This window comes from Mesorhizobium ciceri WSM4083, assembly GCF_000519305.1.
Taxonomy (GTDB): domain Bacteria; phylum Pseudomonadota; class Alphaproteobacteria; order Rhizobiales; family Rhizobiaceae; genus Mesorhizobium; species Mesorhizobium ciceri_B.
Genome location: NZ_JAFG01000007.1, coordinates 220,081 through 311,339, shown reverse-complemented (window position 1 = coordinate 311,339; position 91,259 = coordinate 220,081). Strand labels below are relative to the sequence as shown.

The window sequence follows — 91,259 nt, the reverse complement described above, 5'->3', positions numbered from 1 at the left end:
CGGCCAATCGCTCAAAAAGCTTCTCGAACAACGTGCGTTTTGCCGACCTGGTGGTTATGGCGGAGCGGCTGCACCCGATCCCATTCCGAACTCGGCCGTGAAACGCTCCAGCGCTGATGGTACTTCGTCTCAAGACGCGGGAGAGTAGGTCGCTGCCAGGTCTGCCAAACGCACGTTGATCNCACATCCAAATCGGATGGAGAGAAATCTTCTCTTTATGAAATGGCCCGCCAAGGGATCACGGGCCGCGTAAGCGGCCCTTTCATTTGGTCAGCCATATACCTATCTGTAGGCCTCGGCTTACGTCCGATAAAGCAAGCAAACGCTTGCTTAGGAACGCAAGCAAGCGCTTGCTTAGATTAGCAAGCAAACGCTTGCTTAGATTAGCAAGCAAACGCTTGCTTAGAGGTGACGCGGGGTGGAGCAGCCCGGTAGCTCGTCAGGCTCATAACCTGAAGGTCACAGGTTCAAATCCTGTCCCCGCAACCAAACTTCACTAAACAAACAGCCCGCCTCGTGCGGGCTCTTTTGTATTCTGCCGTGCTGCCGGCCTCTCATCAGGCGCCCGCAAGCAGGCGAACCCCAGCCCCCAGACAAAACCAATCCTCTCCCCAAAACCAAAGCAAAAACAGCCCGCATGGCACAATGCCCGCCGGCCCTTTGCGTTCAAGGGACTGCCGAAGCTTCTCGGAATACTCCGGATGGTCCGAAGGCTGCCGTAAGCCGACGCAGCAGCTGACTTCTTGGCCAAGCGACATGGAGAGCGTCACGCCGCGCCCGGAACAGATGCTATCAGAGACAGGATCGGGGCTTCACGCGATAAACGCGGCCGGCGGGAGGGCACCACGCGAGCCCCTGGGTGCCGATACTCCAACCACACTCTCCGGGTTCGCGGCCAAAGGCCGGAAAGGCCTGCCTAGCCGGTACGGCACCTTGGTGGCCCGCGACCAGCTTCGTCGACCGGAACGTATGAATCCTCGGAAGGAAGGTCTTGAAATATATTTCACTATGTGAATTATATTGACAATGCGCGTCCGGGCTGTAATGTCCCGATTGTTGGCTTTCGGAGGAAGGTCGGCATCATCAAATCCATACGGCAGCGCTCGCCGAGTGCCTGCGACGGTCATTGAGGATGGCTTCGGCCAAGGGAGGAAACTTGCGCAAATTTCTGAGCACGCTCGCAATCGCGGCGGCTGCATCGACCTGCTTTGGGTCGATGCAGGTACGCGCCGAAACCCCTAACCCGTTCAAATGCGAGCCGGGTGAAAAATACGTCATGAACGTCATGGTCTCGGGCGTCGAATACTGGTTCCCGGTTTATGAAATGTTCAAGCAGGCCGGCCAGCAGTTCGGCTGCGAGACCGCCTATACGGGCACGCCGGAATACGACGTCAACAAGCAGATCGCTACCTTCGACCAGGCGCTGGCGCAGAAGCCGGCGGGCATATTGGTGCATCCGATGAACTCCGATCCGTTCATCGAGCCGATCGACCGTGCCATCGAGCAGGGCACCGCGGTGGTGACCTTCGCCGCCGACTCGCCGAATTCCAAGCGCGTCTCCTACATCACCTCCGACAACAATGCCGAAGGCACCTATGCCGCCGACGCCGTTGCCAAGGCGATGGACGGCAAGGGCGAATATGCCGTGCTGGAGAATCCCGGCCAGGACAACCACGACAAGCGCGTCAACGCGTTCGTTGCCCGCATGGAAGCCAAATGGCCTGACATGAAGCTCGTCGGCCGCGCCGCCTCGAACCAGGATCCGACCAAGGCCTACCAGGCCGTTCTGAGCCTGGCGCAGGCGCATCCTGATCTTGGCGCCGTGTTCATGCCGGAGGCCAACTCGGCCATCGGCGCTGCCCAGGCCGCCAAGGAAGGCGGTGGCAAGATCCGCGTCATGCTCGCCGACGTCAACGCCAAGATCCTCGACATGATCAAGGCGGGCGAGATCTTCGGCTCGGTCAATCCAAACCAGGGCATGCAGGGCTATATGGGCTTCATGCTGTTGTGGATGGCCAAGCATCCCGGCCTGATCGATCCGATGAACGACGCCAAGCGTTCGGGTTTCAACCCGATGAGCGTGCCCTTCGTCGACAATGGTTTCTCCATCGTCTCCAAGGACAATGCGGACGACTTCTACTGGGACAAGTACCTCAAGCGTCGCGGCACCAAGGGCATCGAGGAATAGCCTCTATCTCACCGCCCCGGCCTCGGTAAGGCCGGACCAACCGGGAAGGAGGCTTCGGCCTCCTTCCTCCCCGCAAGCATCGCAGGAGCACGGCGTGACCCAGGCGCCCATTCTTGAAATCCGCGGCCTGTCCAAGGCGTTCGGCCCGGTCAAGGCGCTGAGCGACGTACGGTTCGAGCTGCGGCGCGGCGAAATCCATGCACTGTGCGGCGAGAACGGCGCCGGCAAGTCGACGCTGATGAACATGATCGCCGGTGTATTGCAGCCCGACGAGGGCGACATCCTGATCGATGGTGAGCGTGTTTCGATCCACTCGCCTGCGGCCGCCCAACGCCTCGGCATTGCGCTTGTCCACCAGGAAATCGCGCTGTGTCAGGATGCGACGGTTGCCGAAAATATCTACATGGCCGCGATCAACAGCCGGCGCGCGCCGCTGATGAATTTCCAGAAGCTCTACGCTGACGCCCAGAAGGTCATGGACCTGCTCGCGCCCATTCCGGTGCGCACCAGGGTCGCCGACCTTTCCATTTCCAGCCAGCAGCTCGTCGAGATCGCCAAGGCGCTGACGCTCGACTGCAAGGTGCTGATGCTCGACGAGCCGACCGCGGCACTGACCGAAAGCGAAGCGCAACGCCTGTTCTCGATCGTGCGCGGGCTCAAGGAACGTGGCATTTCGGTGGTCTATATCAGCCACCGAATGGCCGAGATATTCTCGCTGTGCGACCGCGTCACTGTCTTCCGCGACGGCCGCTACGTGGCGACCGATCAGGTCGCCGCCGTTTCACCTGACGATGTCGTGCGCAAGATGGTCGGCCGCGAAATCACCCAGCTCTATCCCGACAAGCTGGCGCCGCAAGAGCCCGGGCGTCTGCTCCTGTCGGTCGAGGGGCTTTCCGATGGGCGCCGCTTCGCCGACGTCGATCTGCAGCTTCGTGCCGGCGAAATTCTGGGCATAGGCGGCCTGATCGGCGCCGGCCGCAGCGAGATCGCGCAAACGGTCTGCGGCCTCAGGCCAAGCACCTCTGGAACCGTCGCGCTCGACGGAAAGCAGCTCCGGCCGCGCAGCTATGGCGATGCGGTCAAGGCGGGGCTGGTCTATCTTTCGGAGGACAGGAAAGGCTCCGGCGTGTTCCTCGATCTGCCGATCGCGGCGAACATATCGGCGCTCGACCTCGCCAGGCTGACCGGGCGCCTCGGCCTGCTCGACCGCAAGGCCGAGGATCGTCAGGCGAAGGAACTGACCGGCAGGCTGGGCGTGCGCATGGCCGGCATCGATGCCACTGTGTCGACGCTGAGCGGCGGCAACCAGCAGAAGGTCGCCATCGCCAGGCAGCTGTCGGTCGATCCCAAGGTCATCATCATGGACGAGCCGACGCGCGGCATCGATGTTGGCGCCAAGGTCGAGATCCACCGGCTGCTGCGCCAGCTGGCCGGCAGCGGTGTCGGCGTCATCGTTATCTCGTCCGAACTGCCGGAGCTGATTGGCTTGTGCGACCGCGTTGTCGTGGTGCGCGAAGGCAGCATCGCCGGCGAACTCACCGCCAACGAGCTCGGCGAGGAAGCCATCATCATGCTCGCCTCGGGCGTCCAGGACAGTTCAAATCAAAGGCAGGCCCAGAATGTCGCCTAGGGAATCAGGAGAAGCGCTCGTGCACGCCGAGATCAAGGCCGCCGGGCGGCGCATCAATTTCGCTCAGCTCGCCTCGATGCGCGAGGCCGGGCTGATCGTCATCATCCTGGCGCTGTGCATCGCCATGAGCTTCGCCTCGCCGCACTTCCTGACATGGGGCAATTTCCGCGCCATGCTGATGAGCTTCTCCATCGAAGGCATCGTCGTCGTCGGCATGACGATCCTGCTCATCGTCGGCGGCATCGACCTTTCGGTCGGCTCGGTCGTGTGTTTCTCGATGGTGGTTTCGGGTGCGCTGTTCCTCGCCGGCCTCGACCCCTGGACGGCAAGCCTGATCGGCATTGGCGTCAGTGCGTTGATCGGCGCGGCCATGGGCTTCTTCGTCACGGTGATAGGCCTCAATCATTTCATCACGTCGCTGGCGGCCATGGTCATCGTGCGCGGCATGTGCCTGGTGGTCACCAAGGGCACGCCGCTGTCGCTGTTCACCCTGCCGCCGGCTTTCAAGGCCATCGGCCAGGGCAGTTTCAACAACATCCCCTATGTCATCCTGATCTTCGTCGTCGTGGTGGCCATCTTCGACTTCCTGCTGCGTCGCGCCACGGCCTTCCGCAAGGTTTTCTACACCGGGTCCAACGAGAAGGCCGCGCAGTTCTCGGGCATCAGGACCAATCAGGTGAAGTTCTGGGTCACGGTGCTGTGCTCGACGCTGGCCGGACTGGCCGGTGTGATCTACATGGCGCGTTTTGGCGCGGCGACGCCGACCTTCGGCGCCGGCATGGAACTCAACATCATCGCCGCAGCCGTCATCGGCGGCGCTTCGCTCAATGGCGGCTCGGGCACCATCTTCGGAGCGATCCTCGGCATGGCGTTGCTGTCGGTGGTGACGAGCTCGCTTATCCTGCTCGATGTCTCGGTCTATTGGCAGGACATGATCAAGGGATGCATCCTGCTGGCGGCGGTGTCGATCGATCACTTCCTGCACCGCAAGAAGTCCTGAACCTCAAAGGCAGCGAAGCAAGACCATGGCTCCTCCCAACACACGCGACGACATCGCCGCTGTTCGCCAGATGCACCAGGCGCTTGTCCTGCACTATGTCGAAGGCAAGACCCAGGCCGAGATCGCCGGGGAACTCGGCATCTCGCACGCGACCGTCAACCGGTTGATCAAGCGCGGTCACCAGCTCGGTCTTGTCGAGATCAAGATCAAGTCGCCGATCGACCATCTGGTCGACCTGGAAGCACGGCTGGTTGCGCTGGGCGGCATCGAGCGGGCGATGGTGGTGCCGTCGGTCTCCGAAAATCCGCACACCGCCCTGCAGCGGGTCGGCGAGGCGGCGGCTGGGCTGCTGCTCGACACCATCAAGGACGGCGACACGATCTCGATCACCGGCGGCAAGGGCGTCAGCGCGCTGGTCGCCGGTCTCAAGCCGGGGCGCCGATACGACGTCGAGATCATTCCCGCAACCGGCCTGGTGCAGGGCAAGCACTACACCGACGTCAACCACGTCGCCTCGCTGATGGCCGACAAGCTCGGCGGCCGCGCCTATCAGATCCATGCGCCGCTGTTTGCCGATACCGCGCAGCAGCGCGAGATGCTGATGGGCATCAGCTCCGTCGCAGACGTGTTTCGCAAGGCGCGCGAGGCCGATGTCGCTGTGGTGGGTGTCGGCTCCATCCTGACCGACGATTCCAGCTATTACGACCTGCATCCGTCCTCGAATGCCGATCGCCAGGCGATCGAGAAGTCAGGGGCGACAGGCGAGCTGCTCGCTCATCTCATCGACCGCCAGGGCAAGCTCTGCAACTACTCGCTCAACCGTTCGCTGGTCTCGTTGACGCTGGACGAGTTTGCGACCATCCCGCGCTCGATCGGCATCGCAAGCGGCCCCAGCAAGGTCGCGCCGATCCTCGCCGCTCTGCGCGGCAACCATCTCGACACCATCGTCACGGACGAGGCCACGGGGCTCCAGATCCTCGAGCTGGCCGAACAGGAGGCAGCATGAATTCTCGACAGATCCAGCGGCAGATCGGCAAGTCCGGCATATCGGCGTCGGCCATGGGCCTGGGCACCTGGGCGATTGGCGGATGGATGTGGGGCGGCACCGACGAGAAGGAGTCGGTCAGGGCGATAGAAGCCTCAATCGACGCCGGCCTCAGCCTGATCGACACAGCGCCGGCCTACGGTCTTGGCCGCAGCGAGGCGATCGTCGGCACCGCCATCAAGGGCAAGCGCGACAAAGTGGTGATCGCGACCAAATGCGGGCTGAACTGGCATTCGGGCAAGGGCGAGCATTTCTTCGACCAGGACGACAAGCCTGTGCATCGCTATCTCGGCGCCGACGGCATCGCCTATGAGGTCGAGCAGAGCCTGCGGCGCCTCGGCACCGATCATATCGACCTCTACATCACCCATTGGCAGGACCCGACGACCCCGATCGCCGAGACGATGGCCGTATTGGAAAAGCTCAAGGCAGCCGGCAAGATCCGCGCCATCGGCGCCAGCAATATCAGTGCCGAGGATCTCGGCCATTATATCGACGCCGGCCAGATCGATGCGATCCAGGAGCGCTATTCGATGATCGATCGCGAGATCGAAGGCAGCCTGCTGCCGATCACTTGCCGCCATGACATCGCTACGCTCAGCTATTCGTCGCTGGCGCTGGGGCTGCTCACCGGCACGGTCGACCCCGGCCGCACATTCGGCGGCGACGACCAGCGCAAGGATAACCCGCGCTTTTCCACGGCCAACCGGCAGAAGGTGGCAAAGCTGAAAGAGGCCATCGCCCCTATCGCCGAGAGCCACCAGGCGTCGACGGCGCAGATCGTCATCGCCTGGACGCTCGCCCAGCCGGGCATCACCTTCGCGCTGTGCGGCGCGCGCAATCCCGAACAGGCGCTCGACAATGCACGGGCCGGCGAGATCACGCTTGCGGCAAGCGAGCTAGCGGCGATCGACGCCGCGGCAGCCGCGCATCTCACCGCGATGGATGCCTGAGCAAAAAAGGCAACAGCCCCGATGAACCGTAGCCATACGTTAGCCGGTCTGCGCGACCGGCCTGATATCGCCGTGCTCGTCATCGGTGGCGGCATCAACGGCATCAGCGTCTTTCGCGAACTGGCCCTGCAAGGCGTCGATGTCGTGCTGGCGGAAAAGGGCGACTATTGCAGCGGCGCCAGTGCCGCCCTGTCGCGCATGGTGCATGGCGGCCTGCGCTACCTTGAAAACGGCGAATTCAAACTGGTGCGCGAATCCCTGCTCGAACGCGACCGGCTGCTGAGGAATGCGCCGCACTATGTGGCTCCGCTGCCGACGACGGTGCCGATCTTCGACATTTTCTCCGGCCTTGCCAACGGTGCGGTGCGTTTCCTCGGGTTGACGCGGCGGCCCAGCCGGCGCGGGGCGCTGGTCATCAAGGCCGGGCTGGCCATGTATGACCTTTTCACAGCCGCACGGCGTTTGATGCCGACGCACAGGTTCAGGGGGCGCGCCGAAACCCTGAAGACATGGCCGGCGATCAATCCGGCGATCCGCAATTCGGCGACCTATTACGACGCCTGGGTGAGCCGGCCCGAACGCCTCGGCCTGGAGATGCTGCTGGACGCCACGGCGAGCGCGGCGAACGCTCGCGCCTTGAACTACGCTCAGGTGTCGTCAACCGGCGACGGCCTTGTCATCACCGACACACTGACGGGCGAGGAACTGCCGGTGCGGGCGCAACTGGTCATCAACGCCACCGGCGGCTGGATCGACCTGACCAACAAGGCCATCGGGGCAACGGCGCAGACGATGATGGGCGGTACCAAGGGCTCGCATCTGATCGTCGACAACGCAGAACTGTTCGACGCGCTCGGCGGCCACATGGTCTATTATGAAAACGAGGACGGTCGCATCTGCATCCTGTTTCCCTATCTCGGCAAGGTGCTGATCGGCTCGACCGACATCCGGGTGGACGATCCGGACAAGGTCCGTTGCGAGGGGGACGAGCAGCTCTACATCCTGCAGTCGCTCGCCTTCGTCTTTCCCTCGATCAAGGTTACCGACGACCAGATCGTGTTTCGCTTCGCCGGCGTGCGCCCGTTGCCCGCCAGCGAGGACAGTTTTACCAGCCGAATACCGCGCGATCATTTTTGCGAGTTCGTAGAAGCGAGCGGGCATCTGCCGGCGACACTGTGCATGATCGGCGGCAAGTGGACCACCTTCCGTTCGTTCGGAGCGCTGGCCGCCGATATGGCGTTGAAGCGGCTCGGCCTAGCGCGCAGCAAGGGCACGCAGGACATGGCCATCGGTGGCGGCCGCAATTTCCCCGCCGATCCGGACGCCTGGTGCGCGTCATTCGCCGCCGAGCATGGCCTGCCGGTCGAGCGGGCGCACACACTTCTGCAGCGCTATGGCACGTCGGCCGAGGATTTCGTCACGCACCCGGCGGGCGAGCAGATGCTGCCCCGGTCGGATTACTCGGCAAGCGAGATTCACCACATCATCGAGCGTGAGCAGGTCGAGTGCCTTGCCGACCTGTTCCTGCGCCGCACCACCATTGCCATTTCGGGCGGCCTCAGCTTCGACCTCATCAACGCCGTTCTCGACCTGCTGGCGGCGCACAAGGGCTGGAGCACCATTGAGGCCGCCACTGAGCGCTCGACCTTCCTCACCTTGCTGGCCGACCGGCACGGCATCGATCTCCAGACGCATCAAAGGAGCGCCCTATGCGCGTAAACAAGAAAGTCCGCATGAACCGTCTGTTCGGCGGCGGCCGCTGCCTCGACGTCGCCATCGATCACGGCGTCTGCAACGAGCCGAGCTTCCTTGCCGGACTCGAAGACATGGCCGGTGTGGTCAACCAACTGGTCAAGGCCGGCCCCGACGCCATCCAGATGAACTACGGCCAGGCCGATCTGCTGCAGGCCGTGCCTGGCAAGGACAAGCCGGCGCTGGTGATGCGCATCGACATGGGCAATCCCTATAACAGGATACGCCACCGGGCGATGTGGGCGGTGCTGCAGAACGAAGCCGAGCCCTTGCTTGGCGCCATCGAGATGGATGCGGCTTGCGTCGTGGTCAATCTGTTCATGCTGCCCGACGAGCCGGACCTGTTCCGGCAATGCGTGCAGAACATCGCCCGCGTGCGCGCCGATTGCGAGAAATACGGCCTGCCGCTGATGATCGAGCCGCTGGCCATGCTGCCGGTCGCAGAGCATGGCGGCTACATGGTCGACGGCGATGCCGAAAAGATCGTCACCTTGACCCGGCTTGCCCGCGAGATGGGTGCCGATATCGTCAAGGCCGATCCGACCACCGATCCCAACGACTTCCACCGCGTCGTCGAGGCGGCGCGCTGCCCGGTGCTGGTGCGCGGCGGCGGCAAGGAGGATCTGCGTGCCGTGTTCGACAAGTCGGCCGCCTTGATGGCACAGGGTGCGCTTGGCATGGTCTATGGCCGCAACATCTACCAGCACGCCAACCCGAGCGCTGTCGTGCGCGGGCTGATGGCGATCATTCACGACGATGCCGATGGCGGCGTGGCCTGGGACCTGTACAACCAGGCATAGGCTGCGGCCTCGGGAGGCGCCAATGGCAAGCTACATCCTCGGCCTCGATGCCGGCAACACCGTCATCAAGGCCATCCTCTTCGACTTGTCCGGCCGCGAACTGGCATTCGCCGCTCGTGACGGCCGCTCATCCATGCCAAAGCCCGGACATGTCGAACGCGACCTCGACGAACTCTGGCGCAACGCGGTTTCGGTCATCGGCCAATGCATTGCTGAAGCCGGTATCGACGCCGGCGAGATCGTCGCCATCGGCTGCGCCGGCCATGGCAACGGGCTCTACGCGCTCGATCGCGATGGTGCGCCATTGATCGGCATCCAGTCGCTCGACACACGCGCGGTCGATATCGTCGCCGAATGGGCAAAACAGAATGTCGGCGACCGCACCTATGCACATTGCTTGCAACGGCCGTGGGCGGCGCAGACGCCTACCCTGCTTGCCTGGCTCAAGCGCTTTTCGCCGGCCTTGTTCGCCAACATCGGAACTGTGTTCCTGTGCAAGGATTTCGTCGTCAACCGCCTGACAGGTGCGCGCAGCAGCGACACTTCAGACATGTCGGGCTGCGGCCTGCTGCAGATGCAGGATCGCCGCTACGAGCCGGACCTGCTTGCCGCCTACGGGCTCGGCGATTGCATGGACCTGCTGCCGCCAGTGCTGGAATCGGCCGACATTGCCGGTCATGTCAGCGCGGAGGTGGCGGCCCTGACGGGACTGCGCGCCGGCACGCCGGTCGTCGCCGGGCTGTTCGATGTCGTCGCCAGCGCGGTCGGTTCGGGTGTGACCAGAACCGGTGCCGCCTCGGTCATCGCCGGCACCTGGAGCATCAACCAGGTCATCACCGACGAACCGATCCGCGACCCCTCGATTTTCATGCTGTCGACTTTCGATCGCCAGCGCTATCTGGCGATCGAATCCAGCGCGACCTCGGCCGCCAATCTCGAATGGATCGTTCGCGAATTCCTCGAACATGGCGGCGAAGCCGGCAAGTCGCCGTTCGAATTGTGCAGCGAACTGGTGGCGTCCGTCGATCCGAACAGCGACATCCCGATCTATCATCCCTTCCTCTACGGCTCGCAGCAGAATGGCCATGCACGGGCCGGCTTCTACGGCATCGCCGGCTGGCATAGCCGTGCCCATCTGCTTCGTGCGCTGTTCGAGGGCGTCGCCTTCGAGCATAAGCGCCATGTCGAGACCTTGCACAAAGCGGGCGCTGATTTCGACCAGGTGGTGCTGTCCGGCGGCGGCTCGCGCAGCAGCGTATGGCCGCAGATCTTCGCCGATGTGCTCGGCGTGCCTGTCACCGTGGCGCGCAGCCGCGAAACCGGCGCGCTGGGAGCGGCGATCGCGGCGGGCACCGGCGTCGGCATTTTCGCGGACTACAGCGCAGGTGCCGCCGCCATGACGGCGGCCGCCCGACATTTTGTACCCGACGAGGCGGTTGCCGACGCATATGCGGGACGGTATCGACTGTACGGCGAGATCAACCAGGCGATGACCCCGATGTGGGAGCGCATCGCCGGACAGCAGGCGCGCACGTGACCGAAGCTTCACCGTCCCCGTTCGGCAGTTACGATTACGTCATCGTCGGTGCGGGCTCCGCCGGCTGCGTGCTCGCCAACCGGCTCTCCGCCGATCCGCGCAACAATGTGCTGCTGCTCGAGGCCGGCGGCAGCGACCGCTATCACTGGGTCGATATCCCGATCGGCTACCTCTTCTGCATGGGCAACCCGCGCACCGACTGGATGATGAAGACCGAGCCGGAAGCCGGTCTCAACGGACGCAGCCTCAACTATCCGCGCGGCAAGGTGCTCGGCGGCTGTTCATCGATCAACGGCATGATCTACATGCGCGGCCAGGCAGCCGATTATGATGGCTGGCGCCAGGCCGGCAATGCCGGCTGGGGCTGGGACGACGTGTTGCCCTATTTCCTCAAATCGGAAGACTATCACGGCGGCAAAGGCGCCATGCATGGGAGCGGCGGCGAGTGGCGGGTCGAACGGCAGCGGCTGTCATGGCCGATCCTTGACGCCTTCCGGGACGCGGCCGAGGAACTAGGCATTCCGCGCACCGAAGACTTCAACACCGGCACCAATGAAGGCTCGGGCTATTTCGAGGTCAACCAGAAGAAGGGCGTCCGCTGGAACACCTCGAAGGCCTTCCTGCGTGGCATAGCGGCGCGCAAGAACCTGCGCGTGGTGCTCGGCGCGGAGACCGAACGGCTCGAATTCGACGGCCGGCGCGTCACCGGACTGGTTTTTCGCCAAGGCGGCCGCCTGCACCAGGTCCGCGCTGGCCAGACGATCCTTGCAGCCGGCGCCATCAATTCGCCGAAGCTGCTCGAACTGTCGGGGGTGGGCCGCCCCGATCTGCTCTCGGGCATCGGCGTGGATGTTCGTCATGCCTTGCCAGGCGTCGGAGAAAACCTGCAGGACCATTTGCAGATCCGCACCGTCTTCAAGGTCGCCAACACTGCGACGCTCAACCAGCGCTACCACAATCTGGTCAGTCGCGCGTCGATGGGGCTGGAATACGCGCTCAAGCGCAGCGGGCCGCTGTCGATGGCGCCAAGCCAGCTCGGCATCTTCGCCAGGAGCGATCCTCGCCTCGTAACGCCCGATCTCGAATACCATGTGCAGCCGTTGAGCACCGACCGTCTGGGCGAGCCGCTGCATCGCTTTCCCGCGGTCACCGTCTCGGTCTGCAATCTGCGTCCGGAAAGCCGGGGCAGCGTGCACATGGGTTCAGCCGACGCGCGGGAGGCGGCGAAGATCCGGCCGAACTATCTTTCCACCGAGGGGGACCGCAGCGTGGCCGTAGCGTCGTTGCGCCATGTCCGCAGTCTGATGAGGGCCCGGGCGGTGGCACGCTTTGCGCCGGAAGAGATGCTGCCCGGCACGCAGTATGACAGCGATGAAGAACTCATCCGCAAGGCCGGCGATATCGGCACGACGATCTTCCACCCCGTCGGCACCTGCAAGATGGGTTCGGATACGATGGCGGTGGTCGACGAGGCCCTGCGTGTTCACGGGCTTGGCGGGCTGCGCGTGGTCGATGCCTCGATCATGCCGACAATCGTTTCGGGCAACACCAACTCGCCGGTCGTCATGATCGCGGAAAAGGCAGCCGAGATGATCCTGCAAGAGGCCCGCTGACCGCCATCGGCTTCAAGCCGTGGCAACACCGCGCGATCGCCGTCTCTCGGCCGCCGCCAGCAGATCGACGAAGGTGCGCACCTTGGCGGGCCGGAACCGGGCCGGCGGAAAGACCGCGTGGATGCCGCCTGACGGCAGGCTCCAGTCGGCAAACACCGGCACCAGCCGCCCCTCGGCGATATCGTCGCTGACGCTGTAGTCCGGAAAGACGCCGAGCCCGATGCCGGCGAGCACGCAAGCCAGGGCAGCCGGGCTCTTGTCGCACATGATCACCGGATTGAGTTCGGTCAGCACCGTTTCGCCCTCCCTGGAAAACAGCCATTGGCCGATGCCGCGCAACTGGGCGTTGCCGACCCAGGCCAGCGATCTTGCCTGGCGCGGCGTCACGTCGGGCGGCAGGCTCGCGGCGAAGCCGGGGCTCGCCACCACGATCTGCCGGATCGTCCCCAGGCGCCGCGCCTGGTTCGAGGAATCGGCGAGCCAGCCGACGCGGATGCCGAGATCGATCTGCTCGTCCACCAGATTGCTGACGGCGTCGTCGAAGATCGCCTCGACGCGCATATGCGGATAGGTTCTGAGATAGGCCGCCATGACCGGAGCCACCATCTTGGTGCCGTAGTCGAGCGGCGCCGTCAGCCTCAGCGTTCCGCTCGGTTCGACGGCTCCGCGCGAGATTTCGCCATAGGCAGCCTCCGCTTCGCGCAGGATGATCATCGCGCGGTCATAAAAGAGGCGACCCTCTTCGGTCGGCGTGACACGCCGGGTCGTGCGCTGCAGCAGCGTTGCGCCCAGTTCCTCCTCGAGCTTGCCGATCTGATGGCTGACCACGGCCTTGGCGACGCCAAGCCGGTCGGCCGCGGCAGTGAACGAGCCGGTTTCCATCACCGTGGTGAAATAAGCCAGCCGATTGAGGTTCAGAAGTTCGGCCAAGCTGGCTGCCCTTTTGTATGATCAGATCAGACAGTTTGTATAATTGGGGGCCATTTATCGCAAGGCCGCCGTCTGCCACATATGAGCGACGGCCTCGATGAGTCCGGTAGCCGGACAGGAATGGCAGCGACTATGAGCAATTCAGAAGTGACCTATCTTTTCGATCCGCTCTGCGGTTGGTGCTATGGCGCCGCCCCGATGCTCGACCGGTTGTCGGCCACCGGCGTGCGCGTCGAACTGCTGCCGACCGGCCTGTTTTCCGGCGCCGGCGCGCGTCCTATGGATGAAGGTTTTGCGGCGCACGCCTGGGCGAACGACCAGCGCATCGAGCGCCTGACCGGGCAATCCTTCACGCCGGCCTACCGGCACAATGTCCTCAATGTCCGTGGCACCCTGCTCGACTCACATGCCGCCACACTCGGCATCAGTGCCGCTGGCCTGGAAGACCCTAGCCGCCGGTTTGCGGCGCTGAAGACGATCCAGCATGCGCGCTATGTAGAGGGACGCGATGTCGTGACGATCGGCGGTGTGGCCGAGGTGCTCGCCGCCGCCGGCATGGCGGACGCCGCCGAAATGCTCAAGGCGCCGACTGAAACATTGCTGACGGCTCATCGCGATCTGGTTGGCCGTGGCCGTGCGCTGTTCCAGCGCCTGCATGCCGATGGCGTGCCTTCGCTGGCGGTCATCCGCAACGATGCGCCCCGGCTCATCGGTTCGAACGCACTGTTCGGCAGCTTCGACAATCTCGTCGCCCATATCGCGGCGGCGTGATCTCAGCCTCCAGACCCCCAACAAGAAACAAGGAAACAGTCATGGCAAAAGTCGCTCTCATTGGTGCATCGGGCGCCGTCGGTTCGCGCCTTCTCAAGGAACTCTCCGATCGCGGCCACACCGTCACCGGCATCGCGCGCAACCCGGAAAAGATCGCCGCGCTTCCGGGCGTGACGGCCAGGAAGGGCGATGTCTCCGACAGACAAGGTCTCGCGGACCTGATCCGCGGCCATGACGCGGTGATCAGCTCCGTGCATTTCCTGGACAGCGACGCCGATACGCTGATCGAGGCGGTGCGCGCCTCCGGCGTGAAGCGCTATCTCGTCGTCGGTGGCGCCGGCAGTCTCGAAGTCGCACCGGGCAAGCGGCTGGTCGATAGCCCCGACTTCCCGGCGATCTACAAGGCAGAAGCGCAGAAGGGCGCCGACTTTCTCGACAGATTGAAGACGGTCAGCGACCTCGATTGGACGTTCCTGTCGCCATCCGCCATGTTCGTGCCTGGCGAGCGCACCGGCAAATTCCGCCTCGGCAAGGACACGCTTCTCGCCTCTGACAAGGGCAGCAGCATTTCCTTCGAGGACTACGCGATCGTCATGGTCGACGAGATCGAGAAGCCGGCCCACATCAGGCAGCGCTTCACCGTCGGCTATTGAGCGGGCGAATGGTGGCGGCCGAGCCTCAATCGAGGCCGGCCGACGCCAGCCGCATCAGCGCTTCACGGACACCGACACGCCGGTAGGTCTCGGTGACGAGCCCGTCCTGCCTCAACGCCTCGCGACGGCGTTCGACAAAGGCACGTTCCTCGCTGGTCAGGTCGTGCTCTCGCTTGCGGAGCCATTCCTGGTAGGACGGATCGACCTCCTTGACCGGCTTGGCCGCCGTCGAAACCGAAGCCGGGCGGTTGTCGGTATAGCGAGGCCGCAAGGCACTGTTGGGGTTGTATTCGGTTCGCTTGTCGTTGCCTGAAATGACGAGGTCGGGATCCGAAACCCGGCCCGACGGGCTGTAGACGAATGCCGACACAATCCGGTCGAGCGTCGCATCGACTTCCTTCGGCCGGTGCACGACGTCTCGCGGCTGGCGATCGGGGACGGCAAGCCGGGTGATGCCACGATCGTTGATGGCGTCAAGCACCTCACGATGATCGCGCGAGGTGATGACCTCGCGCCGGGCCGGCCAGAAATCATAGGGCGCGTGCGCGCCATAGCCCTTGCCGATATGGAAGGCATAGATTTCCGGATAGACCGTCAGCTCGCTGCGGCGGCTCGGCTTGACGTCGTAGAACGCGGTGATGGCGATCTGCAGCAGATGGGTCGCGCCGATGCCGCCAAGCGCGTCGTCGATCACCAGGCCGAAACGGTCATGCGAGTTCCAGTCCGGCAAAGCCTCGGCGATCGAAGCGGGCCTGCCGTCGATCTCGACATCGAACATGTTCGCTTTCAACAATGTCACGACGTGCACTATTGTCCCTCCTCGATGAGGCCGCCGATTCGTGATGCTCGATAAGAACAAGGAAGGGGCTCGCTGTCACCTTGTTCGGCTTCCGCCAACAGCATCGCTAATTCCCGTCAGTTCGAAGAGGCGCGGCCCTCATCCATGCTGGCTCTGTTTGTCAGCGCGATATGACAGCAGCCGGAGCCGTGGCCCGGCGTCCAGGTGACATTGTCGAAACCCACCCCAGTCGCCTCGAACAGGCCGCGGTCGAAGGCGCCGGCAATGCGGCAGAGCGTGGCGAGTTTTTCGTCGCCAACACCGGCTTCGACCCAGGCGTCCTTCAGAGGACAGCGCTTCACCTTGAAGGCGATGCGGTTATCGCTGCGTTCGACGTCGGTCGGATACATCAGGCCGCCATCCGGGCTGACGGCGAGGAGGAAGGCTTCGCCGATGGCGCGTGCGTCATTGGAGCCAAAGCTGGCGAAGGCGGCAGCCGCGACTTCCTTGCCGCGCTGTTCGATGGCGCGGATCATGATCGCTTCGGCCTGTTCGGCGCCCAGCTCGCCGGTCAGCTCGTCGAGGAACAGGCGGTAGAGATCGGCGCGGTTGCGGAAGGCGGAATCGAGTTCGCGCGACAGTTTTTCGGCTCTGGCTTCGGCGTCGGTCATGTTGTTTCCTGGTTTGTTGTTTGACCATGATCTTGTCCGAAAACCGGATCCCACTTTTCGGGATCATGGTCCGGTCCGGTTCAATCTCGGTGCTGCCGCCACCAGCGCCTTGCCAATGGCCGATTGCGGTGCGTCGATGACGGTTCGGGCGTCCCCGTTTTCGGCAATCCGGCCGGCATCGAGAAGGATGACGCGGTGGGCGACCGACCTGATGACGCCGAGATCGTGTGAAATGAAGAGATAGGCGATCTTTTCCTGGCGTTGCAGGTCGAGCAAAAGCTCGAGGATCTCCCCGCGCACGGAGACGTCGAGCGCCGACACCGCCTCGTCGAGCACGATCAGCGACGGCTTCGTGGCAATGGCGCGGGCAATGGCGACGCGCTGCCGCTGGCCGCCGGAGATTTCATGAATGGCGCGTGGAGCGAGGTCTGCCGTCAGCCCAACCCGCTCCAGCAAGGCGGCGATGCGGCGCGGGCGCTCGCCGCGGGAGGCGATGCCATGGATGCGCAAGGGGTCGTCGAGCACGCGCGCCACCGTGGCGCGAGGGTTGAAGGCGGCCAATGGGTCCTGGAACACCATCTGCAGGCGTGCGCGGCGTGCTCGTAACGCGGCGCCGCTCAAGGCCAGGAAATCACCGCCCTCGAAGTCGATGCGTCCGTCGTCCGGCTCGATCAATCGCAGCGCCAGCCGCGCGATCGTCGACTTGCCGCTGCCGGAAGGTCCGGCCAACGCCAGCGTTTCGCCGGGGTCGATGTGAAAGGAGACATCGTCGACGGCAGCGATGGTCTTGTTGCCGCGACGGTAGCGCTTGGTCAGGTTGGACACCGCCAGCAGGGTCATGCGCGGAGCCTTGCTCGGTTCAGCAGCGGCCTGGTGTCGAGACCGATATGGGCGTCGAGCAATGCGCGCGTATAGGGCTGGGCCGGGGCGCCGACAATCTGCGCCGTCATGCCAAGCTCGACCAGTTGGCCATGACGGAAAACGGCGATGCGCTCGGCAAGCTCGGCCGCCAGCGCGATGTCATGGCTGATGAACAGCAGCGTCATGCCGTCCTCGGTCACCAGGCGTCGGATCAAGGCGACGATCTCGGCCTGCACGATGGTATCGAGCGCGCTGGTCGCTTCGTCGGCGATTAGCAATTTCGGACCGGCCGCAATGGCTGCGGCGATCGCCACACGCTGCTTCTGGCCGCCGGAAAGTTGGTGCGGGAAGGCGCGCAAGGCCGAGTCCGGGTCCGGTAGGCGGACGCGCTCCAGCAGGCCTTTGGCCCTGGCGTAGGACTGGGACCAGGTGAGGCCGAGATGCGTGCGCGCTACTTCGGCGATTTGCTTGCCGATGGTCATGACAGGATCGAGGCTGGCGGAGGGGTCCTGGAAGACGAAGCCGATGTCGCGGCCGAGGCGGGGGATGTGGCTCTGTTTGGAGGCGGATTTTTGCGATCTGCACTCTATGAGGCCCCCCTCTGTCCTGCCGGACATCTCCCCCTCAAGGGGGGAGATTGCGCCCTTATTTCCGCCTTCGCCAATCACCAACGTTGCAGGAGATGAGCCGACAGCGAAACTGCCAATCTCCCCCCTTGAGGGGGAGATGTCCGGCAGGACAGAGGGGGGCGCCTTGGCACCCAACGAGGACAGAAACCAATCGATGCGACCACCAATCTTGGCGGAGCCCGGCAACAGCCCGGCAATGGCCAACGCCAGCGTGCTCTTGCCCGAGCCACTTTCGCCGATGATGGCCAAGCGCTCGCCAGCCTCTATATCGAGGCTTACACTCCTTAGCGCTGCCACCTCGCTGCCGTCGCGGCGGTAGGTCACCGTCAGGTTGCGGATCAAAGCGAGCGCGGTCACGACAGGCCTCTCCTGACCGCCGTCGTCTCGACGATGCCTTCACCGGCGAGATAGACGCCGAGGACCGTCAGCACCAGCGCTATGCCCGGGACGATCGACAGGAAGGGTGCGGTGCGCAGCACGGCTCGGCCTTCGGCGATCATGCCGCCCCAGGTCACCCGGTTGGGATCGCCTAAGCCGAGGAAGGACAAGGCCGCTTCGGTGAGGATCGCGGCGGCGACGATCACAGATGACATCGCCAGCACCGGTGGCAAGGCATTGGGCAGCACTTCGCGAAAGGCGATTGCCAGCGGGTGCATGCCGATGACCCTGGCCCCGGCGACATAATCGCGTTCGCGAATGGAGAGGACTTCCGCGCGGGCGACCCGAGCAGGTCCGGTCCAGGTGCCGAGCGCGATGGCAATCACGACGACGCCGAGCGACGGTCCGACGACGCTGACGAAGGCCAGTGCCAGCAGGAAGCTCGGCACGGTCTGGAAGGCGTCGGTGATGCGCATCAGCACCTCGTCGACGAGGCCGCCGGCAAAGCCGGCCAGCGTGCCGACCACGGCGCCGACGACAAGTGCGGCCGCCGCAGCGGCGAGCCCGACAGCCAGCGATGTGCGGGCGCCATGAAAGAGCTCGGCCAGCACGTCGCGGCCAAGCCGGTCGGTGCCGAGCGGCAGCGACCAGTCCTGGAACGGCGGCAGCAGCGCCGGTCCGGTAATCGCCTGCGGGTCACCTGGGAACAGCAGCGACGCCGACAGCGCCATGGCGATCAGCGCCGCCAGGAGGATGGCGCCGGCGACCGCCTCGGGCGTGCGTAGAAAGCGGCGGAGCGGGCTCATGCGTCAGCCTCGCCGGCGCCGACGCGCGGATCGAGGAAGGCGTAAGCGATGTCGACGAGTAAATTGATGACGATGACCAGAACGGCGCTGGTGAGGATAATGCCGAGCAGAAGCGGCGTATCGCGGGAGGCGACTGCCTCCTGCGCCAGCCGGCCGAGGCCGGGCACGGAAAACACGCTCTCGATGACGACGCTGCCGCCGAGCATCTGCGCCGATTGCAGGCCGAGCATGGTGACCAGCGGCAGCAATGCGTTGCGGGCGACGTGGGCGAGCACGATGCGGCGGCGTGACAATCCTTTGGCGCGCGCGGCCAGCACGAAATCCTGCCGCCAGACCTCGGCCATGCCGGCGCGCATCATGCGCAGATAGAGCGCCAGATAGATGAAGCCGAGGGCGGAAACAGGCAGGACGAGGTGGATGGCGATGTCGGCGGCGCGATCAAGGCCGGTCTTGTCGGAAGCCAGGGTTTCGATGCCGCCGATCGGCAGCCAGCGCAGGTCGACGGCAAAGACGACGATCAGCACCAGTCCGAGCCAGAAACCCGGCACGGCATAGAGCGCCAGCGAGCCGATCGACAGGAAGCGGTCGCGGAAACTGCCCGGCCGTGCGCCGGCATAGATTCCGAGTGCCGAGCCGAGCCCGAAGGAGAGCGCGGTGGCGCTGACCATCAACAGCAGCGTGTTGGGCAAGCGCTCGAGGATGACGTCGCGGATCGGCCTGGAGAAGGTCACCGACTGGCCGAGATCGAGATGCAACAGCACCCAGAGGTAATTGGCGAGCCGCGTCAGCTCCGACTGGTCGAGACCCCAGCGATGACGCAACAGCTCGATCATGCCGGCGTCGCCGCCGGTCGAGACGATATAGGCATCGACCGCATCGCCGGGGGCAGCTTCGAGCAGCAGGAAGGTGCCGACGACGACGATCAGCAGCACGAAGATGCTGCCGACGAGGCGACGGCGGATGAGGGTGAGGGCGCGGGTCATGGGGGCGTCGGAGGCTTGGCACTGAGTCGCCCAAGAGAGATGTCGCGCCTGAGCGCCCCCCTCTGTCCTGCCGGACATCTCCCCCTCAAGGGGGGAGATCGGAAGTCATTTATGGTTTCGCCAATGTTCGACGCTGCAGGAAAATCAGCCGACGGTGCGGCCAGCCAATCTCCCCCCTTGAGGGGGAGATGTCCGGCAGGACAGAGGGGGGCCTCGTAGGGCTCAACGCCTACGCTGATTTCGCAAATTTTCATCCGCGCAATTCTGTCACGATTCCAAATACGTGTCCGCCCAGTTCGACACCGCCCAGCGCGGGTTGTTGGCGATGTTGCCGACCGTGTCGCGGGCGACGCTGATAAAACTCCATTCGGCGACGTTGATCAGCGGCAGGTCGGTGGCCACCTCCTTCTGGAACTCCTTGTAGAGGTCGGTGCGGGCTGATGCGTCGAGCGTCTCCGATGCCTTGGAGATCAGCGCGTCGAGCGCGTCGTTCTTGTAGCCGCCCTGGTTGGAGAACGGCACGCCGTCCGGAATGCCGCTCTGCACCAGGATGGTGGTCGAGATCGCCGGGTCGCCGCGGAACACCGGCGGGCCGACCGCGAGGTCGAAGGCGTGGTCGGTGTAGACCGCCTTGATGTGCGCGGCCGAGTCGTTGTTGACCAGCTGAGCATCGATGCCGATGGCGGCGAGCGCCTGGCGCAGATAGTCGCCGAACTGCTTGGTCTCGTTGAAATAGGGCGCCGGCAGCAGTTTCAGCGTGAAGCGCTTGCCGTCCGGGCCTTTCTTGTAGCCGGCTTCGTCGAGCAACGCGTTGGCCTTGGCGACGTCGAAGGCATAGGTCGGCACATCGGCGGTGTAGAATTGCGGATCGTTCTTCGGCACCGGACCGGTCGCGGTGGCGGCATAGCCGAGGAACACCGTCTTGACGACGAAATCCTTGTCGATGGCATGCGCGATCGCCTGGCGCACCTTCACGTCGGCCAGTTCCTTGCGGCGATGGTTGATCTCGACGACAAGCTGATAGGTCAGCCCTTCGTAGCCCTTGGAGATCACCTTCAGGCCCGGCACTTTCGAGATGCGGTCGAGGTCGGCCAGCGGCACGGCGGAAAACGCCGCCAGCTGGATCTCTTCAGCCTCCAGCGCGCTCGCCGCGGACGTGCGATCCGGCAGCACCTGATAGATGATCTCGTCGAGATAGGGTTCGTCCTTGCCCCAGTAGTCGGTGTTTTTGGTCAGCCGGTAATATTGGCCGGCCTTGTACTCGCCGAATTTGAACGGCCCGGTGCCGATGGGCGCGTTGTTGGCCGGGTTGTCCTCGATCTTGCCGACCTCGTAGATGTGCTTCGGCACCACGCTGCTCAGCGCCGGCAGCGCGTTGCGGATCAGCTGGAACGGCGTCGGCTTGGCGAATTTGAACACGGCGGTGAGATCGTCAGGGGTGTCGACGCTGGCCAGATCCTTGAACACGGTGCGGCCGAGATTCTGCAGCGGCTTCCAGATCTGCAGCGCCGAGAAGGCGACGTCGGCCGAGGTGAACGGTTTGCCGTCATGCCATTTGACGCCGTCGCGCAGTTTGAACGTCACCGAGAGCCCGTCGGCGGCACCCTCCCAGCTCAGCGCCAGCCGTGGCGCGAGCCCGTCCTTGCCGTCGAATGAGGCTTCGGCCAGCGTTTCGACGATCTTGCTGGAGATGAAGAAGACGCCGTTGGAGGCGACGATCGCCGGGTTGAGGTTGCGTGGTTCGGAATCGGCGGCAAGCACCAGCCGCCCGCCCTTCTTCGGCGTCTGCGCCCAGCTAGGTGCCGGCATGGCGGTGGAGGCCAGCAGCATTGCCGAGCCGGCAAGCATCGTGCGTCTGGAAATCGTGAAACCTGACATGATCGAACTCCGTCCTCTCCGCGACCCGACCGGGTGCGCCAATACCCCTCGGACGCTGGCAAGCCCGCCAGCATCCCTTGTGGCGGCGATTATGAGCCTTGCCGAGGGTTTCGCCAGAGACGGAATTGGCGCATCCTCGCTTGGCTTTGAAATTTTCGTCCGCTGGACCAGTTTGGAGGAAGCCGGTCAATCCGATCAATCTGGTAGGACCAGATTGGCTTGATATGGAACGAATGACGATATGGTGACATCGAACGGTGCTGTTTTTCCCATTTCTGGCTGGACCAGAGTGGGCAAAATGGTGCAGATTTGTGCCAGCTAGGGGATCAGGAGCAAAACAGCCGGCGATCCCAGGCAATTCAGGGAGAGAGAGATGAACATTGCTCCGGGCAAGAATGCGGTCGGCAATATTCCGTTCGACCAGGCAAGGGTCGACCGGCTGATGGAGGAGGCCGGCATCGATGTGCTGCTCGCCACCTCCAAGCACAACACGCAATACCTGCTGGGCGGCTACAAGTTCATCTTCTTCGCCGCCATGGATGCGATCGGCCACAGCCGATACCTGCCGATCGTGGTGTACGAAAAGGGCGGGCCGGACCATGCCGCCTATATCGGCAACCGCATGGAGGGCGGCGAGCATCAGAACAACCCGTTCTGGACGCCGACGCTGCACGCCGCCTGCTGGGGCACGCTCGATGCCGCCAACCTTGCGGTCGAGCACCTGCAGAAGATCGGCAAGGCGGGCGCATGCATCGGCATCGAGCCTGGCTTCCTGCCGTCGGACGCCTATACGCTGATCCGCAAGGCGTTGCCGGATGCCAGGCTGATCGACGCGACCGACATGCTGGAGCGCATGCGCGCCATCAAGACCGATGCGGAACTGGAGAAGCTGCGCACGGCCTCCGAACTGATCACCGATTCCATGCTGGCGACCATTGCCTGGGCGCGCGAAGGCACGACCAAGAGCGAGATCATCGAGCATCTGCGGCGCGAGGAAACCAATCGCGGCATCCATTTCGAATATTGCCTGCTGACGCTGGGTTCCAGCCACAACCGCGCCGCTTCACCGCAGGCGTGGAAGCAAGGCGAGGTGCTGTCAATCGATTCCGGCGGCAATTATCATGGCTATATCGGCGATCTCTGCCGGATGGGCATTCTCGGCGAACCGGATGCCGAACTGGAAGATCTGCTGGCCGAGGTCGAGACGGTGCAGCAGGCGGCCTTCTCAAAAGTCAAAGCGGGCACGCTGGGCGGCGACATGATTTCGCACGCCGAGGGCGTGCTGAAGGCTTCGAAGGTTGCGCCCTACACGGATTTCTTCGCCCATGGCATGGGGCTGATCACGCATGAAGCACCATTCCTGATGACCAACCACCCGGTGACCTATGAGGGCACCTATGCGGCCAAGCCGCTGGAGAAGAACATGGTGCTTTCGGTGGAAACGACCATGCTCCACCCGACGCGCGGCTTCATCAAGCTGGAGGACACGCTGGCGGTGACGGACGCTGGTCATGTGATGTTCGGTGATCGGGGCAGGGGGTGGAACCGGGGTGGGATTTTATAGAACCCAAGGCTGGCGCTGCCCCTCATCCGCCTGCCGGCACCTTCTCCCCGTATAGTGACGGGGAGAAGAGAGCAGCCGCGCCCTCGGCGCCTATTTGCGGCGTTGAAAACTAGCGAAAGCGCCGATGACTGCATCTTTCTCCCCGTCACTATACGGGGAGAAATGTCCGGCAGGACAATGAGGGGCAGCGCTACCCTAGAACAAGTTCATCACTGCCCCGCCGGAATCAGCCTGAAATCCGGCAGCTCGCGCAAGCCCAGTTCAGGCCCTGCCGGCGAATAGACGACGAACAGCTGCATCGGCCCGTCGCCGGTGTTCAGCGTCGAATGGAAGCGGCTTTCCGGCACATAGATGGTGCAGCCGGGGCCGATTTTTGCGACCACCGGATTGCCTTTTTCGTCCTCGACCATCTGCTCGCCATGACCGGAGATGACGAAGATGATCTCTTCCGCGCCCGGATGGTTGTGGCGCGTGTGGCCCTTGCCGGACGGCAGATCGACGACGCCGCCGGAAAAACGGGTCGCGCCATTCACCTCGGGCGCCACCGTCAGCGCCAATTTTCCCCAGTCGAAGCCGAAGGCGCTGACGTCCTTCGGGTAGACAAATACCTTGCTCGTGTCAGTCATCTCTCATCATCCCTTCTTTTTCTTCGTGGCCGTCCCGCCACCAAGTGTCACCGCCTTGAAATCAGCGGTCTGTTTGGCGATCGCCGCTTCCGCCGGCAGCCGTTCCATAGAGCTTGCGCCATAGAAGCCGTGCAGGCCCTTGGCATGGGAGAGAATGTAGCGGGCGTCGTCGGGCATCGAGATCGGGCCGCCATGGCAAAGCAGGATGACGTCCTTGCGCACCGAGCGCGCCGCGTTGGCGATGGCGTCGATCTCGACGACGCAGTCGTCGAGCGACTTGGCTGACGTGGCGCCGATCGAGCCGCCTGTCGTCACGCCCATATGGGCGACGACGATGTCGGCGCCGGCCTTGGTCATGGCGCGGGCCTCGTCCGGGTTGAAGACATAGGGGGTGGTCAAGAGGTCGAGCTTATGCGCCTCGGCGATCATGTCGACCTCGAGGCCGAAGCCCATGCCGGTCTCCTCGAAACTCTGCCGCATGCTGCCGTCGAACAGGCCGATGGTGGGAAAGTTCTGCACGCCGGAAAAGCCCATCGTCTTCAGCTCGGCCAGCAGCAGCGGCATGATGACGAACGGGTCGGTGCCGTTGACGCCGGCCAGCACCGGCGTGTGTCTGACCACCGGCAGCACCTCATAGGCCATTTCCTTGACGATCTCGTTGGCATTGCCGTAGGCGAGCAGGCCGGCGGCCGAGCCGCGCCCGGCCATGCGGTAGCGGCCGGAATTGTAGATGATGATGAGGTCGATGCCGCCGGCCTCCTCGGCTTTCGCCGACAGGCCGGTGCCGGCGCCGCCGCCGACGATCGGCACGCCCTTGTCGATCATTCCCCTGAATTTCTTCAATATGTCCTTGCGCGGTATGGCGGGCATTTTTTGAGATCTCTCACTGTCTGGCGATGTCGAGGAAGGCCGCTGTTGCAGCCTTGGCGAATTCCGGGTCGTTGATGTGGAGCGGAAGGCGTGTCACGCGGCGTGTGCCGTTCGGGTTGATGGTGCGCTCGATGGACGCGAACAGGACGGCGTCGGCTTCCGGGTCGAAGAAGGCGCCGCCCTCGATGTCGAGTGCCGAGACGCCTTTTTCCGGGATGAGGAGATGCACCGGCCCCTCGCAGCGGGCGAGCCTGTTGCCGATCCACTCGCCGATCGCACAGCATTCCTGCGCCGTGGTGCGCATCAGCGTGACGTTGGGATTGTGCTCGTAGAACAGCCGGCCGTGATGGTATTCCGGGATGGTCGAAGGCGCCCAGAAATTCACCATGTCGAGCGCGCCGACCGAACCGACATAGGGCAGCCTGGCGCGGGCGATGGCGCCGAAACGGTCCTCTGTCGCCGGCAGCACGCCGCCGAACAGCAGATCACAAACTTCGGTCGTGGTGATGTCGATGATGCCGGACAGTAGGCCGCTGTCGGCCAGCTTTTCCATGCTGCGGCCGCCGGTGCCGGTGGCGTGGAAGACCATGCAGTCATAGGTCGAACGGAGCTGGTCGGCGATGGCGGTCACGCAAGGCGTGGTGACGCCGAACATGGTGAGGCCGATCGACGACCGGCCGTCTGGTGGTGGCGCCGGGCTGGCCGCCATGCCTGATATGGCTTGAGCCGCATTGTGCAGCACGACACGGGAGAGCCGGTTCAGTCCGGCCATGTCGGTCACCGCCGGCATCATGATGATGTCGGAGACATCGACGTAGGGTGCGGTATCGCCGGAGGCGAGCGTCGAGACCATGATCTTGGGCAGGCCGAGCGGGAGGGCACGCATGGCCGACGTGACGATCGAGGTGCCGCCGCCGCCGCCGATGCCTATCATGGCTGCGATGTCGTTGCGCGATTGGGCAAAGCGGGCGAAGGCGATGCCCATCGCGGCGACCGCGGCGCCACGATCATTGCCGCCGAGCACGGCGTCACGGCCGCCGGGATGATGGTCGGCGATTTCCCTCGCGCTGATATCGACGGGGATGGTTGCGTCGCGCGTTCCGACATCGACACGACAAACCAGGGCGCCCGCAGCAATGATCGCATCGGCCAGGAAGGCGAGTTCCTCGCCCTTGGTGTCCGCGGTACCCACCACATAGATACGCTTCATTGCGCTCCCCCAATCCCGGCGGGCGCGATGCCGCCCCCAACGCTCATTGCCCGGGCCACTCGACGATGCGGACACCATTGCAAATTTTTGAGACGCGCGTATCGTATTGGCATGAATGTCTCACGTCAACAATCGGCTGCGAGTGACGGCGCTGAACGGGCAACCGGCCCAGTGCCCGAACGTGGGCCGCGCGCGCGGACCAAACGGCTGATGCTGGAGACGGCAACAAGGCTGATGCAGGCGGGCGTCACGCCCTCGGTCAGCGAGGTCGCCGAGGCGGCCGAGGTTTCCCGCGCCACCGCCTATCGTTACTTCCCGAGCCAATCGGCACTGGTGCAGGCCGTCGTTGACGAGGGGCTGGGGCCAATCCTCACCTGGCAATCGACCTCAGCGGATGCCGAGCGCCGGGTCTCGGAGCTGTTCGATACGGCGATGCCGCGCATCGAGGCCTTCGAAGCCACGTTCAAGGCCGCACTGAAGTTGTCGCTCGATCAATGGGCGCGGCGTCAGGCCGGCACGCTGGGCGGTGAGCCCGCCTTTACGCGCGGCCACCGCATCGACTTGCTGAAAGATGCGATCGCGCCGCTCAAGGGCCGTTTGCCGCCGCGCGACTTCAAGCGGCTGGCGCAGGCGCTGTCGCTTATCTTCGGCGTCGAGGTGCTGATCGTGCTCAAGGATATCTGGGGGTTGGACAGCCGCCGGACGATGTCGGTCGCACAGTGGGCGGCAGGCGCGCTGGTGCGTGCGGCAGTCGCGGAATCGGTCGATGAAGGAGGCAGCCGCGATCCGAGGCCAGCCATGAAATAGGCCCTAACTGGTTCGACCAGATTGGCATGCACACTGCCGATATTAGCCGTTGGGTGGGGTATCGGACAATACCCAATCATATCACTGAGTAGGAAAATCTTGGTAAAACAGGCAGATAAAGTAGGAATCCGATAGTAATGGCCACGTCAGACCGCCAAGAAAGGGCTTGACGTGCATGCAAAATTGGTAATACCAGATTGGATCAGAAAAGCGGATCGAAAGTGAGGGCTGCGATCCATTTTCCGGCGGGGCGAGGAGGCTCGAAACCGGAAAGGTGCGATCACGGAGGAACTACCAGGGCCGGCCACGTTGCCGGCTCGCTCGATAAGGTAGAACGCGCACAAGGGAGGAAATCATTATGCGCAAGTTAGTGACCAGCGTACTTGCTGGTATCGGCTTAACGCTTGCCTGCGGAACGTCCGTTTACGCGCAGGAAAAATCACTCACCATCTTCTGGGCTGAATGGGATCCCGCAAACTATCTGCAGGAGCTCGGCAACGAGTACGAGAAGCAAACCGGCGTCAAGATCACGGTGGAAACCACCCCGTGGGCCGACTTCCAGACCAAGGCCTTCACCGAGTTCAACGCCAAGGGCAGCGCCTATGACCTGGTCGTCGGCGACTCGCAATGGCTTGGTGCCGCCTCCGAGGGCGGTCACTATGTCGACCTCACCGACTTCGTCAAAGAGAACCAGGTTCTCGACAAGATGGCTCCGGCGACGGTCAAGTTCTACTCCGAATATCCCGGCAACAGCGGCAAATACTGGTCGATCCCCGCCGAGGGCGACGCCGTGGGCTGGGCCTACCGAAAGGACTGGTTCGAGGATCCGAAGGAAATGGAAGCGTTCAAGGCCAAGTATGGCTACGACCTTGCCGTTCCGAAGACCTTCAAGGAAATGACCGACATCGCGGAGTTCTTCAACAGGCCAGACCAGAACCGCTACGGCATCGCCATCTACACCCAGAACCAGTATGACGGCCTGGCGATGGGCTTCGAGAACGCGCTGTTCTCGTATGGCGGTGAGCTCGGCGACTTCGGCACCTACAAGGTCGACGGCATCATCAACTCGGACAAGGCGGTGGCCGCGGCGGAAAACTACCGCAAGCTGTTCGGCTTCACGCCTCCGGGCTGGACCAACGCCTTTTTCGTCGAGAACAACCAGGCCATCACCGAAGGCCTGGCGGCGATGAGCATGAACTACTTCGCCTTCTTCCCCTCGTTGATCAACGAGGCCTCGAACCCGCATGCCAAGAACACCGGCTTCTTCGCCAACCCGGCAGGTCCAGGTGGTGAGCAGTTCGCCGCGCTCGGCGGCCAGGGCATTTCCGTCGTCTCCTATTCCAACAACAAGGAAGAGGCGATGAAATTCCTGAAGTGGTTCATCCAGGACGATACGCAGAAGAAGTGGGCGGCCCTCGGCGGCTACACCTGCAACAAGGCCGTGCTGGAATCGGCCGAGTTCCAGAACGCCACGCCCTACAACAAGGCCTTCTACGACACGATGTTCAAGGTCAAGGACTTCTGGGCGGTGCCGGAATATGCGGAACTGCTGCAACAGCTCAACCAGCGTGTCTATCCGTACATCGTCAACGGCGATGGTACGGCCAAGGAAATGCTGGATGCGCTGGCGAAGGATTGGGACGCCACGTTCAAGAAATACGGCCGCGGCCAATAACCGACATGTAGTGCGGAGGAGGCCCGTGCCTCCTCCGTTTTCTTTTTCAGGAATGGGAGCAGGTCTTGGCGACCACAATGATCACACCGCTGAATACCTCCTCCAGAGCCGCCTCTCGCGGCCTCAGCGACATTTCGATACGCAACCTTTTCATCATCCCGACGATCGTGTTCCTGATCGTCTTCAACATCTTTCCGCTGATCTATTCGCTCGGCTATTCTTTCACCGACTTCCGCGCATCGACCAATGCGCCGGCCAATTTCGTCGGACTGAAGAACTATCGCGAGCTCCTCAGCGATCCTTATATCTGGAACAATTTCGCGGTGACCGCGAAATACGTCATCGTCTCGGTCCTCGGTCAGGTCGTCGTCGGCTTTGGAACAGCGATGCTGCTCAATCGCACCATTCCGCTCAAGGGCCTGATCACGACATTGCTGCTCTTGCCGATGATGCTTTCGATGGCGGTGGTCGGCCTGTTCTGGAAACTGCTCTACGATCCGTCCTGGGGTGTCATCAACTACGTGCTCGACCTCGGCAAATTCCAATGGCTCGGCGATCCGAAGATGGCGCTCTACGCGGTCGCGTTCACAGACATCTGGATGTGGTCGCCGTTCGTCATGCTGTTGTCGCTCGCCGGGCTTTCGGCGGTACCGAAGCATCTTTATGAAGCCGCCGCGATCGACCGCGCCGGGCCGTTCTATACCTTCTTCCGCATCACGCTGCCGCTGGTCGCGCCGATCCTGATGATCGCGGTCATCTTCCGCACCATGGAAGCCTTCAAGACTTTCGATCTTGCCTATGTGCTGTCGACGCAGCCGAGCACCGAGGTGATTTCCATCCGTCTCTACAAGATGGCTTTCCAGGAATGGCAGACGGGGCGCTCCTGCGCGCTTGCCTATATCGTGCTGATCATGGTGCTGGCGATCACCAACATCTATGTGAAATACCTCAACAAAGTTAAGGAGCGCTGAGATGGCGGCCGTCCAGACTTCGGGTGAACGGGCGCTCAACAAGGTCGCTATTGTCGCCGTCCTTTTGGTGACGATCATCTTCCTGGCGCCGATCTACTGGATCGTGTCGACCTCGTTCAAGCCACGCAACCTGGCCACGACGATCCCGCCGACCGTGATGTTCGAGCCGACCATCTCGCCTTTCGTCAAACTCTTCACAAAGCGCTCACAGTTGCGCAGCCCGCCGTCGGCCGAAGAATATGCCGCCGCCCCGTGGTGGGAGCGCGTCGTGTTCGACGGCGGCGAGAAGATCGTGCGCGACGGCAAGGGCCAGGTGCAATGGTCGGGATATCCGAGCCGCTTCCTGAACTCGCTCATCATCGCCATTACTTCGACGGTGTTGGCGGTCGGCATGGGCACATTCACCGCCTATGGCTTCTCGCGCTTCAAGGTGAAAGGGGAGGCGGACCTGCTCTTCTTCATCCTGTCGACGCGCATGTTGCCGGCGGTGGTGGTGGCCATTCCGATGTTCCTGATGTACCGGGCCGTCGGGCTCAACGACACGCATCTGGGGCTGATCATTCTCTACACCGCCTTCAACCTGTCCTTCTCGGTGTGGCTGATGAAGGGTTTCATGGACGAGATTCCGAAGGAGTATGAGGAGGCAGCGCTTGTCGACGGCTACACGCGCATGGAAGCGTTCTTCAAGATCGTGCTGCCGGAGGCCGCCACGGGCATCGCCGCCACCGCCGTGTTCTGTTTCATCACCGCGTGGAACGAATACGCCTTTGCGCTGATCATGACCAACCGCCGCGCCCAGACCGCGCCTCCCTTCATCCCGAGCCAGGTCGGTTCGGGCCTGCCGGACTGGACGGTGATCGCCTCCGGAACCTTCCTGTTCCTGCTGCCGGTCGCCATCTTCACCTTCCTGCTTCGCAACCATCTGTTGCGCGGCATGTCCTTCGGAGCGATCCGCAAATGAGTTTTCGCGCCATCAACCAGAAATACCTCGAGCCCGGATCGCAGATTCTGATGGTGCTCGGCATCATCGCGCTCTGCCAACCCTGGAGCATGCTGCTGCACAGCTATGGCCTGACCATCATCCTGATCGGACTCGTCGGCTTCAACGTAACCTCCAAGATCGCGCCCGAGGAAAAGGCCGGCACCGGCCAGGTGCGCAATCCGGGAGCACAGCATTGACCCAGATCGAGCTTCGCGGCGTCCAGAAATTCTTCGGCGCCGTCCAGGTCATCAAGGACCTGAACCTCAAGATCGCCGACAACGAGTTCATCGTGCTGCTCGGCCAGTCGGGCTGCGGCAAGACGACAACGCTGCGCGCCATCGCCGGGCTGGAAACCATCGACGAGGGCGACATCTTCATCGACGGCAAGCCGGTGCAGCATTTGAAGGCCGCCGACCGCGACATCGCCATGGTGTTCCAGTCGTTCTCGCTCTATCCGCATATGAGCGTCTACGAGAACATAGCCTTCCCCTTGCGTGCCACGCGCAAGAGCAAGACGGAAATCGACAGCGAGGTTCGCTCCGTCGCCAAGACGCTGCAGATCACCGACCTGCTGGACAAGAAGCCGTCGGCGCTGTCGGGTGGCGACATGCAGCGCGTCGCCATTGGCCGGGCGCTGGTGCGGCGGCCGAAGGCCATGCTGATGGACGAGCCGATCGGCGCGCTCGACGCCAAGCTGCGCGAGGAGATGCGCGCGGAAATCAAGCGGCTGCACATCAAGCAGGGCTCGACCACCATCTATGTCACGCACGACCAGATCGAGGCGATGAGCCTGGCCGACCGCATCGTCATCATGCACGCAGGCGTCTTGCAGCAGGTCGGCACGCCCGACGAGGTCTATTCGCAGCCGGCAAATCTGTTCGTGGCGCAATTTGTCGGCAGCCCGGTGATGAATGTCACCGATGCCGCGGTCGCCGAGACCGGATCCGCGGTCTCGGTAACGGTCGGCGGCGCGGCTTCCGGCTTCGAATTTCCCCAGGCATTGCTGTCGAAGCTCAACGGCCATGCCGGGCGGCAGCTCGCGCTGGGCATCCGCCCGGAGGGCGTGCTCATTCGGCGCGAGGCGACCGAGGGCTTCGTGCCTGTCGACACGCATATCGTCGAGCCGCTCGGCTCCTTCGACATCGTCGATCTCAAGGTCGGAACCGAGTTGCTGCGGGCCCGCACCAAGAGCGGCTTCGTTGCCGGACCCGGTGAAAGGGTCTTCGCCAGGATCGACCCGACCCAGGCGCACTTCTTCGACAAGGCAAGCGGCAAGTCGCTTGAGGTGAGACTCTGATGGCCCATATCCAGCTCAAGAACATCTCGAAGACCTTCGGCAACCACACTGCGCTCACCGGGCTCGATCTCGACATTGCCGATGGCGAGTTCTTCGTGCTGCTGGGCGAGACGGGCGCCGGCAAGACGACGACGCTGCGGCTTATCGCCGGCCTGGAAAAGCCGAGCGAAGGCCAGGTCTTCATCGACGGCGTCGACGTCGCCGACTGGGGTGCGGCCGAGCGCGACGTGGCGCTGGTGCTGCAGCAATACTCGCTCTATCCGCGCTACACCGTGCGCGAAAATCTCGAGTTTCCGCTGAAGCCGAAAATCCGCCGGCTGCCCGACGCCGAGATCAAGGATCGCGTCGACCGTGCCGCCCGTACGCTGCGGATCGAGCATCTGCTCGACCGCAAGACGGATCGGCTGTCCGGCGGCGAGATGCAGCGCGTCTCGATCGGCCGGGCCATCGTGCGCAAGCCGCGTGTGTTCCTGATGGACGAGCCACTGTCGGCGCTTGACGCAAAACTGCGCGAGGCGCTGCGGACTGAACTGAAGAACCTGCAGATGCAGCTCGGCGCCACCTTCCTGTTCGTCACCCACGACCAAATCGAGGCGATGTCGATGGGCGACAAGGTCGGCGTGCTCAACCATGGCCGAATCGTCCAGACCGGTACGCCGCACGAGATCTACAACAATCCGCGCGACACCTATGTGGCGAGCTTCGTCGGTTCGCCGCCGATGAACCTCATCGATGGCAAGCTCGTGAACGGCCGCGCGGTGATGGCGCCGTTGAACTTCGAACTGCCTTTTTCGGGGGGAGCCAAAGCGGGCGGGGCGACCGACGGTCGCCCGCTCGTCTTCGGCATTCGTCCCGAGGACGTCTATCTCGAAAGCGGCGCGCCGGTCGAGGCGCGTGTCCACGACGTCGAGAACCACGGCGTCGAAAAGATCCTGACGCTGCGCGTCGGCGACACGACACTGCGTGCCACCGTGCCGGCCAGGACCGATGTCGCCATCGAGCAGGCGGTGCGCTTTGCCTGGAACCCCGACAAGGTGGTGCTGTTCGACAAGGGCAGCGGCGTCAGCTTGCGACACGCCTCATAAAGCGCGTCGCGCTGAAACGGATTCATGCGACGCGCTTTAGGTCTTTGGGCGACATGCGTTAGGCCGCATCCCAGCCTATTTCTGGAAGTAGGTTTCGTAGGGCGTGTCGTTGATCAGCAGGATCACGCATTCCGTGTCGGAGACGCAGGCGTCGTCATGCATCTCATTGGCTTTCTGGGTCCAGTAGGATCCAGGAGGCAGTTCGACCTTGGTCGCCTCGCCGCCATCCATCTGCCAGTGCGCCCACAGTCCCTTAATGACCACGGCGCGATAATCCGCGGTGTGCGCATGGACCGGTGCGCGCCAGTTGCCGGGAACCTTCAGCAACGTGCCTGCCGGACCCTTGGCCCGCTCGCCCCACAAAGGGCCAAGGCGATGCGGCTGGTCGGGTACTTCCGCGACATAGGGGATCTTGTCGGCCGGCAGGTAGCTGTCCTCAAGGGCAAAGGCGCGCCCGGGAACCGCAAGCATGACGGCGAGTGCGATGAGCTTCGGAGGATTTGGCATTGGTTCTCCTCTTCGGACCGACTTGCCGCCGGCCTCAGGCTGCTTGGTTCTGGCAAGCTATTGCATGCGGTTGGCCCGGCAATGGCATTGCGTCCGGAAGGCTTGGCAATTCATCCAGACTCATCCAGACCCGGCGATCCACGGCCGCGGATCCGGGATCGCCTCAGCGGCTTTCGGAGGTGCCGTCGACAGTGCGAAGGTGGCTGGGCGCGATGCCGATGATGCGCTTGAACGCCCGGCTGAACGAGGCTTCGGAATCGTAACCCAGTCTGGCGGCGACCACTGATATCCGCATCCGATCGTCGATCAGCCATTGCCGCGCCTGGTGCATGCGTATCCGGGCGACATATCTCGCCGGTGTTTCGCCAACGATGGCCGTGAAGCGTTCGGCGAAGGCCGATCGCGAGGCGCCCATTTCGCGCGCCAGCGCTTCGACGGTCCAGTTCCTGTCGGGCTGCAGATGAATGGCGGCAAGTACGCGGCCGATGTCGCGATCCTTGATCGCCGCGATCCAGCCTCTGGTGTCGCCGCCACTGTTTTCTACCCAGGAACGGATGATGCTCGCAGCCAGCACGTCGGCCAGCCGCGCCAGCATGCCGCCAGAGCCGGCCCGGTTCATGGTGACTTCGGCGGCCATGGCTTCCAGCAGATGCGGAATACCTGGCTCGCCAGCCATCAATTCCCTGGCGCGCATCATGTCCGGCATCATGCCCAGCAAGGGGTGCGATCCGTCCAGGTTGAAGTGCATGCTGCCGCAAAACAGTAAGGTTTTCGGGCCGTGGCCGCCGTTGGAGACATTGAAGACATTGTCCTGCAAAGGCTCGACAGTGTAGCTTTCGAGCGGCACGGCAGGAATGCCAGGCGCGCTGGCAACGACATGCTCGGCGCCGCGCGGCAAGAGCAATGCGTCGCCGGGTGTCAGCTCAATCCATTCCCCGGCTGGCGAAAACAGCCAGCATTGGCGGCGGCCGATGAAGTGAAACCTTGCTGCCTTCTGGGCGGGAAACAACACGGCCCATGGCTCTGAAAGTTCGCAGCGGCCATAGTCGACGCCATCAAGCCGCAATCCGCGCAAGATGTCGGTGAGCGGACCGTCCGAGGCCGGCAGGCCAGTCTTGGGCGAGGTGAAAACCATGCGGATTTTTCTAGAGCGGTTCATCGTTTTACGGAAACGTTGAACCGCTCCATCTCTTTGTTTTGACGCAATTCCGGACGGAAAACCGCTTCTCACTTTTCCTGGAATTGCTTTAGCCTGGAATCACCAGTCCGTCACGGCCTGCATGCGTCAGCCCAGGGCAACGAACCCGGGTCTACGAATTCCTTCGGAACCTTCGCCGGGCGTTGGCTGACGGAGCATCAAACGAAAAACCCGCCTGGACGGCGGGTCGCTGGCGCAAATCAGCACCATAGGCAAATATGTACCATAGCTGAGATCACCTAGTCAAGAAAAAATTCCTATTGTGAAAAGCCGCCGGCACAAAAACTGCCGACACCGCCGAACTGGCTGCTGCCTTTGTCAAGCTGAGTTCGGAACCCTGTGCGTCAGCTGGCCTGGCGGATATAGGCCTGTTCCTCGGCCCGGAGACGGCTGCGCGCCGAGCCGATGACGTGCTTGAAGGCGCGGCCGAAGGCGGCATCGGATTCATAGACGAGACGCCAAGAACCATCACGGTTTTCGGGCCGCTGCCGTTGTGACGGCGGCGACAAAGCGGTTCAGGCTGTCCTCGACATAGGCGGCCACTTCGATCGCCGGGTCAAAGCTCCACCACAGCAACGTGCCTTGCCAATGCGAGGCCATCAGCAGGCCGATGTCGCGTGGCGGGTCGGGCGTTTCAGCAAAACGAGCTGCAAGAGCGTCGCACAGGAATGCCTTCCAAGCCGCACCCCGCGCCCTGAGCACCGGATCGCGCAGATCCTCGCGCAGGACCAGCAGGCCTTCGGCATAGGATTCGATGCCGCCATAGAATTGCGACAGCGCCACCAGCAGCGCGACCGCGCCGGCTGGGGTTCTGGGAACGGTGGCTGCCAGCGTTCTGGTGTTCTCGTCGAGACTGTCCCAGGCGTGCAGCAAGGTTCGCTGTTTCAGTTGCGCCTTGTTCTTGAAGCGCTGCACCAGAGTTGCACCAGAGAGACCACAAGCCTTTGCCAGGCGCTCGAAGGTAAGTGCTTCCGGACCATGCTCGTGGATCACCCGGTGCGCGGTCTGCAACACCTGCTCGTCGGACTGGGTTTTTGGCCGGGTCATCTTGACATCCTGATATAACCGAATGATCATTTATATATGATGCGAACAGCGCAAGCCAGCCCGTGTCTGATCGATGAGTCCGTTTTTGGGAGAGTTCAATGACGTTGCAAGGGAAAGTTGCCCTGGTCGCCGGCGGGACGCGCGGCGCCGGACGAGGCATAGCGGTCGAGCTCGGCGCAGCCGGCGCCACCGTCTATGTCACCGGGCGCAGCACGCGCGCCCAGCAATCCGAATATGCCCGGCCCGAAACCATCGAGGAAACAGCAGAACTGGTCTCGGCGAACGGAGGCAAGGGCATCGCCGTGCAAGTCGATCATCTCGTGGCCGAAGATGTGCACAGACTGGTTGAGCGCATCCGCACCGAACAAGGCCGGCTCGACATACTGGTCAACGACATCTGGGGCGGCGAAAAGCTGTTCGAGTGGAACAAGCCGGTCTGGGGCCACAATCTGGATAACGGCCTGCGCATGCTGCGGCTCGGCATCGACACGCATCTGATCACCGCGCACCATGCGCTGCCGTTGCTGATCGAGCGTCCGGGCGGGCTGCTGGTCGAAGTCACCGACGGCACGGCCGAATACAATGCCGATCACTACCGGCTGTCGCCTTTCTACGATCTCGCCAAGGTGGCGGTGACGCGCATGGCATGGGCGCATGCCCAGGATCTCGCAAAACACAACGCAACGTCCGTGTCGCTGACGCCCGGCTGGCTGCGTTCGGAGATGATGCTGGAAGCCTTTGGCGTGAGCGAGGGCAATTGGCGCGACGCCACCGCTGAGGTGCCGCATTTCGTCATTTCCGAGACGCCACGTTTCGTCGGCCGCGCCGTTGCGGCTTTGGCGGCGGATCCGGACCGCTCGCGCTGGAACGGACAGTCGCTGTCCAGCGGCGGGCTGGCGCAGGTCTACGGCTTTACCGACCTCGACGGCTCACGGCCCGACGCCTGGCGTTATGTTCCCGAGGTTCAGGACGCCGGCAAGCCCGCCGATGCGACGGGCTATCGATAGGTAATTGGTCCCTGCGCAATTCCGGACGGAAAACCGCTGCGCACTTTTCCTGGAATTACATCAGGCCGACCGACCGTCGAAATCGAAGACCGACAGGGTCGAGGGGTCGAGATCGGCCACGCAGTTGATGTTGATGTAGGCGCTGCGTTCACGCCCTTCGCGGACATCCTCCGCAAAGGGATGGATGCCGCAGGCCCGGCAGAACCGGTGCGCGATGGCATGGTTGCCGAATGTGTAGGTGCCCAAATCGTCGCCCCAGGCCAGGACCCGCAAGGTCTCATGCGGGATGGCACACAGCAGGGCGCTCTTGCGCGTGCAGATCGAACAATTGCACCTGATGGCGCCGGTCAGTTCGGCCTTGAATTCGAAGGCCACCTTGCCGCAGTGGCAGCTGCCTTTGTAGAGCATCGGGTTTTCCTCGTATTCGACAGGGTGCAAAACCGCCTGCGCCGGGTTAAGTCTCGGCAAGCCATGCACAGGCCGTACCCCCTTAAGACGTTCAAGGCGTCCGGAGTCCGACACCGAAATGCAATCCGTCCGCGATCATCTGGAAACCATTCTCGCGCGCCTCGCTGCCCGTGCCGGCGAAGAGCGCGTGTTCACGAAGCTCTATGGCGAAGCCGCACGGGCCGCGGCTGATGCCAGCGATGCCCGCACCCGGGCAGGGGTGACGCTAGGGCCGCTCGACGGCACCATCGTCTCGATCAAGGATCTGTTCGATGTCGCCGGCGAGCCGACCACGGCCGGCTCGCTGATGCGCAAGACCGCGGCACCCCCGCTGCGCGATGCCGTGATCGTCAGCCGGCTGCGGCGGGCCGGCGCGGTGATCATCGGCAAGACCAACATGACCGAATTCGCCTTCACCGCGATCGGTGACAACCAGCACTATGGCACGCCCGGCAACGCCGTGGACGCCAGCCACATTCCGGGCGGTTCTTCCTCCGGTGCAGGCGTCTCGGTCGGCGAGGCGACGAGCGAAATATCGATCGGTTCCGACACCGGCGGTTCGATACGCATTCCGGCCTCACTCAACGGTGTCGTCGGCTTCAAGCCGACAGCGCGGCGCGTGCCTCTTGCCGGCGCGTTCCCGCTGTCCGCCACGCTGGACTCGATCGGCCCGCTTGCCCGAACCGTCGCCCAGTGTGCCGCCGCCGACGCCGTGATGGCCGGTGAGGTGGCGACCGCGCTGACGCCGATTGCCCTTGCAGGGCTTCGCATAGGCATTCCGCGCGGCATTCTTTTCGAAGAGACGGAAGACGAGGTGGTGACCGCGTTCGACCGCTGCCTTGGCAAGATCGAGCAGACAGGCGCGCGGATCGCGGGCTTATCGATCGATGATCTGCTTGCCGATTTGCGGGCCGCCACCAAGCGTGGCTCGATCGCTGCCATGGAAGGAGCCGAAGTGCATGCCGACTGGCTGGCGACAGGGGCTTCGGTGCCGGTCGACCCACATGTCAGCGGACCTTTGTCGCGGGCGGCCATGCTGCCGACGCCTGTCTACATCAGGGCAATGCGCCGTCGCACAGCACTTGCCGCTGCCATGGACGAGCGGCTGGCATCGGTCGATATATTGGCTCTGCCCACGACACCGATAACGGCGCCGACCATCGCTTCGATGGCCGAAGATGCCGAGCTGCGCGACCACGTCGAAGGCCTGCTGCTGCGCAACACGCAGGTCGCCAACCAGTTCGATCTCTGCGCGATCTCGCTGCCGATGCCGGGCACTCCGCTGCCGGCCGGATTGATGCTGGTGGCGCGCAACGGGCATGACCGGCAGCTGCTGCGGATTGCGGCTGAAGTGGAGTGGCTGTTCTGACGGGCAGTATGCTCAGATAGGCAATCAGCGCGCCGCGCAGCGCTTGCGCTCGCCTGTCTTGGAGGCGCGTTCGATATCGGTAACGACCAGCATCGGCGGTTCGCTCGTTTCACCGCGATGCTGGATAGATCCTCGGACGACGAGCTTTCCCGCATAGAGCTTGTCGGAGAGGTCAGGTGCGGATCTGTTCAGCGGCGGCAATTCGGTGGTGTTCAGCGCCACGCCCTTGATGATCTTGCCGGTGGCCAGATCGAGCGCATTACCCGACGGGCAGGGCTGCATGAAACAGGCTATCCCATTGCTGCAGTAGACATAGCTGCTGCTCTCGGCCGCGGCGAGCGACGGCAAGGCCGCGATTGAAGACGCGGCGATAACCAGGAAGGCGAGGCGAAGACTGGGCATGGTCTCAACGTCGCGGAGAATTGGGGCGAAACCGCGATGTGTTACAGGCTCGCCGGAAACCGCCGCCGATAGTGATCGACCACTTCGGGATTGCGAAGATTGACCGGCAGCTTGCCCGCCAGCACCAGCAAGGCTTCACCCGCCGCGCCAACGCCCATGCGCATCATCGATTCCTCGGTGATCCCCGCCATGTGCGGCGTGATGATGACATTGTCGAAGCCGAAATAGGGATGATTCGACGGCAGCGGCTGCGTCGCAAACACGTCGAGCGCGGCGCCGCCGATGCGGCGTTTCTGCAACGCTTCGATCAGCGCATCGTCATCGATGACCGGTCCGCGCGACACGTTGATCAGCAGCGCATGCGGTTTCATGCGGGCGATCCGCTCACGGTTGATCAGGCCGCGCGTTTCCGGTGTCAGAGGACAGCACAGAACGATAATGTCGCTCTGCTCGACCAGCGCGTCGATCGACAGGAAGCCGACCTTGTCCGGCGCCGGCTGCATGCTGCGCGTCGTTGCCACCACTTTCAGGTCGAAGCCGTGCGCGGCGATATGGCCGACCGCCTGGCCGACGGCACCGAGGCCGACGATGCCGATCGTCTTGCCGGCAAGCTCGATGTTGGAATTGGCGTGCTCGCGGCCGGCGAGCCAGCCTTTGGTGCGCAGGTCGCGGTCGACGGCGCGGAAGTTGCGCAGCAAAGCAAGCGCCGCGAACATGACGTGCTCGGCAACCGAGCGGGCATTGACCGCCGGCACATTCGCCACCAGCACGCCGGCGGCCGCCGCTGCTTCCATGGGGATCATGTCGAGCCCGGCGCCATGACGGATTGCCGCCCGCAGCAGCTTTGCGCCGTCGAAAAGCTGTGGCGGCAGCGGCGCGCGCACAATGACGATGTCGGCATCTTTCGCCTCGGCGGCCAGCGTGGCCGGATCGATGGCGGAGGCGACGACGAGTTCGCCGGCGCCGGAGAGCATAGCCGAGGCGCGCGGGTGCAGGGGGTGGGTCGTGAGGATACGGGCCATGTCGGTCAAGCTTTTTCGAGCGCCGGGCTTTGAGGCTCCTCGCCATGGCCCTCGATCAGGCCCTTCCAGTAGCTCTCGGCCCCTTGCAGATGGGCGCTCATCAGCGCCTGGGCGAGATTGCCGTCGCGGCGCAGCAGCGCCTCATAGATCTGGATATGCTCGGCATGCGAGCGCACGTTGCGCTCGGGGTCGTTGAAATAGATCGGCAGGCGCTGCTCGCCCATCATGTAGTAGACGCTGCAGACATTGTGGAAGACGCTGTTCTTGGTGGCGCGCACGATCTCGAGGTGGAATTCGCGGTCTTCCCTGGCAAGCCCTTCGCCGGCGGCGATGCGCTCTTCCGAAGCCTTCAGGATTTCGCGCAGCCGCTCGAAATTCTCTTCCGTGGCACGCGAACAGGCAAGTTCGGCCGCCTTGATCTCGTGGATCTTGCGCAGTTCGACCGTCTCGTAGATCTGGATCGGGTCGAGCGGCAGGCCCGCGCGGGCAAAGAGCGCCATGGCCTCCACACTGGCCTGCTTGGTGTCGATGTAGATGCCGGACTTGGCCCGGCGCTCGACGATGCGCATGGCCTCAAGGATGGCCAGCGCCTCGCGGATCTGACCGCGGCTGACGGCGAAATGCTCCGCCAGCTCGCGCTCCGATGGCGTTCGGCCGCTCTCCTTGTCCGAATGGGAGAACAGGTAGGCAGCGAGTTCCGCGAGGAGGTTCTTTTCTTTCATCGTCAACCGCGTTGCGCGTGCGCCTCCAGGAACCGCTCCGAAATGGTGAATCCCAGACCCGGTTTTTCCGGGATCGCTATCATACCGTCCCTGGCTTCGACAGTCTCTTCGACCAGATCATGGATCATCGGGTTGGCGCCGAGCGAATATTCGACGGTGAAACTCGACGGCGAGGCGGCGCAGACATGCAAGCCTGCGAAAAAACAGGGCGCGCCGGCCCACAAATGCGGTGCAAAGCGCAGGTTGAAGGCGCTGGCGATGGTGCCGATCTTCATCGCTTCGCTGATGCCGCCGCAGAAAGCCGGATCGGGCTGGAAGATATCGGCGGCTTTGAGCACGGCGAGGTCGCGGAAGGCGTAGCGGGTCGCCTCGCTTTCGCCGGTGGCGATCGGAACGGCGCCTGATGCGCGCACTTCGGCCATGCCTGGCTTGTCGTCGGCGATGATGGGTTCCTCGAACCACGCCAGATCAAGGTCGTTGACGAGATGGATGAAGCGTTTTGCTTCGGCCACCGTATAGGTGCCGTGCGCGTCGACCATCAGTTCGACATCGGGGCCGAGCGCCTGCCGTGCGGCCCGCACGCGGGTGGCGGAAATGTGCGCCGCGCCGTCCATGGCGCCAACCCGCATCTTCAGTGCCTTGAAACCGCCCTTGGCGATATAGGATTTCAACTGCTCGCCGATGGCGTCGGCGGCCGCCCAGCCGCCGGACGCGTAAGCCGGCATGCGATCGAGCTTGCGGCCGCCCAGCAGCCGCCAGACCGGAACGCCAAGCGATTTGCCAAGGATGTCCCACAGCGCGATGTCGACCGCGCTGATCGCCGCGATGCTCATGCCGCGCCGCGCCAGCTGCGGCATGGCGTGGCCGCTGCGCGCTGCGCTGTCGTGGCGCACGCCATTGTAGAGCATCTCCCAGATGACGCCGATGTCGGCCGGATCGCGGCCGATCAGTTGCGGCCCGACCTCATGGTTCAGCATGTGGACGAGGGCGCCGTAGCTGCCGGCACTGCCGGCGGCGTTCTTGCCTTCGCCCCAGCCGACCAGCCCGTCATCGGTCTCGATGCGCAGAATGGCGGCGTCGAAGGTCGTCACCTGACCGAAGTCGCTGCGGTGCTGCCGAGCGGCTTCGATCGGAACGCGGATCCACCAGGCTTGGACGGACTTGATACGCATATTCTTCCCCAGCCCTGCCGCCGGTCAGGGCGGAAGGGCGAATTTCCCTGAGGCGGTCGACTACTTGATCAGCGGCAGCAACGTCTCGGCGTTGATGCGCATCTGGTCGGTGTAGAATTTCTCGGTGAGCACGCTGGAGCCGTGGTCCTGGATGAACTTCAGCTGTTCGGGTGAGATGTCGACCGGATTGCGCTCGACCATGTCGGGATAGGGGGCCGCCGGTGTCCGGTCGACGGGCGCGACGAACTCGTTGGTCAGCGCGCCGTCGTAGCCGATCTCGCGCAAGGTGGCGACGATCTTCGGCCAGTCGATCTGGCCGAGGCCGGCGGCGAAACGGTTGTTGTCGGCGACGTGGAAGTCGAACAGGCGCTTTCCGACCTGCCGGATCGCGTCATGGACGTTAAATTCTTCCATGTGGATGTGGTAGGCATCGAGGCAGACACCGCATTCGGGACTGACCGCATCGGCCAGCGCCAGCGCCTGGGCGCCGCGATTGAACAGATAGGTCTCGAAGCGGTTGAGCGGTTCGACCGCAATCTTGACGCCGACCTTCTTGGCATGGGTGAAGCATTCGCGGGTGGCGTCCACGACCCACTTCCATTCCTCTTCCTCGGTCCCGTCAGGCACGACCTTGCCGACGGTCGCCGGAACCAGCGTGATGATCTCGCCATCGAGTTCGCTGACCATGGTCAGCACGTCCTTGACATACTGAACGGAACGCTCGCGCTGGCCCTGGTTCCTGGCGGCAAGGTTGCGCTCGCCCAGCATCAGGGTCACCGCGCCCCAGCAGCGAATACCATGCTCCTTCAGCAGCGCCCGGGTCTCCTTGGTCTTGTACTGCTCGGGCTCGCCGGAAATCTCGATCGACTCATAGCCGAATTTCTTGATGCGCTTGAGCGTCGTTTCCAAGGGTTCCGCGCGCATCCAGTTGTGCGTCGAAAGATGCATGGTCTGTCCTTCCCAACTCGTCTCTATGGTTCGCCTGCGACATGCATCGCCAAAAGGCGACACAAAGGTTCCTCCCCAAGGCGTTCCCAGCCTTTTCTCGCAAACTGGTTCGACCAATTGGGCCTGAAGCGAGGTCTACAGCAAATTCTCCAGATCGGCAAGAAGCGCTGGGACGCAACTTTCGCAGTGGATTATTTCCTTGATTATATTGAGATATATACGCCTGCGTCGGGTGGTTTTGGGGTTATGATGGCGCATTGCACGGCTTGACCAGATTTCCATATTTGGTAATACCAGAATGGCGGTGCGTGCAAGCACCCGTTGAGAAAAGACCAAAGTGGCTGGCCCTGTTTCCAATCGGCGCTATGCTCGGTCGCGAGAGAAATGAGGGAGGATGCCGATGCCGACGACAATGAAGGGCCCCGGGCTGTTTCTGGCGCAGTTCGCGGGCGACGCCGCGCCGTTCAACTCACTGGCGTCGATCACCAAATGGGCGGCCGGTCTCGGCTACAAGGGCGTGCAGATCCCAACCTGGGACGCGCGGCTGTTCGACCTCAAGAAGGCGGCCTCTTCCAAAGCCTATTGCGACGAGGTGAAAGGCATCTGCGCTGACGCCGGCGTCGAGATCACCGAACTGTCGACGCATCTGCAGGGGCAATTGGTGGCGGTGCATCCGGCTTATGATGCGCAGATGGATGGCTTTGCGCCGGCATCGGTGCACAACAATCCCGCAGCCCGGCAGAAGTGGGCTGTCGAGCAGATGAAGTTCGGCGCTAAAGCATCGCGCAATCTGGGCCTGAATGCTTCAGTGTCGTTTACCGGCTCGCTGGCTTTCCCTTACCTCTATCCGTTCCCGCAGCGGCCGGCTGGACTCATTGAGGAAGCGTTTGGCGAGCTCGGCAAACGCTGGAAGCCGATTCTCGACGTCTACGAGGACAATGGCGTCGATGTCGGCTATGAAATTCACCCGTCTGAAGACGTGTTCGACGGCGCCACTTTCGAGATGTTCCTCGACGCGGTCGGCGGCCACAAGCGCTGCAACATCAATTACGATCCGTCGCATTTCCTGCTGCAGCAGCTCGACTATCTCGAATTCATCGACATCTATCACGAGCGCATCAAGGCATTCCACGTCAAGGACGCCGAGTTCAACCCGACTGGCCGGCAAGGCGTCTATTCCGGCTATCAGAGCTGGACCAACCGCGCCGGGCGCTTCCGTTCGCTGGGCGATGGACAGGTGGATTTCGGCGGCATCTTCTCCAAGCTGACGCAGTACAATTATGATTCCTGGGCGGTGCTGGAGTGGGAGTGCTGCCTGAAGCATCCGGAGGATGGTGCGGCCGAAGGCGCGCCTTTCATCGAGCACCACATCATCCGGGTGACCGAAAAGGCATTCGACGACTTCGCCGCTGGCACCACCGACAAGAAGTTGCTGCGCGCCATGATGGGAATCTGACGCGGTTTCCCTCCCCCTCGAGGGGAGGGTGGCCCGAAGGGCCGGGAGGGGTCGGTTCATGCCGAACTCTGCCTCAACGACCCCACCCGATCCGCTGCGCGGATCGACCTCCCCTCAAGGGGGTGAGCAACAGCGAGGAGCAAGACATGGTCGGCGCATCGAAGTCGGAAACGGGAGGCGGCCCGATCCGCTACGGCATGGTCGGCGGCGGGCAAGGCGCCTTCATCGGCGCGGTGCATCGGATCGCGGCGCGGCTGGACAACGACTTCGTGCTGGTTGCCGGCGCTTTGTCAGCCGACCCGGCCCGTGCCAAGGCATCAGCGGCCGAATTGGGGCTCGACCCCGCACGCAGCTATGCATCCTATGCCGAGATGGCCAAGGCGGAGGCGAAGCGCCCCGACGGCATCGAGGCGGTGGCCATCGTCACGCCCAACAATGTCCATGTACCGGCGGCGAAAGCTTTCCTCGAGGCCGGCATCCACGTCATCTGCGACAAGCCGCTGGCGACGACGCTGGCCGAGGCGAAAAAGCTTGCGGCGATCGTCGAGAAGACCGGCAAGGTGTTCGTGCTGACGCACAACTACACCGCCTATCCGATGGTCCGGCAAGCACGCGAAATGGTCGCCAAGGGCGTGCTCGGCGACATCCGCATCGTGCAGTCCGAATATCCGCAGGACTGGCTGACCGAGGATTTGGCGGCGACAGGCCAGAAGCAGGCGGCGTGGCGCTCCGATCCCAAGCAGGCAGGCGCCGGCGGCGCGCTGGGCGATATCGGCACGCATGCTTACAACCTAGCCCGCTTCGTCTCCGGGCTGGAACTGGATTCCCTGTCGGCCGATCTCGACGCCTTCGTGCCGGGCCGGCTTCTCGATGACAACGTCAACGTCATGCTGCGCTTCAAGCCGGTCGGCAAGACGCACCCGGCCAAGGGCATGATCTGGGCAAGCCAGGTGGCGCCCGGCCATGAGAACGGCCTGAAGCTGCGCATCTATGGCTCCAAGGGCGGGCTGGAATGGGTGCAGGCCGACCCGAATTATCTCTGGTACACACCGTTCGGCCAGCCGAAACAACTGATCACCCGCAATGGCGCCGGCGCGCTGCCGGTGGCGGGCCGGGTCAGCCGCGTGCCGTCGGGCCATCCCGAGGGCTACCTCGAAGGTTTCGCCAACATCTACCAGGAGGCCGCGCGCGCCATCCGCGCTGCGCGCCGCAAGGGCGGCAAGCCGGCCAAGGACGTCGTCTTCCCGACCATCCAGGACGGCGTCGAAGGCATGGCCTTCATCGAGGCCTGCGTGAAGTCGTCGAAGAAGAATGGGGCATGGACGAAGCTCTGAAATAGGGGCGGTCCGGGGAATCCAGGGGGAGGGGCGTCGATGAAAATCGGCATGTGCATGTTCTTGTGGACGACGGCCGTGTCGAAGAAACACGAGCCGTTGCTGCGCGACATCAAGGCGACCGGCTTCGATGGCGTCGAGATACCGATCTTCGCCGGCGCGCCGGACGATTATGAAAAGCTCGGCGATCTGCTCGACCGCATTGGACTGGAGCGGACCGCGGTTTCGGCCATGGGCGATCCGGCGATGAATTTGATCTCGGCCGACGCGGCAACGCGCAAGGCCGGTGTCGACTACATGAAATGGGCGATCGACTGCGCGCAGGCACTTGGCGCCAGCACGCTGAGCGGCCCGCTGCATTCGACGCTCGGGTCGTTTTCCGGCTCCGGACCGACCTCTGCCGAGAAAAAGCGCTCCGTCGCCTCGCAACGCGCGATCGGCGACCATGCCGGCAAGAGGGGCGTCACCATTGGGCTCGAGGCGCTCAACCGTTTCGAATGCTATCTCCTCAACACGATGGCGGATTTGTCGGAGCATATCGACGCCATCGACCGGCCGCACATCAAGGCGATGTACGATACTTTCCATGCCAATATCGAGGAGGCCGACCCGATCGGCGCCTACACGAAACACCGCAGGAATGTCGTGCATATCCATATTTCGGAGAATGATCGCGGCGTGCCGGGGCGCGGCAACATTCCCTGGACAGAAACATTCTCAGCCATCCGCAAGAGCGGCTATGACGACTGGCTGACGATCGAGGCGTTCGGCCGTTCGCTGAAGGATTTGGCGGCGGCGACCAAGGTGTGGCGCGATTTTTCCGAGACGCCGGAAGCGGTGTATAGGGAAGGGTATAGGCATATCAGGAACGGGTGGAAGAAGGCGGCTTAGGCGCCCTGGCCCATTTTCTATTTGCGTTCGCGGCGGTTGCCAGGTGGTTCCCCCACTCCGTCTCGGCTTCGCCGAGCCACCTCTCCCCCCTCCGGAGGTAGAGGAAAGGCGCCAACCGGCATAGGCTCGCGCCTTTCCTCTACCCCGTCGATCGGGGGAGAGGTGTCGAGCGTAGCTCGACGGAGTGGGGGTCGACCCTTTGGCGCCGGGCGAGACGACTTGCGCTTATGCGTCACAAGGCTAACCCTGCTCAGCCTGGATCCTGTTGTAGTCGTGGATTGTTCGGCTCAGCCGGCGGCGCAGGAAGTTGGAGATGTTGTCGAAGATGAAGACGACGAGCAGGATCAGCAGCACCATGTAGAAGACGTTGGCCCAGTTGGAGTTGGTGCGCATTGCTTCCCACAATTTCAGGCCGATGCCGCCGGCGCCGACTGCGCCGATGATGGTGGCGCCGCGGGTGTTGGATTCCCACTGGTAAAGCGTCTGGCTGATGAAGATGGGGATGACTTCCGGCATCACACCGTAGCGCTGCACCAGCAAGCCATTGGCACCGGTCGACTTGATGCCCTCGCGTGGCTTGTCGTCGATGTTCTCGAGGCTTTCCGAATAGACTTTGCCGAGGGTGCCGATCTCGGTGAAGAAGATGGCGGCACTGCCTGCGAGCGGCCCTGGTCCAAAGGCGCGGGTGAAGAACAGCGCCCAGATCAGCATGTCGACGGAGCGCATGAAATCAAAGAAGCGTTTCAGGATCTGGCTCAGCAACCCGCTCGGCGTGATGTTGCGGGCGGCGAAGAAGGCCAGCGGAAAGGCGACGATGCCACCGAGCAGCGTGCCCAGAAAAGCCATGACGACGGTCTGCAACAGCTTCGTCCAGACATCGCCGTGCTGCCATTGGGCGTTGTTCCAGATGTTGTTGCCGGCCAGCGCGAGGTTCGAGGTGCCCGGCTTGAGTTCGGGCCCGGACACGATCAGCGAGATGACTTCGCCAGCGGACTTGCCGAAGAAGCGTGAGCGTGTGTCGAAGACGAAATTTGCCCAGCCGAGGAAGCGTTTGCGGACTTTTACCCGGTCCACGGTGACGCGCACCTCGCCGACAAAGCCCATCTTGGCGACGATTTCATCGTCATGCACGGTCACCCAGTCCGGCACAGGGCCCGAGACCGCCGGCTTGCCGCTGGTCAACGCCACCGGCACTGTTTGTCCATGAGCGACAATCGTCGCATAGGTCTTGTCGAACGTGACCGATTTGGCCTGGCCGTCGATCCGCACGGTGAAGGAACCGTCGGCGTTCCTGATTACCCAATCCGGACTGGGGTTCTCGCCCAGCGCCGAAAACCGCGGATATTTGGGCGTAATCTCCGCCTGGTCGAGCCGGAATTCCGGCTGCAGATCGTAGCTGACCCATTGCGTCAGGAAGAGCGGCAGCCGTTCCCAATGCGATTCGCGCAACACCTGCGGCAGGCTGAAGAACCATAAGGCATAGACGAGATAGAGGAGCGTGCCGACGAACAGGAGCAACGGGCCGAAGCGCTTGTAGGCCGGACGCCGGAACACGTGCGGGTAGCGTTCCTCGATCGCTTTGATTTCATCGACGGTCATGGCCATGGTCAGGTGGCGCTCATCAAAAAGGCTTGTTCGCCGACCAATTTTCGGCGCAGCCAGGCGGAGAACTGGTCGATGATGAAGATGGTCGTGAACAGGAGCAGCACCAGCGCCAGCGTCTTGGCGCCGAAGCCGCGCGAGATGGAGAGCTTCAGTTCCTCGCCGATGCCGCCGCCGCCGACGGCGCCGATGATGGTCGAGGCCCGAACATTGATCTCGATCCGCAGCAGCGTGTAGGACATGAAGTTGGGCAGCACCTGGGGCAGGTCGGCGAAGCGCACCCGCTCGAACCAGTTGGCGCCGACCGCCGTCAAGCCTTCCTCGGCGCGCATGTCGATGTTCTCGTTGATCTCGTAGAACAGCTTGCCGAGTGCGCCGATCGAATGCAGGCCGATGGCGATGATGGCGGCGATGGGACCGGTCGAGACGATGGCGGCGAACAGGCCGGCAATGACGATTTCGGGAAAGGCGCGCAGCAATTCCATGAGGCGCTTGACGATGAGCCGCAGCACCGGGTGCGGCGTCAGATTGCGCGCCGCGATGAACGAGAAGGGCACGGCGAAGACAAAGCCGATAAAGGTCGAGACCAGTGCCACATTCATCGTGGTCAGCATCAGCTCGAAATATTCGGGGATGTAGAGCCCGCCCCAGATATAGACGCGGCCGAGCGGGAAGTTGAATTCCTGGGTGCCGGTGTCGTGCGGCGAGGCGATGTCGAACATCGCGCGCCAGACGTCGTTCCAATCCTTGGGAACCAGCCAGCTCAGGAAATCCAGAATGTGCGGCAGGCGGTCGAAGAAGTGCCCGGCATTGGCTTCGTCGGCGAACCACATGCTGGAAAACATCGCGGCAAGCAGCAGGCCGACGCCCAGCACTGTATAGAGGCGGCGTAACGACGTCTGGCGTCGCCAGGCGTCTGCCATCGGGTGGGTGGGGGCTGTCACTGAAATGGTCATGATCGGAGATGCAGAAAGGGCGGTGCTTTGAACGCACCGCCCTTTCAGATTTCGCCGTTAGCCGCCGATGGCTGCCTTACGGGCTTCAACGATGACGTTGTAGAAGTCCGCCTTGACCGGGACGTAGCCGGTAAAGTCGCCGCCTTCGACGCCTTCGAAGCAAGCCTTGTCCTTGGTCGGCAGGGCGGTGAAGAAGGCGGTCAGCTTGGCGGTCATGTCGTCGCCGAGCGCGGTGCGCACGACCAGCGGGCCGTTCGGGATCAGGGCCGAGCGCCAGACTTCGACCAGGTCGTTGGGGTCGACTGCGCCCTTGGCGACTACCTTGTGGAAGCTGCCGGAGGTGAAGCCGTTCTTGAAGTCGCCGACGCCCGAGGAATCGTCTACCGCGACATCGACCTTGCCGTCGCGCACGGCGAGGATGTTGTTCTCATGGCCGCCGTTGAACTGGGTCGAAGCAAAGAACGTCTCGTTCGAAGCGCCGGTGTCCTTCGGAATCTGGGTCAGCGGGATCAGATAGCCGGAGGTCGAATCCGGATCGGCATAGCCGAGTTTCTTGCCCTTGGCCGACTTGATGTCGGTGATGCCGGAGGATTTCAGCGCCAGGCCGATCGAATAATAGCCGGTGGCGCCGTCGGTCTGCTGGGTGGTGAGGATCGGGGTGACCGCCTTCGGGTCCTTGATATAGACGCTGGCGTAGCCGGAAGCGCCAAGTTCGGCGAAGTCGAGCGTGCCGCCGAGCAGACCCTGGATGACGCCGTCATAGTCGGCGGCCGGGAACAGCGAGACCTTTTCGAAGCCGAATTCGGTCTTCAAATGGTCGGCGAGGCACTGGTAGTTGCGCAGTCGGTCGGTTTCGTTTTCGCCGCCGAGAATGCCGACGCGAAATTCCTTCATATCGGCCGCTTGGGCCATGCTGGTCGCCATGGCGAGCACCGAAACGGCGCCAAAAACCATCTTCCTGAACATTGGATATTTCTCCTGTAGGTTCCGGCCCCGCGCCGGCAGCGTTATCGATTTTGACAGGTGCCCTTGACGTGGGCTGGCGATCCAACCGCTCTTTTTTGGTCCATGATCTCTGGACAAATCGGTTCCCGTTTGTCCGAGAAAACCGGTTTCCACTTTTCGGGATCATGGACTCAATATCCCGGGAATGCGGGCTCGAGCGGTCCGGCGGATGCGGCGATCTTGCGGCTGAAGGCAACGCTGGTCGAGGTGATGGCCTCGGAGATCTCCTGGCCATTGCTGTCGGCGCCGTAGACGAGGCGCACGGCCTCGCGGTTGAGTTCTTCCGGCGGGCCGTCGAAGACGACCTTGCCAGCGGCCATGCCGATGATGCGGTTGCAATAGGTGCGGGCGGTATCCAGCGTGTGCAGATTGGTGACGACGGTGATGCCCTCGCGCAGATTGATGTCCTGCAGCGAATCCATCACCACCTTGGCGTTGAGCGGGTCGAGCGAGGCGATCGGCTCGTCGGCGAGGATCACCTTGGGCTGCTGCATCATGGCGCGGGCAATGGCGACGCGCTGCTGCTGGCCGCCCGACAAGGTGCCGGCGGGCTGCAACGCGGTGCGGGCGATATCGAGCCGCTCGAGCGCGGCGACAGCCTCGGCGCATTCGGCGCGGGAGAACATGCCGAGAAGGTTGGACATGGTGGAACGGTGGTTCAGCTTGCCGAGCAGCACATTGGTCAGCACGTCGAGGCGCGGCACCAGGTTGAACTGCTGGAAGATCATGGCGCAGTCACGCTGCCAGCGCCGCAGCGGCGAGCCGCTCAGCTTCGAGACCTCGGCGCCGTCAAAAAAAATCGACCCCTGGCTGGGATCGATGAGACGGTTGATCATGCGAAGAAGGGTCGATTTGCCGGCGCCCGAACGGCCGATGACGCCAACCATCTGACCCTGCGGGATGGCGATGTTGATGTCGCTGACGGCAGTGTTCTTGCCAAATCGTCGGGTGACACCGCGGATTTCGAGCGTGGCGGAATTTGCTGGCATGGGGGCAGGTTCCAGTCCGGACCATATTGATCGTCAGGCACTCGCCTAGCGCAGCCACATGAACCTGCCGTGTCGCGGTGATGTCAGTTTTGTTACGCTCCACAGGCCGGAGACTGCGGCCGGCCAGGATCAGCAGTCGAAGGTGATGTGGAATGCAGGCCTGGCGAGCTGGCGCCGGTGGCGAGACGGCACCACTTGATGCGCACGTACTCGCCCGTCGCGCGCTGGCAATGGCGAGGCCGTCCTTCAGGCGTTCCAGACAAGGGCCGTCATGGCGCCGATGCTGGTGTCGAGAGGCACGTCACGCGGATAGTAGGGGCCGGGGCAGTTTGTGATAGTGCCCCGCTGCCCAGCGTCAGTGACCGCCCAGTCCTGGACGTCGCTATCCGCCATATTTTTCCAGGAACGCCTCGGCCTCAAGCTCCCGGAAATCATCCAACGCGGCCCGCAGCCTTGCGTGGTCCCAGTCCCACCAGGCGAGCGCCTGGTAGCGTTCGGCCGTGCGACGGTCGAAGCGCTCGCGGATCGGCTTTGCCGGCACGCCGGCGACGATGGTGTAAGGCGCGACATCTTTCGAGACGACAGCACCGGCGCCGACCGCGGCGCCATCGCCGACAGTGACGCCGGGCAGGATGGTCGAGCCGTGACCGAGCCAGGTATCGTGGCCGATGGTGACGCGTTTGGCGCGGCGCTGGGCGAAGAACTCTGTCTCGTGCTCGGCATCGTCCCAATAATCCGAGGCGCGATAGGTGAAGTGATGCAGCGTCGGCCGCCAGGTCGGGTGGTTGGTGGCGTTGATGCGCACGCTGGCCGCGATGTTGGCGAACTTGCCGATCGTCGCGCACCAGACCGAGCAGTCCTGCATCATGTAGGAATAGTCGCCAAGTTCGCTTTCCGAGACCCGGCTGCGGTCGGCGACCTCGGTCCAGCGGCCGAGCATCGAGTTCTGCACCTCCGCTGTCGGGTGGACCAGCGGTGTCTCGGACAATTTCCTGGTCATGCGGCGATTTTTCCGGGCGCGAAAGCGGTGACGTCGATGATGCGGTCGGCAACCGCCTCGCGTACGTCGTGGTCATGGAAGATGCCGAGCAGCGCGACACCGGCCGCCTTCTTGGCGGCGATGAGTTCGATCACGACATCGCGGTTCCTGGCATCGAGCGAAGCTGTCGGCTCGTCGAGCAGCAGGATCGGGTGCTCGGTGATGAAGCCGCGTGCGATGTTGACGCGCTGCTGCTCGCCGCCGGAGAAGGTCGCAGGCGGCAATGCCCAGAGTTTCTCCGGCAGGTTAAGCTGCGCCAGCAAGGCGCGTGCCTTGCCGCGGGCAATCTCGCGATCCTCGCCGCGCTCGACCAGCGGTTCGGCGACGACGTCGAGCGCCGAGACGCGCGGAACGGTGCGCAGGAACTGGCTGACATAGCCGATCGTTTGCCGGCGCACGGCAAGAACGGTGCGCGGGCTTGCGGTAGCGAGGTCGATCAGCCCGTCATCGTGCGTGACGATGATCTGGCCTTCGTCGACGGCGTAGTTGCCGTAGAGCATCTTCAGGATCGAGCTCTTGCCGGCACCGGACGGGCCGCCGAGCACGGTGCATTCGCCGGCCCTGATCGAGAACGAGACGCCGGCGATAACAGGCAGCTTGATGCCGTCGCGCAGATGCATGGTGAAGCTCTTGGCGACGTCGGAGACAACGAGGGGCGTCGGCATGGTTACACCTGAAGTATCGAGGAAACGAGGAGCTGCGTGTAAGGCGCGCGCGGGTCGTCGAGCACGCGGTCGGTGAGACCGCTTTCGACGACGCGACCGTCCTTCATCACCATCATGCGCTGCGACAGAAGCCGCGCCACGGCAAGGTCGTGGGTGACGACGATGGCCGCCAGACCAAGATCGGTGACCAGACCGCGCAGCAGGTCGAGCAGGCGCGCCTGGACCGAGACGTCTAGGCCGCCGGTCGGTTCGTCCATGAACACCAGGCGCGGGCCGGTGACGAGGTTGCGGGCAATCTGCAGGCGCTGGCGCATGCCGCCTGAAAAGGCGCGCGGCTCGTCGTCGATGCGGTCCTCGTCGATCTCGACGCGTGACAGCCAGTCGACGGCGGTGGCGCGGATCTTGCCATAGTGGCGGTCGCCGACAGCCATCAGCCGCTCGCCGACATTGGCGCCGGCCGAGACCGTCATGCGCAGGCCGTCGGCCGGGTTCTGGTGGACAAAACCCCAGTCGGTACGCATCAGGAAGCGGCGCTCTGCCTCGCTCATGCGGTAGAGTTCACGGAACTGGCCGTCGCGCATGCGGTAGCTGGCAGTGCCGGAACTCGGCAGCAGCCGCGTCGACAGGCAGTTGAGCAATGTCGTCTTGCCGGAGCCGGACTCGCCCACGACAGCCAGGACTTCGCCCGGCCACAGGTCGAAGGAGACGTTGTCGCAGCCGACGCGCGAGCCGTAGAACTTGGACAGCGCGGAAACGCGCAGCAGCGGTTCGTCGGTCATTGCTTCTCCTTACCCTCCTCCTTGTGGGGAGGGTCGGCGCGCAGCGCCGGGGTGGGGGTTGAGTGGGGCGTAGATTGGTCAAGACCCCCACCCGCGCCTTCGGCGCGACCTCCCCACAAGGGGGAGGTAGGGGCGTTGCGCCGCTTCTCGCAATGGTCGGTGTCGGAGCAGACGAACATGTGGCCGCCATGGTCGTCGAGGATGACCTCGTCGAGATAGACATTCTCGGCCGCGCACAGCGCGCAGGGCTGGTCGAAGGTCTGGACCTCGAACGGATGATCCTCGAAGTCGAGGCTGACCACTTCGGTGAACGGCGGCACCGCATAGATGCGCTTTTCGCGGCCGGCGCCGAACAGCTGCAGCGCCGGCGAGCGATGCATCTTGGGATTGTCGAATTTCGGCGTTGGCGAGGGGTCCATCACATAGCGGCCCTCGACCTTGACCGGGTAGGCATAGGTGGTGGCGATGCGGCCGTGCTTGGCGATGTCCTCGTAGAGCTTGACGTGCATGAGGCCGTATTCCTCCAGCGCATGCATTTTGCGCGTTTCGGTCTCGCGCGGCTCGAGGAAGCGCAGGGGTTCGGGGATCGGCACCTGATAGACCAGCACCTGGCCCGTCTTCAGCGGATGCTCGGGAATGCGGTGACGGGTCTGGATGATGGTGGCGCTGGCGGTATCGGTGGTGACAGCGACATTGGCGACCTTCTTGAAGAAGGCACGGATCGACACCGCGTTGGTGGTGTCGTCGGCGCCCTGGTCGATGACCTTCAGCACATCGTCCGGGCCGATGATCGAAGCGGTGACCTGGACGCCGCCAGTGCCCCAGCCATAGGGCATCGGCATTTCGCGCGAAGCGAACGGCACCTGGTAGTCGGGGATGGCGATGCCCTTGAGGATCGCCCGGCGGATCATCCTTTTGGTCTGCTCGTCGAGATAGGCGAAGTTGTAGGTGGCGATGTCAGTCATTGTGCGACTTCCAGTCCCTTGGCGTAGCGCGCCAGCCGCTCAGCGAGCGTGCCGGTGTGCAATTCGAACATGTGGTTGTCGTCGTCGTAGAAGTAGATCGAGCGGCCTTCGCCCTCGACGCGCGGGCGGGGCGGGCGCATGTCGAGGCCGAGCTTGCCGATGCGCTCGGCGTAGCGATCGAAATCCGCATCATTGATCTTGAAGGCGATGTGGTTGTAGCTGCGCTCCGGCAAGGGCTCGCCCTCCATGATGGCGACCCAGATGTCGCCGATCAGGAAGAATTTTTCGCGCGACAGCGAGAACTGCTCGGTATCGCTGGCATAGACTTCGCGTGCGTCGAATACGCTCTTCAGGATTTTAGTCATCCGCTCGAGATCGCGGACGATGAAGGTCATGTGGGAAAGGCCTTCGATCATTCCGCGGCCTCCCGCTTCTCGTCGCCCTTCGGCGGGTTTTCGCGCGCGTCGTGCTCGGCGCGCATGCGGCGCACGAGGTCGAGTTCGGCCTGGAAATCGACATAGTGCGGCAGCTTCAGATGCTCGACGAAGCCGGTCGCCTGGACATTGTCGGAGTGTGAGATGACGAACTCCTCGTCCTGGGCCGCGGCGACGACATCCTCGCCGAGCTCCTTCGCGCGCAGCGCCCGGTCGCAGAGCGCCATGGCCATCGCCTTGCGCTCGCTCTGGCCAAAGACCAGGCCGTAGCCGCGGGTGAACTGCGGCGGCGCCTTGGCTGAGCCTTTGAACTGGTTGACCATCTGGCATTCGGTGACGCGGACAGTGCCAAGCGGGACAGCGAAGGGCAGTTCGGGCACGTCGAGCTCGAGCTCGACCTCGCCGATGCGGATCTCGCCGACGAAGGGATGGTTGCGGGCATAGCCGCGCTGGGTGGAATAGCCGAGCGCCAGCAGGAATCCCTCATCGCCGCGTGACAGCGCCTGAAGGCGGATGTCGCGCGCCATCGGGAATTCGAGCGGCTCGCGGGTGATGTCGCCGGGGACATGGTCCTGCGGCATGTCGCCGTCCGGTTCGATCAAGCCTTCGCGGGCGAGGATCGCCGAGACGCGCGGCATGGCTTGCGCTTCCGTCTCGCGCAGCAAGGGCTCGGCGACATCGGCGCCGGCGGCAAGCTCGGGATCGAGCAGCCGGTGGGTGTAGTCGAATGTCGGCCCGAGCAACTGACCGCCAGGCAGATCCTTGTAGGTCGCCGATACGCGCCGCTCGACCAGCATGTTGGCGGTGTCGATCGGCTTGGAGTAGCCGAAGCGCGGCAGCGTGGTGCGATAGGCGCGCACCAGGAAGATCGCCTCGATCATGTCGCCGCGCGCCTGGACGATTGCCAGTGCCGCCAGTTCACGGTCGTAGAGCGAGCCCTCGCTCATCACCCGGTCGACGCCGAGCGCCAGTTGCTCGACGATCTGGTCGAGACGAAGGGCGGGCACCGAACGGTCGCCACGCCGGCGGTCGGCCAGCAGGCTGTGGGCGTTGGCGATTGCGGCTTCGCCACCTTTTACCGCGACATACATCTTACGCCTCCATCGTCTTGATGCGCGTCGTGCGCGGCAGGCAGGCAATGCCATCAGCTGTGGCGAGGATGATGTCGACGCCGCGCGGAAAGCGCTTGATGTTCTGTTTCCACTGCTCGACGAAATGGCGCGGCATCTGCGCCGGCGCGATCGTGGCGCTGGTTTCGATGCCAGGACCTTCGAGCAATAGCGGCGTGCCGGAAACGAGATCGCCGACGTGCAGGATCAGCGTGGTCGAACGGTCGGGATAATCCTGCGTGCCTTGCGAAAAGCCATCGAGCGCCATCATCTCGGCAGGTGCTGCGATCAAGGCGAAATGCGCATCGGCCGGTGTGTTGGCCACCGGCGCGCCGGTATGGAACCCAAGCCAGGATCTGACCGTAGTGGAAGCTTGCAGGGCCGGGTCGAGCCAGAGCGGCGTGTCATTGTCGCAAAGTGCCAGCGCTATGGCGCCGGCGGTCGCCGAGAGCGGCGCCGGCGGGCGGGCGAGGGCCGGCAGCTTCTGCACGCTGCCTGGCCGCGCCATTGTGTCCATGACGGCGCGGAACACGGTCTGGGCATTGAAGACCGGATCGGCGAAACCGCCCTCGATCGATTGCGCTGCAATGTCCATCAGTCTTCTCCGCGAACCATGGTGAAGAAATCCACCTTCGTTGCCGCCGTCTCGGCGCGGCGTTTTTCATGCGCCGTGGTCAGGGCCGACCGCAGGGGCGCTATCAGTCCGGCCTCGACCTCGGTGCGGCGGGCAGGGTCCTGCCATAGCGCGTCGGCGATGGCCGCCAGCCTCGCTTTCTGCTTGTCGCGGCCAAGCGCATAGCAATGGCCGACCTGTCCGGTGGGCAGCCGGACCGTGGCGCGGGTGACGGTCGCCTCGCCGACATTGAAGGGCGCGCCGCCGCCGCCGATGCGGCCGCGCAGAGTGACCAGTCCGGTTTCGGGGCCGCGCAGCAGCTCGGCGTCCGAAGGCAGTCCGGCCTCATTCCAGAGCCGTACAATGTCATCGCCGCTGGATTGCGCAAGGGTTGCCATGGCGGCTTTGCGCTCGGCCTGGTCGCGGGCTTCCTGTCCTCGCATAAGCTATCGTCCTCGTGCTAAATTTGTCTATTGATATAGACAACTATACAAATTATACCTATTATCTAACGCGTGTCCATGACGGGTGGATGACAGCGATAGAAGACTGGGCGCTGGAAGGTTGGGAGCAATGATGGTCGGGCGGCTGGCAGCGGACAACATTGAGCGGCGCAGCGGCGTTTCGCTGTGGCGGCAGATTGCCGACAAGATCCTGCATGCGATCGCCATCGGCGATTTCACGGAGAATGCAGCGCTGCCGCCGGAAGTGACGCTGGCAGAGCGCTATGGCGTCAACCGCCACACGGTGCGTAGCGCCATATCAGCCCTTGTAAGGGAAGGCGTGCTGCGGGCCGAGCAGGGGCGCGGCACCTTCGTACTGTCGCGCAAGCGGCTGTCTTATCCGATCGGGGCGCGCACACGTTTTTCGACGGGGCTGCAGGGGCAGACGACGGAACGGCACATCGTCCTGCTCGCCTCGTCGGTCGAGCCGGCCAGCCAGCGCGTCGCCGAGGGCCTCGGCCTTGCCAGGGGAACCGATGTGATCCGGCTGGAAACGCGCGGCGAGGCCGACGGACGGCCGGTGTCGCGCGCTGCCGGCTGGTTCGAAGCCCGGCGCTTTGCCGGCATCGATGCCGCGATGGCGCAAACAGGGTCGATCACCGCATCGCTGGCGCGTTTCGGCATAGACGACTATCTCAGGCAATCGACCGTGCTGTCGGCGCGCCATGCCGATGCGGCGGACCTTGCCGACCTCGATCTGCAGCCGGGCGCCATCGTACTGGTCACGGTCGCCGTCAACGTCACGCCGGACGGCCAGCCGATCCAGTTTTCCGAGTCGCGCTTCCCGGCCGAACGGGTGGAGCTTAAACTGTCGGCACTGTAGGCGGACGCAGGTACCTATCCCACCTCGATCACAGCCTTGATCAGGCCCGATTTCTCATGTGCCCAACGAGCCAGATCGCGCGGTGTGCCGGCGAGGGTGGTGCGGTGGGTGACGAGCTTGGCCAGGGGAACGGCGCCGTTGCGGATCGAGGCGGCGACATGGTCGAAGTCGGCGCGCAGCGCGTTGCGGCTGCCGATCAGCGTCATCTCGCGCTTGTGAAATTCCGGATCGGAAAAGCTGATGTCGTCCTTGACGACGGAGACCAGCACCAGCGTTCCGCCATGCGCGACATGGGCGAAGGCCGACTGCACCGACTGGGTGTTGCCGGTGGCGTCGAAGACCACATCGAAGCCTTCGCCTGATGTCGCCTCCCTGACCAGATCGGGCACCGCGCCGCGCGACCCGTCGAGGGTCTGGAAACCAAGCTCATTTGCAGCGAAGGCGAGCCTTTCACTGCTCATGTCGAGCAGCGTCACGTCGAGTTCGGCGATGCGGGCGAAGATGGCGGTGCCGAGCCCGATCGGGCCGGCGCCGATGACCAGCGTGCGGGCGCCGGGGTCGGCGCGGGCGCGCCGCACGGCATGCGCGCCGATGGCCAGGAACTCGACGGCAGCGGCGTCGGCCAGCGACAGGCCGTTGGCCGGATAGAGATTTTGCGCCGGCACCAGGATGCGTTCGCACATGGCGCCGTCGCGATGCACGCCCAGCACCTCGATCCTGACGCAGCAATTCGGCTTGCCGTACCGGCAGGCGATGCACTTGCCACAGGAAAGATAGGGGTTGATGACCACGGGCTCACCAACGGCAAGATCGACGCCGTCGCCGGTCTCGACGATCGTTCCCGACACCTCATGGCCCATGATGCGGGGATAGGCGAGGAATGGGTGCTTGCCCTCGAAGATGTGGTAATCGGTGCCGCAGATGCCGACATGGCTGACCGCCACCAGCGCCCAGCCTGCAGGCGGTGCCTCTGGTGCGGGGCGGTCTTCCAGGACAAGATCGCCGGGCGAACGGCAGAGAACGGCTTTCATGCGCTAATCCAGTCATGAAATCGCCGGCCCGTTGGTGTGGCGGACCGGCGGTTGATTGCGGGGTCGCTACTTGCCGCGGCGGCGCAGGCCGTCGAAGTAGACGATGATGATGATCAGCGCGCCGGTGATGATGCGCTGCCAGAACGAATTGACGTTGAGCAGGTTGGCGCCGTTGTTGATGGTGGCCAGGATGAAGGCGCCGAGCAGCGGCCCATGCACCGAGCCGACGGCGCCGAACAGCGAGGTGCCGCCGATGACCGAAGACGCGATCGCCTGCAGCTCCCAGCCCTCGGCCTGCGTCGGGTTGCCGATGCCGATGCGGGCGGCCAGCAGCACGCCGACAAAGGCGGCGCACAGGCCCGACAGCGTGTAGGCCATGTAGATGGTGCGCTGGACATTGACGCCGGACAGGCGCGACGCCTCGGCGTTGGAGCCGACCGAAAACAGGTATCGGCCCCAGCGGCTGTGATGCAGGAAGATATAGGCCGGAATGCCGACCAGGATCACCATCCAGAACAGGTTGGGGATGCCGATGAAGGAATTGCGCGAGAAGGCGGTGAAGGTGTCGCTGTTGATGTTGATCGAATTGCCGTTGGTCATCAAAAGGCCGATGCCGCGCAGCGAGGTCAGCGTTGCCAGCGTGATGATGAAGGGCGGCAGGCCCATCTTGACGATGCCGAAGCCATGGAACATGCCGATGGCAACGCCGACCAGCAGCGTCACCAGAATGGCGAGCCAGATGGGGAAGCCGGCATTGATCATCATGGCCACGACCACGGTGGCGAAGCCGACCACGGCGCCGACCGACAGATCGATGCCGCCGGTGATGATGACGAAGGTCTGGCCGACCGCCATGATGGCGATCATCGAACCCTGGCGCAAGAGATTGGCTATGTTGTTGGCCGAGGCGAAGCTAGTCGTCGCCACGGAGAGGAGGATCCAGAGCAGAACCAGCAGCGCCAAAAGCGTCAGCCCAAACAGGACGTTGTAGTTGCGCTTCGGTTTTTCGACGGCGATCGCCTCGGTGCTCATATCTGTCCTCCCAGCTTTTCTTGTTTCTCGGCGAGCGCCTGAGTGAGAATATCCTCGTGGCTGGCGGCGTGAAAACCGTGCGTCGCCACCAGTTTGCCGCGCCGGAACACATGCAGCGTGTCGGCGAGTTCATAGACTTCCGGTAAATAGGACGAGATCAGGATGATGCCGGCTCCCTTTGACAGCAGCGCGCCGAACAGGCGGTAGATCTCGGCCTTGGTGCCGACATCGACGCCGACCGTCGGTTCGTCGAAGATGAACAGCTTGGCGCCGTGCGCCAGCCATTTGCCGATGACGATCTTCTGCTGATTGCCGCCCGACAGGCTGGATGCCAGCGCGCCGCGCGTCGGTGTCTTGATGCGCAGATCGGCGATCTGGCGATCGGCCTGCGCCTTCTCCTGCGCGCTGGAAATCAGCAGATTGTTCGAAATGCGCTTGTAGATCGGCAGGTTCAGGTTGAAGCCGACCGGCAGGTTGAGGCAGAGGCCCTGGTCGCGGCGGCTCTCCGGCGCCAGCGCCATGCCGAGCTTGATCGCGTCGTGTTCCGAATTGACCTGCACCTCCTTGCCTTCCCAGAGGATCTGGCCGGCGGATTTGCGGTGGCGGCCGTAAAGCGTGGTGACGAACTCGCTGCGTCCGGCGCCGATCAGGCCATAGAGTCCGACGATCTCGCCGGCGCGGACCGTCATCGAGACATTCTCGAAGCCCTTGCCGGACAGGTTCCTCGCCTCGATGATGGCGGCGCCCGGCGTGAAATGCTCCTTGTGATAGACCTGCTCGATCGAGCGGTTGATCATCATCTTGACCAGTTCGGCATCGTTGGTCTCTGCGATGTTTCTGGTGCCGACCAACGTGCCGTCGCGCAGCACGGAAACACGGTCGGCGAGCTCGAACACTTCCTCCATGCGATGGCTGATGTAGATGATCGTCACGCCTTCGCCCTTCAGCCGGCGGATCAGGGTGAAGAGCTGGTCGGCCTCCTTGCGGGTGAGGTAGGCGGTCGGCTCGTCGAAGATCAGGAATTTGGTGCCGCGCACGGTGGCGCGGGCGGCGGCTATCAGCTGCTGCTGGCCGATGGTCAGGTCGCCGAGCGTGACATGCGCCGGCAGGTCGAAGCCGAGATCGTCGATGATGGTCTGTGCCTGCCTGACCATGGCGCGCTGCTGCAGAATGCCGAAGCGCGAATTCTCCTCGCCGAGGAACATGTTGGCGGCGACCGTCAGGTGACGGCACAGCACGACTTCCTGGTGCACGGCATTGATGCCGAGCGCCATCGCCTCATGCGGTGTCGCCAGCGCGGCCGGCTGGCCCTCCCAGGCAATCTCTCCGGAGGTGCGCGGCATGACGCCGGTCAGAAGCTTGATGAGCGTGGATTTGCCGGCGCCGTTCTCACCGACGATGGCGTGTATCTCACCGGACTTGAAGGCAAGGTCGACCGGCTTCAGCGCGTGGGTGCCGGGATAGCGCTTCTCCAGCCCGCGCAATTCAAGGATGGTCCGTCCCGGTTCCAGCACAGGGGCCGGATGCAGTTCCTGCGCCGTCGATGTCATGACAATCCTCCCAGATTGGCCTCACGATTGGCACGCGGCGAGACAAGGATAAGTCTCGAAAACAGCCTAGCCTACGCTTATGGATTGCCAAGCCGTTTTTGCGGCAGCTTGTCTCCGGGGCGAGGTGCCCCGGAGATCATTGCGGATGCGACGGCTCAGAGCTTCGGATTGAGCAGTGCGTCGATCTTGGGGTCTTTCATGTTGTCCTTGGTCACCAGATTGGCGCCGGTGTCGACATTGGCTTCGACCTTCTCGCCCTTGGAGGCGGCGAGTGCGGTCTTGATGCCGTCATAGCCCATCCGGTACGGATCCTGGACGACGAGGGCGGAAATGACGCCGTCGTTGAGGAACTTGATCAGCTTCTCGTCGCTGTCGAAACCGACCAGCGCCAGCTTGCCGCCAAGGTTGTTTTCCGCGACGGCCTGGCCGACGCCCTGCGCCATGATCAGGTTGGAAGCGAAGATGCCCTTGAGGTTCGGGTTGGCGGTGATCAGGTCGGTGGCGATGTTGAGGCCGGTGGTGGCCTGGCCGTCGGCGTATTTGTCGGCAACCAGCTTGAGGCCCGGATATTTGGCGGCCAGCTGTTCGGTGAAGCCCTGCTTGCGCTGTTCGAGCGAGCCGGCGCCCGGTGCGTTGGTGATCAGGGCGACGTCGCCCTCGATCTTGCCGCCGTTGGCGGCGCCGATGGCGGCTGCGAGGCCGTCGGCAGCGACGCGGCCGCCCTGGACGTTGTCGGTGGTCAGGAACGAGGTGAAGGCCTTGGAGTCGGCGCCGGAGTCGATGCCGATGACCTTGACCTTGGCAGCGGCTTCATCGATCGGCTTCCCAAGCGCCTTGAACTCGGTCGGCGCAATGACGATGGCCGCCGGGTTGCTGGCAACGGCGTTCTCGAGGATCGAGACCTGGCCGTTGACGTCGGTTTCAGCCTGGGCACCGAGTTCCGGCACGTTGACGCCGAGATCCTTGCCGGCCTTGCGGGCGCCGGCCAGAACGATCTGCCAGTAGAAGGACGTGGTGTCCTTGACGATGATCGGAATGGTGACGTCCGCCGCCGAAACCGGCGCCGAATGCATGACGCCGGCGAGCATCGAAGCTGCTGCCAGCGCCATGACGGCGCGGCGGTTGAGAATGCTGGTCGCGAATTTCATGAGGTTTCCTCCCTAAAGTCGCCCGGTGAACGTTACGGAAGCTCCGTCCGGATAGGCGTGGCCCAAACAGAACTTTATCAATAAAAAACAGTTGCCATGTTTTGATAATGCATCGAACAGATCGATGCAAGCGGTGTTTGATCAGTCCTTGCGAGGTCTGGCAGAGACAGATCCATCGCGCTGCTCCCCATTGGCGCCGTCAGGCTTCCGTTCCGTTCTGGGAATGTATGGAATATTAATTCCACCAATTCGTCAATGTGGAATATTCATTCCTCCATATGGCCGCAAGAATACGAAGTTTCACGCCAGCTCCTGCACCAGCGTGTGGGGACGATATCTGGCGTATTCCGTCTCCGGCACTTCGATGTCGAGCAGTTCGAGGTTGCGCGTCAGATTCGCCAGCTTGGCGGTGCCGGTCAGCACGGTGGCGACGGCAGGTTCATGCAAGGGGAATTGGAACGCGGCGGCGGCGAGCGGATAGCCACCCTCGGCGGCGATCCTTTCCATAGCGCCGACGCGGTCGAGCACGTCATGGCTGGCAGGGCGGTAGTCGAAATGCGCGCCTTGCACCGGCCCGGTCGCCAGGATGCCGGAGTTGAACACGCCGCCAATGATCAGGGAGGTCTGCTGTGCCCGGCATAGGGGCAGCAACTCCGCTTCGGCGCTGCGGTCGAGCAGGGAATAGCGGCTGGCGAGCAGGATGCAGTCGAGCGGCGCCTCGCGCATTACGTCGAGACAGATCTGCACCTCGTTGACGCCAAGCCCATAGGCGGAAATGACCCCGGACCGTTTCAGCTCTTCGAGTGCCTTGAGGCCGCCGTCCATCAGATCGCGAAAGTGCAGCTTGGTCTTCTCGACACCATGGGTGTAGGCGCCGATGTCGTGGACAAACAGGATGTCTATCCTGTTTAGGCCAAGCCGCGCATAGCTGAACTCGACCGACCGCATGATGCCGTCATAGGAATAGTCGTAGTCGAGGGCGAAGGGCAGCGGATCGACATAGGAGTGGTCGGGAACCTGGTCTTCCGGCACCGGGCGGAACAGCCGGCCGACCTTGGTCGACAGCACATAGGAATCGCGCGGCTTGTAGCGCAGGAAGTCGCCGAAGCGGCGCTCCGACAGTCCGAAACCGTAGAAGGGTGCGGTGTCGAAATAGCGCAGGCCGGCATCCCAGGCGCCCTGCAGCGTCTCCATCGCCGCTTCGCGCGAACAGGCCCGGTAAAGACCGCCAAGTGCAGCGCCCCCGAAGCTGACCTCGGTGACTTCCAGCGCTGTCTGGCCGATGCGGCGCTTTTCCATACACAACCTCCCCGTTGCCCGCCACTGACCGGCGCGCAGTCTACTTTATATCAGTAAAATCTAAAGCGTTGCGCCGAGATGCCAGGGCACGAACTCGTTGTCGCCGTAGCCGAAGTCCTCGCTCTTGGTCTTGCGGCCGGAAGCCGTTTCGACGATCAGTTCGAAGATCTCGCGACCCATGCCGGCGATGGTCTTTTCACCCGAGGCGATGACGCCGCAATTGACGTCCATGTCCTCTTCCATCTGGTGGTACATGGTCGAGTTGGTGGCGACCTTGATCGACGGCGTCGGGCGGCAGCCGAAGCATGAGCCGCGGCCGGTGGTGAAGACGATGACGTTGGCGCCGCCCGCCACCTGGCCGGTCGCCGAAACCGGGTCGTAGCCGGGCGTGTCCATGAACACCAGGCCACTGCCGGTGACTTTTTCGGCGTAGCCGAAGACACCATTGAGCGGCGTCTGGCCGCCCTTGGCGACCGCGCCGAGCGACTTCTCCAGGATGGTGGTGAGGCCGCCGCGCTTGTTACCGGGCGAGGGATTGTTGTCGATCGAGGCGCCATGCTTGGCGACGTGATCCTCCCACCACTTCACGAAGCCGTCGAGCTTCTGCGCGATCTCCGGCGTTGCCGCGCGGTAGGCAAGCAGATGCTCGGCGCCGTAGATCTCCGTGGTCTCGGAGAGGATGCCGATGCCGCCGACGCCGGCCAGGATGTCGACGGCCGCGCCCAGCGCCGGATTGGCCGTGATGCCCGACATGCCGTCGGAGCCGCCGCATTGCAGCCCGACGACGATCTCGCTGACCGGGATCGGCTCACGCTTCAGCTGGCCGACTTCCTCGGCGATCTCGGCCAGCACGCCCATCGCTTTTTCCACCGATTTGCGCGAACCGCCGGCGTCCTGGATGTTGAAATGGCGTTTGCCGGCAGCGACGCCCTTCTGGCCGTAGAGGGTGAGCTGGTTGACCTCGCAGCCGAGGCCAACCATCAGCACGCCGCCGAAATTCGGGTGGCGGGCGTAGCCGGCGAGCGTACGGTGCAGCACCATCATGCCGTCGCCGGTGCCGCTCATGCCGCAGCCCTGGCCGTGCACGATGGGCACGAAGCCGTCGATGCCGGGATATTTCGGCAACAGCGTGCGGTTGGCGGTGTCGGCGATGGAATGGCAGACGGTGGCCGAGCAATTGACGCTGGCGACGATGCCGATGAAGTTGCGCGTGCCGGCGCGGCCATCGGCGCGGCGGTAGCCCATGAAGGTGCGGGCGCGGTCGGCCTCCGTCGCGTGCTCGGCCTCGCTCGGCGGCACGACCGGCAAGCGGCCGGATTCGAAAACCAGATTGTGCGAATGAACGTGCTCGCCGGCTGCGATGTCCTGTGTCGCGCGACCGATCGCCTGGGCGTATTTCACCACGGCCTCGCCGGCGGCGATCGGCTTGATCGCCACCTTGTGGCCGGGCTCGATCAGAACACTGGCGACGGCACCGCCCGGCAGCACGGTGCCGATCTCGATGCGGCCGTTAGCGACTGCGACATTGTCGGCGGGGGACAGAAGAATGCAGTTGGAGGCGTTCACGGGCGATTTCCTGGGTGATCCTGGGTTGCGCGGACGGATTGACACGCGTCTGTTTAGAGATAATGTCTTTTATCGTGAAAAAACAGTTTTGCGTCAATTGTTTTTTCGTGGGGAGTTCCGCATGTCTCCGGGTTGTTCCGGGAAGCAATTTCGCTTCTCAGAGCCATGCGAACGTCATATTGCGCTTCAAACCGTCCGCCGCAAGCGACGGCGTGCAACGGGTCAGGGATGTCGAAGAGCAACAACGTCTACAAGGATGCCTACAACCGCTGCCTGCGGCTGCTCGACGAAACGCGCAGCCTGCCTTCGGAGCCGGAACTGGGTACCTTGCTTGGCGTCAGCCGTACCACGGTGCGCACCATTCTGGCGCGGATGGAAGAGACTGGGCTGATCGCCTGGAACAAGCGCGCCAAGACGGTGCTGCGCGAGACGCGTCCCGATGATTTCTTCCCCGAGGAAGAGACCGACACGCTGGCCGAGATCATCGAACGGTCGTTCATGCGTCGGCTGCTCGCCGGCGGCGCCGAAGCCGGCATGCAGATCAACGAACTCGAACTGGCGCGTGAGATCGGCGTCGGCACCACCAGCGTGCGCGAGTTCCTGATCCGCTTCTCCCGCTTCGGCCTGATCGAGAAGCGCCGCAACAGTCACTGGGTGCTGAAGGGCTTTACGCGCGCCTTCGCGCTGGAGCTGACCGAAATCCGCGAGATGTTCGAACTGCGCTCGGCGGCCGCCTTTGCCGCTCTACCGCAGGACAGCGCGGTCTGGACCGATCTCGACCGCCTGGAAGACGAGCATCGCCAGTTGGCAGGTGACATAGCCGCCCGCTTCACCGAATTCTCCGAGCTCGACGAGCGCTTCCACCGGCTCATCCACCGAGCGTCGCGCAACCGCTTCATCGTCGATTTCTACGATGTCATCGCCATGATCTTCCACTACCATTACCAGTGGAACAAGGCGCAGGAACGCGAGCGCAACGAAGTCGCGATCGGTGAGCATCTGGTCTACATAGAGGCGCTGAAATCACGCGATCTCGGCAAGGTCGACGCCGCTTGCCGCAAGCACCTGAAATCGGCGCGCCAGACATTGCTGACCTCGATCCCGGAGAGCCGGTCGCTGCAAAAATCCTGAGCCGCATCGCGGCTCGGAGCCTTGTTTCATGCATGTCGTTGTCCCAAAACCGCTATACACTTTTGGGCGGCATGCATTGAGCCTGCCGCGTCGGCGCCGCGGCGATTTGGCGATTTTCCACCCGCCGGCCCCGTGCTAGGAATGTCGCATTGCTGCGAAGAGGCAGGGCTTTGAGCGTATCGAGGAGACGATGGAGCATGCCGGTCGCGCTTGTCGCGGCCTATCTGCTGTTGCTCCAGTCGACGCTTGGTGCATTCGCCTTCGGCGCCGGTCCCAATGCATCACAGCTCGACGCCTTCGGCAACGTCATCTGCACCCATGAGGGCGCAACCCAGCTTCCAGACGGCAACCAGCCGCCGTCCCATCTGCCGGCATGCTGCGTGCTCGGCTGCAGCATGGTTTCGGCGGCCTTTGCGCCGCCGCCCGGCGCTGGCCTGGCGTTGGGCAGCCTTTCCTTCAAAACGGTCGCCTTTGTCTTTCCGGCCGCCATCCATCTCGACTTTGCGCGTGAGCGCTCGCCGTCGAACCCGCGCGCGCCGCCGCTGACGGCCTGAGCCTGTTTGCCCGGCGGAACTTTTCGTGGGCGTACCCATCCAAAGATCAAACTGCTCGCGACCGGCAACGGCGCGACCTTCACTTCATGGAGCAACCATGTCCTATTTTTTCCCTGACGCCGCGCGTCCCATGCCCGGCGGCATTCTACGCGGCATCGAAGAGCGTGTCGGCATTGCCGTGCTGGCTCTTGCACTGCTGTTCACAGGCGCCCAGTCCGTCCTCGCGCATGAGTTCAAGGTTGGCGATCTCGAGATCGGCCACCCCTGGTCGCGCGCCACGCCGGCCGGCGCCAAGGTGGCCGGCGGTTATTTCACCATCACCAACAAGGGCAGTGCGCCGGACCGGCTGGTGTCGATTTCCTCCGATGTTTCCGAAAAGGCCGAGCTGCATGAGATGGGCGTCAAGGACGGTGTCATGACCATGCGGCCGGTTGCCGGCGGCCTGGAAATTCCGGCCGGCGGCAAGGTCGCCCTTGCGCCTGGCGGCTATCATTTGATGTTCATCGGCCTGAAGCGGCAACCCAAACAGGGCGAAAAGTTCTCCGCCACCCTGACCTTCGAAAAGGCCGGCGCTGTCAGCGTCGATTTCGCTGTCGAAGGCATGGGCGGTGGCGCCATGGACGATCACGCCAATTGACCGCGCCAGTTCGACAAATTTTGAAAATCCGAGGGACCAACATGAACAAGTATGTTTTGTCGGCCGGCGCACTTCTCGCGTTCGGAACCAGCGCCGCCTTCGCGCATATCACGTTCGAAACCCAGGAGGCGGCGGTCGGCTCGACCTACAAGGCCGTTTTGCGCGTGCCGCATGGCTGCGAAGGCAAGGCGACGACCGCCGTGCGCGTGCAGATTCCGGAAGGGGTGATCGCGGTGAAGCCGATGCCGAAGCCTGGCTGGACGCTGCAGACCAAGAAGGGCAAGTACGACAAATCCTACCAGCTCTATGGTCAGGCGGTTACCGAGGGGGTCAAGGAGGTCGACTGGAGCGGCGGCAGCCTGCCGGATGAATTCTATGACGAGTTCGTCTTCCGCGCGACGCTGACGGCGGATCTCCCCGTCGGCCAAAAACTTTACTTCCCGGTGGTTCAGGAATGCGACGGTGCGGCCGATCGCTGGATCGAGATTCCGGCAGCGGGACAGGATGAAGACGCGCTGGAAAACCCGGCACCCGGCATCAAGCTGCTGCCGAAGAAATGATCTCCCAGGCGGCGCGCCCTTGCGAGCGCGCCGCTCTTTTTCGTGGCGGTGACATGAGCACGACCTCCTTCCTGCAAACGGCTTCCATGACCGGCAAACGCGCCGGCCGGCTTGCCGCCGGCCTGTTGGCCGTGATCGTGTTTCTTGCCAGCCTTGCCGTGTCGGATCAGGCCTTTGCCCATGCCGCGCTGATCAAGACCGACCCGGCCGACGGCGCGGTGCTGGCACAGGGGCCGGCGCAGTTCTCGCTGACCTTCAGCGAGCCGGTCTCGCCTTTGGTGCTGACGCTGGTGAAGCCCGACGGCACGCCGGTTCCGCTAACGTCATTCCGGCTCGGCGACCAGACCGTCGAGATCGACAATCCGCAGCCGCTCAAGTCCGGCACGCATGTCTTGAGCTGGCGCGTCATCTCCGCAGACGGTCATCCGGTCGGCGGATCCCTGCTGTTTTCCATCGGCGCACCCAGCGCGCCGCCGGCCGTATCCGAAGCCGTCGACTGGCCGTTGCGGTCGGCTATCTGGGCGGGCAAGATCTTTCTCTACATCGGCCTTTTCCTCGGCGTTGGCGGCGCCTTCGCGCTTGCCTGGCTGGCCGGAAGTGGCCGCGCCGGGCAGCGCTTCGTCGCAGCCGCAATCCTGAGCGGGCTGGTCGCGGCATCCTTGTCGCTCGGTTTCCAGGGGCTTGATGCGCTTGGGGCGCCGCTCTCCCATCTGGCACAATCGGTCATCTGGCGGACCGGGCTCGGCACCAGTTTCGGCTGGACAGTACTGGTCGCGCTGATCGCGCTGGGGCTTGGCCTGCTGTCGCTGGCCGGTCCCCGCGCCACCGCCAAACCATTGGCGCTGGCCGGCGTGGCCGGGGTGGGGATTGCCCTTGCCGCCAGCGGCCATGCCAGTGCCGCCGAACCGCAGTGGCTGACGCGGCCGATGGTGTTCCTGCATGGGGTCTGCATCGCGTTGTGGGCCGGCGCATTGGTCCCACTCGGGCTTGCGCTGAAGGGGCAATCGGCGGAGGCCACGCCATTCCTGCGGCGGTTTTCTTGGGCGATCCTGCCCGTGGTGGCCGTGCTTGCCGCTGCCGGCATCGTGCTTGCCGTCATCCAGGTGCAGACACCCGCGGCATTGGTCGATACCGCCTATGGAAGGCTGCTGCTGATCAAACTCGGGCTGCTGGTCTTTCTGTTCACGCTCGCCGCCGTCAATCGCTGGAAACTTACGGCGTCGGCCGAGGCGGGATCGACGGAAGTTCAACGCAGGCTGGTCCGCTCGATCGGCGTCGAACTGCTGATCGTGTTGGCTATTTTCGGCGTTGCCGCGGGCTGGCGCTTCACACCGCCGCCACGAGCGCTCGCGATTGCGGCAGCGCAACCGGTGTCGGTCCATATCCACGCGCTGCAAGCGATGGCCGATCTCAGCATCACTCCCGGCCATGCCGGCCCGGTCGTTGCCTCGATGGTCATCATGAGCGGCGATTTCGGCCCGCTCGACGCCAAGGAGGTGACGCTTGTGCTGTCAAAACCCGATTCCGGCATCGAGCCGCTGAAGCGCGCTGCGAGCAAGCCCGGCGACGGCAGCTGGCGCGTCGACAACCTCGTCATCCCGCTGCCGGGCCGGTGGACGGTGCGCATCGACATACTGGTCTCGGATTTTCAGATGGTAAAGATCGAGGCGCCCGTCGACATCCGCGCCGAGTGATATTCAGGTGATGCCGGCCTGCGAACGGCGGCTTCCTGCGCTTCCGGTGCTCACGTACTTTAAGTACGCTCCGCTCCGGTTCTCGGAAACCACCATTCTCGACTCGGCCTGACCCGAATCTCACCCGCCGCGGCATCAACACAATTCGGCGAGGCGGTTGACGCAGCCCGAAAGGCCCGTCAATCATCGCGGCAAAACGCGATCTCAACAAAATCCGAAAGCAGGGAAGAAACGATGGAAAATGCCGAAATCGGCCTGATCGGCCTTGGCACGATGGGCTCCAACCTGGCGCTCAACATCGCCGAGCACGGGCATCGCATCGCCGTCTTCAACCGCACCAGGGCGCGCACCGACGCTTTCGTCGAGAATGCCGGCGCGCTTAGGGACATGGTCGTGCCCTGCTACAGCCTGGAAGAGCTTGCCGCCGCGATCCGGCCGCCGCGCCCGATCATCATCATGGTGCTGGCCGGCAAGCCGGTCGATGAACAGATAGCGGCTCTGCGCGGCGTGCTGTCGGCCAACGACATCGTCATCGACGCCGGCAACGCCAATTTCCGCGACACGATGCGGCGCTTCTCCGAGCTTTCCAGCTCGGACCTCACCTTCATCGGCATGGGCGTGTCCGGCGGCGAGGAGGGCGCGCGCCACGGGCCGTCGATCATGGTCGGCGGCACGGAGGACTCGTGGAAGCGCGTCGAGAAGGTGCTGACGGCGATCTCCGCCAAGTTCAAGGACGAACCCTGCGCGGCATGGCTCGGCACCGACGGCGCCGGGCATTTCGTCAAGACCATCCATAACGGCATCGAATATGCCGACATGCAGATGATCGCGGAGATCTACGGCATCCTGCGCGACGGCCTGGGCATGGGCCCGAAAGAGATCGGCACGGTGTTTGCCAACTGGAACAAGGGCCGGCTCAACTCCTACCTGATCGAGATCACCGCCAAGGTGTTGGCCGCTGACGATCCGAAGACCGGCAAGCCGGTGGTCGACATCATCCTCGACCGCGCCGGCCAGAAGGGCACCGGCAAATGGTCGGTCATCGAGGCGCAGCAACTCGGCATTCCGGCGACGGCGATCGAGGCGGCGGTGGCGGCGCGCGTTCTGTCGTCGATCAAGGACGAGCGGCTGGCGGCGGAAAAGGCCTATGGCAACATCGGTGTGACGAAGATTTCCGGTGACAAAGACGCCTTGCTGAAAGATCTGGAGCTGGCGCTGTTCGCCGGCAAGATCGCCGCCTACGCCCAAGGATTCGCGGTGATGAGCGGCGCCTCCAAGGAATTCAACTGGAACCTGCCGATGCCGACCATCGCCAGGATCTGGCGCGCCGGCTGCATCATCCGCTCGCAGATGCTCGACACCATGGCGGAAGCCTTCAGCAAAGGCGGCGCCTCGACCAACCTCCTGATGGCCCCGGCCTTCATCGCGCTGATGCAGGAAGCGCATCCGTCGCTGCGCCGCATCGTGGCGAGGGCTTCGGAGGCCGGCTCGCCGGTTCCGGCGCTGTCTTCCGCACTTGCCTATTTCGACAGCTACCGCCAGGGCCGCGGCACCTCGAACCTGATCCAGGCGCAGCGCGACTTCTTCGGCGCGCACGGCTTCGAGCGCATCGACGACAAGGGCGCTTTCCATGGGCCGTGGGGAAGCGGTGCGGCTGGCTAGCCCAAGGGCCTAAACGGAAACCGGCGGGCTGAACGCCTGAACCTCGCTGGTGGCGACCAGGCGCTGCAAGGAGCCGGGTGCGGCGCCGCCGATCCAGCCGAGCACGGAGCGGGCGAGATCGGAGCCGGCCAGGCGGAAGTTCTCGTTGACGACGAGCAATTCCGGCCGGAACAGGTGCAACAGGTCCGAAGACTGCTTGGACACGACATCGACGTCGCGGCCAAGCTTGAGGCCGGCATCCTCGATGCCGGCGACGATCGCCAGTGTCGCGGCGGCAGCGCTGCTGACGAAGCCGTCCGGCCTGTTCTCGCGGCGCATCAACTGCGCGGTCCTGGTCCTGATCTGCTCGATCGTGTGATCGATGGAAACGGTGTTGAACGGAATTTCGCTGGCTCCGACCTCGCTCAGCGCGTCGGCAAAGCCGTTCAGCGTGTGGCCATAATAGGTCAGCCCGGGGGGCGGCGACAGAAGCGCCAGCTTGTGCCTGCCCATGCTCGCCAGGCGGCGCACGGCTTCCATCGCGAAAACATGGTTGTCGAAGTCATGGTAGGGATGGACGAGGCCCATGTCGGTGCGGCCATGCGTGGCAAAGGGCATGCCGTGCTCGAGCATGTAGCGGGCGCGCGGATCGTTCGGTTGGGTGCGCGAAATGATGACGCCGTCGGCCGAGCCGGTCTCGACGAGATAGCGGATCGGCTCCATCGGATCCTGCGAGCGGGAATAGGGCGTGACGATCAGGTGATAGGGCGTTTCGGCGAGCACTTCCGAAACGCCGTAGATGATGTCCGAGACGAAGCTCATGATCTCGCGGTCGGTGTTGAGCACGAGGCTGATGACATTGGTCCTGCCGGTGCGCAGACGCACGCCGGCGCGGTTCGGCCGGTAGCCGATCTGCTTGGCGACGAGCTGGACGCGGCGCCTGGTTTCGGCGCCGATTTCCGGGGCATCCTTCAAGGCGCGTGACACGGTGGTGACGCCGAGCCCGGTCATGAAGGCAAGCGTCTTCAACGTCGGCCGTCCCTGTGCCGAGGTCTCCCCGTTCTTGTCCGTACGCTGTCTGTCCATTCGTCCCGCCCGTCAGGCGCATAGCAGCCGCGAGCCATGTCGGCAATCGCCGTCATGGCGATACGATATGCGTTCCAGCCCCGGTAAAGTGTCAATATACTGAAACGTTACAGATTGCCATATCGGGTTACATGTCCCTCGCCCACGAGGTGGATGGTTCTTTTGCGAAACGCTTGGGATTCCAGGAGAAATCGCCTCTGCCGCCGCCTTTTGCTCGTATCAGGTGGCATTTCGGTGTTTGCGCCGCAGCAAACCATGCTGCAGTGCGTGGGAAGCGCGATCATTCATGCGAATTTGTTCGCAGCCCGAAAAAATATCGAGGGCGCTTCGTTGATGGGTTGCACAGCCCGCGCAATTGCCGTATCGAAAATCTGTAACGTTTCAGATTCTGGGAGGAGCCGAAATGCGATACAGATTTTTGACCGCTGCGCTGGCAGCGACGGCCGCGTTGCAGTTTGCCGGCCATGCGGCCGCGACGGACCTGGAAGTCACTCATTGGTGGACGTCGGGCGGCGAGGCGGCGGCGGTTGCGGAACTTGCCAAGGCATTCGATGCGACCGGCAACCACTGGGTGGACGGCGCCATTGCCGGCTCCGGCGGCACGGCGCGGCCAATCATGATCAGCCGCATCACCGGTGGCGATCCGATGGGCGCCACGCAATTCAACCATGGCCGGCAGGCGGAAGAGCTGGTGCAGGCCGGCCTGATGCGCGACCTCACCGACGTCGCCACCAAGGGCAAGTGGACTGATGTCGTCCGGCCGAAGAGCCTGCTCGACGGCTGCACCATCGACGGCAAGATCTACTGCGTGCCCGTCAACATCCATTCCTGGCAGTGGCTGTGGCTGTCCAACGAAGCCTTCGCGAAGGCCGGCGTGCCGTTGCCGAAGGACTGGAATGAATTCGTGGCGGCAGCGCCGGCGCTGGAAAAGGCCGGCATCATCCCGCTCGCCGTCGGCGGACAGGCCTGGCAATCCTCCGGTGCCTTCGACGTGCTGCTTGCGGCTGTGGGCGGCACGGACACGTTCCTCAAGGTCTACAAGGACAAGGATGCCAAGTTCGCCGCCGGGCCCGAAGTCGCCAAGGTCTTCAAGGCCGCGGACGATGCCCGCAAGATGGCGAAGAATACCAATGTGCAGGACTGGAACCAGGCGACCAACCTGGTCATCACCGGCAAGGCCGGCGGCCAGATCATGGGCGACTGGGCACAGGGCGAGTTCCAGGTTGCCGGCAAGACCGCGGGCAAGGATTACACCTGCCTGCCAGGCCTTGGGCTGAACGAGGTCATAGCCACGGGCGGCGACGCCTTCTATTTCCCGCTGCTCAAGGATGCCGACAAGAGCAAGGCGCAGGAGGTGCTGGCCGAGACGCTGCTCGATCCCAAGACGCAGGTTGCCTTCAATCTGAAGAAGGGTTCCCTGCCGGTGCGCGGCGACGTCGATCTCAATGCGGCCAACGACTGCATGAAGAAGGGCCTCGCCATCCTTGCCAAGGGCGCCGTCATTCCGTGGACGGACCAGTTGCTTTCGCAGGACACCCAGAAGCAGAAGGAAGACCTTTTCGCCGAATTTTTCGCCAAGCCGGAACTGACCGTCGAAGACGCGCAGAAGCGCTTCGCCGACCTCATCGCTTCGGCGGACTGACGCTGGAGGCAACCCGCCTCGCTCCCGGCCTTGCGAATGCAGGACCGGGAATGCACCGCCCTTACCCAGCCGGCTGACGAGATGAGCAAGAGCGAACGCCCCAACCTTCTGTTCCGCAACCTCAATGCGAAGGTCGCCTCGATCCCGATGATCCTCACCGCCATGGTGGTTTTCGTCGGCGGCACCGTTTGGACGGTGCTCTATTCCTTCACCAATTCGAAGCTCCTGCCACGCCTGAATTTCGTCGGGCTCGACCAGTATTACCGCCTGTGGGCGGCGCCGCGCTGGCTGATCTCGATCGAGAACCTGCTGATCTACGGCGCGATCTCGCTGGTGTTCTCGCTGGTCATCGGTTTTCTGCTTGCAGCACTGCTCGATCAGAAGATCCGCTTCGAGGACACGTTCCGCACCATCTTCCTCTATCCGTTCGCGCTCTCCTTCATCGTCACCGGCCTGGTCTGGCAGTGGCTGCTCAATCCGGATTTCGGCATCCAGCATGTCGTGCGGGACTTAGGCTGGACGAGCTTCAGCTTCGACCCGCTCTACAATTCCAGCATCGTCATCTACGGCATATCGATCGCTGCGCTGTGGCAAGGCACCGGGCTCATCATGTGCCTGATGCTGGCCGGCCTGCGCGGCATCGACGAGGACATCTGGAAGGCGGCGCGGGTGGATGGGATCCCGATGTGGAAGACCTATCTGTTCATCGTCATCCCGATGATGCGGCCGGTCTTCATCACCACGCTCGTCATCATCGCTTCCGGCATCGTCAAGGTCTATGACCTGGTCGTGGCGCAGACCAGCGGCGGCCCGGGCATCGCCTCCGAAGTGCCGGCCAAATACGTCTACGACTATATGTTCTTCGCCCAGAACCTCGGCCAGGGTTTTGCCGCCTCGACCATGATGCTGCTCTCGGTGGTGATCGTCATCGTGCCTTGGGCCTATCTCGAGTTCGGGCGACGCAAATGAGCATTGCAGACATCACCGCTCAAGCAAGCGTTGCCGCCGGCGCGCGCCAGGAAATCGCAGGGCCCTACGGTCCAAAGCCGCGCCGCATGATTTCGCGCCGCAACGTCTTCCTCTACGGCACATTGTTCGTCATGGCGGTCTACTACCTCTTGCCGCTCTATGTCATGATCGTCACCTCGCTCAAGGGCATGCCGGAGATCCGGCTCGGCAACATCTTCTCACCGCCGCTCGAGATCACCTTCGAACCGTGGGTCAAGGCGTGGTCGACGGCCTGCACCGGCCTTAACTGCGACGGGCTCTCGCGCGGTTTCTGGAATTCGGTGCGCATCACCGTGCCGTCGGTGCTGCTGTCGATCGCCATCGCCTCGGTGAACGGTTATGCACTGGCCAATTGGCGCTTCAAGGGCGCCGATACGTTCTTCATCATCCTGATCGTCGGCGCCTTCATTCCCTACCAGGTGATGATCTATCCGATCGTCATCATCCTGCGCGAAATCGGCCTCTATGGCAGCCTCAGCGGGCTGGTGATCGTCCATTCCATTTTCGGCATGCCGATCCTGACGCTGCTGTTCCGCAATTACTTCGCCTCGATGCCGGAAGAGCTGTTCCGGGCGGCACGCGTCGACGGCGCCGGCTTCTGGGGCATTTTCCTGCGCATCATGCTGCCGATGTCGCTGCCGATCTTCGTCGTCGCCATCATCCTGCAGGTGACCGGCATCTGGAACGACTTCCTGTTCGGCGTCGTCTACACCCGCCCCGACACCTATCCGATGACGGTGCAGCTCAACAACATCGTCAATTCGGTGCAAGGCGTGAAGGAGTACAACGTCAACATGGCCGCAACCATCCTGACCGGGCTCGTGCCGCTCATCGTCTACTTCATTTCCGGCAAGCTTTTCGTGCGCGGCATCGCCGCCGGCGCGGTGAAGGGGTGACGGCGATGACGGCAGCCAACGATACCAGCGTTTCGATCCAGGACCTGTCGCTGAATTTCGGAGCGGTGACCGTCCTGGAGACGCTCAATCTCGATGTCGCCGATGGCGAGTTCATCGTGCTGCTCGGGCCGTCCGGCTGCGGCAAGTCGACCTTGCTCAATTGCATTGCCGGCCTGCTCGACGTCTCCGAGGGCCGCATCTTCATCAAGGGCAAGAACGTCACCTGGGAAGAGCCCAAGGACCGCGGCATCGGCATGGTGTTCCAGTCCTATGCGCTCTATCCGCAAATGACGGTGGAGAAGAACCTGTCCTTCGGGCTGCGTGTCGCCGGCACGCCAAAAGAAGAGATCGCCAAGCGGATCGCGCGGGCGGCCGAAATCCTGCAGATCGAGCCGCTGCTGCAGCGCAAGCCGGCCGCACTTTCCGGCGGCCAGCGCCAGCGCGTCGCCATCGGACGGGCGCTGGTTCGCGATGTCGATGTGTTTCTGTTCGACGAGCCGCTGTCAAATCTCGATGCCAAGCTGCGCGCCGAACTGCGCGTCGAGATCAAGCTGCTGCATCGCAAGCTGCAGAACACCATGATCTACGTCACCCACGACCAGATCGAAGCGATGACGCTGGCCGACCGCATCGCGGTGATGAAGGGCGGCGTCATCCAGCAGCTCGATGCGCCGCAGACCATCTATAACAGGCCGGTCAACCGTTTCGTCGCCGGCTTCCTCGGCTCGCCCGCAATGAATTTCATCGATGGCCGCCTGGAAGACGCCGCCGGCGGCTGGCGGTTCGCGGCCGAGGATATCAAGATCCCGCTCGGCACTTACGACTTTGCCAAGCCACCGGCTCCCGGCCCCGTCACATTCGGTATCAGGCCCGAGCATGTCAGCCTGAATAGCGGCACCGGCTGGCCGTTCTCGATAGCCGCCAATGTCGAGGTGGTCGAACCCATGGGCTCCGACACGCTGGTCTGGCTGAAGCTTGCCCAGCAGAATTTCAGCGTCCGAGTGACCTCGGAACGCACGCCCAAGAACGACGAGGCGGTGACGCTTGGCTTCGATCCGATGCGCGCCTCGCTTTTCGACACCGCAACCGGCACACGCATCTAGCTTTTGAGAACCAACCTTCCAACGGAAATCCCCCAAGTGAAACGGACAGAGACGATGAATTGGTCATTCCAACTTTACAGCGCCCGCAATTTCCAACCTTGGGACGGTGTGCTCGCCATGCTCGGCAAGCTCGGCTACGCCCAGGTCGAAGGTTTTGGCGGCGTCTATGATGATCCCGGGGCATTCCGCGCCGAGCTCGACAAGAACGGGCTTGTCATGCCGACTGGGCATTTCTCGATCGACGCGCTCGAGAACGATTTCGACGGCGTGCGCGGAACCGCCGACGCACTTGGTATCACGCTGCTCATCTGTCCCTTCCTGATGCCCGATCAGCGGCCATCCGACGTGGCCGGCTGGCGCGGCTTCGGCGAACGCCTGGCCAAGGTCGGCGACGCCGCGAAAAAGGCCGGCTACGGCTTTGCCTGGCACAATCATGATTTCGAGTTCAAGAAACTTGCCGACGGATCGGTGCCGCAGGACCACATCCTGTCATCCGCGCCCGATGTCGGCTGGGAGATGGACGTTGCCTGGGTGGTGCGCGGCGGCGATGATCCGTTGCCGTGGATCGAAAAGCACGGCAAGCGCATCAGCGCCGTCCACGTCAAGGACATGGCCAAGCCCGGCGAGGGGCTGGATGAGGATGGCTGGTCGGATGTCGGCCATGGCACCATCGACTGGGCCGGTCTGATCAAGGTGTTGCGTGCCAAGAGTGCTGCCCAATACTACGTCATGGAACAGGACAACCCCAACGACATCGAGCGTTTCGCCCGCCGCTCCATCGCAGCCGCCAAAACCTATTAGGAGCAATCAGCATGGCAAAGAAACTTGGCATCGGCGTGATCGGCTGCGGCAACATCTCGAAGGCGTATTTTTCGCTGGCGCCGCTGTTTCGCGGCATCGAAATGCGTGCCTGCGCCGACATCAACATGGAGGCGGCCAAGGCGCGGGCGAAGGAGTTCAAGCTGCGCGCCGAGACCGTCGAAGACCTTCTCAAGGCCGACGACATCGACATCATCGTCAACCTGACCATCCCGGCGGTGCACTACGAAGTATCGAAGCAGATCCTCGACGCCGGCAAGCACGTCTATTCGGAAAAGCCGTTCGTGCTGTCGGTCAAGGAAGGGCTCGACCTTAAGAAGCGGGCGGAGAAAAAGGGCCTGCGGATCGGCTCGGCACCAGACACTTTCCTCGGCGGCGCGCATCAACTGGTGCGCAACCTGATCGACACCGGCAAGCTAGGCAAGGTCACGAGCGGTACCTGCCATGTCATGGGCCACGGCATGGAGCACTGGCATCCCAATCCGGATTTCTTCTTTCAGCCGGGCGCCGGTCCCGTGCTCGATATCGGGCCTTACTACATCACCAATCTGATCCAGCTGATCGGACCGGTAAAACAGGTCGCGGCCTTCGCGACGACGCCGGCCAAGGAGCGGACGATCAGCTCAAAGCCGCGCGCGGGTGAAAAGATACCGGTCAACACGCCGACGACCATCCATGGGCTGCTGGAGTTCGAGAACGGTGCCGTTATAACGCTCAACACCAGCTGGGACGTCTGGGCCCACGGCCACGCGCCGATGGAACTCTATGGCGAGGCGGGTACGGTGTTCGTGCCGGATCCGAATTTCTTCGGTGGTGATGTACGCTTCACGCAAGACAGCAAGCCGGTCAAGAAGCTGCCGAACTGGCCGCATCCGTTCGGCGTGCCCAACGAAATGCATTCGCAAGGCATGATGGCCAACTACCGCACATCCGGCCTCGCCGACATGGCAGTGGCGATCGCGGAAGGCCGACCGCACCGCTGTTCCATGGAACTGGCGCTACACGCCGTCGACGTGATGACCGGCCTGCTGCGCTCGGGCGAAACCGGCAAGTTCGTCGCCATGCAGACCACCTGTGAACGGCCGGCTGCACTTGGCGTCAAGGAAGCCAAGGCGCTTTTGGCGAAGAAGAAATAGGGCAGCACAGCTCAACCCTCTCCCCGTTCCGACGGAGAGAGGGTAAGGGTGAGGGGCAGAGCCGACTCGTCGCGTTGTCGCGATGCAGCCGACCGGCTCGCTTCCATTTGAGGATTTCTAGATGCCCTACACGCCTGCCGAAAACCGCTATGAAAAGATGATCTACAACCGCTGTGGCCGCTCCGGCCTGAAGCTGCCGGCGATCTCGCTGGGGTTGTGGCATAATTTCGGCAACGATACGCCACACAAAACCAAGCAGGCGATCGCGCGCAAGGCCTTCGACCTCGGCATCACGCATTTCGACCTCGCCAACAATTACGGTCCGCCGCCCGGTTCTGCCGAGACCGCCTTCGGTGAAATCCTGCGCACCGACTTCGCCGCCTACCGCGACGAGCTGATCATCTCGACCAAGGCCGGCTACGAGATGTGGGCCGGTCCCTACGGCGAATGGGGTGGGCGCAAATACATGCTGGCCAGCCTCGACCAGAGCCTCAAGCGGATGGGGCTCGACTATGTCGATATCTTCTATTCGCACCGTTTCGATCCCGACACGCCGCTGGAAGAAACGATGGGTGCGCTCGACCATGCCGTGCGCTCGGGCAAGGCGCTCTATGCCGGCATCTCGTCCTACAATTCGCAGCGCACGCGCGAGGCCGCCGATATCTTGAAGCAGCTTGGCACGCCTTGCGTCATCCACCAGCCGAGCTATTCGATGCTGAACCGCTGGGTGGAGGAAGATGGCCTGCTCGACACGCTCGAAGGGCTCGGCGTCGGCTCCATCGTGTTCTCGCCGCTGGCGCAAGGCATGCTGACGGACAAGTATCTCGGCGGCATTCCGGACGGCAGCCGCGCCTCTCAGGGCAAGTCGCTGAAGACAGCCTTCATCAACGACAAGACCATCGCCAACATCAAGGCGCTCGACGCCATCGCCGGCAAGCGCGGACAGACGCTGGCGCAGATGGCGCTGGCCTGGGTGCTGCGCAAGGGCAGGGTGACCTCGGCACTGATTGGCGCCAGCCGGCCGGAGCAGGTCGAGGACTGCGTCGGCGCGCTCAAGGTGCTCGACTTCAGCGATGCCGAACTCGCCGAGATCGACACCTATGCGCGCGAATCCGATATCAATCTGTGGGCGGCTTCGGCCGAACGCAAAGGCCCGCCGCGAAAATAAGTCCTCTCGATAAGCCGGCAAACGCAAAACGGCGGGAACATCTCCCGCCGTTTTGCTTGAAAGCGAATAGCCCTGCTTCAGGGCGTGGCTGGTTTCTGGGCGGTGCCCAGTCCCGCCTTGGGCTTTGCCGGTGCCGGAGCGGCCGTCTTCATCTTCGCCTCGATCCAGCCGGTGTAGTTGGCCAGCCGCGTGTAGATGCCGTAGGCGTCCTTGTGGCCGCAGGCCGCACTGCCGTCCGCCGGGCCTTCACCCCAGCTGACGACACCGACTTGGACCGGGCCGTCGGCGCCGGTCATGAACAGCGGGCCGCCGCTGTCGCCATTGCAGGCATCGCGCACGCCGCTGGTGGTGCCGGCGCAGATCATGTTGCCGGTCAGCGGGTCAGTCATGTCGGCGGCGATCGCATTGGCGGCCGCGTCAATGCCTTTTTCCGAATAGCGCATACGGCGGGACAGATCGCCAAGTGCTGCCTTCAAATCACGCGCATAGATGGCCTTGATACCGCTGTTGCAGGCCTGGTTCGGCTGCAGGTCGAGATCGACAACCATCAGCGTGGTCGGGAAGGTGCCATCCTGCATCTTGCCCCAGCCGGTGACCGTCGTTTTGCCGGTCTCGGGCGTTGCCTCATGCGTGACCTTGATGGTCGATGCATCGGCCGGTTCGGCAAGCCGGAGCAGGCCGATGTCGTTGTCGAGGGTCTGCTCGCTATAGCCTTCGTTGACGATGACCTCCACCACCTTGTGGCGCTTGCCCTCGCTGAGATCGGTGGCGCCGGTCAACACGGTGACGCTCTCGGGCGAAATCGGCTGGCCCTTGTCGTTGAGGCAGTGTGCTGCCGTCAGCACCCATTGCGGCGCGATCAGGCTGCCGCCGCAGAACTGGGCGTTGGCCTGCGATGCCGGATTCTCGTCCAGCCTGTCGGTGGTGAGCAGCGCGACCTGGAACGGGTAGGCTCCCTTTTCGGCCTGGTTGCCGCCGTAGACGCGGTCGGCCGCGTCGGGGTTCTCCGCCGTTGCCTTCGCCCTGGCTTCCGTCACGCGCTTCATTGGCGAGACCGCTGCCTCCGGTCGGGCGGCGCCATCGTCCGCCCGCGCAGTGTTGGCGGCCGCAAGGGCCGCGGCGATGCCGAACAACGACGCGGCGGCGATCGGTCTGAACCGATGGATGATGTGCACCTGAAATCCTCCTGAGACACGTTCCCGAACGAGCCAGCCCCGGCGCATGATCTACGAAACAGTCGCCAGCAAGCAGGCGTTGTTTCGCGGATCGCGTTCCCGTGCGGAACCCGCTCCAAACCCTATAGCCCCCCACGGGCTACGTGGAAGCGATTTGTCATTCCAATGTTGTATTAATTTAGGCAGTATATTCGCGCGGATGTCTTTGGCGAGGGTCTTCGACAGACCGCATGGGGGTGATAATCAGGTTCAGGTGCCGGTAACCAAACTCAATTTTTGGCGTCACCACGATCTCGACAATATTTCTGTATTTTGATCCAGTCCTTGCTGACTTTTGGGAGAGTCTCACCATGACAAAACTGACAAACGTACTCATTGCGTCCACATTGCTTTCCGCCGCAATGTGGGCGGTTCCGGCTTTCGCCGCCGATCCTGGCTCCGCCAGTGCCGGCAATGGCGAAAGCGCGCGCGACGCGACTTCAGGCGACTACAAGCCCGGGCGGGCAAAACCGATCGCGCCACCGAAGCTGACCGACGAAGACAGCCGCGCCGCGCCGCTTGCCGACGAGGCAACGGCTGTCAAATCCTATGGCATCGTCGGACGGTCCGCCGATGGCAAGGAGATCAAGATCGAGCCGAGCGAAGCGCTGCGCGAGCTTATCATCAAGGAACTGAACGCTCCGGCTACTGGAAAAGACGGGGCCGAGCGCAAGACCGAAGATCCGGACCTCGGCGAAGGCGAAGCGGGCCGCCAGGTTTTCGGCACCGACGATCGCGAGCAGGTCAAGAACACCAAGACCTATCCGTTCTCGGCTATCGGCTATCTCGAAGCCAAATCGCCGAAGACGGGCAGCTTCGGCAGCTGTTCGGCAACGCTGATCGGCCCGCGCACGGTGCTCACCGCCGCGCACTGCCTCTACAGCCATGAGGACAAGGACTGGCTCTCCGACTATTTGTTCGTGCCGGGTCTTAACGGCAGCACGGCCGACGACGCACCGTTCGGCGCCTTCGCCTTCGAAAGCGCCTATGTGCTGCAAGGCTTCATCGACAACTACCAGGGCTATTATGGGTCGGTCCTCCTGTGGGATCTCGGCATCGTCACGCTGAAGCAGGATGTCGGCACCAATCTCGGCTGGCTGGGCTATGCCAACTATGAGGATCTCGGCGATTTCACCGCCAATCTCGTCGGCTATCCCGGCGACAAGCCGATGGGCACGATGTGGAAGGCAAACTGCGAAGTGCACGCCGAAAACATCGCCCCGGAATATTTCCAGTATGACTGCGATACGTTCCCGGGGTCGAGCGGCAGCTCCGTCTATGCCTACGACAACAAGGCCAAGCAGCGCATCGTCACCGGTGTCAACGTGGCGGAAAGCCCCGACGCGAACACCGCCGTGCGCCTGAATGCTGCCAACGTCCAGTGGATCAACAGCCTGTATAAGTAATCGCTGCGTATGCGCGGTGGACACAAGGGCGGCGGGAGCAATCCCGCCGCCCTTTTTTCCTGCCGCTGCTTCTCTTGCACGAGGCCGACTCGCCGACTACGCTTGCGGGGCCAAGGGGTTGGCATCCAAAGGGGTTGGGATGGCGCGGGCAAGGGCACTGTTCGGGATCGCGGCGGCATCGATGCTGGCCGCTTTGATGCTTTCGCCGGCCTTCGCCGATCCGGCTGCCACCCCTGGCAGTGGTGCCTGGGCGGAACGGGTGCAGATCGTCTACCAGGCAGACACGCGCTCGGTGCTGCGCAGGATGGTCCGGGTGTGGGATTTCCATCCCGAAAAGAATCTCGACTTCGTATGGGAGCCTGCGGCGGGCCAGTCGCCCGACCGGACGATTGCCGAAGACGGCACCATCAACGGCAAGGGCAGGCTGGTCTGGCGGGTGCGCGGCTCGGCGAGCTATGATCCCAAGACCATCTATTCCAGCTATTTCGGTGACATCAGGAACGGCCGGCCCAATGGGCAAGGCCGGCTCGAGTTGCGCTCCGGCGAGGTGTTCGACGGCCATTGGCTTGCCGGAGAACTCAACGGAAAGGGCGTCCACGTCGATGCCGACGGCAACCGCTATGAGGGTCAGTTCGTTGCCGGCGTGCCGAATGGCGAGGGGCGGCTGCTGACAAAGACGGGCGAGATTTTTTCCGGCACATTTGTCGATGGGTTGAAGAATGGCAAGGGCCGCACGCGGCTTGCCGGCGGCACTGTCTACGACTCGCAATGGGCAATGGGCAATGAGCTCGGCGGCTCGCGCCCCGACGTGCTGGCCGATGCCAGGGTCGGCGGCCTTCTCAAGGCGCAGACCGGCAGTGGCGACGCCGACAAGGTCGAGATCGGCGTCGCCGTCGACCAGCGCATGACCCAGCAGTCCGACATGCAGTATCAGCATCTGGTGCGTGAGGAAGATATCGCGATCTATCCGCAGTCCGACCAATATAACGATGCCTGGAACGGCACCGGCCAGATCGCCACCGGCAATGTCTATGAGGGCATGGACTGGGAGGCCGCACCGGCCTTTGCCGAAGTCGATCTCAAGACGTCGGACCGGTCCAAAGTCAAACTCGACAGGCTGGAGATGAAGGTCGCCGCCAGCGATGCCTATCGCAAGCCGATGCTGTCGATATCGGAGCATTTCGGCTGCGTCGGCTTCCGGCCGGATTTCTCGATCGTCAACAATGGCTGGGGCGACGCCAAGGACATGAAGATGTCGATCCAGTTCACCACGGTGGACGACGAGGGAAACCCGACCGGTGATCCCAGCCGCATGTTCAGCAAGGACATCGGCAGTTTCGACGACGGCGTCGACGTGTCGGTCAAGAGCGTGCTCACTGAAGCCGGCGTCGACACGGCCAGCCTGGAAACCGGGCGTTTCCCCTGTCCCTCGGTGGACAGTCTCAATGTCTGCCGCAGCCAGCTGTCCAACAAGATCAAGTTCGGCGAGGTGGCCGACTATCTCGGCAACATGCAGCAGGCGATGACGCTGAATGCGATCGGCAAGTTCGACTATTCCTGGGCGGATGATGCAGGTCGTGTCTACCAGCAGAGCGAGCCGTTCCGCACCTCCATCACCATGGCGGTTTTCGAGACGCCGGAATCGATGGCCGAATGCGGCGACGGCGGCGGCGGTACACCGGAAGCCATGCGCTACCAGAACATCGAGTTCCCGATCGGCAAGCATGACTACACCATCGCCATGCCGGTGCGCGGCAACAAGAAGATCAGTGCCTATACGGCGCGGCTGAAGATGTGGTCGTCAATGTCGTCGATCCACAGCTTCAGCATCGCGGCGCATTTTGCCGACGGCAGCGTGCGCGAGAGCAAGCCGGTCACCTTCTTCTATTTCCGGCCGAAGGAGTCGCTGTTCGAGACCAAGACCGAGCCGGCGGCCTGTTATTTGCCGCGGGATATGGTCGGCTGCGGCTAGGCTATTTCCTGCCCATCTCAAAATAGTTGGGCAGTGGGATGAGCCTGGCAAAGATCGTGCCTTGGGCGAAAACGCGCAGTTCCAGCATCGATCCGGACGACCGCTCGGCACTCTGGTCGAACAGGAAATTGCCGAGCGAATAGACCTCTGCCACGTCGCCGCCGGCCAGCGGGACGATCGCCTCGCTCGACACATGTGGGTGGCTGCCGACGATGACTGAAGCGCCGCGCAGGCGCATCTGGTCGGCAAGCATGTCCTCACGCTCCGATGGCCCGGTCTTGTATTCGCGACCCCAGTGGACGAACGCGACCACCGGCCGCGCGGCATCCTGGTGCAGCAGCCGGTCGAGCAGGGCCGGGGTGATAAGGTCGGTGTTCTTGGAGCCGTTGGTGTCGATGTCGGTCAGGCCGACAAGGTCGAGATCGGCAAGGGCCAGCGTCTGACCCTGGCCGAAATGCGGGATGCCGGCTTCATCCAGGGCGCGCAGCGTCTCCGCATAGCCCGACGGGCCGAGATCAAAGGCGTGATTGTTGGCGAGCCCGACGCCGGCGACATGGAGTCGCTTCAGCATGTCGACAGCCAGGCCTTCCGGCATCGCCAGCGTCATGTCGTCGATCGCTTCCGGCACGTTGGACAGGATGACGCCTTCGAGGTTGACGATCAGCGGCCGCGATGCGGTCAACGAAAGGATGCTGTCGACGATCCGGTCGGCAACACCGTCGCGAACCAGGATTTTCTTGATGGCGCGACCGAAATTCACGTCGCCGGCGAGGTAATAGATCCTGTCCTTCGGCCGAGCCGGATTGTTGAAGCCGGGGCCGAAGGCGCCGAACAGCGCCACGACATAGCTGGTGGTCCGCTCGACATCGTCCGACGTGTGCTCCTGCGAGTTTTCGTTGGCGACGACCAGCGGCTGGGCGCCGAACAGCTCGCGCTGCAGCCTGGTCTGGATGTAGAGCGCGCCGACGGAATCGGCGTGATCCGGCTGGCGAAGTGCTGATATGCCGTCGAGCGAACCGGCGGCCAGCATGTTCAGCGACTGCTGGTCGAAGCGCCGCGCGTCATGCTGTGGCAGATAGTGCGAGAAGTCGGTGGATTCGACGATCAGCGTGTCCTGGTCGACGATCGGCTTCAGAGCCTCGGCCAGCCTGTCCCAATCGTAGCGCCGCGCCTTGACCGACATTGCCACGGGGACGATTTGCGCCTCGGGGAAATAGTGATGCAGGAAAGGCAGTATGGCGCGCACGCCATGCTCCTTGTCGAACAGGCAGGACTCCTCGACCATGTCGCCATTCGTTTCGAGACGGCGTACGGCGTCCGTGTCGGCAGCGACCGGGCCAAGCGCGGTGTCGAAGCCGCGCAATGAGGTGGCGTAAAGTTTGTGCGTCTTGTGGAAATGGTCTGGCGACAGGATGACGATGCGTTTGTAGCGGAAGCCCGACGCTGCCCGGAAACCCAACGCCACCAGGTCGGCGGCCAACAGGTGATGTGGCACGGTGATGCCGGTCAGCCGCTGGTTGGACGGCTCGACATCGGCGACGCTGGCGATGGCATCCTTGAACAGTGTGGCGTCATCGTAGAAGGGCGGGAAGTTGTCGGCGCCGGGCGGGCAGACGACAGGGGCGGCGTGTGCCGCGCCGCTGACAACCAGCGAAAAGGCGATAGCCGTTAGAAGGCGGGCAATCATGGCTCGGCGAGCACGATGTTCTCCACGCCGCCGACATAGTAGAACGGCTTCTGCTTCGAAGACGTCAGCCGCACCACTTCGCGTGAAATATAGTCGGCAAGCCCGAACAGTGTGACCCCACCATCCGATGTCCTGGCCTTGCCGCGCAGGCCTTCGAGGATCGAATAAGTGAAGACGCCGTGGCCGAGTTCCGGCAGTTCCGCCGCCGTGTTGTTGGCGGCGGTCGCTGAAAACACCACGATGCGTGCGTCCTGCGCGTCTTTTTCCAGGCGCGGATTGAAGGCGTTGGCGGCATGGCAGGTGTCGAGCAGCATGAAGCGCATGCCTTTTGCCCGCTCAACCGACTTCTGGATGTCCGACCAGTCGACAAGCGAAGAGCGCTTCCAGCGCTCGGCATCCTGTTTGCGGCCGTCGGTCGGGATGAAATAGTAATCCTCGTCGATGTTGATGCCGTGGCCGGCGACGAAGATGATGGTGGTGTCGTGCTCACCCGGCCTGTCGAGGAAATCGGCGAGCTGGTCGTCGATCGTGTCGGAGTCAGGCTCCATGACGGTGTCGGCACTGGCGACGGCGTAGGTCTGCTTGGCCTTGTCGGGGCTCTCGTCGAGCGCCTCGCGGTTGACCAGAACCAGCGTCTCCATCGATGAAAACAACGGCGCCGATTTCTGTGAAATCACCTTCAGGAATTCCGTCGCATCATCGACGGGATAGCGCAGGTCGCAGGTGCGTCCCGAACAGGCATCGGTCAGGAACGGATATTTGTCGACGCCGATGACCGCGACATAGAGCTTGCCCTTGGCCTCGGCCTTCTCTGTCTTTCTCGCCAGTGCCGTCACGCTGCGTTCGGTCAGATAGCCGAATTCGTTGGTGCCGGTGATGCGGATGGTGTTCTCGCCATTCTCAACCGGTATCTCGACAATGGTGCTGTTGCCGTCCACCGAGCGGGCGGTGACATCGCCGACATTGCGGCTGTTCGACAGGATCGAGAAGCCGGCGACATCGGTCCCGGCTTCCTTGGCGCCCGATATCTCGACGGCGACATAACCGTCGCGGACCTTGCTCTGATCGTCTGCCACGCGGATGGCGAACTCCGGCGGCTTGCGCTGCAGCAGCTTCTGCAGCTCGTTGTCGACGCCAGGCCGCATCTCCTTGACCGCTTGTCTGCCACTGCGCAGGATGATTGCCCGCCGCACCATTTCCGGGCTCCAGAGGTATTTCTTCAACTGGCCGGCGCGGATGAAGCGGCCCTCATGGTCGCGGCCCTGGTTGACCTGCCAGCCGATCAGCTTGTCGCCCTCGTCGGAGGAATAGTAGTAGCCCTGCGGCATCCAGACGATCCATTGCGACCCGGCAAAGAACATCGACACGATCAGTTCGTGCGTCTGCAGGTTCCACAATCTGAGCGTCTGGTCGGCGCTGCCGGTGACCAGCAGGCCGGCCTTCTGCGAGGCGACCATGGCATTGATCTCCCCGGTATGGCCGGTGAATTCGCCGGACACTTTTGCCGTCGCGGTTCTGTATTCGATCAGCGTGCCCTCATTGCCACCGGTGATCAGGCCAAGGCCTTTGTCGATCAGCGTGTAGGCCGAATGGACAAAACCGTTGGTGGCGTCATTCTCGATGCCGCGCACCATTTTGCCGCAGTTGGCGATCTCCAGCACGGCGTTTTCCAGGGCGTCCTTGCCGCCAGGCGCGGCGCGCAGCGACCACTGGCCATCGGCCAGAGCGGCGCGGTCAAACGAGCCCGACTCCGTCTGCGTCTGCGGGTCTTCGAAGAACCGTTCGGTGGTCGGCAACGCCAGCGTCTTGTCCAGTGCGCCCAGCTGTTCGGGGCAGGCCACGCGTTCGGGGCAAGGGTTGGCGTTGCCCCAAGCGATGACGTCGTTGGCCGCATCGATGCCGACCGCGGTCACCGGTTCGCCCACGCCTTGCAACAGCGCCTTGCGCTCACCGGTCGCGGGATCCCAGACCTGGATGGCGCTGCGCGTGCCGCCGGCCGTTGCCACAAGCGAGCCATCGGCATTGGCGGCGCTGGCATAGACCGTGCCGTCATGGCCAGTGTAGTCGAGCGCCCTCTCGCCGATGTCGGTGTTCCAGACGACGGAACGGTGCTTGTCGGCGCAACGATATCCGCAGGAGGCGACCAGCCGCGACCCCTTGGTAAAGGTCAGCGAACCGATCAGGAAATCCTGCTTTGGCATGGCGCGCGCCTGCGTGCCATCGGCAGCCCGCCAGAGCTGCACCAGCCCATCCTTGCTGCCCGTGGCAAACAGGCTGCCGTCCTGCGAAACGGCCAGCGCCATGACGCTGATGTCCCGCAGCGCCTCGGCCTCGTCAGGCAAGACAATCTCTTCGCCCTTGGCGACGTCCCAGAGCCGGATGCCGTTGTCGGTGGTGGTCGCGGCCAGCCGCGTCCCGGCGGCGGCGAAGGCGAGCTTGTCGATATGCCAGGAATCGGCATCGAGCTTCTTGTCCAGCGTCCAGCCGCTCGCGGATTTGTCGTCCGGTTTCCACAAATAGACGACGCCGTCGGCGCCACCGGCGGCCAGCGTTTTGCCATCGGGAGAGAAGGCGAGATCGTAGGTCGCGTAGTCGGCGGCCTTGAGCACCGCCTTCATCTTGCCTGTGGCGAAGTCGAACAGCCTGATGTCCCCATAGGGCGGCTTGTCGCCAAGGCTGGCGCCGAAATAGCCGCCGGCGGCTATCGTCTTGCCATCGGGCGAGACCGCGACCGCGAAGATCTTGCCGTCGCTGCCATTGCCGAGATAGCCGCGAATGGTGCGTAGTGTCACCCCGCTCTGCCAGTCCCAGATGCGAATGGTCTTGTCATTGGATGCCGAGACGATGTCTTCGCCATCGGGTGTGAAGGCGAGGTCGGTGACCTGCGCGCTGTGGCCGCCGGTATCGAGATCGAGGTGGAAGTCCGGTGCGTCCTCGGCACGGGCCGCCGAACTCGCCATCAAAGCCCCGGCCACGGCCAGCCAGCGACAAGTGCGCATCAGGCGAAGGCTTGATTTTACCATCGCTATTTGGCTTCGGCCGTGGTCGGCCCATTGCGCACGTAGGTCTCGATTGCCGAGGCGAACGTGGGTGATCCCGCCTTGCGCTGCTTGTCGACATAGCCGGCAAAATAGCTCCAGAACGAGACGGCGTAGTCGCGGAAATAGGCATCGGTCACTTTGCGCGAACACAAATCGCCATCGACGCAGAAGGACAGACGGTTGAGGAAATAGACGATGCGGTCGAAATTCTCGCTGAAATCGGCGAGCGGCATGTCGCCGCCGGAGGCGGTCATGGCCTCGATTCCGATCCGTTGCCGGAACACCTGCTCCTCGGTCGGCGAGGGGTTGGCGCTGAGCAGATTGTCATATTTGGCGTTGAGGCCCGTCAGACGATCCTTCAGGGCACGCTGCGCCTGCTGGTAGTCCTTGTTTTCCCAAAGTTCGACAAGCGACATGGTCTGCTCGACGCGCTTCTGCTCCTGGTTGGCCAGGAACTGGTAGACCGAGAACATCAAGGTGAAGATGATGGCGAGACGCACGGCCATGCCCGACCAGGCATAGACCAGCATGCGCCAATCGCGGTCTGTGAAGGGGTTGCTCTCCTTCTTGATCTCGTGGCTGCTTGGCCACGGGAAACCTTCGGTGGTTTCCTGCAGGGCCGGTTTGCCGGCCTGAGCCTTTGCGGGTGCGGTCATTGCTGTCTGCCTGGTGTTGCCCGCCGGCTTCTTCATCCGCAGCTGTCCAGTTCAATGGTGGCGGAGGGATCAAGCACGATGCCCGGCGTCTCCAGCTTCTTTTTCAGGCATTGCAACTGCAGGCGCGAAATCATGAACTGTACATCGGGCTCCGCCGCTCCCTTGTTCGGTGACGGCAAGGCTTCGACAACGCCGCGCGAGGCGCAGTTGCTGAGATCGACGACAACGGCGTCGCTGCCGCTTTTGGCGAACTGGTCGTACTGATCGAGAAAACACGTCGCCAGTTCCGAGTTGGTGACGATCTGCTTGACGCACAGGCCGCAGGCCTCGTCCGCCGAAGCGTTGGCGATCAACAACAGGCCGCCGCCAAGGCCAGCCACCGTTCCACGCCAGGAAAACACAGAATTCTTCACAATCGATCCTATCCGTTTCATCCGGCCGTCATGCGCCAGGACGCGGCCGGGAATGTTCTCATATCGCGCCGATCGCGCAAGAGCCGGCAGAGCCATGCGGCGCCGGCATCCGCTCAGGCGCGCGGCACCGTCTCCATCGGGAAGATCATCACCGCGCCTTTCGGGCCGCTCTTCTCGGCAAGCCGCATCACCGAGCGGGTTGCCGGCGCCATGCCGAGATCG

At 63.4% G+C, this 91,259-nt stretch carries 85 protein-coding genes, 1 tRNA gene and 1 rRNA gene (1 of these 87 running past the window's edge); 42 read left to right on the top strand and 45 right to left on the bottom strand.

Annotation, left to right across the window (positions count from 1 at the left end; translation table 11 throughout):
* Positions 1-46: 46 nt before the first annotated feature.
* The 11 genes from rrf to MESCI2_RS0118095 all read left to right on the top strand — a co-directional run bounded on the left by rrf (position 47) and on the right by MESCI2_RS0118095 (position 12,518).
* A 5S ribosomal RNA gene (rrf, locus tag MESCI2_RS0118145) occupies positions 47-161 on the top strand.
* Positions 162-412: 251 nt separating this feature from the next.
* Positions 413-489: transfer RNA gene (locus tag MESCI2_RS0118140), tRNA-Met, on the top strand.
* Between the two features lie 667 nt (positions 490-1,156).
* The gene (locus MESCI2_RS0118135; protein WP_027037823.1) at positions 1,157-2,188 is read left to right on the top strand and encodes a substrate-binding domain-containing protein; all 1,032 of its coding nucleotides are present in this window, start codon (positions 1,157-1,159) and stop codon (positions 2,186-2,188) included.
* 94 nt (positions 2,189-2,282) lie between these two features.
* Positions 2,283-3,818 (top strand): sugar ABC transporter ATP-binding protein, encoded by a 1,536-nt coding sequence (locus tag MESCI2_RS0118130; protein WP_027037822.1) that lies wholly within the window; start codon positions 2,283-2,285, stop codon positions 3,816-3,818.
* A 76-nt stretch (positions 3,819-3,894) separates the two neighbouring features.
* Positions 3,895-4,818 carry an ABC transporter permease gene (locus MESCI2_RS0118125; protein WP_245270382.1) on the top strand — a complete coding sequence of 308 codons (924 nt, stop codon included), beginning with the start codon at positions 3,895-3,897 and terminating at the stop codon, positions 4,816-4,818.
* Between the two features lie 25 nt (positions 4,819-4,843).
* Positions 4,844-5,824 carry a sugar-binding transcriptional regulator gene (locus MESCI2_RS0118120; RefSeq protein WP_027037820.1) on the top strand — a complete coding sequence of 327 codons (981 nt, stop codon included), beginning with the start codon at positions 4,844-4,846 and terminating at the stop codon, positions 5,822-5,824.
* Complete coding sequence (locus MESCI2_RS0118115; protein WP_027037819.1) at positions 5,821-6,816, top strand: aldo/keto reductase; 996 nt, start codon at positions 5,821-5,823, stop codon at positions 6,814-6,816. Before MESCI2_RS0118120 ends, MESCI2_RS0118115 begins: the two co-directional genes overlap by 4 nt.
* Before the next feature lie 21 nt (positions 6,817-6,837).
* The gene (locus tag MESCI2_RS0118110) at positions 6,838-8,535 is read left to right on the top strand and encodes a glycerol-3-phosphate dehydrogenase/oxidase (RefSeq protein WP_027037818.1); all 1,698 of its coding nucleotides are present in this window, start codon (positions 6,838-6,840) and stop codon (positions 8,533-8,535) included.
* A complete protein-coding gene (locus MESCI2_RS0118105; protein ID WP_027037817.1) occupies positions 8,526-9,368 on the top strand; it encodes a class I fructose-bisphosphate aldolase in 843 nt (280 codons plus the stop codon). The genes MESCI2_RS0118110 and MESCI2_RS0118105 overlap by 10 nt, the downstream gene beginning before the upstream one ends.
* Positions 9,369-9,390: 22 nt before the next feature.
* Positions 9,391-10,905 (top strand): FGGY-family carbohydrate kinase, encoded by a 1,515-nt coding sequence (locus MESCI2_RS0118100; protein ID WP_027037816.1) that lies wholly within the window; start codon positions 9,391-9,393, stop codon positions 10,903-10,905.
* Entirely contained in the window at positions 10,902-12,518 is a 1,617-nt protein-coding gene (locus tag MESCI2_RS0118095; RefSeq protein ID WP_027037815.1) for a GMC family oxidoreductase, read from the top strand. Before MESCI2_RS0118100 ends, MESCI2_RS0118095 begins: the two co-directional genes overlap by 4 nt.
* Before the next feature lie 12 nt (positions 12,519-12,530).
* Here MESCI2_RS0118095 and MESCI2_RS0118090 read toward each other — a convergent pair whose 3' ends face one another.
* Positions 12,531-13,448, bottom strand: coding sequence for a LysR family transcriptional regulator (locus MESCI2_RS0118090; protein WP_027037814.1), 918 nt, complete (start codon positions 13,446-13,448; stop codon positions 12,531-12,533).
* A 132-nt stretch (positions 13,449-13,580) separates the two neighbouring features.
* Here MESCI2_RS0118090 and MESCI2_RS0118085 point away from each other — a divergent pair, with 132 nt between their 5' ends.
* Both MESCI2_RS0118085 and MESCI2_RS0118080 read left to right on the top strand, forming a co-directional pair.
* Positions 13,581-14,219 (top strand): DsbA family protein, encoded by a 639-nt coding sequence (locus MESCI2_RS0118085; RefSeq protein WP_027037813.1) that lies wholly within the window; start codon positions 13,581-13,583, stop codon positions 14,217-14,219.
* 41 nt (positions 14,220-14,260) lie between these two features.
* Positions 14,261-14,872 (top strand): NAD(P)-dependent oxidoreductase, encoded by a 612-nt coding sequence (locus MESCI2_RS0118080; protein ID WP_027037812.1) that lies wholly within the window; start codon positions 14,261-14,263, stop codon positions 14,870-14,872.
* Positions 14,873-14,897: 25 nt separating this feature from the next.
* Here MESCI2_RS0118080 and MESCI2_RS0118075 read toward each other — a convergent pair whose 3' ends face one another.
* The 7 genes from MESCI2_RS0118075 to MESCI2_RS0118045 form a co-directional block, all read right to left on the bottom strand.
* Positions 14,898-15,680 (bottom strand): hypothetical protein, encoded by a 783-nt coding sequence (locus tag MESCI2_RS0118075; protein WP_155936630.1) that lies wholly within the window; start codon positions 15,678-15,680, stop codon positions 14,898-14,900.
* 107 nt (positions 15,681-15,787) lie between these two features.
* Positions 15,788-16,321, bottom strand: coding sequence for an L-2-amino-thiazoline-4-carboxylic acid hydrolase (locus MESCI2_RS0118070; protein ID WP_027037810.1), 534 nt, complete (start codon positions 16,319-16,321; stop codon positions 15,788-15,790).
* A gap of 63 nt (positions 16,322-16,384) precedes the next feature.
* The gene (locus tag MESCI2_RS0118065) at positions 16,385-17,161 is read right to left on the bottom strand and encodes an ABC transporter ATP-binding protein (protein WP_027037809.1); all 777 of its coding nucleotides are present in this window, start codon (positions 17,159-17,161) and stop codon (positions 16,385-16,387) included.
* The gene (locus tag MESCI2_RS0118060; RefSeq protein WP_027037808.1) at positions 17,158-18,168 is read right to left on the bottom strand and encodes an ABC transporter ATP-binding protein; all 1,011 of its coding nucleotides are present in this window, start codon (positions 18,166-18,168) and stop codon (positions 17,158-17,160) included. The genes MESCI2_RS0118065 and MESCI2_RS0118060 overlap by 4 nt, the downstream gene beginning before the upstream one ends.
* Entirely contained in the window at positions 18,165-18,995 is an 831-nt protein-coding gene (locus tag MESCI2_RS0118055) for an ABC transporter permease (RefSeq protein WP_027037807.1), read from the bottom strand. The genes MESCI2_RS0118060 and MESCI2_RS0118055 overlap by 4 nt, the downstream gene beginning before the upstream one ends.
* On the bottom strand, positions 18,992-19,978 hold the full coding sequence (locus MESCI2_RS0118050; RefSeq protein WP_027037806.1) for an ABC transporter permease: 987 nt from the start codon (positions 19,976-19,978) through the stop codon (positions 18,992-18,994). Before MESCI2_RS0118050 ends, MESCI2_RS0118055 begins: the two co-directional genes overlap by 4 nt.
* Positions 19,979-20,245: 267 nt before the next feature.
* Positions 20,246-21,856, bottom strand: coding sequence for an ABC transporter substrate-binding protein (locus tag MESCI2_RS0118045; RefSeq protein ID WP_027037805.1), 1,611 nt, complete (start codon positions 21,854-21,856; stop codon positions 20,246-20,248).
* A 373-nt stretch (positions 21,857-22,229) separates the two neighbouring features.
* On the opposite strand from MESCI2_RS0118045, the gene MESCI2_RS0118040 reads away from it, so the two are divergent.
* A complete protein-coding gene (locus MESCI2_RS0118040; protein ID WP_027037804.1) occupies positions 22,230-23,420 on the top strand; it encodes a M24 family metallopeptidase in 1,191 nt (396 codons plus the stop codon).
* A gap of 209 nt (positions 23,421-23,629) precedes the next feature.
* On the opposite strand, the gene MESCI2_RS0118035 is transcribed toward MESCI2_RS0118040, so the two are convergent.
* Genes MESCI2_RS0118035 through MESCI2_RS0118025 form a run of 3 tightly spaced genes read right to left on the bottom strand, consistent with a single transcriptional unit; the run spans position 23,630 to position 26,126 of the window.
* Positions 23,630-24,046 carry a cupin domain-containing protein gene (locus MESCI2_RS0118035; protein ID WP_027037803.1) on the bottom strand — a complete coding sequence of 139 codons (417 nt, stop codon included), beginning with the start codon at positions 24,044-24,046 and terminating at the stop codon, positions 23,630-23,632.
* A gap of 6 nt (positions 24,047-24,052) precedes the next feature.
* The gene (locus MESCI2_RS0118030) at positions 24,053-24,916 is read right to left on the bottom strand and encodes a phosphoenolpyruvate hydrolase family protein (RefSeq protein ID WP_027037802.1); all 864 of its coding nucleotides are present in this window, start codon (positions 24,914-24,916) and stop codon (positions 24,053-24,055) included.
* 13 nt (positions 24,917-24,929) lie between these two features.
* Positions 24,930-26,126 carry a Tm-1-like ATP-binding domain-containing protein gene (locus MESCI2_RS0118025; RefSeq protein WP_027037801.1) on the bottom strand — a complete coding sequence of 399 codons (1,197 nt, stop codon included), beginning with the start codon at positions 26,124-26,126 and terminating at the stop codon, positions 24,930-24,932.
* Between the two features lie 111 nt (positions 26,127-26,237).
* Here MESCI2_RS0118025 and MESCI2_RS0118020 point away from each other — a divergent pair, with 111 nt between their 5' ends.
* The 7 genes from MESCI2_RS0118020 (at position 26,238) to MESCI2_RS0117990 (ending at position 32,943) form a co-directional block, all read left to right on the top strand.
* Entirely contained in the window at positions 26,238-26,933 is a 696-nt protein-coding gene (locus MESCI2_RS0118020; RefSeq protein WP_027037800.1) for a TetR/AcrR family transcriptional regulator, read from the top strand.
* A gap of 358 nt (positions 26,934-27,291) precedes the next feature.
* On the top strand, positions 27,292-28,608 hold the full coding sequence (locus tag MESCI2_RS0118015) for an ABC transporter substrate-binding protein (protein ID WP_027037799.1): 1,317 nt from the start codon (positions 27,292-27,294) through the stop codon (positions 28,606-28,608).
* Between the two features lie 65 nt (positions 28,609-28,673).
* Complete coding sequence (locus MESCI2_RS0118010; protein ID WP_027037798.1) at positions 28,674-29,579, top strand: carbohydrate ABC transporter permease; 906 nt, start codon at positions 28,674-28,676, stop codon at positions 29,577-29,579.
* A gap of 1 nt (position 29,580) precedes the next feature.
* Positions 29,581-30,540 (top strand): carbohydrate ABC transporter permease, encoded by a 960-nt coding sequence (locus MESCI2_RS0118005; RefSeq protein ID WP_027037797.1) that lies wholly within the window; start codon positions 29,581-29,583, stop codon positions 30,538-30,540.
* Entirely contained in the window at positions 30,537-30,758 is a 222-nt protein-coding gene (locus tag MESCI2_RS0118000; RefSeq protein WP_027037796.1) for a hypothetical protein, read from the top strand. Before MESCI2_RS0118005 ends, MESCI2_RS0118000 begins: the two co-directional genes overlap by 4 nt.
* Positions 30,755-31,858: an ABC transporter ATP-binding protein gene (locus MESCI2_RS0117995; RefSeq protein ID WP_023812449.1), complete on the top strand. Its 1,104-nt coding sequence runs from the start codon at positions 30,755-30,757 to the stop codon at positions 31,856-31,858. Before MESCI2_RS0118000 ends, MESCI2_RS0117995 begins: the two co-directional genes overlap by 4 nt.
* Entirely contained in the window at positions 31,858-32,943 is a 1,086-nt protein-coding gene (locus MESCI2_RS0117990; protein WP_027037795.1) for an ABC transporter ATP-binding protein, read from the top strand. Before MESCI2_RS0117995 ends, MESCI2_RS0117990 begins: the two co-directional genes overlap by 1 nt.
* A gap of 75 nt (positions 32,944-33,018) precedes the next feature.
* Here the strand turns inward: MESCI2_RS0117990 and MESCI2_RS0117985 are convergent, their stop codons facing one another.
* The 3 genes from MESCI2_RS0117985 to MESCI2_RS0117970 form a co-directional block, all read right to left on the bottom strand.
* Positions 33,019-33,450 carry a DUF4437 domain-containing protein gene (locus MESCI2_RS0117985; RefSeq protein ID WP_027037794.1) on the bottom strand — a complete coding sequence of 144 codons (432 nt, stop codon included), beginning with the start codon at positions 33,448-33,450 and terminating at the stop codon, positions 33,019-33,021.
* 163 nt (positions 33,451-33,613) lie between these two features.
* Positions 33,614-34,585 carry an AraC family transcriptional regulator gene (locus MESCI2_RS0117980; protein WP_027037793.1) on the bottom strand — a complete coding sequence of 324 codons (972 nt, stop codon included), beginning with the start codon at positions 34,583-34,585 and terminating at the stop codon, positions 33,614-33,616.
* 531 nt (positions 34,586-35,116) lie between these two features.
* Positions 35,117-35,695, bottom strand: coding sequence for a TetR/AcrR family transcriptional regulator (locus tag MESCI2_RS0117970; protein WP_245270381.1), 579 nt, complete (start codon positions 35,693-35,695; stop codon positions 35,117-35,119).
* A gap of 98 nt (positions 35,696-35,793) precedes the next feature.
* Here MESCI2_RS0117970 and MESCI2_RS0117965 point away from each other — a divergent pair, with 98 nt between their 5' ends.
* The gene (locus MESCI2_RS0117965; RefSeq protein ID WP_027037791.1) at positions 35,794-36,702 is read left to right on the top strand and encodes an SDR family oxidoreductase; all 909 of its coding nucleotides are present in this window, start codon (positions 35,794-35,796) and stop codon (positions 36,700-36,702) included.
* Positions 36,703-36,762: 60 nt separating this feature from the next.
* Here the strand turns inward: MESCI2_RS0117965 and MESCI2_RS0117960 are convergent, their stop codons facing one another.
* Entirely contained in the window at positions 36,763-37,110 is a 348-nt protein-coding gene (locus MESCI2_RS0117960) for a GFA family protein (RefSeq protein WP_027037790.1), read from the bottom strand.
* Positions 37,111-37,228: 118 nt separating this feature from the next.
* On the opposite strand from MESCI2_RS0117960, the gene MESCI2_RS0117955 reads away from it, so the two are divergent.
* Positions 37,229-38,518 (top strand): amidase, encoded by a 1,290-nt coding sequence (locus MESCI2_RS0117955; RefSeq protein WP_027037789.1) that lies wholly within the window; start codon positions 37,229-37,231, stop codon positions 38,516-38,518.
* A gap of 24 nt (positions 38,519-38,542) precedes the next feature.
* Here MESCI2_RS0117955 and MESCI2_RS0117950 read toward each other — a convergent pair whose 3' ends face one another.
* Genes MESCI2_RS0117950 through MESCI2_RS0117930 form a run of 5 tightly spaced genes read right to left on the bottom strand, consistent with a single transcriptional unit; the run spans position 38,543 to position 42,784 of the window.
* Positions 38,543-38,920, bottom strand: coding sequence for a hypothetical protein (locus MESCI2_RS0117950; RefSeq protein ID WP_027037788.1), 378 nt, complete (start codon positions 38,918-38,920; stop codon positions 38,543-38,545).
* A gap of 41 nt (positions 38,921-38,961) precedes the next feature.
* Positions 38,962-39,942, bottom strand: a complete 981-nt coding sequence (locus tag MESCI2_RS0117945) for a hydroxyacid dehydrogenase (protein ID WP_027037787.1) — start codon at positions 39,940-39,942, stop codon at positions 38,962-38,964.
* Between the two features lie 5 nt (positions 39,943-39,947).
* Positions 39,948-40,664 (bottom strand): FadR/GntR family transcriptional regulator, encoded by a 717-nt coding sequence (locus tag MESCI2_RS0117940; RefSeq protein ID WP_013529506.1) that lies wholly within the window; start codon positions 40,662-40,664, stop codon positions 39,948-39,950.
* A 2-nt stretch (positions 40,665-40,666) separates the two neighbouring features.
* Positions 40,667-41,836 carry a mandelate racemase/muconate lactonizing enzyme family protein gene (locus tag MESCI2_RS0117935; protein WP_027037786.1) on the bottom strand — a complete coding sequence of 390 codons (1,170 nt, stop codon included), beginning with the start codon at positions 41,834-41,836 and terminating at the stop codon, positions 40,667-40,669.
* Between the two features lie 60 nt (positions 41,837-41,896).
* Positions 41,897-42,784, bottom strand: a complete 888-nt coding sequence (locus MESCI2_RS0117930) for a sugar phosphate isomerase/epimerase family protein (protein WP_027037785.1) — start codon at positions 42,782-42,784, stop codon at positions 41,897-41,899.
* A 400-nt stretch (positions 42,785-43,184) separates the two neighbouring features.
* Here MESCI2_RS0117930 and MESCI2_RS0117925 point away from each other — a divergent pair, with 400 nt between their 5' ends.
* The 3 genes from MESCI2_RS0117925 (at position 43,185) to MESCI2_RS0117915 (ending at position 46,465) form a co-directional block, all read left to right on the top strand.
* Complete coding sequence (locus MESCI2_RS0117925; RefSeq protein WP_027037784.1) at positions 43,185-44,240, top strand: sugar phosphate isomerase/epimerase family protein; 1,056 nt, start codon at positions 43,185-43,187, stop codon at positions 44,238-44,240.
* 146 nt (positions 44,241-44,386) lie between these two features.
* Positions 44,387-45,574 (top strand): Gfo/Idh/MocA family protein, encoded by a 1,188-nt coding sequence (locus MESCI2_RS0117920; protein ID WP_027037783.1) that lies wholly within the window; start codon positions 44,387-44,389, stop codon positions 45,572-45,574.
* Positions 45,575-45,613: 39 nt separating this feature from the next.
* Positions 45,614-46,465 carry a sugar phosphate isomerase/epimerase family protein gene (locus tag MESCI2_RS0117915; protein ID WP_027037782.1) on the top strand — a complete coding sequence of 284 codons (852 nt, stop codon included), beginning with the start codon at positions 45,614-45,616 and terminating at the stop codon, positions 46,463-46,465.
* A gap of 240 nt (positions 46,466-46,705) precedes the next feature.
* Here the strand turns inward: MESCI2_RS0117915 and phnE (MESCI2_RS0117910) are convergent, their stop codons facing one another.
* The 12 genes from phnE (MESCI2_RS0117910) to phnG all read right to left on the bottom strand — a co-directional run bounded on the left by phnE (MESCI2_RS0117910) (position 46,706) and on the right by phnG (position 57,064).
* A complete protein-coding gene (phnE, locus tag MESCI2_RS0117910) occupies positions 46,706-48,070 on the bottom strand; it encodes a phosphonate ABC transporter, permease protein PhnE (protein ID WP_081738775.1) in 1,365 nt (454 codons plus the stop codon).
* A 2-nt stretch (positions 48,071-48,072) separates the two neighbouring features.
* Positions 48,073-49,023: a phosphonate ABC transporter, permease protein PhnE gene (gene phnE, locus MESCI2_RS0117905; RefSeq protein WP_027037780.1), complete on the bottom strand. Its 951-nt coding sequence runs from the start codon at positions 49,021-49,023 to the stop codon at positions 48,073-48,075.
* Between the two features lie 57 nt (positions 49,024-49,080).
* On the bottom strand, positions 49,081-49,989 hold the full coding sequence (gene phnD, locus MESCI2_RS0117900) for a phosphonate ABC transporter substrate-binding protein (protein ID WP_027037779.1): 909 nt from the start codon (positions 49,987-49,989) through the stop codon (positions 49,081-49,083).
* A 170-nt stretch (positions 49,990-50,159) separates the two neighbouring features.
* Positions 50,160-51,017, bottom strand: coding sequence for a phosphonate ABC transporter ATP-binding protein (gene phnC / locus MESCI2_RS0117895; RefSeq protein WP_027037778.1), 858 nt, complete (start codon positions 51,015-51,017; stop codon positions 50,160-50,162).
* 382 nt (positions 51,018-51,399) lie between these two features.
* Positions 51,400-52,017, bottom strand: coding sequence for a DapH/DapD/GlmU-related protein (locus tag MESCI2_RS0117885; RefSeq protein ID WP_027037777.1), 618 nt, complete (start codon positions 52,015-52,017; stop codon positions 51,400-51,402).
* A complete protein-coding gene (phnL, locus tag MESCI2_RS0117880; RefSeq protein ID WP_027037776.1) occupies positions 52,014-52,721 on the bottom strand; it encodes a phosphonate C-P lyase system protein PhnL in 708 nt (235 codons plus the stop codon). The genes MESCI2_RS0117885 and phnL overlap by 4 nt, the downstream gene beginning before the upstream one ends.
* A 2-nt stretch (positions 52,722-52,723) precedes the next feature.
* Complete coding sequence (gene phnK, locus MESCI2_RS0117875) at positions 52,724-53,500, bottom strand: phosphonate C-P lyase system protein PhnK (protein ID WP_023760811.1); 777 nt, start codon at positions 53,498-53,500, stop codon at positions 52,724-52,726.
* Positions 53,497-54,465, bottom strand: coding sequence for an alpha-D-ribose 1-methylphosphonate 5-phosphate C-P-lyase PhnJ (locus tag MESCI2_RS01000000134840; protein WP_430981666.1), 969 nt, complete (start codon positions 54,463-54,465; stop codon positions 53,497-53,499). Before MESCI2_RS01000000134840 ends, phnK begins: the two co-directional genes overlap by 4 nt.
* Entirely contained in the window at positions 54,462-54,881 is a 420-nt protein-coding gene (gene fosX, locus MESCI2_RS0117865) for a FosX/FosE/FosI family fosfomycin resistance hydrolase (protein WP_027037775.1), read from the bottom strand. Before fosX ends, MESCI2_RS01000000134840 begins: the two co-directional genes overlap by 4 nt.
* Positions 54,878-55,990, bottom strand: a complete 1,113-nt coding sequence (locus MESCI2_RS0117860) for a carbon-phosphorus lyase complex subunit PhnI (RefSeq protein WP_027037774.1) — start codon at positions 55,988-55,990, stop codon at positions 54,878-54,880. The genes fosX and MESCI2_RS0117860 overlap by 4 nt, the downstream gene beginning before the upstream one ends.
* Before the next feature lies 1 nt (position 55,991).
* Complete coding sequence (phnH, locus tag MESCI2_RS0117855) at positions 55,992-56,603, bottom strand: phosphonate C-P lyase system protein PhnH (protein WP_027037773.1); 612 nt, start codon at positions 56,601-56,603, stop codon at positions 55,992-55,994.
* Positions 56,603-57,064: a phosphonate C-P lyase system protein PhnG gene (phnG, locus tag MESCI2_RS0117850; RefSeq protein ID WP_027037772.1), complete on the bottom strand. Its 462-nt coding sequence runs from the start codon at positions 57,062-57,064 to the stop codon at positions 56,603-56,605. Before phnG ends, phnH begins: the two co-directional genes overlap by 1 nt.
* A 133-nt stretch (positions 57,065-57,197) precedes the next feature.
* Here phnG and phnF point away from each other — a divergent pair, with 133 nt between their 5' ends.
* Positions 57,198-57,947 (top strand): phosphonate metabolism transcriptional regulator PhnF, encoded by a 750-nt coding sequence (gene phnF, locus MESCI2_RS0117845; RefSeq protein WP_027037771.1) that lies wholly within the window; start codon positions 57,198-57,200, stop codon positions 57,945-57,947.
* A 14-nt stretch (positions 57,948-57,961) separates the two neighbouring features.
* Here phnF and MESCI2_RS0117840 read toward each other — a convergent pair whose 3' ends face one another.
* The 6 genes from MESCI2_RS0117840 to MESCI2_RS0117815 form a co-directional block, all read right to left on the bottom strand.
* On the bottom strand, positions 57,962-58,978 hold the full coding sequence (locus tag MESCI2_RS0117840; protein ID WP_027037770.1) for a zinc-binding alcohol dehydrogenase family protein: 1,017 nt from the start codon (positions 58,976-58,978) through the stop codon (positions 57,962-57,964).
* 66 nt (positions 58,979-59,044) lie between these two features.
* Positions 59,045-60,010, bottom strand: a complete 966-nt coding sequence (locus MESCI2_RS0117835) for an ABC transporter permease (RefSeq protein ID WP_027037769.1) — start codon at positions 60,008-60,010, stop codon at positions 59,045-59,047.
* Positions 60,007-61,560, bottom strand: a complete 1,554-nt coding sequence (locus MESCI2_RS0117830; protein ID WP_027037768.1) for a sugar ABC transporter ATP-binding protein — start codon at positions 61,558-61,560, stop codon at positions 60,007-60,009. Before MESCI2_RS0117830 ends, MESCI2_RS0117835 begins: the two co-directional genes overlap by 4 nt.
* A 155-nt stretch (positions 61,561-61,715) precedes the next feature.
* Positions 61,716-62,708, bottom strand: coding sequence for an ABC transporter substrate-binding protein (locus MESCI2_RS0117825; protein WP_027037767.1), 993 nt, complete (start codon positions 62,706-62,708; stop codon positions 61,716-61,718).
* A 300-nt stretch (positions 62,709-63,008) separates the two neighbouring features.
* A complete protein-coding gene (locus MESCI2_RS0117820) occupies positions 63,009-64,007 on the bottom strand; it encodes an aldo/keto reductase (RefSeq protein ID WP_027037766.1) in 999 nt (332 codons plus the stop codon).
* Between the two features lie 60 nt (positions 64,008-64,067).
* The gene (locus tag MESCI2_RS0117815; RefSeq protein ID WP_027037765.1) at positions 64,068-65,573 is read right to left on the bottom strand and encodes a UxaA family hydrolase; all 1,506 of its coding nucleotides are present in this window, start codon (positions 65,571-65,573) and stop codon (positions 64,068-64,070) included.
* A gap of 228 nt (positions 65,574-65,801) precedes the next feature.
* Here MESCI2_RS0117815 and MESCI2_RS0117810 point away from each other — a divergent pair, with 228 nt between their 5' ends.
* The 6 genes from MESCI2_RS0117810 to gndA all read left to right on the top strand — a co-directional run bounded on the left by MESCI2_RS0117810 (position 65,802) and on the right by gndA (position 71,811).
* Positions 65,802-66,704, top strand: coding sequence for a GntR family transcriptional regulator (locus MESCI2_RS0117810; RefSeq protein WP_027037764.1), 903 nt, complete (start codon positions 65,802-65,804; stop codon positions 66,702-66,704).
* Positions 66,705-66,901: 197 nt separating this feature from the next.
* The gene (locus tag MESCI2_RS0117805; RefSeq protein WP_027037763.1) at positions 66,902-67,258 is read left to right on the top strand and encodes a DUF2946 family protein; all 357 of its coding nucleotides are present in this window, start codon (positions 66,902-66,904) and stop codon (positions 67,256-67,258) included.
* A 97-nt stretch (positions 67,259-67,355) separates the two neighbouring features.
* A complete protein-coding gene (locus MESCI2_RS0117800) occupies positions 67,356-67,895 on the top strand; it encodes a copper chaperone PCu(A)C (RefSeq protein WP_027037762.1) in 540 nt (179 codons plus the stop codon).
* Positions 67,896-67,936: 41 nt separating this feature from the next.
* Positions 67,937-68,455 carry a YcnI family copper-binding membrane protein gene (locus MESCI2_RS0117795; RefSeq protein WP_027037761.1) on the top strand — a complete coding sequence of 173 codons (519 nt, stop codon included), beginning with the start codon at positions 67,937-67,939 and terminating at the stop codon, positions 68,453-68,455.
* A gap of 53 nt (positions 68,456-68,508) precedes the next feature.
* Entirely contained in the window at positions 68,509-70,149 is a 1,641-nt protein-coding gene (locus MESCI2_RS0117790) for a copper resistance CopC/CopD family protein (protein WP_027037760.1), read from the top strand.
* 234 nt (positions 70,150-70,383) lie between these two features.
* Positions 70,384-71,811, top strand: coding sequence for an NADP-dependent phosphogluconate dehydrogenase (gene gndA / locus MESCI2_RS0117785; protein WP_027037759.1), 1,428 nt, complete (start codon positions 70,384-70,386; stop codon positions 71,809-71,811).
* A 9-nt stretch (positions 71,812-71,820) separates the two neighbouring features.
* Here gndA and MESCI2_RS01000000134835 read toward each other — a convergent pair whose 3' ends face one another.
* Positions 71,821-72,876, bottom strand: coding sequence for a LacI family DNA-binding transcriptional regulator (locus MESCI2_RS01000000134835; RefSeq protein WP_032900915.1), 1,056 nt, complete (start codon positions 72,874-72,876; stop codon positions 71,821-71,823).
* A gap of 403 nt (positions 72,877-73,279) precedes the next feature.
* On the opposite strand from MESCI2_RS01000000134835, the gene MESCI2_RS0117775 reads away from it, so the two are divergent.
* The 7 genes from MESCI2_RS0117775 (at position 73,280) to mgrA (ending at position 80,648) form a co-directional block, all read left to right on the top strand.
* Complete coding sequence (locus MESCI2_RS0117775; RefSeq protein WP_027037758.1) at positions 73,280-74,518, top strand: ABC transporter substrate-binding protein; 1,239 nt, start codon at positions 73,280-73,282, stop codon at positions 74,516-74,518.
* Positions 74,519-74,599: 81 nt separating this feature from the next.
* A complete protein-coding gene (locus MESCI2_RS0117770; protein WP_027037757.1) occupies positions 74,600-75,487 on the top strand; it encodes a carbohydrate ABC transporter permease in 888 nt (295 codons plus the stop codon).
* 2 nt (positions 75,488-75,489) lie between these two features.
* A complete protein-coding gene (locus MESCI2_RS0117765; RefSeq protein ID WP_027037756.1) occupies positions 75,490-76,422 on the top strand; it encodes a carbohydrate ABC transporter permease in 933 nt (310 codons plus the stop codon).
* A 5-nt stretch (positions 76,423-76,427) separates the two neighbouring features.
* Positions 76,428-77,525, top strand: a complete 1,098-nt coding sequence (locus MESCI2_RS0117760) for an ABC transporter ATP-binding protein (protein ID WP_027037755.1) — start codon at positions 76,428-76,430, stop codon at positions 77,523-77,525.
* Between the two features lie 54 nt (positions 77,526-77,579).
* On the top strand, positions 77,580-78,326 hold the full coding sequence (locus tag MESCI2_RS0117755; RefSeq protein WP_027037754.1) for a sugar phosphate isomerase/epimerase family protein: 747 nt from the start codon (positions 77,580-77,582) through the stop codon (positions 78,324-78,326).
* 11 nt (positions 78,327-78,337) lie between these two features.
* A complete protein-coding gene (locus tag MESCI2_RS0117750; protein WP_027037753.1) occupies positions 78,338-79,480 on the top strand; it encodes a Gfo/Idh/MocA family protein in 1,143 nt (380 codons plus the stop codon).
* A gap of 121 nt (positions 79,481-79,601) precedes the next feature.
* Positions 79,602-80,648: an L-glyceraldehyde 3-phosphate reductase gene (gene mgrA, locus MESCI2_RS0117745; protein WP_027037752.1), complete on the top strand. Its 1,047-nt coding sequence runs from the start codon at positions 79,602-79,604 to the stop codon at positions 80,646-80,648.
* A 77-nt stretch (positions 80,649-80,725) separates the two neighbouring features.
* On the opposite strand, the gene MESCI2_RS0117740 is transcribed toward mgrA, so the two are convergent.
* On the bottom strand, positions 80,726-81,823 hold the full coding sequence (locus MESCI2_RS0117740) for a S1 family serine peptidase (RefSeq protein WP_027037751.1): 1,098 nt from the start codon (positions 81,821-81,823) through the stop codon (positions 80,726-80,728).
* A 350-nt stretch (positions 81,824-82,173) separates the two neighbouring features.
* Between MESCI2_RS0117740 and MESCI2_RS0117735 the strand changes: the two genes are divergently transcribed.
* Both MESCI2_RS0117735 and MESCI2_RS0117730 read left to right on the top strand, forming a co-directional pair.
* Positions 82,174-83,268 (top strand): trypsin-like serine peptidase, encoded by a 1,095-nt coding sequence (locus tag MESCI2_RS0117735; RefSeq protein ID WP_027037750.1) that lies wholly within the window; start codon positions 82,174-82,176, stop codon positions 83,266-83,268.
* A gap of 139 nt (positions 83,269-83,407) precedes the next feature.
* Positions 83,408-85,240, top strand: coding sequence for an MORN repeat-containing protein (locus MESCI2_RS0117730; RefSeq protein ID WP_027037749.1), 1,833 nt, complete (start codon positions 83,408-83,410; stop codon positions 85,238-85,240).
* A 1-nt stretch (position 85,241) separates the two neighbouring features.
* On the opposite strand, the gene amrB is transcribed toward MESCI2_RS0117730, so the two are convergent.
* The 5 genes from amrB to MESCI2_RS0117705 form a co-directional block, all read right to left on the bottom strand.
* A complete protein-coding gene (gene amrB / locus MESCI2_RS0117725; protein WP_027037748.1) occupies positions 85,242-86,927 on the bottom strand; it encodes an AmmeMemoRadiSam system protein B in 1,686 nt (561 codons plus the stop codon).
* Entirely contained in the window at positions 86,924-89,887 is a 2,964-nt protein-coding gene (locus tag MESCI2_RS0117720; protein ID WP_245270380.1) for a caspase family protein, read from the bottom strand. The genes amrB and MESCI2_RS0117720 overlap by 4 nt, the downstream gene beginning before the upstream one ends.
* Before the next feature lie 65 nt (positions 89,888-89,952).
* Positions 89,953-90,624 carry a DUF4760 domain-containing protein gene (locus MESCI2_RS0117715; protein WP_245270379.1) on the bottom strand — a complete coding sequence of 224 codons (672 nt, stop codon included), beginning with the start codon at positions 90,622-90,624 and terminating at the stop codon, positions 89,953-89,955.
* Positions 90,625-90,656: 32 nt separating this feature from the next.
* Positions 90,657-91,037, bottom strand: a complete 381-nt coding sequence (locus MESCI2_RS0117710) for a hypothetical protein (protein ID WP_027037745.1) — start codon at positions 91,035-91,037, stop codon at positions 90,657-90,659.
* 113 nt (positions 91,038-91,150) lie between these two features.
* Positions 91,151-91,259, bottom strand: partial view of a caspase family protein gene (locus MESCI2_RS0117705; RefSeq protein WP_027037744.1) — the 3' end only. The gene runs 2,090 nt beyond the window's last position; 109 of the gene's 2,199 nt are visible here — the last part of the coding sequence; its start codon lies off the right edge, out of view; it ends in the stop codon at positions 91,151-91,153.

Bases quoted from the DNA above. Each gene is read 5' to 3' on its own strand.
- MESCI2_RS0117820 (WP_027037766.1), bottom strand. From the start codon at position 64,007: ATGGAAAAGCGCCGCATCGGCCAGACAGCGCTGGAAGTCACCGAGGTC.
- MESCI2_RS0117945 (WP_027037787.1), bottom strand. From the start codon at position 39,942: ATGGCCCGTATCCTCACGACCCACCCCCTGCACCCGCGCGCCTCGGCT.
- MESCI2_RS01000000134840 (WP_430981666.1), bottom strand. From the start codon at position 54,465: ATGACTGACATCGCCACCTACAACTTCGCCTATCTCGACGAGCAGACC.
- MESCI2_RS0117775 (WP_027037758.1), top strand. From the start codon at position 73,280: ATGCGATACAGATTTTTGACCGCTGCGCTGGCAGCGACGGCCGCGTTG.
- MESCI2_RS0117825 (WP_027037767.1), bottom strand. From the start codon at position 62,708: ATGAAATTCGCGACCAGCATTCTCAACCGCCGCGCCGTCATGGCGCTG.
- phnE (WP_027037780.1), bottom strand. From the start codon at position 49,023: ATGACCATTTCAGTGACAGCCCCCACCCACCCGATGGCAGACGCCTGG.
- MESCI2_RS0118115 (WP_027037819.1), top strand. From the start codon at position 5,821: ATGAATTCTCGACAGATCCAGCGGCAGATCGGCAAGTCCGGCATATCG.
- MESCI2_RS0118125 (WP_245270382.1), top strand. From the start codon at position 3,895: ATGCGCGAGGCCGGGCTGATCGTCATCATCCTGGCGCTGTGCATCGCC.
- MESCI2_RS0117760 (WP_027037755.1), top strand. From the start codon at position 76,428: ATGACGGCAGCCAACGATACCAGCGTTTCGATCCAGGACCTGTCGCTG.
- phnK (WP_023760811.1), bottom strand. From the start codon at position 53,500: ATGACCGACGAACCGCTGCTGCGCGTTTCCGCGCTGTCCAAGTTCTAC.
- MESCI2_RS0118040 (WP_027037804.1), top strand. From the start codon at position 22,230: ATGAACATTGCTCCGGGCAAGAATGCGGTCGGCAATATTCCGTTCGAC.
- phnF (WP_027037771.1), top strand. From the start codon at position 57,198: ATGGTCGGGCGGCTGGCAGCGGACAACATTGAGCGGCGCAGCGGCGTT.
- fosX (WP_027037775.1), bottom strand. From the start codon at position 54,881: ATGATCGAAGGCCTTTCCCACATGACCTTCATCGTCCGCGATCTCGAG.
- phnD (WP_027037779.1), bottom strand. From the start codon at position 49,989: ATGTTCAGGAAGATGGTTTTTGGCGCCGTTTCGGTGCTCGCCATGGCG.
- MESCI2_RS0117810 (WP_027037764.1), top strand. From the start codon at position 65,802: ATGTCGAAGAGCAACAACGTCTACAAGGATGCCTACAACCGCTGCCTG.
- MESCI2_RS0117950 (WP_027037788.1), bottom strand. From the start codon at position 38,920: ATGCCCAGTCTTCGCCTCGCCTTCCTGGTTATCGCCGCGTCTTCAATC.
- MESCI2_RS0117790 (WP_027037760.1), top strand. From the start codon at position 68,509: ATGAGCACGACCTCCTTCCTGCAAACGGCTTCCATGACCGGCAAACGC.
- MESCI2_RS0117930 (WP_027037785.1), bottom strand. From the start codon at position 42,784: ATGCATCTTTCGACGCACAACTGGATGCGCGCGGAACCCTTGGAAACG.
- MESCI2_RS0117935 (WP_027037786.1), bottom strand. From the start codon at position 41,836: ATGCGTATCAAGTCCGTCCAAGCCTGGTGGATCCGCGTTCCGATCGAA.
- MESCI2_RS0118025 (WP_027037801.1), bottom strand. From the start codon at position 26,126: ATGAAGCGTATCTATGTGGTGGGTACCGCGGACACCAAGGGCGAGGAA.
- MESCI2_RS0117750 (WP_027037753.1), top strand. From the start codon at position 78,338: ATGGCAAAGAAACTTGGCATCGGCGTGATCGGCTGCGGCAACATCTCG.
- phnE (WP_081738775.1), bottom strand. From the start codon at position 48,070: ATGGCCATGACCGTCGATGAAATCAAAGCGATCGAGGAACGCTACCCG.
- MESCI2_RS0117715 (WP_245270379.1), bottom strand. From the start codon at position 90,624: ATGACCGCACCCGCAAAGGCTCAGGCCGGCAAACCGGCCCTGCAGGAA.
- MESCI2_RS0117915 (WP_027037782.1), top strand. From the start codon at position 45,614: ATGAAAATCGGCATGTGCATGTTCTTGTGGACGACGGCCGTGTCGAAG.
- MESCI2_RS0118015 (WP_027037799.1), top strand. From the start codon at position 27,292: ATGCGCAAGTTAGTGACCAGCGTACTTGCTGGTATCGGCTTAACGCTT.
- MESCI2_RS0117860 (WP_027037774.1), bottom strand. From the start codon at position 55,990: ATGTATGTCGCGGTAAAAGGTGGCGAAGCCGCAATCGCCAACGCCCAC.
- MESCI2_RS0118050 (WP_027037806.1), bottom strand. From the start codon at position 19,978: ATGACCCGCGCCCTCACCCTCATCCGCCGTCGCCTCGTCGGCAGCATC.
- MESCI2_RS0117920 (WP_027037783.1), top strand. From the start codon at position 44,387: ATGGTCGGCGCATCGAAGTCGGAAACGGGAGGCGGCCCGATCCGCTAC.
- MESCI2_RS0117730 (WP_027037749.1), top strand. From the start codon at position 83,408: ATGGCGCGGGCAAGGGCACTGTTCGGGATCGCGGCGGCATCGATGCTG.
- MESCI2_RS0117800 (WP_027037762.1), top strand. From the start codon at position 67,356: ATGTCCTATTTTTTCCCTGACGCCGCGCGTCCCATGCCCGGCGGCATT.
- MESCI2_RS0118005 (WP_027037797.1), top strand. From the start codon at position 29,581: ATGGCGGCCGTCCAGACTTCGGGTGAACGGGCGCTCAACAAGGTCGCT.
- MESCI2_RS0118020 (WP_027037800.1), top strand. From the start codon at position 26,238: ATGAATGTCTCACGTCAACAATCGGCTGCGAGTGACGGCGCTGAACGG.
- MESCI2_RS0117835 (WP_027037769.1), bottom strand. From the start codon at position 60,010: ATGAGCACCGAGGCGATCGCCGTCGAAAAACCGAAGCGCAACTACAAC.
- MESCI2_RS0118065 (WP_027037809.1), bottom strand. From the start codon at position 17,161: ATGACCCTGCTGGCGGTGTCCAACCTGACCAAGCGCTACCGTCGCGGC.
- MESCI2_RS0117970 (WP_245270381.1), bottom strand. From the start codon at position 35,695: ATGACCCGGCCAAAAACCCAGTCCGACGAGCAGGTGTTGCAGACCGCG.
- gndA (WP_027037759.1), top strand. From the start codon at position 70,384: ATGGAAAATGCCGAAATCGGCCTGATCGGCCTTGGCACGATGGGCTCC.
- MESCI2_RS0118105 (WP_027037817.1), top strand. From the start codon at position 8,526: ATGCGCGTAAACAAGAAAGTCCGCATGAACCGTCTGTTCGGCGGCGGC.
- MESCI2_RS0118070 (WP_027037810.1), bottom strand. From the start codon at position 16,321: ATGACCGACGCCGAAGCCAGAGCCGAAAAACTGTCGCGCGAACTCGAT.
- MESCI2_RS0118000 (WP_027037796.1), top strand. From the start codon at position 30,537: ATGAGTTTTCGCGCCATCAACCAGAAATACCTCGAGCCCGGATCGCAG.
- MESCI2_RS0117965 (WP_027037791.1), top strand. From the start codon at position 35,794: ATGACGTTGCAAGGGAAAGTTGCCCTGGTCGCCGGCGGGACGCGCGGC.
- MESCI2_RS0118110 (WP_027037818.1), top strand. From the start codon at position 6,838: ATGAACCGTAGCCATACGTTAGCCGGTCTGCGCGACCGGCCTGATATC.
- MESCI2_RS0117805 (WP_027037763.1), top strand. From the start codon at position 66,902: ATGCCGGTCGCGCTTGTCGCGGCCTATCTGCTGTTGCTCCAGTCGACG.
- mgrA (WP_027037752.1), top strand. From the start codon at position 79,602: ATGCCCTACACGCCTGCCGAAAACCGCTATGAAAAGATGATCTACAAC.
- MESCI2_RS0117985 (WP_027037794.1), bottom strand. From the start codon at position 33,450: ATGCCAAATCCTCCGAAGCTCATCGCACTCGCCGTCATGCTTGCGGTT.
- MESCI2_RS0118055 (WP_027037807.1), bottom strand. From the start codon at position 18,995: ATGAGCCCGCTCCGCCGCTTTCTACGCACGCCCGAGGCGGTCGCCGGC.
- MESCI2_RS0117925 (WP_027037784.1), top strand. From the start codon at position 43,185: ATGCCGACGACAATGAAGGGCCCCGGGCTGTTTCTGGCGCAGTTCGCG.
- MESCI2_RS0117960 (WP_027037790.1), bottom strand. From the start codon at position 37,110: ATGCTCTACAAAGGCAGCTGCCACTGCGGCAAGGTGGCCTTCGAATTC.
- MESCI2_RS0117955 (WP_027037789.1), top strand. From the start codon at position 37,229: ATGCAATCCGTCCGCGATCATCTGGAAACCATTCTCGCGCGCCTCGCT.
- phnC (WP_027037778.1), bottom strand. From the start codon at position 51,017: ATGCCAGCAAATTCCGCCACGCTCGAAATCCGCGGTGTCACCCGACGA.
- MESCI2_RS0118030 (WP_027037802.1), bottom strand. From the start codon at position 24,916: ATGCCCGCCATACCGCGCAAGGACATATTGAAGAAATTCAGGGGAATG.
- MESCI2_RS0117830 (WP_027037768.1), bottom strand. From the start codon at position 61,560: ATGACATCGACGGCGCAGGAACTGCATCCGGCCCCTGTGCTGGAACCG.
- phnH (WP_027037773.1), bottom strand. From the start codon at position 56,603: ATGGACATTGCAGCGCAATCGATCGAGGGCGGTTTCGCCGATCCGGTC.
- MESCI2_RS0117795 (WP_027037761.1), top strand. From the start codon at position 67,937: ATGAACAAGTATGTTTTGTCGGCCGGCGCACTTCTCGCGTTCGGAACC.
- MESCI2_RS0117980 (WP_027037793.1), bottom strand. From the start codon at position 34,585: ATGGTTTTCACCTCGCCCAAGACTGGCCTGCCGGCCTCGGACGGTCCG.
- phnL (WP_027037776.1), bottom strand. From the start codon at position 52,721: ATGCCGACGCCCCTCGTTGTCTCCGACGTCGCCAAGAGCTTCACCATG.
- MESCI2_RS01000000134835 (WP_032900915.1), bottom strand. From the start codon at position 72,876: ATGGACAGACAGCGTACGGACAAGAACGGGGAGACCTCGGCACAGGGA.
- MESCI2_RS0117755 (WP_027037754.1), top strand. From the start codon at position 77,580: ATGAATTGGTCATTCCAACTTTACAGCGCCCGCAATTTCCAACCTTGG.
- MESCI2_RS0117720 (WP_245270380.1), bottom strand. From the start codon at position 89,887: ATGGCGAGTTCGGCGGCCCGTGCCGAGGACGCACCGGACTTCCACCTC.
- MESCI2_RS0118035 (WP_027037803.1), bottom strand. From the start codon at position 24,046: ATGACTGACACGAGCAAGGTATTTGTCTACCCGAAGGACGTCAGCGCC.
- MESCI2_RS0117770 (WP_027037757.1), top strand. From the start codon at position 74,600: ATGAGCAAGAGCGAACGCCCCAACCTTCTGTTCCGCAACCTCAATGCG.
- MESCI2_RS0118100 (WP_027037816.1), top strand. From the start codon at position 9,391: ATGGCAAGCTACATCCTCGGCCTCGATGCCGGCAACACCGTCATCAAG.
- MESCI2_RS0117840 (WP_027037770.1), bottom strand. From the start codon at position 58,978: ATGAAAGCCGTTCTCTGCCGTTCGCCCGGCGATCTTGTCCTGGAAGAC.
- amrB (WP_027037748.1), bottom strand. From the start codon at position 86,927: ATGATTGCCCGCCTTCTAACGGCTATCGCCTTTTCGCTGGTTGTCAGC.
- MESCI2_RS0117735 (WP_027037750.1), top strand. From the start codon at position 82,174: ATGACAAAACTGACAAACGTACTCATTGCGTCCACATTGCTTTCCGCC.
- MESCI2_RS0118080 (WP_027037812.1), top strand. From the start codon at position 14,261: ATGGCAAAAGTCGCTCTCATTGGTGCATCGGGCGCCGTCGGTTCGCGC.
- MESCI2_RS0117885 (WP_027037777.1), bottom strand. From the start codon at position 52,017: ATGACCAGGAAATTGTCCGAGACACCGCTGGTCCACCCGACAGCGGAG.
- MESCI2_RS0117940 (WP_013529506.1), bottom strand. From the start codon at position 40,664: ATGAAAGAAAAGAACCTCCTCGCGGAACTCGCTGCCTACCTGTTCTCC.
- MESCI2_RS0118120 (WP_027037820.1), top strand. From the start codon at position 4,844: ATGGCTCCTCCCAACACACGCGACGACATCGCCGCTGTTCGCCAGATG.
- MESCI2_RS0118085 (WP_027037813.1), top strand. From the start codon at position 13,581: ATGAGCAATTCAGAAGTGACCTATCTTTTCGATCCGCTCTGCGGTTGG.
- phnG (WP_027037772.1), bottom strand. From the start codon at position 57,064: ATGCGAGGACAGGAAGCCCGCGACCAGGCCGAGCGCAAAGCCGCCATG.
- MESCI2_RS0118045 (WP_027037805.1), bottom strand. From the start codon at position 21,856: ATGTCAGGTTTCACGATTTCCAGACGCACGATGCTTGCCGGCTCGGCA.
- MESCI2_RS0117990 (WP_027037795.1), top strand. From the start codon at position 31,858: ATGGCCCATATCCAGCTCAAGAACATCTCGAAGACCTTCGGCAACCAC.